The sequence below is a fragment of the Rhodoferax sp. GW821-FHT10B06 genome (assembly GCF_059415605.1).
The window spans coordinates 1-108,393 of the sequence record NZ_JBWKNO010000018.1; the positions used below are offsets into that span (position 1 = coordinate 1).

104 protein-coding genes are annotated in these 108,393 nt (G+C 63.9%); 57 read left to right on the top strand and 47 right to left on the bottom strand.

Annotated features, from left to right (window positions below; translation table 11 throughout):
• From AC07O2_RS21575 to AC07O2_RS21635, 13 genes are all read left to right on the top strand, one after another.
• A partial coding sequence (locus AC07O2_RS21575; RefSeq protein ID WP_495234252.1) for an EF-Tu C-terminal domain-related protein occupies positions 1–77 on the top strand: 77 nt, incomplete at its 5' end.
• Positions 78–95: 18 nt separating this feature from the next.
• Positions 96–410: a 30S ribosomal protein S10 gene (gene rpsJ, locus AC07O2_RS21580; RefSeq protein WP_019575636.1), complete on the top strand. Its 315-nt coding sequence runs from the start codon at positions 96–98 to the stop codon at positions 408–410.
• Positions 411–612: 202 nt separating this feature from the next.
• Positions 613–1,287 (top strand): 50S ribosomal protein L3, encoded by a 675-nt coding sequence (gene rplC / locus AC07O2_RS21585; RefSeq protein WP_490591557.1) that lies wholly within the window; start codon positions 613–615, stop codon positions 1,285–1,287.
• Entirely contained in the window at positions 1,287–1,907 is a 621-nt protein-coding gene (gene rplD / locus AC07O2_RS21590; RefSeq protein WP_092759960.1) for a 50S ribosomal protein L4, read from the top strand. The genes rplC and rplD overlap by 1 nt, the downstream gene beginning before the upstream one ends.
• A 5-nt stretch (positions 1,908–1,912) precedes the next feature.
• Positions 1,913–2,233 (top strand): 50S ribosomal protein L23, encoded by a 321-nt coding sequence (gene rplW, locus AC07O2_RS21595; RefSeq protein ID WP_369821623.1) that lies wholly within the window; start codon positions 1,913–1,915, stop codon positions 2,231–2,233.
• Positions 2,234–2,235: 2 nt separating this feature from the next.
• Positions 2,236–3,060 carry a 50S ribosomal protein L2 gene (gene rplB / locus AC07O2_RS21600; RefSeq protein ID WP_490591556.1) on the top strand — a complete coding sequence of 275 codons (825 nt, stop codon included), beginning with the start codon at positions 2,236–2,238 and terminating at the stop codon, positions 3,058–3,060.
• A gap of 11 nt (positions 3,061–3,071) precedes the next feature.
• Entirely contained in the window at positions 3,072–3,350 is a 279-nt protein-coding gene (rpsS, locus tag AC07O2_RS21605) for a 30S ribosomal protein S19 (RefSeq protein ID WP_076196164.1), read from the top strand.
• Positions 3,351–3,359: 9 nt separating this feature from the next.
• The gene (rplV, locus tag AC07O2_RS21610; protein WP_490591555.1) at positions 3,360–3,689 is read left to right on the top strand and encodes a 50S ribosomal protein L22; all 330 of its coding nucleotides are present in this window, start codon (positions 3,360–3,362) and stop codon (positions 3,687–3,689) included.
• Between the two features lie 14 nt (positions 3,690–3,703).
• A complete protein-coding gene (gene rpsC, locus AC07O2_RS21615) occupies positions 3,704–4,606 on the top strand; it encodes a 30S ribosomal protein S3 (RefSeq protein ID WP_495098587.1) in 903 nt (300 codons plus the stop codon).
• A 2-nt stretch (positions 4,607–4,608) separates the two neighbouring features.
• Positions 4,609–5,025 carry a 50S ribosomal protein L16 gene (rplP, locus tag AC07O2_RS21620; RefSeq protein WP_029708121.1) on the top strand — a complete coding sequence of 139 codons (417 nt, stop codon included), beginning with the start codon at positions 4,609–4,611 and terminating at the stop codon, positions 5,023–5,025.
• Between the two features lie 13 nt (positions 5,026–5,038).
• On the top strand, positions 5,039–5,248 hold the full coding sequence (rpmC, locus tag AC07O2_RS21625) for a 50S ribosomal protein L29 (RefSeq protein ID WP_490591553.1): 210 nt from the start codon (positions 5,039–5,041) through the stop codon (positions 5,246–5,248).
• Between the two features lie 11 nt (positions 5,249–5,259).
• Positions 5,260–5,529, top strand: a complete 270-nt coding sequence (gene rpsQ / locus AC07O2_RS21630) for a 30S ribosomal protein S17 (RefSeq protein ID WP_092759968.1) — start codon at positions 5,260–5,262, stop codon at positions 5,527–5,529.
• A gap of 104 nt (positions 5,530–5,633) precedes the next feature.
• Entirely contained in the window at positions 5,634–6,143 is a 510-nt protein-coding gene (locus AC07O2_RS21635; RefSeq protein WP_495098588.1) for a peroxiredoxin, read from the top strand.
• Positions 6,144–6,228: 85 nt separating this feature from the next.
• On the opposite strand, the gene AC07O2_RS21640 is transcribed toward AC07O2_RS21635, so the two are convergent.
• Complete coding sequence (locus AC07O2_RS21640) at positions 6,229–7,101, bottom strand: LysR substrate-binding domain-containing protein (RefSeq protein WP_495234332.1); 873 nt, start codon at positions 7,099–7,101, stop codon at positions 6,229–6,231.
• Between the two features lie 70 nt (positions 7,102–7,171).
• Between AC07O2_RS21640 and asd (AC07O2_RS21645) the strand changes: the two genes are divergently transcribed.
• Entirely contained in the window at positions 7,172–8,014 is an 843-nt protein-coding gene (asd, locus tag AC07O2_RS21645; protein ID WP_495234333.1) for an archaetidylserine decarboxylase, read from the top strand.
• On the opposite strand, the gene purU is transcribed toward asd (AC07O2_RS21645), so the two are convergent.
• The 4 genes from purU to AC07O2_RS21665 all read right to left on the bottom strand — a co-directional run bounded on the left by purU (position 8,007) and on the right by AC07O2_RS21665 (position 11,141).
• The gene (gene purU / locus AC07O2_RS21650; RefSeq protein ID WP_495234334.1) at positions 8,007–8,855 is read right to left on the bottom strand and encodes a formyltetrahydrofolate deformylase; all 849 of its coding nucleotides are present in this window, start codon (positions 8,853–8,855) and stop codon (positions 8,007–8,009) included. The genes asd (AC07O2_RS21645) and purU overlap by 8 nt on opposite strands.
• Positions 8,852–9,655, bottom strand: a complete 804-nt coding sequence (locus AC07O2_RS21655) for a ChaN family lipoprotein (RefSeq protein WP_495234335.1) — start codon at positions 9,653–9,655, stop codon at positions 8,852–8,854. The genes purU and AC07O2_RS21655 overlap by 4 nt, the downstream gene beginning before the upstream one ends.
• A gap of 2 nt (positions 9,656–9,657) precedes the next feature.
• Positions 9,658–9,951 (bottom strand): BTH_I0359 family protein, encoded by a 294-nt coding sequence (locus AC07O2_RS21660; RefSeq protein ID WP_495234336.1) that lies wholly within the window; start codon positions 9,949–9,951, stop codon positions 9,658–9,660.
• Between the two features lie 77 nt (positions 9,952–10,028).
• Positions 10,029–11,141, bottom strand: a complete 1,113-nt coding sequence (locus AC07O2_RS21665; RefSeq protein ID WP_495234337.1) for a DUF3108 domain-containing protein — start codon at positions 11,139–11,141, stop codon at positions 10,029–10,031.
• A 44-nt stretch (positions 11,142–11,185) separates the two neighbouring features.
• Between AC07O2_RS21665 and AC07O2_RS21670 the strand changes: the two genes are divergently transcribed.
• The 5 genes from AC07O2_RS21670 (at position 11,186) to AC07O2_RS21690 (ending at position 16,650) form a co-directional block, all read left to right on the top strand.
• On the top strand, positions 11,186–12,166 hold the full coding sequence (locus tag AC07O2_RS21670; RefSeq protein ID WP_495234338.1) for a fumarylacetoacetate hydrolase family protein: 981 nt from the start codon (positions 11,186–11,188) through the stop codon (positions 12,164–12,166).
• 22 nt (positions 12,167–12,188) lie between these two features.
• The gene (locus AC07O2_RS21675) at positions 12,189–12,605 is read left to right on the top strand and encodes an energy transducer TonB (RefSeq protein ID WP_495234339.1); all 417 of its coding nucleotides are present in this window, start codon (positions 12,189–12,191) and stop codon (positions 12,603–12,605) included.
• Positions 12,606–12,769: 164 nt separating this feature from the next.
• Positions 12,770–14,005, top strand: a complete 1,236-nt coding sequence (gene lplT / locus AC07O2_RS21680) for a lysophospholipid transporter LplT (RefSeq protein WP_495234340.1) — start codon at positions 12,770–12,772, stop codon at positions 14,003–14,005.
• A gap of 112 nt (positions 14,006–14,117) precedes the next feature.
• A complete protein-coding gene (locus AC07O2_RS21685) occupies positions 14,118–15,299 on the top strand; it encodes a pectate lyase family protein (protein WP_495234341.1) in 1,182 nt (393 codons plus the stop codon).
• A 94-nt stretch (positions 15,300–15,393) separates the two neighbouring features.
• Positions 15,394–16,650 carry a glycosyltransferase family 4 protein gene (locus tag AC07O2_RS21690; RefSeq protein ID WP_495234342.1) on the top strand — a complete coding sequence of 419 codons (1,257 nt, stop codon included), beginning with the start codon at positions 15,394–15,396 and terminating at the stop codon, positions 16,648–16,650.
• On the opposite strand, the gene asd (AC07O2_RS21695) is transcribed toward AC07O2_RS21690, so the two are convergent.
• Positions 16,631–17,512 (bottom strand): archaetidylserine decarboxylase, encoded by an 882-nt coding sequence (asd, locus tag AC07O2_RS21695; protein ID WP_495234343.1) that lies wholly within the window; start codon positions 17,510–17,512, stop codon positions 16,631–16,633. The genes AC07O2_RS21690 and asd (AC07O2_RS21695) overlap by 20 nt on opposite strands.
• Positions 17,513–17,541: 29 nt before the next feature.
• Between asd (AC07O2_RS21695) and AC07O2_RS21700 the strand changes: the two genes are divergently transcribed.
• On the top strand, positions 17,542–19,191 hold the full coding sequence (locus AC07O2_RS21700) for an aminotransferase class III-fold pyridoxal phosphate-dependent enzyme (RefSeq protein ID WP_495234344.1): 1,650 nt from the start codon (positions 17,542–17,544) through the stop codon (positions 19,189–19,191).
• Between the two features lie 42 nt (positions 19,192–19,233).
• Here the strand turns inward: AC07O2_RS21700 and AC07O2_RS21705 are convergent, their stop codons facing one another.
• The 3 genes from AC07O2_RS21705 to AC07O2_RS21715 form a co-directional block, all read right to left on the bottom strand.
• A complete protein-coding gene (locus AC07O2_RS21705) occupies positions 19,234–19,839 on the bottom strand; it encodes a hypothetical protein (RefSeq protein ID WP_495234345.1) in 606 nt (201 codons plus the stop codon).
• Between the two features lie 152 nt (positions 19,840–19,991).
• Complete coding sequence (locus tag AC07O2_RS21710) at positions 19,992–20,921, bottom strand: UDP-2,3-diacylglucosamine diphosphatase (RefSeq protein WP_495234346.1); 930 nt, start codon at positions 20,919–20,921, stop codon at positions 19,992–19,994.
• A gap of 141 nt (positions 20,922–21,062) precedes the next feature.
• Positions 21,063–22,610 (bottom strand): T6SS phospholipase effector Tle1-like catalytic domain-containing protein, encoded by a 1,548-nt coding sequence (locus AC07O2_RS21715; protein ID WP_495234347.1) that lies wholly within the window; start codon positions 22,608–22,610, stop codon positions 21,063–21,065.
• Positions 22,611–22,712: 102 nt separating this feature from the next.
• Between AC07O2_RS21715 and AC07O2_RS21720 the strand changes: the two genes are divergently transcribed.
• From AC07O2_RS21720 to AC07O2_RS21740, 5 genes are all read left to right on the top strand, one after another.
• Positions 22,713–23,087: a DUF2946 family protein gene (locus tag AC07O2_RS21720; RefSeq protein ID WP_495234348.1), complete on the top strand. Its 375-nt coding sequence runs from the start codon at positions 22,713–22,715 to the stop codon at positions 23,085–23,087.
• 76 nt (positions 23,088–23,163) lie between these two features.
• Complete coding sequence (locus AC07O2_RS21725; protein WP_495234349.1) at positions 23,164–23,712, top strand: YcnI family copper-binding membrane protein; 549 nt, start codon at positions 23,164–23,166, stop codon at positions 23,710–23,712.
• Between the two features lie 13 nt (positions 23,713–23,725).
• Positions 23,726–24,184, top strand: coding sequence for a copper chaperone PCu(A)C (locus AC07O2_RS21730; protein ID WP_495234350.1), 459 nt, complete (start codon positions 23,726–23,728; stop codon positions 24,182–24,184).
• Between the two features lie 142 nt (positions 24,185–24,326).
• Complete coding sequence (locus AC07O2_RS21735; RefSeq protein WP_495234351.1) at positions 24,327–25,040, top strand: PhaM family polyhydroxyalkanoate granule multifunctional regulatory protein; 714 nt, start codon at positions 24,327–24,329, stop codon at positions 25,038–25,040.
• 27 nt (positions 25,041–25,067) lie between these two features.
• Complete coding sequence (locus AC07O2_RS21740) at positions 25,068–26,342, top strand: FIST signal transduction protein (RefSeq protein ID WP_495234352.1); 1,275 nt, start codon at positions 25,068–25,070, stop codon at positions 26,340–26,342.
• Positions 26,343–26,424: 82 nt separating this feature from the next.
• Here the strand turns inward: AC07O2_RS21740 and AC07O2_RS21745 are convergent, their stop codons facing one another.
• Positions 26,425–27,156 carry a helix-turn-helix domain-containing protein gene (locus AC07O2_RS21745; RefSeq protein WP_495234353.1) on the bottom strand — a complete coding sequence of 244 codons (732 nt, stop codon included), beginning with the start codon at positions 27,154–27,156 and terminating at the stop codon, positions 26,425–26,427.
• A gap of 117 nt (positions 27,157–27,273) precedes the next feature.
• On the opposite strand from AC07O2_RS21745, the gene AC07O2_RS21750 reads away from it, so the two are divergent.
• The 7 genes from AC07O2_RS21750 (at position 27,274) to AC07O2_RS21780 (ending at position 34,724) form a co-directional block, all read left to right on the top strand.
• Positions 27,274–28,056 (top strand): hypothetical protein, encoded by a 783-nt coding sequence (locus AC07O2_RS21750; RefSeq protein WP_495234354.1) that lies wholly within the window; start codon positions 27,274–27,276, stop codon positions 28,054–28,056.
• A 101-nt stretch (positions 28,057–28,157) separates the two neighbouring features.
• Positions 28,158–30,077, top strand: a complete 1,920-nt coding sequence (locus tag AC07O2_RS21755; RefSeq protein ID WP_495234355.1) for an MFS transporter — start codon at positions 28,158–28,160, stop codon at positions 30,075–30,077.
• Between the two features lie 8 nt (positions 30,078–30,085).
• Positions 30,086–30,433: a DUF805 domain-containing protein gene (locus AC07O2_RS21760; protein WP_495098612.1), complete on the top strand. Its 348-nt coding sequence runs from the start codon at positions 30,086–30,088 to the stop codon at positions 30,431–30,433.
• 2 nt (positions 30,434–30,435) lie between these two features.
• Positions 30,436–31,788, top strand: a complete 1,353-nt coding sequence (locus AC07O2_RS21765) for an FAD-binding oxidoreductase (RefSeq protein ID WP_495098613.1) — start codon at positions 30,436–30,438, stop codon at positions 31,786–31,788.
• On the top strand, positions 31,788–32,657 hold the full coding sequence (locus tag AC07O2_RS21770; protein ID WP_495234356.1) for a methyltransferase domain-containing protein: 870 nt from the start codon (positions 31,788–31,790) through the stop codon (positions 32,655–32,657). Before AC07O2_RS21765 ends, AC07O2_RS21770 begins: the two co-directional genes overlap by 1 nt.
• On the top strand, positions 32,654–33,706 hold the full coding sequence (locus tag AC07O2_RS21775) for a hypothetical protein (RefSeq protein ID WP_495234357.1): 1,053 nt from the start codon (positions 32,654–32,656) through the stop codon (positions 33,704–33,706). The genes AC07O2_RS21770 and AC07O2_RS21775 overlap by 4 nt, the downstream gene beginning before the upstream one ends.
• Positions 33,696–34,724 carry an alpha/beta fold hydrolase gene (locus tag AC07O2_RS21780; RefSeq protein ID WP_495234358.1) on the top strand — a complete coding sequence of 343 codons (1,029 nt, stop codon included), beginning with the start codon at positions 33,696–33,698 and terminating at the stop codon, positions 34,722–34,724. The genes AC07O2_RS21775 and AC07O2_RS21780 overlap by 11 nt, the downstream gene beginning before the upstream one ends.
• Here the strand turns inward: AC07O2_RS21780 and AC07O2_RS21785 are convergent.
• The 3 genes from AC07O2_RS21785 to AC07O2_RS21795 form a co-directional block, all read right to left on the bottom strand.
• Positions 34,721–35,500, bottom strand: coding sequence for a C40 family peptidase (locus AC07O2_RS21785; RefSeq protein WP_495234359.1), 780 nt, complete (start codon positions 35,498–35,500; stop codon positions 34,721–34,723). The two genes, AC07O2_RS21780 and AC07O2_RS21785, sit on opposite strands and share 4 nt — an antisense overlap.
• A gap of 142 nt (positions 35,501–35,642) precedes the next feature.
• The gene (locus AC07O2_RS21790) at positions 35,643–39,140 is read right to left on the bottom strand and encodes an EAL domain-containing protein (protein ID WP_495234360.1); all 3,498 of its coding nucleotides are present in this window, start codon (positions 39,138–39,140) and stop codon (positions 35,643–35,645) included.
• Positions 39,141–39,282: 142 nt separating this feature from the next.
• Complete coding sequence (locus AC07O2_RS21795; protein ID WP_495234361.1) at positions 39,283–40,152, bottom strand: PA4780 family RIO1-like protein kinase; 870 nt, start codon at positions 40,150–40,152, stop codon at positions 39,283–39,285.
• A 154-nt stretch (positions 40,153–40,306) separates the two neighbouring features.
• Here AC07O2_RS21795 and AC07O2_RS21800 point away from each other — a divergent pair, with 154 nt between their 5' ends.
• The 7 genes from AC07O2_RS21800 (at position 40,307) to AC07O2_RS21830 (ending at position 49,178) form a co-directional block, all read left to right on the top strand.
• The gene (locus AC07O2_RS21800) at positions 40,307–40,780 is read left to right on the top strand and encodes a YiaA/YiaB family inner membrane protein (protein ID WP_495098620.1); all 474 of its coding nucleotides are present in this window, start codon (positions 40,307–40,309) and stop codon (positions 40,778–40,780) included.
• Positions 40,781–40,795: 15 nt separating this feature from the next.
• Complete coding sequence (locus AC07O2_RS21805) at positions 40,796–41,254, top strand: hypothetical protein (RefSeq protein ID WP_495234362.1); 459 nt, start codon at positions 40,796–40,798, stop codon at positions 41,252–41,254.
• Positions 41,255–41,260: 6 nt separating this feature from the next.
• Positions 41,261–42,064: a DUF2145 domain-containing protein gene (locus tag AC07O2_RS21810; protein ID WP_495234363.1), complete on the top strand. Its 804-nt coding sequence runs from the start codon at positions 41,261–41,263 to the stop codon at positions 42,062–42,064.
• 10 nt (positions 42,065–42,074) lie between these two features.
• Complete coding sequence (locus AC07O2_RS21815) at positions 42,075–43,127, top strand: serine endopeptidase (protein WP_495234364.1); 1,053 nt, start codon at positions 42,075–42,077, stop codon at positions 43,125–43,127.
• A 298-nt stretch (positions 43,128–43,425) separates the two neighbouring features.
• Positions 43,426–46,494: a CHAT domain-containing protein gene (locus AC07O2_RS21820; protein WP_495234365.1), complete on the top strand. Its 3,069-nt coding sequence runs from the start codon at positions 43,426–43,428 to the stop codon at positions 46,492–46,494.
• A 20-nt stretch (positions 46,495–46,514) separates the two neighbouring features.
• Positions 46,515–47,387: a hypothetical protein gene (locus tag AC07O2_RS21825; RefSeq protein WP_495234366.1), complete on the top strand. Its 873-nt coding sequence runs from the start codon at positions 46,515–46,517 to the stop codon at positions 47,385–47,387.
• A 27-nt stretch (positions 47,388–47,414) separates the two neighbouring features.
• Positions 47,415–49,178 (top strand): CHASE2 domain-containing protein, encoded by a 1,764-nt coding sequence (locus AC07O2_RS21830; RefSeq protein ID WP_495234367.1) that lies wholly within the window; start codon positions 47,415–47,417, stop codon positions 49,176–49,178.
• A 70-nt stretch (positions 49,179–49,248) separates the two neighbouring features.
• Here AC07O2_RS21830 and AC07O2_RS21835 read toward each other — a convergent pair whose 3' ends face one another.
• The 8 genes from AC07O2_RS21835 to AC07O2_RS21870 all read right to left on the bottom strand — a co-directional run bounded on the left by AC07O2_RS21835 (position 49,249) and on the right by AC07O2_RS21870 (position 58,352).
• The gene (locus AC07O2_RS21835) at positions 49,249–51,687 is read right to left on the bottom strand and encodes a PEP-utilizing enzyme (RefSeq protein WP_495234368.1); all 2,439 of its coding nucleotides are present in this window, start codon (positions 51,685–51,687) and stop codon (positions 49,249–49,251) included.
• The gene (locus tag AC07O2_RS21840; protein WP_495234369.1) at positions 51,687–53,129 is read right to left on the bottom strand and encodes a TIGR01777 family oxidoreductase; all 1,443 of its coding nucleotides are present in this window, start codon (positions 53,127–53,129) and stop codon (positions 51,687–51,689) included. Before AC07O2_RS21840 ends, AC07O2_RS21835 begins: the two co-directional genes overlap by 1 nt.
• The gene (locus AC07O2_RS21845) at positions 53,122–53,589 is read right to left on the bottom strand and encodes a cell division protein (protein WP_495234370.1); all 468 of its coding nucleotides are present in this window, start codon (positions 53,587–53,589) and stop codon (positions 53,122–53,124) included. Before AC07O2_RS21845 ends, AC07O2_RS21840 begins: the two co-directional genes overlap by 8 nt.
• Positions 53,590–53,594: 5 nt before the next feature.
• Entirely contained in the window at positions 53,595–54,017 is a 423-nt protein-coding gene (locus AC07O2_RS21850) for a thiol-disulfide oxidoreductase DCC family protein (RefSeq protein WP_495234371.1), read from the bottom strand.
• The gene (locus AC07O2_RS21855) at positions 54,014–54,559 is read right to left on the bottom strand and encodes a GbsR/MarR family transcriptional regulator (RefSeq protein WP_495234372.1); all 546 of its coding nucleotides are present in this window, start codon (positions 54,557–54,559) and stop codon (positions 54,014–54,016) included. Before AC07O2_RS21855 ends, AC07O2_RS21850 begins: the two co-directional genes overlap by 4 nt.
• Positions 54,560–54,788: 229 nt before the next feature.
• Entirely contained in the window at positions 54,789–55,985 is a 1,197-nt protein-coding gene (gene tgt / locus AC07O2_RS21860) for a tRNA guanosine(34) transglycosylase Tgt (protein ID WP_495234373.1), read from the bottom strand.
• A 2-nt stretch (positions 55,986–55,987) separates the two neighbouring features.
• On the bottom strand, positions 55,988–57,037 hold the full coding sequence (gene queA / locus AC07O2_RS21865; RefSeq protein WP_495234374.1) for a tRNA preQ1(34) S-adenosylmethionine ribosyltransferase-isomerase QueA: 1,050 nt from the start codon (positions 57,035–57,037) through the stop codon (positions 55,988–55,990).
• An 85-nt stretch (positions 57,038–57,122) separates the two neighbouring features.
• Complete coding sequence (locus AC07O2_RS21870; protein ID WP_495234375.1) at positions 57,123–58,352, bottom strand: cyclic di-GMP phosphodiesterase; 1,230 nt, start codon at positions 58,350–58,352, stop codon at positions 57,123–57,125.
• 140 nt (positions 58,353–58,492) lie between these two features.
• Between AC07O2_RS21870 and recG the strand changes: the two genes are divergently transcribed.
• A complete protein-coding gene (gene recG / locus AC07O2_RS21875) occupies positions 58,493–60,577 on the top strand; it encodes an ATP-dependent DNA helicase RecG (RefSeq protein ID WP_495234376.1) in 2,085 nt (694 codons plus the stop codon).
• On the opposite strand, the gene AC07O2_RS21880 is transcribed toward recG, so the two are convergent.
• Positions 60,578–61,618 (bottom strand): alpha/beta hydrolase family protein, encoded by a 1,041-nt coding sequence (locus AC07O2_RS21880; RefSeq protein WP_495234377.1) that lies wholly within the window; start codon positions 61,616–61,618, stop codon positions 60,578–60,580.
• A 153-nt stretch (positions 61,619–61,771) separates the two neighbouring features.
• Here AC07O2_RS21880 and AC07O2_RS21885 point away from each other — a divergent pair, with 153 nt between their 5' ends.
• Complete coding sequence (locus AC07O2_RS21885; protein ID WP_495234378.1) at positions 61,772–62,809, top strand: helix-turn-helix domain-containing protein; 1,038 nt, start codon at positions 61,772–61,774, stop codon at positions 62,807–62,809.
• Here AC07O2_RS21885 and AC07O2_RS21890 read toward each other — a convergent pair.
• On the bottom strand, positions 62,801–64,033 hold the full coding sequence (locus tag AC07O2_RS21890; protein WP_495234379.1) for an HD-GYP domain-containing protein: 1,233 nt from the start codon (positions 64,031–64,033) through the stop codon (positions 62,801–62,803). The two genes, AC07O2_RS21885 and AC07O2_RS21890, sit on opposite strands and share 9 nt — an antisense overlap.
• Before the next feature lie 326 nt (positions 64,034–64,359).
• Here AC07O2_RS21890 and AC07O2_RS21895 point away from each other — a divergent pair, with 326 nt between their 5' ends.
• Positions 64,360–66,279, top strand: a complete 1,920-nt coding sequence (locus tag AC07O2_RS21895; RefSeq protein WP_495234380.1) for a phosphatase PAP2 family protein — start codon at positions 64,360–64,362, stop codon at positions 66,277–66,279.
• A gap of 17 nt (positions 66,280–66,296) precedes the next feature.
• Here the strand turns inward: AC07O2_RS21895 and AC07O2_RS21900 are convergent, their stop codons facing one another.
• Together AC07O2_RS21900 and AC07O2_RS21905 are read right to left on the bottom strand one after the other, a co-directional pair.
• Positions 66,297–67,523: a cyclic di-GMP phosphodiesterase gene (locus tag AC07O2_RS21900; protein ID WP_495234381.1), complete on the bottom strand. Its 1,227-nt coding sequence runs from the start codon at positions 67,521–67,523 to the stop codon at positions 66,297–66,299.
• Between the two features lie 50 nt (positions 67,524–67,573).
• Positions 67,574–69,100, bottom strand: a complete 1,527-nt coding sequence (locus AC07O2_RS21905) for a methyl-accepting chemotaxis protein (protein WP_495234382.1) — start codon at positions 69,098–69,100, stop codon at positions 67,574–67,576.
• 217 nt (positions 69,101–69,317) lie between these two features.
• On the opposite strand from AC07O2_RS21905, the gene AC07O2_RS21910 reads away from it, so the two are divergent.
• The 6 genes from AC07O2_RS21910 to fdhA all read left to right on the top strand — a co-directional run bounded on the left by AC07O2_RS21910 (position 69,318) and on the right by fdhA (position 74,333).
• Positions 69,318–69,473, top strand: a complete 156-nt coding sequence (locus AC07O2_RS21910; protein WP_495098638.1) for a hypothetical protein — start codon at positions 69,318–69,320, stop codon at positions 69,471–69,473.
• Positions 69,474–69,537: 64 nt separating this feature from the next.
• Positions 69,538–70,491, top strand: coding sequence for a LysR substrate-binding domain-containing protein (locus AC07O2_RS21915; RefSeq protein ID WP_495098639.1), 954 nt, complete (start codon positions 69,538–69,540; stop codon positions 70,489–70,491).
• 17 nt (positions 70,492–70,508) lie between these two features.
• Positions 70,509–71,396, top strand: a complete 888-nt coding sequence (locus AC07O2_RS21920; RefSeq protein ID WP_495234383.1) for a Dyp-type peroxidase — start codon at positions 70,509–70,511, stop codon at positions 71,394–71,396.
• 66 nt (positions 71,397–71,462) lie between these two features.
• Positions 71,463–72,386, top strand: coding sequence for a 4-hydroxybenzoate octaprenyltransferase (locus AC07O2_RS21925; RefSeq protein WP_495234384.1), 924 nt, complete (start codon positions 71,463–71,465; stop codon positions 72,384–72,386).
• Positions 72,387–72,494: 108 nt separating this feature from the next.
• Positions 72,495–72,941, top strand: a complete 447-nt coding sequence (locus AC07O2_RS21930) for a hypothetical protein (RefSeq protein WP_495234385.1) — start codon at positions 72,495–72,497, stop codon at positions 72,939–72,941.
• Positions 72,942–73,130: 189 nt separating this feature from the next.
• On the top strand, positions 73,131–74,333 hold the full coding sequence (fdhA, locus tag AC07O2_RS21935) for a formaldehyde dehydrogenase, glutathione-independent (protein WP_495098643.1): 1,203 nt from the start codon (positions 73,131–73,133) through the stop codon (positions 74,331–74,333).
• 84 nt (positions 74,334–74,417) lie between these two features.
• Here the strand turns inward: fdhA and AC07O2_RS21940 are convergent, their stop codons facing one another.
• Genes AC07O2_RS21940 through AC07O2_RS21950 form a run of 3 tightly spaced genes read right to left on the bottom strand, consistent with a single transcriptional unit; the run spans position 74,418 to position 76,053 of the window.
• Positions 74,418–74,756 carry a TfoX/Sxy family protein gene (locus AC07O2_RS21940; protein WP_495106637.1) on the bottom strand — a complete coding sequence of 113 codons (339 nt, stop codon included), beginning with the start codon at positions 74,754–74,756 and terminating at the stop codon, positions 74,418–74,420.
• A 16-nt stretch (positions 74,757–74,772) separates the two neighbouring features.
• Complete coding sequence (proC, locus tag AC07O2_RS21945) at positions 74,773–75,648, bottom strand: pyrroline-5-carboxylate reductase (RefSeq protein WP_495098645.1); 876 nt, start codon at positions 75,646–75,648, stop codon at positions 74,773–74,775.
• A gap of 27 nt (positions 75,649–75,675) precedes the next feature.
• Positions 75,676–76,053, bottom strand: a complete 378-nt coding sequence (locus AC07O2_RS21950; RefSeq protein WP_495098686.1) for an FKBP-type peptidyl-prolyl cis-trans isomerase — start codon at positions 76,051–76,053, stop codon at positions 75,676–75,678.
• Positions 76,054–76,281: 228 nt separating this feature from the next.
• Between AC07O2_RS21950 and gorA the strand changes: the two genes are divergently transcribed.
• From gorA to AC07O2_RS21965, 3 genes are read left to right on the top strand one after another with little or no spacing between them, the layout of a single operon-like run.
• Positions 76,282–77,658 carry a glutathione-disulfide reductase gene (gene gorA, locus AC07O2_RS21955; protein ID WP_495234386.1) on the top strand — a complete coding sequence of 459 codons (1,377 nt, stop codon included), beginning with the start codon at positions 76,282–76,284 and terminating at the stop codon, positions 77,656–77,658.
• A 25-nt stretch (positions 77,659–77,683) separates the two neighbouring features.
• Complete coding sequence (locus AC07O2_RS21960; RefSeq protein WP_495098647.1) at positions 77,684–79,177, top strand: AMP nucleosidase; 1,494 nt, start codon at positions 77,684–77,686, stop codon at positions 79,175–79,177.
• Between the two features lie 45 nt (positions 79,178–79,222).
• Positions 79,223–80,437, top strand: coding sequence for a GGDEF domain-containing protein (locus AC07O2_RS21965; RefSeq protein ID WP_495234387.1), 1,215 nt, complete (start codon positions 79,223–79,225; stop codon positions 80,435–80,437).
• Here AC07O2_RS21965 and AC07O2_RS21970 read toward each other — a convergent pair.
• Genes AC07O2_RS21970 through AC07O2_RS21980 form a run of 3 tightly spaced genes read right to left on the bottom strand, consistent with a single transcriptional unit; the run spans position 80,430 to position 89,680 of the window.
• Positions 80,430–81,026 (bottom strand): DUF1003 domain-containing protein, encoded by a 597-nt coding sequence (locus tag AC07O2_RS21970; protein ID WP_495098649.1) that lies wholly within the window; start codon positions 81,024–81,026, stop codon positions 80,430–80,432. The genes AC07O2_RS21965 and AC07O2_RS21970 overlap by 8 nt on opposite strands.
• Positions 81,013–89,433 carry a glycoside hydrolase family 94 protein gene (locus tag AC07O2_RS21975; protein ID WP_495234388.1) on the bottom strand — a complete coding sequence of 2,807 codons (8,421 nt, stop codon included), beginning with the start codon at positions 89,431–89,433 and terminating at the stop codon, positions 81,013–81,015. The genes AC07O2_RS21970 and AC07O2_RS21975 overlap by 14 nt, the downstream gene beginning before the upstream one ends.
• A gap of 4 nt (positions 89,434–89,437) precedes the next feature.
• Positions 89,438–89,680, bottom strand: coding sequence for a hypothetical protein (locus AC07O2_RS21980; RefSeq protein WP_495098651.1), 243 nt, complete (start codon positions 89,678–89,680; stop codon positions 89,438–89,440).
• 504 nt (positions 89,681–90,184) lie between these two features.
• Between AC07O2_RS21980 and AC07O2_RS21985 the strand changes: the two genes are divergently transcribed.
• A complete protein-coding gene (locus AC07O2_RS21985; protein ID WP_495234389.1) occupies positions 90,185–92,071 on the top strand; it encodes an AsmA family protein in 1,887 nt (628 codons plus the stop codon).
• 2 nt (positions 92,072–92,073) lie between these two features.
• Here AC07O2_RS21985 and AC07O2_RS21990 read toward each other — a convergent pair whose 3' ends face one another.
• The gene (locus tag AC07O2_RS21990; RefSeq protein WP_495098653.1) at positions 92,074–92,811 is read right to left on the bottom strand and encodes a Crp/Fnr family transcriptional regulator; all 738 of its coding nucleotides are present in this window, start codon (positions 92,809–92,811) and stop codon (positions 92,074–92,076) included.
• A gap of 35 nt (positions 92,812–92,846) precedes the next feature.
• Between AC07O2_RS21990 and AC07O2_RS21995 the strand changes: the two genes are divergently transcribed.
• The gene (locus AC07O2_RS21995; protein ID WP_495098654.1) at positions 92,847–93,143 is read left to right on the top strand and encodes a hypothetical protein; all 297 of its coding nucleotides are present in this window, start codon (positions 92,847–92,849) and stop codon (positions 93,141–93,143) included.
• Between the two features lie 101 nt (positions 93,144–93,244).
• Here AC07O2_RS21995 and AC07O2_RS22000 read toward each other — a convergent pair whose 3' ends face one another.
• From AC07O2_RS22000 to AC07O2_RS22020, 5 genes are all read right to left on the bottom strand, one after another.
• On the bottom strand, positions 93,245–93,403 hold the full coding sequence (locus AC07O2_RS22000) for a DUF3309 family protein (protein WP_495098655.1): 159 nt from the start codon (positions 93,401–93,403) through the stop codon (positions 93,245–93,247).
• Positions 93,404–93,522: 119 nt separating this feature from the next.
• On the bottom strand, positions 93,523–93,939 hold the full coding sequence (locus tag AC07O2_RS22005; RefSeq protein ID WP_495098656.1) for a hypothetical protein: 417 nt from the start codon (positions 93,937–93,939) through the stop codon (positions 93,523–93,525).
• Positions 93,940–93,958: 19 nt separating this feature from the next.
• Complete coding sequence (locus tag AC07O2_RS22010) at positions 93,959–94,339, bottom strand: ElaB/YgaM/YqjD family protein (protein ID WP_495098657.1); 381 nt, start codon at positions 94,337–94,339, stop codon at positions 93,959–93,961.
• 69 nt (positions 94,340–94,408) lie between these two features.
• A complete protein-coding gene (locus AC07O2_RS22015) occupies positions 94,409–94,573 on the bottom strand; it encodes a DUF1328 domain-containing protein (RefSeq protein ID WP_490591492.1) in 165 nt (54 codons plus the stop codon).
• Between the two features lie 297 nt (positions 94,574–94,870).
• A complete protein-coding gene (locus tag AC07O2_RS22020; protein ID WP_495098658.1) occupies positions 94,871–96,226 on the bottom strand; it encodes a CHASE3 domain-containing protein in 1,356 nt (451 codons plus the stop codon).
• A gap of 56 nt (positions 96,227–96,282) precedes the next feature.
• On the opposite strand from AC07O2_RS22020, the gene AC07O2_RS22025 reads away from it, so the two are divergent.
• A complete protein-coding gene (locus AC07O2_RS22025; RefSeq protein ID WP_495098659.1) occupies positions 96,283–96,915 on the top strand; it encodes a response regulator in 633 nt (210 codons plus the stop codon).
• A 15-nt stretch (positions 96,916–96,930) separates the two neighbouring features.
• On the opposite strand, the gene AC07O2_RS22030 is transcribed toward AC07O2_RS22025, so the two are convergent.
• Positions 96,931–97,332, bottom strand: coding sequence for a response regulator transcription factor (locus AC07O2_RS22030; RefSeq protein WP_495098660.1), 402 nt, complete (start codon positions 97,330–97,332; stop codon positions 96,931–96,933).
• Positions 97,333–97,659: 327 nt separating this feature from the next.
• On the opposite strand from AC07O2_RS22030, the gene AC07O2_RS22035 reads away from it, so the two are divergent.
• Entirely contained in the window at positions 97,660–98,463 is an 804-nt protein-coding gene (locus AC07O2_RS22035) for a beta/gamma crystallin-related protein (RefSeq protein ID WP_495098661.1), read from the top strand.
• On the opposite strand, the gene nudK is transcribed toward AC07O2_RS22035, so the two are convergent.
• Positions 98,460–99,074: a GDP-mannose pyrophosphatase NudK gene (nudK, locus tag AC07O2_RS22040; RefSeq protein WP_495098662.1), complete on the bottom strand. Its 615-nt coding sequence runs from the start codon at positions 99,072–99,074 to the stop codon at positions 98,460–98,462. The genes AC07O2_RS22035 and nudK overlap by 4 nt on opposite strands.
• An 87-nt stretch (positions 99,075–99,161) precedes the next feature.
• Between nudK and AC07O2_RS22045 the strand changes: the two genes are divergently transcribed.
• On the top strand, positions 99,162–99,920 hold the full coding sequence (locus AC07O2_RS22045; protein ID WP_495098663.1) for a DeoR/GlpR family DNA-binding transcription regulator: 759 nt from the start codon (positions 99,162–99,164) through the stop codon (positions 99,918–99,920).
• Here the strand turns inward: AC07O2_RS22045 and AC07O2_RS22050 are convergent.
• Complete coding sequence (locus AC07O2_RS22050) at positions 99,917–100,519, bottom strand: chalcone isomerase family protein (protein ID WP_495098664.1); 603 nt, start codon at positions 100,517–100,519, stop codon at positions 99,917–99,919. The two genes, AC07O2_RS22045 and AC07O2_RS22050, sit on opposite strands and share 4 nt — an antisense overlap.
• Positions 100,520–101,007: 488 nt before the next feature.
• Here AC07O2_RS22050 and AC07O2_RS22055 point away from each other — a divergent pair, with 488 nt between their 5' ends.
• Entirely contained in the window at positions 101,008–101,559 is a 552-nt protein-coding gene (locus AC07O2_RS22055) for a hypothetical protein (RefSeq protein WP_495098665.1), read from the top strand.
• An 85-nt stretch (positions 101,560–101,644) separates the two neighbouring features.
• Here the strand turns inward: AC07O2_RS22055 and otnI are convergent, their stop codons facing one another.
• The 7 genes from otnI to AC07O2_RS22090 all read right to left on the bottom strand — a co-directional run bounded on the left by otnI (position 101,645) and on the right by AC07O2_RS22090 (position 108,246).
• Positions 101,645–102,442 carry a 2-oxo-tetronate isomerase gene (gene otnI / locus AC07O2_RS22060; protein ID WP_495234390.1) on the bottom strand — a complete coding sequence of 266 codons (798 nt, stop codon included), beginning with the start codon at positions 102,440–102,442 and terminating at the stop codon, positions 101,645–101,647.
• 27 nt (positions 102,443–102,469) lie between these two features.
• The gene (locus tag AC07O2_RS22065; RefSeq protein ID WP_495234391.1) at positions 102,470–103,126 is read right to left on the bottom strand and encodes a class II aldolase/adducin family protein; all 657 of its coding nucleotides are present in this window, start codon (positions 103,124–103,126) and stop codon (positions 102,470–102,472) included.
• The gene (gene otnK / locus AC07O2_RS22070) at positions 103,119–104,384 is read right to left on the bottom strand and encodes a 3-oxo-tetronate kinase (RefSeq protein ID WP_495234392.1); all 1,266 of its coding nucleotides are present in this window, start codon (positions 104,382–104,384) and stop codon (positions 103,119–103,121) included. The genes AC07O2_RS22065 and otnK overlap by 8 nt, the downstream gene beginning before the upstream one ends.
• A complete protein-coding gene (gene denD / locus AC07O2_RS22075; RefSeq protein ID WP_495098669.1) occupies positions 104,381–105,403 on the bottom strand; it encodes a D-erythronate dehydrogenase in 1,023 nt (340 codons plus the stop codon). The genes otnK and denD overlap by 4 nt, the downstream gene beginning before the upstream one ends.
• On the bottom strand, positions 105,400–106,299 hold the full coding sequence (gene ltnD / locus AC07O2_RS22080; protein ID WP_495234393.1) for an L-threonate dehydrogenase: 900 nt from the start codon (positions 106,297–106,299) through the stop codon (positions 105,400–105,402). The genes denD and ltnD overlap by 4 nt, the downstream gene beginning before the upstream one ends.
• A 27-nt stretch (positions 106,300–106,326) precedes the next feature.
• On the bottom strand, positions 106,327–107,631 hold the full coding sequence (locus AC07O2_RS22085; protein WP_495234394.1) for an MFS transporter: 1,305 nt from the start codon (positions 107,629–107,631) through the stop codon (positions 106,327–106,329).
• A gap of 255 nt (positions 107,632–107,886) precedes the next feature.
• Positions 107,887–108,246, bottom strand: a complete 360-nt coding sequence (locus AC07O2_RS22090) for a DUF6232 family protein (RefSeq protein WP_495234395.1) — start codon at positions 108,244–108,246, stop codon at positions 107,887–107,889.
• Between the last annotated feature and the right edge of the window lie 147 nt (positions 108,247–108,393).

The window sequence follows — 108,393 nt, forward strand, 5'->3', positions numbered from 1 at the left end:
AAGAAGGTCTGCGTTTCGCCATCCGTGAAGGCGGCAAGACCGTCGGCGCCGGCGTGGTTGCCAAGATCATTGCTTAAAACGACGTAGGAAGCACCATGTCTACCAAGCAAAAAATCCGCATCCGCCTGAAGGCTTTTGATTACAAGCTCATCGACCAATCGGCCGCTGAAATTGTGGATACCGCCAAGCGCACCGGCGCGATTGTCAAGGGTCCCGTGCCCCTGCCAACCCGCATGAAGCGTTTCGACATCCTGCGTTCGCCGCACGTCAACAAGACCAGCCGCGACCAGTTTGAAATCCGTACGCACCAGCGTCTGATGGACATCGTTGACCCAACGGACAAGACCGTTGACGCGTTGATGAAGCTCGATCTGCCTGCTGGCGTGGACGTCGAAATCAAGCTGCAATAAGCAAACGGTGTGGTTTTCGCGCAAGCGAAAACCGCTACCACCCCAAGGAAATAGCCCGCACTTGCTGAAAACGCAAGTGCGGGCTATACTCCAAGGCTGCGCCAAAACAGGGTTCTGTTTTGGCGTGGTTTTATTAACAGTCTTTCACACCAAAACCGTGTAGCCAATTGCAGTTACATGGGTGGAAGTTACGGAGAAAAAAATGAGTCAAAGCAACTCCCTAGGGTTGCTGGGCCGCAAGGTAGGCATGATGCGCCTATTCACCGATGACGGGGACGCAGTTCCTGTCACGGTGGTAGACGTGTCTAACAACCGTGTTACCCAGATCAAATCCCAAGAGAACGACGGCTACGTGGCCTTGCAGGTTACGTTCGGCGCACGCAAAGCTTCGCGTGTGACCAAGCCAGAAGCCGGTCACCTTGCGAAAGCAGGCGTGGAAGCCGGTGAAATCATCCAAGAATTCCGCGTAACGTCGGATGCTGCAGCACAATACAAAGCGGGTTCCGTAGTGTCGGCCGGTGCTGTGTTTGCGGTGGGTCAAAAAGTCGACGTGCAAGGTACGACGATTGGTAAGGGCTACGCCGGTACCATCAAGCGTCACCACATGAGCTCGCAACGTGCTTCGCACGGTAACAGCCGCTCGCACAATGTTCCTGGCTCCATTGGTATGGCCCAGGATCCAGGCCGCGTGTTCCCTGGCAAGCGCATGACGGGTCATTTGGGCGTGGACACAGTCACCACCCAAAACCTGGATGTGATCCGTATTGACGAAGCCCGTCAGCTGCTTTTGATCCGGGGCGCAGTTCCTGGCTCCAAGGGTGGTTTTGTGACGGTGCGTCCGGCCATCAAGGCCAAAGCAGCAAAAGGAGCGAACTAATGCAGCTCGAACTCCTGAATGACCAAGGCCAGGCCGCATCGAAGATCGATGTGCCCGAGACCGTATTCGGTCGTGCTTACAACGAAGACCTCGTTCACCAAGTCGTAGTCGCTTTCCAAGCCAATGCGCGTCAAGGCACCCGTGCCCAAAAAGACCGTGAGCAGGTTCGCCACTCGACTAAGAAGCCATTCAAGCAAAAGGGAACTGGCCGTGCACGTGCTGGTATGACGTCCTCGCCACTGTGGCGCGGAGGTGGTCGTATTTTCCCGAACATGCCTGATGAAAACTTCACGCAAAAGATCAACAAGAAGATGTACCGCGCTGGTATGGCCGCGATCCTGTCGCAGCTGGCCCGTGAAGGTCGTCTGGCCGTGGTTGATTCGTTGACGGTGGATTCGCCCAAGACCAAGCCCTTGGCGGCAAAGTTCAAGGCAATGAACCTGGCATCCGTGCTGGTCATTTCTGACCAAATCGATGAAAACCTGTATCTGGCTTCCCGTAACCTCGTGAACATTCTGGTGGTTGAACCCCGCTACGCCGATCCGGTGTCGCTGGTGCACTACAAGAAAGTTCTGGTGACCAAGGCTGCCATGGACAAACTCCAGGAGATGTTCGCATGAGCCGCATGAATTTGACCAACCGTCAATTCGACGAAGGCCGTCTGATGCAAGTGCTGATCGCTCCCATCGTGTCCGAAAAGGCCACCATGGTTGCTGAAAAGTCCAATGCAGTGACGTTCAAGGTACTCCAGGACGCGACCAAGCATGAAATCATGGCTGCTGTGCAGCTGATGTTCAAGGTGGAAGTCAAGGGCGTTTCTGTGGTTAACACCAAGGGCAAAACCAAGCGTTTTGGCAAATCCATCGGTCGCCGCGACAACGTTCGCAAGGCCTATGTGACGCTGAAGCCAGGTCAAGAGCTGAACCTGACCGGGGAGGCCGCGTAATCATGGCTGTCATTAAAATGAAACCCACTTCGCCAGGCCAACGCGGCATGGTGAAGGTCACGCGTGATCACCTGTACAAGGGTGCTCCTCACGCAGCTTTGCTGGAACCCCAGTTCCAGAAGGCCGGCCGTAACAACAACGGTCACATCACGACGCGTCACCGCGGCGGCGGTCATAAGCACCATTACCGTGTTGTGGACTTTGTTCGCAACAAGGACGGCATTCCCGCGAAAGTGGAACGCATTGAATACGATCCAAACCGTACGGCCCACATCGCTCTGGTGTGCTATGCCGACGGCGAACGTCGTTACATCATTGCTCCCCGTGGTCTGGAAGCCGGTGCAACCTTGCTGAGCGGTGCTGAAGCCCCGATCCGCGCTGGTAACACGCTGCCCATCCGCAACATCCCCGTGGGTTCGACCATCCATTGCATCGAGCTCAAGCCCGGTGCTGGCGCGCAAATCGCTCGCTCGGCTGGTACCTCGGCAACGCTGCTGGCACGTGAAGGCACCTACGCCCAAGTGCGTATGCGCTCCGGTGAAGTTCGCAAGATTCACATCGAATGCCGTGCCACCATTGGCGAAGTCGCCAACGAAGAACACAGCCTGCGCCGTTTGGGCAAGGCCGGTGTGAAGCGCTGGATGGGTATTCGCCCAACCGTTCGCGGTGTGGTGATGAACCCTGTGGATCACCCACACGGCGGTGGTGAAGGTAAGACCGGCGAAGGCCGTCATCCAGTCGATCCTTGGGGCAATCTGACCAAGGGTTACCGTACCCGTAACAACAAGCGCACCCAAGTGATGGTGGTGTCGCGTCGTAAGAAGTAAGGGGTAGCTAGATGACTCGCTCACTCAAAAAAGGTCCATTCGTAGACCACCACCTGATTGCCAAGGCTGAAAAAGCTGTAGCAACCAAGGACAAAAAGCCAATTAAGACTTGGTCGCGTCGTTCCATGATCTTGCCCGATTTCATCGGCCTGACCATCGCTGTGCACAACGGCAAACAGCACGTCCCTGTCTATATCACCGACCAAATGGTGGGCCACAAGTTGGGAGAGTTCGCGCTCACCCGTACTTTCAAGGGTCACCCTGCCGACAAAAAAGTCGTGCGGAAATAAGGAAAGACCATGGAAACACGTGCAGTCCTTCGCGGCGTCCGCTTGTCTGTTGACAAGGGCCGCCTGGTCGCAGATTTGATCCGCGGCAAAAAGGTAGACCAAGCTCTGAACGTTCTTGAATTCACGCAGAAAAAAGCTGCCGTGATCATCAAGAAGGTTCTGGAGTCCGCTATCGCCAACGCTGAGCACAATGACGGTGCCGATATCGACGAGTTGAAGGTTAAAACCATCTTCGTTGAACAAGGTGCCACGCTCAAGCGCTTCACGGCCCGTGCAAAAGGCCGTGGTAACCGTATCAGCAAGCCCACGTGCCATGTGTACGTGACGGTTGGCAATTAAGAGGTCGGGAAGATATGGGACAAAAAATCCACCCAACCGGCTTCCGTTTGTCGGTCAGCCGCAACTGGTCCAGCCGCTGGTATGCCAGCAACAATGACTTCGCCGGCATGCTGGCTGAAGACATCAAGGTGCGTGAGTACCTGAAGGCCAAGCTGAAGAACGCTTCGGTTTCGCGCGTTCTGATCGAGCGTCCTGCCAAGAACGCCCGCATCACGATTTTCTCGGCTCGTCCGGGCGTCGTGATCGGCAAGAAAGGCGAAGACATCGAGAACCTGAAGCGTGATCTGGCCAAGCAGCTGAACGTGCCAGTGGCAGTGAACATCGAAGAAGTGCGCAAGCCTGAAATCGATGCCAAGCTGATCGCTGACTCGATCACCCAGCAGCTCGAAAAGCGCATCATGTTCCGTCGTGCAATGAAGCGCGCCATGCAAAACGCCATGCGTCTGGGTGCTCTGGGCATCAAGATCATGTCGTCTGGCCGTCTGAATGGCATTGAAATCGCTCGTTGCGAGTGGTACCGCGAAGGTCGCGTGCCACTGCACACTTTGCGTGCAGACATCGACTACGGCACCTCTGAAGCCAAAACCACTTACGGCATTATTGGCGTGAAGGTTTGGGTCTACAAGGGTGACACCCTGGGTCGTAACGATCTGCCTGCAGTGCAAGAGCCGCGCAATGAAGAAGAGCGTCGCCCCCGTGGCCCCCGTCGCGATGATCGCGGTGGCCGTCCCGGTGGTAACGACCGTCCTCCAGCACGTGGTCCCCGTCGTCCAGCAGGTGCCAATGCGGCTCCTGCGGATGGCAGCGACAAGCCTGTTGAAGCCACAGGTGCAGCTGCACCGAAATCTACCGTTCAGCGCGTCCGTAAAGTAGCCGCGCCTGCTGCACCTGCTGCAGCTGACGGTAAAGGAGAATAAACATGTTGCAACCAGCGCGTCGCAAGTACCGCAAAGAGCAAAAAGGCCGTAACACCGGCATCGCAACCCGGGGTAGCTCGGTTGCGTTCGGTGACTTCGGTCTGAAGTGCACGGACCGTGGCCGTCTGACGGCCCGCCAGATTGAAGCCGCACGCCGTGCGATTTCCCGTCACGTGAAGCGTGGCGGCCGTATCTGGATCCGCGTGTTCCCTGACAAGCCAATTTCCCAAAAGCCTGCTGAAGTGCGTATGGGTAACGGTAAGGGTAACCCTGAGTATTACGTGGCTGAAATTCAGCCGGGTAAGATTGTTTTTGAAATCGTCGGCGTTCCTGAAGAACTGGCCCGTGAAGCGTTCCGTTTGGCTGCTGCCAAACTGCCGTTGCGCACCACCTTCGTTGCCCGCATGATTGGCCAGTAAGCAGGAGACTGATATGACCAAATCTACTGAACTGCGCACCAAAGACGTCGCCGGCCTGAAGGACGAAGTGAAAGCGCTGCAACGCGCCCATTTCGGCCTGCGTATGCAAAAAGCCACGCAACAACTCAACAACACAGCCACGATCCGCACTGCGCGTCGTGATATTGCCCGCGCCAAGACCATTCTTGTCGAGAAGCAAGCCGCTGACAAAGCCGCTAAGTAAGGAGCGAAAACATGACGGAAGCTAAAACATCCCTCAAGCGCACCTTGATTGGCAAGGTGGTCAGCGACAAACGTGCAAAGACTGTGACCGTGCTGATCGAGCGCCGTGTGAAGCACGAGCTCTACGGCAAGATCGTTGGTAAGTCGAGCAAGTACCACGCCCATGACGAAAAGGGCGAGTTCAAGCTGGGCGACACCATTGAGATCACGGAAAGCCGTCCGATCTCGAAGACCAAGAACTGGGTTGCTACCCGCTTGGTGCAAAAGGCTATTGCGGTCTAAAGCTGCAAGTTGCTTAAAAAACGGTCCACAATGTGGACCGTTTTTGTTTGTGGGGCGACGGAGACGTGGCCCCTTTTTTATTTCTTCATTCCCAGGAGCACTCCATGATCAAAGTCGGCGACACACTTCCTTCCAGCACATTGTTTGAGTACTCCGAAGTAGAAGGTGAAGGCTGCAGCATCGGCCCGAACGCCGTGGATGTTGCCAAGGCCACGGCCGGCAAGACGATTGCCCTGTTTGCCCTGCCAGGCGCGTTTACGCCCACCTGCTCGGCCCAGCATGTGCCGGGTTACCTGGCCAGCGCCGAAGCCTTCAAGGCAGCCGGTGTGGATGAAATTTGGTGTGTCAGCGTGAACGACGCTTTCGTCATGGGCGCCTGGGCGCGCGACCAGAAGACCGCCGGCAAGGTCCGTATGCTGGGCGACGGCAGTGCCGACTTCGCCAAGGCTACGGGCTTGACGCTGGACCTGACGGCCAAGGGCCTGGGTCTGCGTAGCAACCGCTATTCCATGCTGGTGAAGAACGGCGTCGTTGTCACCTTGAACGTTGAAGCCGCTGGCAAGTTTGAAGTCAGCGACGCAGCTACCTTGCTGGCGCAAGCCAAAGCCGCGTAAGCTGCTTGCTATCAATAAAAGAGCTTCTGGCGCAGGTACTGCCTGCGCCAGAAGCTCTTTTTGCTTATAAGTTCAGGTTGCGTATTCAGGCCATGGCTTTCTTCAGCCAGTCGGCGAAAGCGGCACATTCCCAGCGGTCCATGGTGCCGGTTTGCCAGCACAGGTAATGCGCGTGCGGGCTGGGCACGCTGCGGGTGAATAGTTTGACCAGGGCGCCGCTGTCCAACCAGGGTGCGCCCAGGCGCAGGCGCACCAGGCCAATGCCCATGCCGGCGGCCGCGGCATCGCACATCAGGCCGATGTCGTTGAACTGCGAGCCGTCGGCGGGCTCGGGCCAGTCCAGCTGGTGGGCGGCGAACCAGGTGCGCCAGGGCTCCAGGGGCGAGCGCAGCAGGCGCGCGCCTTCCAGGTCGGCCACGCTGTCGAACGGCCCGTGTTCGCGCACAAAGGCGGGTGAGGCCAACGGTGTGACTTCGTCGCGGGTCAGGCAGATGTGTTCCACGTCGGCATAGCGACCTGTGCCGAAGCGCACCACCAGGTCAGCATCCTCGGCCACCACGTCCAGCAGCGGTATAGATACATGCAAAGCCAGGTCAATCTCGGGGTAAGCCTCGGTGAACTGGCGTAGCCGCGGAATCAGGATGGCGCGGGCAAACGTGGGCGTCACGGCCAGGCGCAGCTTGCGCTTGCCAGGTGCCGATGCGGTGCTGGGAAAGCGCTCCAGAATGGACAGGCCTTCGCGCACATGGGCCAGGTACTCGCTGCCCTCGGTGGTCAGCGAAAAGTCGGCCCGGCCAAACAGCTTGGTGCCCAGGATCTGCTCCAGCTGTTTGACCCGGTGGCTGACCGCACTGGGGGTGACGCACAGCTCTTCGGCCGCCTGCGTCACGCTGCGCAAGCGGGCCAAAGCTTCGAAGGTCAGCAGGCACTGGATTGGGGGTATACGCGTAGCACTCATGCCGGCATTGTCCCTCTTACGCCAGGGGGTGCTCGTTACAATGGCCCCCTTTTTGCCTAGGGGATTGCGCGTGTCTGACCGTTTCAAAGTGTGGCTGCAGTACCTGCTGCCCAAGCACGCCATCACCGCTTTTGGCTGGCATGTTGCCACGGCGCGCGCCGGTAGCATCACCACCGGCATCATCCGCTGGTTCGTTGGCAAGTACGGGGTGAACATGGCCGAGGCGGCCAATCCCGATATCAGCAGCTACGCCAGCTTCAATGAGTTCTTCACCCGCGCGCTGAAGCCCGGCGCAAGGCCGATTGCGCAGGCCGACCTGGTGTGCCCGGTGGACGGTGCGATCAGCCAGTTTGGCCGCATCGAGCGCGACCAAATCTTCCAGGCCAAGGGCCATACCTATTCGACCACGGCGCTGGTGGGCGGCGACGCGGTGCTGGGCGCGCAGTTCGAGAACGGCTATTTCGCCAACATCTACCTGAGCCCCAAGGACTACCACCGCATTCATATGCCCTGCGACGGGCGGCTGACGCGCATGGTCTACGTGCCGGGCGACCTGTTTTCGGTGAACCCGGTGACGGCCCAGGGCGTGCCCGGCCTGTTCGCGCGCAACGAACGGGTGGTATGCGTGTTTGACTCGGAGCGTGGCCCGTTTGTGCTGGTGTTGGTGGGGGCCGCCATCGTCGGCAGCATGGCGACAGTCTGGCAGGGCGTGATCAACCCGCCGCGCGGCCCGGTGCGCGAATGGCGCTATGACCAGCAGCAGATCGTCCTGAAGCAGGGCGAGGAGATGGGGCGCTTTCTGCTGGGCTCCACTGTGGTGATGCTGTTCCCCCAAGGTCCGCTGAGCTTCAACCCCGCCTGGGCACCCGCAGCAAGCGTGCGCCTCGGTGAAGTGATGGCCAACACTATTTGAAAATCACCGTCTTGTGGCCGTTTAGCAGCACGCGGTGCTCGCTGTGCCACTTGACGGCACGGGCCAGCACCTGGCTCTCGGTATCCCGACCTTGGGCGGTGAAGTGCTCTACCGTGCGGCTGTGGTCCACGCGGGCCACGTCTTGTTCGATGATCGGGCCTTCGTCCAGGTCCGCCGTCACATAGTGGGCGGTGGCGCCGATCAGCTTCACGCCGCGGTCATGCGCCTGGTAATAGGGCTTGGCACCCTTGAAGCTGGGCAGGAAGCTGTGGTGGATGTTGATGGCCCGGCCACTCAGCTTCTGGCATAGGTCGTTGCTCAGAATCTGCATGTAGCGCGCCAGCACCACCAGTTCCGCGCCTTCGTTTTCTATCACCTCGTAAGCGCGCGCCTCGGCCTGGGCTTTGGTGGCGGCGGTCACCGGGATGTGGTGGAAGGGCACGTTGTAGCTGGCCGCCAGCTGATAGAAGTCGCGGTGGTTGCTGATGATGGCGCGAATGTCCAGCGGCAGCAGGCCGCTTTTCCAGCGGAACAGCAGGTCGTTCAGGCAATGGCCTTCCTTGCTGACCATCAGCACCGTGCGCACCGGTTCCGAGGTGTTGTGCAGGCTCCAGCGCATCTGGAAACCTTCGGCGAAGCTGGCCAGTGCGCTGCGCAGTGCGTCGGCGGGGATCTGGTCGCAGGCGAATTGCACCCGCATGAAGAACAGGCCGGTGTCGTGGTCGTTGTACTGGGCGGCTTCTTCGATATTGCTGCCGCGCTCCAGCAGGAAGCCTGATACGGCGTGGACGATGCCCGGGCGGTCCGAGCAAGACAGTGTGAGGATGTAAGCAGTGTTCATGGCGAGCCGGATTGTCGCAGCCCGGCGCAGTAGTCTTTGGGCGGGATGCTGGGCGTGACCCAGGTTTGGTTGAAGTTTGCTACATCTTTAGTAGCTGCTTGCGCAGGTTCGACCTGCAGCAAAACGGATTTTGATGAAAAACCTTCGGGCAGGTGCTGCGGCACGCCCAGGCTGGGGTCGGCATGGCCGCTGCCGGTCAGCAGCAGCACGGTCTTGCCGGGGATGGCGGCAGTCTGCAGGGTCTGCGCCATGGCCTGGTCGCGGGCGATCTGGATGCGCGTCATGGGGCCGATCTGGCTTTCTGGCAGCAGGCCACAGTGGCCCATGCGGATGGACTGCTGCTGGGCTTTGAGCGCGGGGCCGGGCAACTGCATGTCCAAGGCGGTGTTGGCCATGGCTGGGCGCATCTGGGCGCGTGGCAGATTGGCGCCGAGTACCGGCACGCCGGCGTGGACTGCGGCCATGACCGCCGGGCCGTAGGCGACCCAAGGCCAGCCAGCGTCGTCCCACTGGAGTGCTGTTTGTACTTGTTCCGGGGACGCATCGCGGGGTAGGGAGCGGGTGTCGTGGCCTTGTTCGGCCATTTCCAGGGCCAAGGCGGCCAGTTGGCCGTGACTGGCCAGGGTTTCAATCACCTGGCGGTGGATCTGCTGGTGTTCCGGCGCGTCATGCTGCTCGCCGAGCAGGATGGCGTCGGCCGGCAGCAGGGCCTGCACACGCTGGTCTATGGCGGGTACGCTGGCGCAGCCCCACAGCAGGGCAGCACAGCAAGCCAGCAGCGCAGCGGCGCTGGGCCGCACGTTCAGTGCACCAGCACCGGGTTTTGTGCCAGGCCGGCGTACTGCTCCAGCGTGTCTTCCACTTCTTCCTGGGTCGGCGTGTTCAGCTGCCAGGCAGAAATATGTTGCTGGAACAGCTCGGCCCAGGAGCCGTCCAGGTAGACCTCTTTGCCCGAGCGCTTATCGACGATTTCAAAGCCGTGGCGCTCCAGCGTGGGTGCGCGCGGTGGGTCGGCGGGCTCCAGCAGGGCCTTGTTAGCGGCGTCGGGCTGCATGTGGACCACCGCAAAGGATTCGGAGTCGTATAGCGTGTTCATGGTGGAAGTCCTTTTCTCGATCACTATGGGCTATATGGTCGCGATAGCAGGGAATTCAAGTTCCGTGCCATGCCAGCTTAGGGCTTTTCCACGCTGCGCAACTGCTGGTCGATGAAATCTCCGTTCGGATCCGTGATTTTCAGCCGCACTGGCAGGTATGAAATGCTGGGGCCCAGCCACAGCTCGACCTTTTTGTCGAATTCCTTCAGCGGTACGCGGGTGAGTTTCAGGATGTCCAGGGTGTCGTAGGGCACGTAGGCCTTGTCTGGCCCCTCTATGTTGAACTTCCAGATATCGGCATCGCGCGGGCCTACGGTCTGCAGCGTGATGCTGCTGCCAACCGGGTAATGCGCCGGGTCGGCGGCCAGCATGCTGGCGATTTGCAACACCACGCTGAGCTGGTCTTGCGCGGCGGGCAGCAGGGGTACGTCCGGCGTATTCGCGCTGAAGGTGGCGCGGCCCTTGCCGTAGTCGAAATGCGCAGCGACTTCGCTGCGCCACTTGTCTGAAAAGCGCTGCGGCGCCAGGCCGGCCGGGGTGATGGCGCCCGTGCTGGTGCGCGTGCGCGAGCCCAGGAACAGCATGCTGGCGCTGAGCTGGGCGCTGTACTGCTGGCCGTCTTGTTGCCACAGTAGTTCGCCGCGTGCGTTGTAGTGCAGGCCTTTGGACGCGCCGGTCAGGTTGTACAGCAGCCGCACTGGGTCGGCAAAGCGGAAGGCCGTGGCCTGGGTAACTTGGGGAACGGCGGGTGCTGGCGGAACGGGAGCGGATGCCACCGGCTCGGGCGGCGGCGCTGGTGGCGGCGGAGCAGGGGCGGCTACGGGCTCGGATGCGACCGGGGCTGGTGGCTCGGGGGTGGAGGCGGCGGGTTCGGGGACGGGTACTGTTGGCGTGGCGTCGGCGACGACGGTGTCGGCCGGCGGCTCTGGCGCGGGCGCACGCGGTACGGGGCGCGGCTTGGGCCGCACTACCGGTGCGGGCGCCGGGGCTGCTGCCGGCGCAGGCACGGGCGCCGGGATGCTGCGCGTGTTCAGGGCGTGTACCGTCATGGCTCCGGGCGCATTCACCTGCAGCACGGCCGGCAGCGTTTGCAGCACGGCCAGGTGGGCCAGCACCACGGCGCCACCCAGCACCAGCAGGCCGCGCAGCGGCAGGGAAGAGGGGGCGGCGGACGGCTTCGTTAAACTCATTTGACTATGCAACGCTTCTCCATCCCCTCCCGGCGGACACCGCCATGAAATTAGCCACCTACCAAGACGGTTCGCGCGACGGCCAGCTGGTGGTGGTGTCGCGCGACCTGGCCACAGCCCATTATGCGACCGGCATTGCCAGCCGCCTGCAGCAGGTGCTGGACGATTGGGGCTTCATGAGCCCGCAGCTGCAAGACCTGTACGACGCACTTAACCACGGCCGGGGCCGCCACAGCTTCCCGTTCGATGCGCGCCAGTGCATGGCACCTTTGCCGCGCGCTTACCAATGGGCCGAGGCCCAGGCCTACCCCAGCCTGCTGCGCGGGCCGGATGCCGACAGCCGCTTGGCGTTGGCCCCCGGCAGCGGTGACCATTTCCTGGGCGCCTGCGAGCCGCTGCGCTGCGGCTCCGAAGCCCTGGGCGTGGACTTCGCGGCCGGCCTGGCCGCCATCACCGCCGACGTGCCCCAAGGCGCCAGCCCGGAACAGGCGCTGGACGGCGTGCGCCTGCTGCTGCTGGCCAATAGCGTGCGCCTGCGCAGCGTGGAGCCGGCGGAACAGGCCAAGGGCGTGGGCTGGGTGCAGAGCGCGCCAGCCGTGGCCTTCAGCCCGGTGGCCATTACGCTGGATGAGCTGGGCGACAGCTGGGACAAGGGCCGCGTGCACCTGCCACTGCACACCAGTTGGAACGGTCGTAAGGTCGGCATGTGTGATGCGGGGCCGGAGATGCAGTTCCACTTCGGCCAGCTCTTGGCGCATGTGTGCAGCACCCGCGCCGTGCGTGCCGGCAGCGTCATTGGCACCGGCCCGGTGGCGAATGCCGGCGTGGCGCAGAAGACCCAGGTGCAGTGGCCCAAGGGCTACCACAGCATCGCGGAAAAGCGCGCCATGGAGGCACAGGACGGTGGCACGCCTGGCACCGGCTATCTGCAGTACGGCGACACTGTACGCATCGAGATGATGGGCAAGGATGGCAACAGCCTGTTTGGCGCCATCGACCAGGAACTAGCGCCCTGGCTGCGCTGAAGAATTTTCAAAGGATATTTTGATGCGAAATTTATGGGGTAATAAATCGTTGGCGGGCCTGTGCTCCGCTGTGTTGGCTGCGCTGCTGGTGTCGGCATGCGCCTCGTCCACCCCCGAGCCGGTCTGGCCGGACCAGGAGGCCAGGCTGCAAGACCTGGGCATCACGGCCGAGGTACAGGCCAAGGTCCCGCCGCCGGACAAAGACCTGGTGCGCGACCGCTCGCACAACAGCACGGTGGTGGTGCAGATGCTGGTCGACGCCTCGGGCGGCGTGCTGCGCTCGCGCGTGTCGCAGTCCAGCGAAAACCCGCTGCTGGACAAGGCCGCGCTGGACGCCGTGCAGGGCCTGCGTCTGAACCCCTATTACAGCCAGGGTAAGGCCCAGGCGGTGACGGTCAGCGTGCCGTTTACCTTCCCGTTCTACGACCGGCCTCGTTAAGTTGATTGCTATTGTTTATATAGCTGCTTGCGCAAGTATTACCTGCGCTGCAGGCCGTTTTGGCATAAATACTCCATAGCGTCACACAGGCTACACAGGGTTTTGTTGGAATCGCGGGCTGACCGCACCGTCCGTGGCGCGGCGCCTACCTGTGTGCCTCCACCATGCCAGCTTTCTACCGGGTTATTGCGGTGCAGTTTGTCTCCGCACTGGCCGACAACGCCCTGCTCATCGTGGCCATCGCCCGCATGCTGGAGCTTGCGGCAGAGGCCTGGACCGTGCCGCTGCTGAAGCTCAGCTTCACCCTGTGCTATGTGTTCCTGGCGCCGTTTGTCGGCGCGCTGGCCGATGCCTGGCCCAAGGGCCGGGTGATGGTAGTGGCGAATCTGCTGAAGGCCCTCGCTGCTGCGCTGCTGGTGGCGGGCTCGGACCCGATGCTGGCTTTGGCCCTGGCCGGACTGGGTGCGGCGGTTTACGCACCGGCCAAGTACGGGCTGATCACCGAAATGCTGCCCGCCGACCAGTTGGTGCGGGCCAACGGCTATATCGAAGGCAGCACGGTCTGCGCGGCCCTGCTGGGCACGGTGCTGGGCGGGGCGCTGGTCAGTCCGCAGCTGCGCAATCTGCTGCCGCCCGAGCTGGCGGTGGCCGTGGGTGCCACGCCCACCTCGCTGCATGCCGGTATGCTGGGCCTGTTGCTGCTGTACCTGCTTGCTGCACTGCTGAACGCCAGCGTGCCGGACAGCGGCGTGCGTTACCCCCGGCATTCCTTCCACGCGGTGTACCTGGTGCGCCGTTTCTTCCAAGAAAACCTGACGCTGTGGCGCGACCCGCTGGGCGGTGTATCCATGGCGGTGACCACGCTGCTCTGGGGCATTGGTGCCACCTTGCAGCTGGTGGTGCTGCGCTGGGCCGAGTCTGCGCTGGGCCTGGCGCTGAGCCAGGCGGCCTATCTGCAGGGAGTGACGGCAGTGGGCGTGATCGCCGGGGCCACGCTGGCCAGCCAAATGCTGCGCCTGGAGCAAGCTACCCGCGTGCTGCCCCTGGGCATTGCCATGGGCTTGCTGGTGCCCTGCATGGTGGGCGTGCACTCACTGGGCTGGGCGGCGGGCCTGTTGATGCTGGTGGGTGGGCTGGCCGGCTTCTTCGTGGTGCCCATGAATGCCCTGCTGCAGCACCGGGGCCAGCAACTGCTGACGGCCGGGCGCTCGATTGCTGTGCAGGGCTTCAACGAGAACGCTGGCATCCTGCTGATGCTGTCGCTGTATGCGGCCGCCACCGCGCTGCGGCTGGAGTTGCACCAGCTGCTGTGGTGCTTTGGCCTGCTGGTGGCGGTCACCATGGGTCTGATCACGCTGCGCCACCACCGGGCCCGTGCGGAGCTGGCGGCCTTGTCCTGAGTTTGCGTAGCGTCTCTATACATTGCCTTAACTTGGGCAGGCTAGGCTGCGCACTTGTGAATGAAACAGGTGGACCTGCATGTCTTTGCAAAGATTTATTTTTCGGTGTTGCATGGTGTTCGTCGCTGGCAGTGCTGTGGCCTTGGCCGCGCCTTCCACCACGCTGGACATGGCGCGGGGGATTACCGGGGGCGGGGCAGGGCCGACGGTACGTGTCAGCACGCCGGACGAACTCAAGTACGCCCTGTGCCACAGCGCGGTGGGCGGTGTCTGCACCGACGACGCGCCGCGCACCATCGAAGTGGCGTCCACCATCGACCTGAGCGACACGGAGTCCACCGGCCACATCCAGGCCTGCCATGCCACCAGCATTTGTACCGCGCCATTGCAAACCGAGGCTACGCTCGTCATGCATCCGCAAGACACGCACTGTGACGGCAAGCCCTTGTTCGATGTGACTTACCGCAAGGCGGCAGTGCGCGGCATGCTGGTCGGCTCCAACAAGACGCTGCTGGGCGTGGGCGCGGCAGGCGCCATCAAGGGCAAGGGGCTGTTGTTGCAAAACGGGGTGCACAACATCATCGTGCGCAACCTGGCCTTTACCGACATCAACCAGGGTCTGGTGTTTGGCGGCGATGCCATCACCATCAGCCAGGCCAGCCAGGTGTGGATAGACCACAACTATTTCAGCCGCATCGGTCGCCAGATGCTGGTGACCGGCACCGGCGACCACCAGGGCCGGGTGACAGACCTGGTGGTTTCGTGGAACGAGTTCGACGGCCGCAACACCTACTCGGCCATGTGCAATGGCAAGCATTACTGGAACCTGCTGCTGTACGGCAATGGCAACGTCACCATGGCCTACAACTGGTTGCACGACTTTGCCGGGCGCGGGCCCCGCATCCAGGCCGATGTGTTCGTGCATCTGGTGAACAACTATTTCCAGGACGGCTCCTGGCATGCGCTGGACGCGGACGATCCGCACACCCATGTGCTGATGGAGGGCAATTATTTCGAGAGAGTGGCAGTACCCAGTTTGCGCGACAAGGAGCCCGGTGCTGTATTTGGGCTGCAGGCGGACGTGGATTCAAGCTCAGCGGCCTGTGATGCTGCATTGCATCGCCCTTGCGTGCCGAATGCCATATCTGGCGCACGGCCTGCGAACAGCCTGCAGCAAGACGCGGCTGTGCTGGACGACAGCCGGGGCATGGCGCAGGCAGCGCAGCTGGCAGTCAGCCCGTCGCCGGACGTGCCCACAGCCGTGCGCAGCGGTGCCGGGGCGGGCCATTGGTGACGCGCAAGCGATGAGCGGCGTGGGCATGCATTTGTCTTGAAACTGCCATAAAAGCATCATCAATCTGAAATTAGCAGCCCGTAGCCTCGGGCGTGTGAAAAACACCGAAGAGATCATTGTCGAATCGTTCGCTGCCCACCCGTCCAGTCTGCGGATTGCACTGGTGACAGAGACCTTCCCGCCCGAGGTCAACGGGGTCGCCATGACCCTGGGCCGCCTGGTGGAGGGGCTGTTGCAGCGTGGCCATGCGGTACAGATCGTGCGCCCGCGCCAGCCCGGCGCCGAGGCCAGTAGCCCGCGCGAGGGGCTGGACGAGGTGCTGTCCCCCGGCGTACCGATTCCCAGCTACGGCAACTTCCGCTTCGGCCTGCCGTCCAAGAACCGGCTGGTCAAGCTGTGGCAGCAGATGCGGCCCGACGTGGTCCATGTCGCCACCGAAGGCCCGCTGGGCTGGTCGGCCGTAACGGCCGCGCGCAAGCTGCAGCTGCCGGTGACCAGCTCGTTCCACACCAATTTCCACAACTACTCCGGCCATTACGGACTGGGCCTGTTGAAGACGCCCATAGACGCGTACCTGCGCAAGCTGCACAACCGCACCATGGCTACCCTGGTGCCCACGCCGGCCCTGGTGGCGGCGCTGCAGGCGCGCGGCTACCGCAATGTGTCGGTGCTGTCGCGAGGGGTCGAGCTGTCGCAGTTCAGCCCGGCCCGCCGCTCCAGCGCGCTACGCGCCAGCTGGGGCGTGGCCGAGGACGATCTGGCAGTGGTGCACGTGGGCCGCCTGGCCAAGGAAAAGAATGTGGGTTCGGTGGTGCTGGCTTTTGCCGCCATCCAGGCCCGCGTACCGAATGCCAAGCTGGTGCTGGTGGGCGATGGCCCGCTGCGCAAGCTGCTGCAGGACAACTGCCCGCACGCCCATTTCGCTGGCCTGCGCCAGGGCGAAGACCTGGCTGCCCATTACGCATCTGGCGACCTGTTCTTGTTCCCCAGCACCACCGAAACCTATGGCAATGTGGTGCCCGAGGCCCTGGCCAGCGGCGTGCCGGTGCTGGCCTACGACTATGCGGCAGCGGCCAATGTGGTGCGGCCTGGCCACAATGGCATGCTGGTGCCGCTGGGCGAAGAAATGCAGTTTGTGCAGGCGGCCGTGGCCCTGGCCAGCGACCGGCCCGTGCTGCAGGCCATGCGCCAGCAGGCGGCGGCCAGCGTGGCCCACCTGGGCTGGGCGGCGGTGTACGACAGCTTTGTGGGCACGCTACGCACCGTGGTGCAGTGCCACGGCGGCCATTTCAGCCTGGCGCCGCACCTTCTGCCCAGCGCTACTAGCGCAACTAGCGTTCCCAGCGCATAAGGGCTTGGCCCATGCGGACCGCCGAGCCTTCGCGCAGACCTTCGCACAGCGTGAAGCCCCTGGGCGCCAGCACGATGATGGTGGAGCCGTGCTGAAACCAGCCCATCTCCTGCCCCTTGCGGAAGCTGGCATTGCAGGGCAGGGTGGTCGGACCTTTGTACTTCAGGTGCAGCAGCACATCCAGAAAATGCAGGCGGATACTGGCCACCAGGATCGCCGCCACCGGCACCAGCGCAATCGGCTGGCCCTGGGCCGGGCCGTCGCCGGTGATGCGGGTCTTGAGGAAGGCGCGTTCGTTCTTGCAAAACAGTTTCTCTACCCGCTTCAAGGCAATCGGGTTCACGTTCCAGGTATCGCCCGAGAAGTAGGTCACCTTCTCCACCGTGCAGTCCTGCGGGGCGTGGAAGCGGTGGTACATGCTGGATGTGAGCCGCAGCGTGACGAAGTAGCCGTCGCGCCATTCGCCACTGTGCGCCTCATCGCCCAGCAGGTCCTCCAGCGTGTACGGAAAGCCCTTGGCCTGGAACACCTGCGTGCCCTGGATGGAGCCGCTGGCGCCCACGATGCCGTCGCTGGGGCTGCTCATCACTGCAGGGTCCATGGCCAGCGGGCGCAGGCCGTCTTTCAGCTCGCGGGTAAAGCAGTCGTGCATGCTTTTGAAATGCGTTTTCTTTGCCTCCGACAGGTCCAGGTCGGAGAAGAACTTCCACACCGCAATCGATGCGTCGCGCACCAGCGGCTGCTCAATCTGGCTGAACCAGCCCATGGCCTGGGTCAACCAGCGCCGGGGCAGGCGGTTGGTCAGCAAAAAGTTCAGGTCCTCTTGCTTCAGCAGTTGCTGGATGTGCTGGCGTATCTGCATGGTCAATCTCTTTTGAAAGGAAAAATGTTGTGAATGAAACTCTGGCTCTGTACGCCGCCGCTGGCGGTGCCCTGCTGTACGGTGCGACACGTGTGAAGACCCGGCTGGAGCTGTCGCTGGCCAAGCACCGCTCGCTCACCGGCCACCCGCGCATGGCGCGCCGCATGGCGGCCCAGCTGCCCAGCTACCGCTACGACGAAACGCAGGCCTTTGGTCTGGACGGTGCGCCGCCTGAAGTGGTGGGCCTGCGCAAGACCGCGCTGGCCCGACTCGCCGCGCAATTCGGCGAGCGCTATGCCAAAAGCCTGGCGCTGACGCGTGCGGCCGAGGGCGATATCTCGGACATGCAATTCATTGCCGCCTACAAGCTGCCCTACCAGTTCCGCGAGCTGTTCGGCAAGGCGCTGAAGACCGGCTCTTTTGTGCAGTCCACCAGCGGCGTGACCCTGACCGATATGGACGGCAATGTGTTCTACGACCTGACCGGTTCCTACGGCGTCAACCTGTTCGGCAACGACTTCTACAAGGACAGCATCGCCCAGGGCAGTGCCCTGGTGGCCGAGCTGGGGCCGGTGCTGGGTTCCTACCACCCGGTGGTGGCCGACAACGCGCAGCGGCTCAAGGCCATCTCCGGCATGGACGAGGTGAGCTTCCATATGTCCGGCACCGAGGCGGTGATGCAGGCCGTGCGCCTGGCGCGCTACCACACCGGGCGCACGCACCTGCTGCGTTTTTGCGGCGCGTACCACGGCTGGTGGGGCGATGTGCAGCCCGGCATCGGCAACCCCGTGACCGAGCGCGATACCTACACGCTGAAGGACATGGGCGAGGCTACCTTGCGCGTGCTGCGCAAGCGCAAGGACATTGCCTGCGTACTGGTGAACCCGCTGCAGGCCTTGCACCCGAACATCGGCGCGCCCGGCGATTCGTCGCTGCTGGACAGCTCGCGCCAGGCGCATTACGACCGCGCCGCCTACACCCGCTGGCTGCAACAGCTGCGCGAGATCTGCACCGAGAAAAACATTGCGCTGATCTTCGACGAGGTGTTCGTTGGCTTCCGCCTGGCACCCGGCGGTGCGCAGCAATACTTTGGCGTGCAGGCCGATATGGTTACCTACGGCAAGACCCTGGGCGGCGGCCTGCCGGTGGGCGTGGTCTGCGGCCAGCACGCGTGGATGAAACGCTTCCGTGAAGAGGCGCCGGCCGACATCTGCTTTGCGCGCGGCACCTTCAACGCCCACCCCTATGTGATGGGCGCCATGAATGTGTTTTTGCAAAGCCTGAACACAGCGCCCATCCAGGCCCTGTACGCCGGGCAGGACGTGCGCTGGGACCAGCGCGCTGCCAGCCTGAACCAGCGCCTGCAGGCGGCCGGCCTGCCGGTGCAGGTGGCGAATATGTCGTCCATCTGGACCGTGCTCTACACCCAGCCGGCCTGCTACAACTTTTTGCTTCAACATTATTTGCGGCTGGAAGGCCTGGCTTTGAGCTGGGTGGGCACGGGGCGTTTCATCTTCAGCCTGAACTACAGCGATGTGGACTTTGAAGCCGTGGCACAGCGCTTTGTGCGCGCCGCCCAGGCCATGCAGGCCGATGGCTGGTGGTGGCATAACCCGGAGCTGACCAACAAGTCCATCAAGCGCCGGGTTCTGAAGGAGATGCTGGCGAAGAAGTTTTAAACGGGACGAAGCCCCTGCCGCGAAGCAGGGGCGCCGGTTGGTTTAGGCGTGGTGGGCTTGGCGTGGTTCGATGAGTTCACCGCGCATCAAGGCCAGCGGGGCTTTGTAGTACAGCGTGATGTCGTGGAAGGGGTCGGTCAGGATCTTGGTCATCCACACCAGGCCGGCCTCCACGTCCTTGATGAAGAACAGGTGCACGGTGCGGAACACCAGGCCGCCCACGCCGACCGCCAGCCAGACCAGGCCGGTGTTGCGGGCGAAGCTTTCCCAGCCGGTGTGCGGCTCCAGCAGGCCAAACAGGCTGGGCTGCCACACCAGCAGCAGCGGTGATGCCACCCAGATGGCCATCAGCACCACCTTGCGGCGCAGGTTGTAGCCGACCTTGATGTCTTCCTTGTGTTCATGCGTGGCCTGGTTCACCACGTCATAGCCCTTGGGCTCGAAGAAGAAATGGCCGGCCTGGCGACTCGTCATGGACACCAGCCAGGCCAGCAGCGCGGCCAGCGCCGGGTCCTTGAACAGCAGTGCGTAGGCACAGACGAAGCTGACCGCGCTGACCAGGTGCAGCGACTGGTTGATGCGGCTGTGGTGGTAGTAGCGGTGGTCGTCCCAGCGTTGGATCTTGAGTTGCTCGAAAAAATCAGACATGGTGGCTCCTTCAATGTGAACGGTACAAGAGGGTGACAGGGGGTGACGAAACGGTGACAGGCCGTGTGACAGACGGGTGAATTTGCTTGCGGACGCAGGTGGGTACGGTGCTGTGCATGGCGCGTATCCGGCGTGATGAAGTGCTGCCTGCCTTAGCGCGCAACTTCGGCGGGCAGGCTGGCCACGGCGGCTGCGGCCTTGGGGCGTGGCGCGGCAATGGCGGCGCTGGGCGTGGCTTCTACAGGATCTTGCCAGTGCAGCACTTCCAGGCGCCCGTCCATGTGTTCGACCAGGGCGGTGCGGCTTTCCACCCAGTCGCCGTCGTTGCAGTACAGCGTACCGTTGATGGTGCGCATTTCGGCGCGGTGGATGTGGCCGCAGACCACACCGTGGTGGCCGCGCTTGCGGGCCTCGGCGGCTACGGCGTCTTCAAAGTCGGTTACGTAGTTCAGCGCTGTCTTCACCTTGCCCTTCAGGTAGGATGACAGCGACCAATAGGGCAGGCCCATGCGCGCGCGAAAGCTGTTCAGGTGCCGGTTCAGCTTCAGCGTCAGCTCGTACAGGTTGTCGCCCAGGTAGGCCAGCCATTTGGCGTACTGCACCACGGCGTCAAAGTGGTCACCGTGCACCACCCACAGCCTGCGGCCATCGGTGGTGACGTGCACGGCCTCTTGCACCACCTCGATGCCGCCAAAGTGGTGACCCACGAAGCCGCGCGCGAATTCGTCGTGGTTGCCGGGCACAAAGATCACGCGGCAGCCTTTGCGGGCGCGGCGCAGCAGCTTTTGCACCACGTCGTTGTGGGCCTGCGGCCAGTACCAGCGCCGGCGCAGCTGCCAGCCGTCGATGATGTCGCCTACCAGGTACAGGTAGTCGCTGGGGTGGGTCTTCAAAAAGCGCAGCAGCGGCTCGGCCTGGCAGCCGGGCGTGCCCAGGTGCAGGTCCGAGATGAAGATGCAGCGGTAGCGCTGGCCATGGCCGATGTCGTCGTCATGGTCGTGCTCTGTGCTGCCAGGCTTGGGCTGCAGGGCCGCCAGCCAAGGCGCCGAGCCGGCGCGGCCTGCGTCAAACTGCTGCAGCATCGGCGTTCCTGCGGCACAGGATGGGCGTCAAATAGGACATGGCGGCTCCTTGTCAAAGCGATGTCCCGCCAGTGTCACGCGTTGATGTGACGGCTCCACGGCATTGCTGTGTCATTTGCATGACACTGCCGCTCCGAACGCTTACTCGGTGCGCGTGATGGTCAGCCGCACGCTGCCGTGGTTGTTGCTGTACAGGCCCCATACATCGTTGGGGAAGCAGAACAGGTAGCCCGGGTGCTGCACCACGAAGGCCTGCTTCTCGTGCACCGGCAGGTCCAGGTATTCATGTGGGTTGGGGCTGCCGTCGTTGGGCACGATGGAGCCTATGCCCGAGTCGTTGGTAATCGCGCCCACCAGGGTGAACCAGCGGTAGCCCTCCACCCGCTTGGTCAGCCAGAAGTCGGTGGACGCGTTGCCGGTGGCTTTCTTCATCCAGCCCTCGACCTTGCCCAGCGCAGTGCCGCCCGCGCGTACCACGTCGCCCAGGGTGTAGTCGTGGTTTTCGGTGCCGCGCCAGTCGCAGGCGTCGGTGCTGTCCAGCCATTCGCCGGTGGCGCTGAAGATGTATTTCTGGCCCTGGTCCATATACACGCCGGTAGGGTTCCACTGGGTGTCGGCGTAGATGTCTACCGTGCGGCTTTCACCCGGGGCGAGTGCGTAGCTCGGGTGGTAGGCCGGATAGGCGATGGGCGACATGGTTTGCCGTACGAAGGCGCTAGGGTGGAAGCTCGCGGCGTTGGCGGTCACCATGGCCTCGATATTGCGCGGACGTGAACGCAGCTTGGCGAAGGCACCCTTGTAGGAGTTGTGCAGCACGCCCAGCGGGTTGGGTTGCAGCGCCGCCTGCACGCCGGGGCGGAATGCCAGGCCCGCCAGGCTGGCCTGCTCCATCATCCATGACAGCGCGCCGTCGGACAGGTCGCTGTGCGCATAGCCGCCGCCCACGTCGCAGTGCACGCCGGGGAACCACAGCTCGGTGGCGTCCTTGTGCTGGTCGGCATTGGCCCAGCGTGTCACGGTGAAGCTGGCGCGGACTTCGTCCAGCGCCATGGCGTGGCGGGCGGTTTGCACGTGGGCGCCCAGGTTGGTGTCGTGGAAGCGCCATTTTTCAGACCTGTCGAACAGGTTCAGCAGCTCCAGGTCGTCCGGCACGCCCAGCGCACCCACCGTGTCCCAGACGCCGATAAAGCGCACCGGCGTGGCGTCCAGGCCGTGGAAGAAGCTCCAGCCAGCGGCCCATTGGCGGTCGTCCAGCGACCGTTTTGTGTACTTCTGGTAGGCCTGGTAGGCCGCGTCCACGCGGGCCCAGGCGTCCTTGGGCGGTGCGCTGCGCAGGTCCAGCAGGCCCCGGCCCAGCAGCCCGCCCAGGCTGCGCGCGGTAAAGGCGCCGCGGCTGAAGCCGAAGATGTAGATCTCGTCGCCCGGCACATAGTGCGTGGCAAGCCAGTGGTAGGCACTGCGGATGTGGTTGCTGATGCCCGCGCCCACGGCCCCGCCGGCAATGGCGTCCAGCAGCTGACCCTTGGCGCCCACGCCGGGGTGGTAGTAGGCGAGCTGCTCCACCCCGTCGCTGCCATGCCCTGCCAGGGCGTTGTGCAGCTTGACCACATTCGTCGGCGACAACACGCCGTTGTCTTCCTGGTCGGGGGAGTTCCAGGTGCCGTCATTGGAAAGAATGAGTCGTTTCATGGTGTGGAGGCGGTTGGGCCGCGGACATGGTGGTGCGGCTGATTCTGTGCGGCTTGTGCGGCGCAGGGCAATCCGTGCAGCGCCTGATCCATCGCACTATCTATGGATAATCGGCGCATGTTCTTCCTGCGCCACACACACGCCATTGCCCGTTGGGCGCTGCTGTGCTTTGTGTTGTCGCTGGGTGTGGCGATCGCCGCGCCGCTGGTTAACCACCAGTCGCTGGAGCTGGTGTGCTCCAGCGTGGGCAGTGTCAAGCTGCTGGTCAAGTCGGCCGACGGCAGCAGCCAGGTGGTGAGCCAGATGGGCGACTGCCCGCTGTGCATCACCGGTGGTGGCATGCCGCCGCCCGAGGTACAGCTGCGCGTAGCACCGGCCCAACCCTTGGTCTATGCGCTGCGCAGCATTCCCGCTGCGCGCCTGGCCTGGCTGACCGCCGCGCCCCTGCCCGCACGCGGGCCGCCGACCTTCCTCTGACTATCAAATGTATAGCTGCTAGCGCAAGTTTTATCTGCGCTGGAGGCTTGTTTCGTCTTGATCCAGAGGGTGTTCCATGTCTTTTTCTTTTGCTCTTAAATTCGTAGCTGCTTGCGCAGTATCTGTGAGCGCCAGCAGCACTTTTGCCCATATTGTTCTGGCCGAGCCCGCCGCCTTGGGCAATACCGGCTACAGCGCGGCCCTGCGCGTGGGCCACGGCTGCAACGGCGCGGCCACCACGGCCATCCGCGTCACCGTGCCGGCCGGCTTTAAAGACGCCAAGCCCATGCCCAAGGCGGGCTGGGTGCTGTCCACGGTGGTTGGCAAGCTGGACAAGCCATTGGATGACCACGGCAAGCAGATTACCGACGGTGTGACCAGCATCACCTGGACCGCATCCCCTGGCAACGCGCTGCCCGATGCCTACTTCGACGAATTCGTGCTGCGCGGCAGCCTGCCTGGTGAGGCCGGTGCGATGTGGTTCAAAGTGCTGCAAGCGTGCGAACAAGGCAGCATCGACTGGGCCGAGATTCCGGCCCCCGGTAAATCTGCGCACGACCTGAAAGCGCCCGCAGCCATGCTGGAAATCATCCCGTCCGAGCACGTCGGCGGCCACCAACATTAAGGCCTTGATTACTATGAAATTCATAGCTATTGCCGCAGCTATTCTCTGCGCTAGCGGGCATTTGTATGCTCAAAACGTAGTAGTCTCAGACGCCTGGGCCCGCACCAGCGTGCAGGGCCAGAAGGCCTCCGGCGCCTTCATGACCCTGACCGCCAAGGAAAACACCAAGCTGGTGGCCGTGTCCACCCCCGTGGCCGGCCTGGCCGAGGTGCACGAGATGAAGATGGACGGCGACGTGATGCGTATGCGCCCGGTGCAGGGCGGCCTGGACCTGCCCGCCGGCAAGCCCGTGGCCCTGAGCCCCGGCGGCTTTCACGTCATGCTGATGGACCTGAAAGCCGCCCTGCCCAAGGACAGCACCATCCCCTTGACCCTGACCTTTAAGGACGCCAAGGGCGTGGAAAGCAAGCTCGACCTGAAGCTGCCCGTGGCCACCATGGCCCCAGTCGGCATGGCTGAGCACAAGCACTGAGCTTGGGGGGAACCCAGTGGCCCGGCAGAGCCGGTTCCACGGGTTCCTGGCGTGCAGGCAGTCTGGTTCGCCATGGGGGTTAGCGTAGGGGGATCTGCGGGTCTGTTGGAGTAAGCTGTGCGGCAACACCCTAGGAGACTTTATGAGCGATACACCCGCCTTTGATTTCAGCAAATTCGTGCCCGGCTTTGATTTTCTGAAGAACCTGGGCAAGGGGGCTGCTGGTGCAGCGCCGGCGTCGCCACTCGGCGGCTGGGTGGCGCCCACCATCAATGTGGAAGAGCTGGAAAAGCGCATCACCGAGCTGAAGGCCGTGCAGTTCTGGCTGGACCAGAACGCGGTGGCGTTGAAAGCCACCATCCAGGCGCTGGAGGTGCAGAAAATGACCCTGGCTACGCTGAAGGGCATGAACTTCAGCATGGCCGACCTGGCGAATGCCTTCAAGCTCAAACCCACTCCCGCGCCCGAGGCGGCACCCGAGCCCGAACCGGAACCAGAACCCGCGCCTCCACCCCAGGCCGCCGCGCCCGAGCCACAAGCCGAGCCTGCAGCCCCGCTGCCCGGCGTGGTGGACCCGCTGAAATGGTGGGGCTCGCTGACCGAGCAGTTCCAGCACATTGCCGGCGCCGCGCTGAAAGACGCTGGCACCCAGGCCGCGCTGGAAAAGAGCAAGGACCTGGCCAGCAATTTCGCAGCCGAGGCCCTGAAAAGCGTGGGCGAGTTCGCCAAGGCCGCCACCCCCAAAACCAAGCCCGCGGCCGAGCCCCAGTCTGCCCCGGCCAAGGCCGCCGCCAAGAAGGCACCCGCCAAAAAAGCCCCTGCTAAAAAAGCTGTTGCCAAAAAACGCGTAGGCTGAGGCTTTATTTCTTCGGACCCGAGGCCTATGCCTGCCCTCAAACTCTTTCCCCATGGCCATGCCACGCACCCGCAGTGGCGTATGGCGGCTGGCCTGGTGCTGGCCCAGCTGCGCGCGCAGATGGCCTTGCCCGACTACGCCAACGCGCCCAGCCTGGGCCTGCTCTACATCACCGACCACTACGCCGGCGATGCGCAGGACATCCTGGACCACCTGAGTGGCGAGCTGCCCGAGGTGACAGACTGGTCTGGCACCGTGGGCATAGGTATTGCCGCCAACAATGTGGAGTACTTTGACGAACCCGCGCTCAGCGTCATGCTGTGTGACCTGCCGGCCGACCAGTACCGGGTGTTCTCCGGCGTGGCGCCGCTGGGCCTGGGTTTCGAGGCGCATACCGCCCTGGTCCATGCCGATGCGAATACCCACGACCTGACCGAGCTGGTGGCCGAGATGGCCCTGCGCACCGACACCGGCTACCTGTTCGGCGGCCTGGCCTCCAGCCGCACCCGTTCGGTACAGTTCGCGGTCGGTGGCAACGGCAATATCAAGGGCCATGGCGCGGCCGGTGGCGTGTTCAGCGGCGGCCTCAGCGGCGTGGCCTTTGCCGAGGGCGTGCACCTGGTGTCGCGTATCACCCAGGGCTGCCAGCCGATCAGTGCCAACCGCACGGTTACCGCCTCGGACGGCAACCTGGTGCTGGAGCTGGACGGCCAGCCCGCGCTGACGGTGCTGCTGTACGACCTGGGCGTGAACCTGGCCCAGCCGCAAGAGGCCCTGGCCAAGGTGCGCAACACCCTGGTCGGGCTGGCGCGCTCGCCCGCCGGCGATGCCGTGCTGCGCACCGCGCATTTCGGCAGCGACGTGGTGGTGCGCCACATCATCGGCCTGGACCCCGCCCGCGAAGGCATTGCCATTGCCGACTCGGTAGAGGTCGGCACCCGGCTGGCCTTCTGCCAGCGCAATATGCAGGCCGCGCGTTCCGACCTGGTGCGCATCTGCGCCGAAATCCGCGAAGAGCTGGAGCCCGAGGAGCTGTCGGTAGAGATCGCCGCCGCACTCGCCGCCCCCGAGGCCGAATCCGCCCCGCACCCGGCTCGGCGTATTGCCGGTGCCGTGTATGTGAGCTGCACCGGCCGCGGCGGCGACCACTTTGGCGGCCCCAGCGCCGAGCTGCAAATCGTGCGCCGCGCGCTGGGCGATGTGCCCCTGGTGGGTTTCTTCGCCGCGGGTGAGATCGCTCGGCAGAACCTGTATGGGTATACGGGTGTGTTGACGGTGTTTACGGATAGCGTTTCGGCATGAGCAACTCGTTCGCCCTGAGCTTGTCGAAGGGCCCTTCGACAAGCTCAGGGCGAACGGTTGGTGGGCGTTGAGCCGTGGCGTTTCAGCGTCGCAATGCGGTAAATGCCGCAAACTCCCAGCGACGCATGCCCAGCAGCAGGGTGTAGCCCTCCAGTGCCGCTTCGGGCAGCTTTTGATCCGCCAGGTGCTGCTGCGCAAAGTCTTGCGCCACGCGCTGCAAGCGTTCCAGAAACAGCGGCGCCAGGCTGCGGCTGACGCTGCCGTGCACCAGTAGCAGGCCCTCGCCAGGGCCGTCGAAGCCGCCGTTGTAGTAGTCCAGCAGCACATCCTCGCGGAAGAACTGCATCACCGGCCCGTGCGGCAGCCAGCGGAAGGTCTTGGCCAGTTTCAGGCGGTAGCGGTTCAGCGGACGCAGCTCGATGATGCCGATGCGGTCCAGCTGGGCCAGGCAGCGTATGCACTCGGCCTCGCTCAGGCGGTAGCTGGCCACGATCTGCTCCAGCGTCCACTGGCTCAGCACGCAGATCGCCACCAGCAGCAGCTTCTTGTCGGCCACCACGGCGCGCTCCTGCTCCTGCGTCAGGCCGGCCAGCAGCGGCTGGGCATCGGCCACGCGGCGGGCCAGCTCGGCAAAGTCCAGCTTCAGCGCACGGCAGATGGCGTCCACGCGCGACAGCGGCATGTCACCCTTGGCCAGCATGCGCTTCACGCTGGACTCGGCCACGCCCAGCTGCGCGGCCAGGTCGGCATAGGTCATGTGCGCGGCTTTGAGTTCCTTCTTCAGGGCGGTGACGAGGTCGGCGGTGGTGCTCATGGGTATTGATTATTGATACTTTTAGGTGCAATTAGCTAGTCTGTATCGAATATTGGATGTCCAATCGGACTCTCGACAAGACACTGGCGCACCTCTTATCGATTGAAAGAAGCCGCTGTGAAAACATCTTTGTCCTCGCTTGAAACCAGGCTGCTATGGGCCTGCGCCTCGGCCCTATTGTTCGCCTGCCTCGGGCCTGCCGTGGCGCAGTACGACCACTACCATGCGTTTGCCGACCAGCGGGCCTGGTGGGGTGTGCCGCATGCGATGGATGTGCTGAGCAATCTGCCTTTTGCCGTGGGCGGTGCCTGGGGGCTGGTGCAGCTGTGGCGCTACAGCCTGGTGCGCAGTGTGCAACGCGATTTGTCGGCCTTGTTCTTTCTGGGTCTGGTGGTGACGGCATTCTGCTCCAGCGCCTATCACTGGCAGCCAGGGGACGGCGGCCTGGCGGTCGACCGCCTGGGTATGGTGGTGGCATTCGCGGGCCTGTTGGGGCTGGCGGTGGCCGACCGTGTCAGCGACAGGGCGGGGGTAGCGACCATGGCCGCAGTGCTGGTGTGTGGCCCCTATGCGGTTGGCGTGTGGGTGATTTCCGGCAATCTGCTGCCTTGGGCGGTGTTGCAAGGCGGTGGCATGTTGCTGATGGTGCTGCTGGCGATGTGCCGGCCGGTCGCTGGTGCCTGGGGGCTGCCTTTAGGTGCCGTAGTCGCCCTGTATGCCCTGGCCAAGCTGCTGGAGTTGGGCGACCACAGCGTGTTTGCCTGGACGGCAGGCTGGGTGTCTGGCCATAGTCTGAAGCATGTGGTGGCCGCCATGGTGGCCTGGCCGGTGTTGGGCTGCGTGGCGCGGCAGCGTGGGCCGATCGCACCGCACGTCATGACTAGCCAGTACAGTGTGTAAAGTCCGCCAGAGCCACAGCTTCAGAACTCCCACGCAGCTATATTTTTAATAGCTTTACCCGCACATAGAATGTGCGCTACAGCCATATTGGGTTTATAAAAATGACGACACAGACAGCCGATATTCCTGCCGCCGCTGCGCATCCGAACCAGTTCGCCCTGTTGAAGCAGCGCCGCTTCGCGCCGTTTTTCTGGACCCAGTTTTCCGGCGCGGCGAACGACAACCTGTTCAAGTTCTCGTTCACGGTGATGGTGACCTACCAGCTCAGCGTTAGCTGGCTGCCGCCGGCCATGGCCGGGCTGGTGATCGGGGCATTGTTCATCCTGCCGTTTTTGCTGTTCTCGGCCACCAGTGGCCAGCTGACCGACAAGTTCCCCAAGACGGCCATGATCCGTGCGGTGAAGAACCTGGAGATCGCCATCATGCTGCTGGCGGCCTATGGCTTCTTCACCAGCAATGTGGCGGTGCAGGTGCCGGTGCTGCTGTCCTGCGTGTTTTTGATGGGCCTGCATTCCACGCTGTTCGGGCCGGTCAAGTTCGCCTATCTGCCGCAGGTGTTGAATGATGCCGAGCTGACCGGCGGCAACGGCATGGTGGAGATGGGCACCTTCGTGGCCATCTTGCTGGGCGACATCGTGGGCGGCCTGCTGGTGGCCGTGCCCGAGGTGGGCCACACGGCCGTGGCCATTGGCTGCGTGGGTCTGGCGCTGGTGGGGCGTTGCGTGGCGCAGGCGATTCCGCAACTGCCGGCCACCGACCCGGGCCTGAAGATCAACTGGAACCCGTTCACCGAGACCTGGCGCAACCTGCAGCTGGCACACGGCAATTTGGTGGTGTTCCGCTCGCTGCTGGGCATCAGCTGGATGTGGTTCTTTGGCGCGGTGTTCTTGAGCCAGTTCCCCAGCTTTGCCAAGGAAGTGCTGCACGGCGACGAGCAGGTGGCCACGCTGCTGCTGGTGGTGTTCTCCATCGGCATCGGCACCGGCTCGCTGCTGTGCGAGGTGCTGAGCCGCCGCCATGTGGAGATCGGACTGGTGCCGCTGGGTGCCATCGGCATGAGCGTGTTTGCGGTGGACCTGTACTTTGCATCGCGCGGCCTGCCCGATACGGGAGTGATGGGCCTGGGTGCCTTCGTGGCCCAGGCGGCGCATTGGCGGGTGATGGCCGACCTGGCGCTGCTGAGCCTGTTTGCCGGGCTGTACAGCGTGCCTATGTACGCGTTGATTCAGCTGCGCAGCCAGCCCACGCACCGGGCGCGCATCATCGCTGCCAACAACATCTTGAACGCGCTGTTCATGATCGCCAGCTCGGTGCTGGCCGGCGCGCTGCTGGGCGCGGGCTGCACCATTCCGCAGATATTCCTGTTCACCGGCCTGGCGAATGCGGTGGTGGCTTTCTACATCTTCATGCTGGTGCCCGAGTACCTGTTGCGCTTCGTGGCCTGGCTGTTGTCGCACTGCGTGTACCGCTTCAAGGTGCAGGGCGACGAGCACATCCCGGTGCACGGCGCGGCCATCCTGGCCTGCAACCATGTGAGCTTTGTGGACGCGGTGCTGCTGATGGCAGCCAGCCCGCGCCCCATCACCTTCTTGATGGACCACCGCATCTTCCAGGTGCCGGTGCTGGGCTGGTTGTTCCGCCTGGCCAAGGCCATCCCCATCGCGCCGCGCGCCGAAGACCCGGAGGCTTACGAGGCTGCCTTTGCCGCCGCCGCCAAGGTGCTGGCAGATGGTGATTTGCTGGGCATCTTCCCCGAAGGCGGGCTGACCAAGGACGGCCAGCTGCAGGAGTTCAAGGGCGGCATCATGAAGATTCTGGAGGCCGCACCGGTGCCGGTGATTCCCATGGCCTTGACCAATTTGTGGGGCTCGTATTTCAGCCGTGTCGAGCCGGGCGGCGCGATGGTCCGGCCGTTCCGGCGCGGGATGTTTAACCGTGTTGGTTTGAATGTGGATCGGCCTATGGTTGCTGCAGATGTCAGTCTGGAGAGCTTGTACGGGCGTGTGCGAGCTTTGATGTGAGGAAGAATATGTCGCTGTTTCAAAAGTTTTTCCGGTGCCGTGGCCTGTTAGCGCGTGGCGCATTTTGGGCTCGCGTGCTCGTTTTGCTGCTGGTTTTTATGGTGGCCGACAGCGTATTGCGTCCGCTGCTGGGTACCTCGGTGGTTTACTTGCTCAATCCTTTGGCTTTGTGGGCGCTGGTTGCCGCGGGTGGACAACGATTGCACGACCGTGGTTACTCGGCCGTTTGGTTGTGGTTTGGCTTGGTGCCAGTAGTGGGGGCTGCGTGGTTGGTGTGGCAGTTTGTTCGCAAAGGTGCTGGCTCTGCAGCACATACGTACTTGCGTGATGCCCAGGACTTTTTAGTGGTGCGGTGAATATGCAGAACGCGAATCTGGTAGTAAATGATGTGACGGGTTTGAATCCGGTCTCGGTATGGGCGATCAGCAAACCCACTACGGTGGAGGAGGTGGTGGATGCAGTGACACGGACGGACGGCCCCGTGTCTGTGGGGGGGGGCCACTTCAGCATGGGTGGCCAAACTGCCAGCCCTGGAAGCCTGCATTTGGACATGCGTGAGATGAACCGTGTGATTCTGTTTGCCCCAATGGCAAAGACCATACGCGTACAGGCAGGGATACGCTGGTGTGACATTCAGCGTTTTATCGATCCGCACGACCTGTCGGTGAAGATCATGCAGACCTATGCCAATTTCACGGTGGGCGGCTCGCTCAGTGTGAATGTGCACGGGCGATACATGGGTTTAGGGCCGGTGATTTTGAGCGTGCGATGGTTCAAGCTGGTCATGGCCGATGGATCCGTGGTGGAGGTCACGCCAGCGGGTAACAGCGAGCTGTTCTATGGGGTGATTGGTGGCTACAGTGGTTTGGGTGTGATCGTGGAAGTTGAGTTGTCGCTGGCTGACAACGTGCGGATCAAGCGTGTGGCAAAAAAGCTTTCGGTCAAGGATTATCTGGAGCACTTTAAAGCCAAAGTGCGCCATTCGCCTGACGCGATTTTTCACAATGCCGATCTGTACCCGCCGAACTACCAACGAGCCCGCTCGGTAACCTGGGTGCAAACTGAAGATGCGGTCACGGAGCCACGGCGCTTGCACCAGGGGGGCATCGGCTACGCGGTGGAACGGTACTTCGTGTGGGCCGTCTCGGAGACTCCGCTAGGTAAATGGCGGCGCGAATTCCTGATTGACCCTTTGCTGTATCTGCGGCGCAAGGTGCATTGGCGCAATTTTGAAGCCAGTTACGACGTGGCTGAACTGGAGCCCGCATCTCGTCAGCACACCACCTATGTTCTGCAGGAGTATTTTGTGCCAGTGGAGCAGTTTGATGTGTTTGTGCCCAAGATGGCAGAGATATTGCAGCGCTTTCGCGTCAATGCGTTGAACGTATCGGTACGACACGCCCAGGCGGACCCGGGGGCCTTGATGGCCTGGGCGCGTGGAGAAACTTTTGCCTTCGTGCTGTACTACAAGCAGCGCACTCGGGACAACGCCAAGAACCGCGTCGCGGTTTGGACCCGTGAGCTAATTGACGCCGCTATCAGCGTCGGCGGCAGCTATTACCTGCCCTACCAGCCGCATGCGACGCCCGCGCAGTTCCATGCGGCCTACCCACGCGCGCAAGAACTTTTTGCACTTAAACGCCGACTCGACCCCAGCTTTCGCTTCCGTAACGTCCTGTGGGACACCTATTACGCACCTACTTTGCCATGATGCAATTTGTCCAACCCGCCTCAGAATTTAAAGCCGTTTTTGGCGACGTGCATTCGCATGATGCTTTCTATAAATTTTTGCAGAACATCTACCGGTTGTACCCTGAAGATCGCTTTCATACGCTGATCAAACGCAGCTGCGCCCAGTTCGATTCGGACGAAGCGATTTATCGTGATCTGCAGCAGCAGTTACCGCACATCAAGCCTTTCCATGCGGATCTGACGTATGCGCTGCCATCGCTGTTTAAACAGAAGGATGAAATGACCCGCCAGACGCTGGAGTTGTTGGGGACGCAGAGGCAGATCCAGGGCTATATGGAAATTGGCAGTACCGGACGCTACATCAGCACATTGCGTAAACGATTGGATGTACGTGGCCCGGTGGTGCTGGTCAATGACCTGGCGCCAGGTTGGTCACCTGTGGATATTGTGGAGCGCGGTGGTCTGCGCAAAATCGGCAGCTTTGTACCTTTGGCCGACTATGCTCCGCTGTCTGCACAGCTGCCAGACAATACGTTTGATTTGGTGACCTGCTACATAGGCCTGCACCATTGCCCTTTGGACAAATTGCCGGCCTTTGTGGCGTCTATCGTGCGTGTGCTGAAGCCAGGTGCCACCTTTATTTTGCGGGACCATGACGTGAAGTCTGATGCGATGAATGCCTTTGTCTCGCTTGCCCACACCGTGTTCAATGCGGGGCTGGGTGTGCCCTGGGCACAGAACAAGGCAGAGCTGCGCTACTTCCGGCCGATCGCAGACTGGGTTGCGTACCTGGGCCAGCATGGCTTGCAGAATGTGGGGCCTCATCTGTTGCAGGCGCGCGATCCGTCCGATAACGTACTGCTGGCTTTTCGCAAGGAGTTGGCGTGAAATCCATGCGGGTTATTTGTGCGACATTGGCCTTGGGCCTCGCTGCTGTTGCCGGTGGTGCTGTGCCGGATGCCCGTCCTGCAGACGGGGCGGTGACGCCGATCGAACATGTGCGCGGCGTCGAGCAGACTCTGTTGACGTATCCAGAGTGGTTTTTAGTGTTCAGTCCTGCCGAATATGCAAGCTTTGCCAAGCAGTCGCCCCCGGACCAGTTTCCTTTTTTAGGCCATGTGGTTCAGTTTTGGCAGGGTTACAAGGCGGTGTTTGATGAGAGTCGGGCGCAAGGGTATGCCTTGAACCCTGGCTACCATCTCATGGTGATGGTGATTGGCGTCAGCACGTCGGTCGAGTACAGCTTGCGAGCCGTCTATGAAAGCCTGATTGGGCGTTTGAGCCAAGCGACCACGGGTACGCGTACTCCAGAAGACCAACACGCTGCGCGGGTGGCCCAGGACTATGTGGACTTCATCCGAGTTTTACCCTGGTATGAGTACGATTTTTGGGGCCAGCTCAAGACTTTGTGGACGGTAGTGCCCTGGAAGGGGCCGGACATGCTGCGTAAATGGGAGCGCCGCTTTGCGTTGACAACCGAATATGGCATCAAGGCGATTTACGGGCAGCTCATCAAGCTGGCGACCAAGTCGATTTACGACACACCGTTGTTGGTCACGGCCATCGTGACCCAGCCTGCACCCTCATCCAATCCGGTGCTGCCAGACCTGAAGATACTCAAGGTGCTGCCCGATGGTGCGGCATTGGCCACCGTCCCACGCTATGAGGCGTTTATGGTTTACGCCCAGGCGCTGGCAGCCCAGGGTGTCGATTTCCGCGAAATTGCGGGTAACCGGTCCATCATTTTGGTGAGTCTGGTGGGGGCTGCGGATTGGCGGCCTGCGCAGGGAGTCGATAAGTTGCTTTTTGAGCAACCCATACTCACCCAGCCCGGGCGTAAGCGCATTGTGGCGACCGCCAGCGTGCCACAGCTCGGTGCCGCGCTGCGTGAGTGGGCTGCAGCGGGCGTGCAGGTGGAGCATATTTTTGACTACTGAACGGTCTTTATTGGTTCGTCTGCTCATTGGCTTTGCCAAAGGTATGGGCTACGTCGGGGTCTTGTTGTTGCTGGTCGTTGGCTGCTGGCTGGTCTACGCCCAAATTCGCATCAGCGCAACGGAAACGCTGCCGCGCGGTACAGGCGGCCCCACTGGTGACCGCTGGGTACATGCCGTAGATGTGGACGTGCATCTGCGCGAATGGGGCGCTAAGAATGCCAAGCCTCTGCTTTTGGTTCATGGAACCGGTGCCTGGAGTGGCACCTGGGTGAGCAACGCCGATGCCCTGGCGGCAGCGGGCTACCACGTCGTTGCGCTGGATCTGCCGCCCTTTGGATTCACTACGCTGCCAGCCAATGGGGACTACAGCCGCCATACCCAGGCGAAGCGGATTCTGGCGGTGCTCGAGCAAATGGGGCGGCAACCTGTAACCTTGTTGGGGCATTCATTTGGCGGCGGGCCGGCCGTAGAAGCTGCGATGCTGGATGGCAGTCGTATCGGACATCTGGTACTACTGGATGCAGCCATTGGTCTGCATGCCGTGCCGCAAGCTGCCTGTGTCCCGTCGGAGTGGTTGCAGGCGGTGCTTTCCTGGCGTATGTTGCGTACTGGCATCGTGGCGGCGGTGGCGACGGAGCCGGCTTTCAGCCAGTTCTTGCTGCGCCGGTTTGTGGCACGCAAAGACGTAGTGACGGCGGCGCGCACGGCGATTTACCAGCAGCCTTTCAAGAACCAGGATTTCAGCGCAGGTCTGGGAGATTGGGCTTACCAATTTGCGATGGGCTGCGAATCGCCTGCCAGCGTGGAGCCGGAAAATTTTCGCCGCCTCAAAATGCCCGTGTCATTGGTTTGGGGTGAGCAGGACAGCATCACGCCGCTCGTCCAGGCGCAACAGCTCCAGGCTCTGGTACCCGGTGCGCAGCTTACTGTCTTGCCTGGCGTGGGACACATTCCTCAGATTGAGGACGTGACCTTGTTCAACTCCACAATGGCGAGAGTACTTCGGTCGCGGCCTTAATTTTCTGGCTGGGTTGCCGCAATGGCCAGCGGAGGTGCTTTGAGATGGCCCACGTATTGCAGAGTCTGGTGGGTTCTCACTGACGGGATGTCCCCTTCCCGCATATGCAGCAGGTCGCCGGGGTTAATCAGACGCGGATCAGCATCTGTTAGTGGAAGCCCGGCGCTGCGATATGCCTCCAATACGAATTGCGAGCAGAAGAACTGGTCGTTGCGCCCCAGTCCAAGTTGTACGGCAGCCACGCCGCGGATGCAGAAGTCCCGTATGGTGGATGGCACCAGGGGCAGTTCGCAAAAACGCCGCTCCAACGTAAAAGGAGCTTGGAGCATGACCCCCATATAGTTGTATTTTTGACCCACGTGCTGGTCTACGAAGTTTCCCATTCTGGCAACGTTTTCCGGTGTGATTCCAGGATGCCGAAAGGCCACGACGGTGGCTTCTTGTGCCAGCAGTTCAGCGATTGTTCGTCGGCGTATGCCTTCGCCCACGGCCTCCGCAATTTGTTGATCGCCGACGTACATTCCCGCATGGCTGACGGGTGACAGTGTAAATAGACGAATGCCGGAGGAGTTCAGTCCGTTATCCGCCGTGAGAATGATGTCGCCAGGCCGTAGAGCATCTACCCCCACCGCTATTCCGCCGTTGGCTGGGTTGAGTGCAAGGTCTTGGAATCCGAAGGAGTGGGTACCGGTGGCTTGGTCCGTTTTTATGCCAGTAGCGCATCCGGCCAGAAGTAGAACGAGGAAGAAGACATAAAAGCGTGGTGTGGATGCCATGGCGCCATTCGATTGAAATCGCAGAATTTTAGGAGATGTATAGGTTATGCATTGCCATAAGTTGCGAGCTTCAACGGCTGTCTCCGTAGGAGGCTGGCGTGGGCTTGCGGTGGGCAGATGCGTGCTGCAGCAGGCGATGCAATTACACCGGTGTTGAAATTTTTGTATTGCGGCGCAACAGCTGCTCGAACTCTTCGAGCGGAACCGGTCGGCTGAACAGATAGCCCTGGCACAGGGTGCAACCATGCTGCTGCAAAAAGGCATGTTGCTTTTCGGTTTCCACGCCTTCGGCAATCACGTTGATGCCCAGGCTGTGCGCCATGCCGATGATGGTCTGCACGATCAGGGCATCGGTTTGCTGGATGCCGATATTGCGCACAAAGCTTTGGTCGATCTTCAACTGGTCCAGGGGCAGGCGCGTCAGGTAGGACAGCGACGACTGGCCGGTGCCGAAGTCGTCCATGGAGAAGTGCAGGCCCAGGTTGCGCAACGCGGTCATCTTGGCGATGGTGTCCTCCACGTTGTCCAGCGCCAGGCTTTCGGTCAGCTCCAGCTTGAGTCGATCGGGTCGGGCGCCTGTTTGCTGTAGCACCGCGCAGACCTGTTCCATGAAGTTGGACTGCCGGAACTGGCGTGCACTGACGTTGACCGCCAGCTGCAGGTCGGCCGTGCGCGGGTCGCTCTGCCAGCGGTAAAGCTGTTCGCAGGCGGTTTGTAGCACCCACAGGCCGACGGGCAGTATCAAGCCTGTTTCTTCTGCCAATGCGATGAATTGGGCGGGCGGCACCAGCCCGCGCGTGGGATGGTGCCAGCGTATCAGCGCCTCGGCGCCGACGATCTGCTGCCCGTGCTGTACCTGTATCTGGTAGTACAGCTGGAACTGCTGCTCGGCCAGGGCGCTGTGCAAATCGTTTTCCAGTGCGGTGCGTGCGCTGACGGCGGCCTGCATCATGGGGTCGAAGAAGCGGATGGTGTTGCGACCAGCGGACTTGGCGGCGTACATGGCCAGATCGGCGTACTTGACCAGTTCGTCCAGCGACTGCGTCTGGCCGCTGAACAGGACGGCACCGATGCTGGGCGTGCTGTGCACGGTGTGGGAGGCCAGCAGATAGGGCTGGTTCAATGTGGAGATGATTTTCTCGCCCACGCTCTGGGTCTGTTTCGCGGCGTCGCTGGCATGCAGGTTCAGGTCTTCCAGCAGCACCAGAAATTCGTCGCCGCCAAACCGGGCCACGGTGTCGCCCTCGCGCACACAGGCCTTCAGCCTCTGCGCCACCTGCTGCAGCAGCACGTCGCCCATATCGTGCCCCAGGGTGTCGTTCAGGTTCTTGAAATGGTCCAGGTCCAGACACAGCAGGGCGCCCTGGCGGCCGGTGCGTGCGCTGGAGGCAAAGGCTTGCTGCATGCGGTCCATCATCAGCCGGCGGTTGGGTAGCTGGGTCAGTGCGTCGTAAAACGCCAGGTGCTCGATCTCCTTGGCGGCAGCAGCCTTTTGCGTGATGTCCACGAGCGTGGACACATAGTGGCTGGGCTGGCCGTTGGCGTCGGCTACCGCGGTAACCGTCATGTAGTACAGGCAGACATCACCGTTTTTGCAGCGGTTCCAGATCTCGCCCTTCCATTCGTGGGCGGTCTTCAGGATGCGGGTCATATCGGCAAAAAATGCAGCGTCATGGCGTCCAGAGTCCAGCAGGCGCAGGGTCTTGCCCAGGGCCTCTTCCGCGCTGTAGCCGGTGATCTTGCTGAATGCCCGGTTGGTGCGCAGAATCGTGTTGTCGCAGTCGGAGACCAGCACACCTTCCTGGGATTCGAAGGCGATGGCGGCAATGCGCAGCTCGTCTTCTGCGTGTTTGCGTTTGGTGATGTCCTTGCCCACGCCCCGGTAGCCGCAGAAGCTTCCCTTGCCATCGAAGACGGGCGTGCCGCTGACGGATATCCAGTAGGTGCTGCCATCCGGTTTGCTGCGCTGGATCTCGAAGTCGCGAAACTCCAGGTGCTGTTGCAGTACCGCGCGGTGCGCCTCCCACTGGGCTTTGCTGATGTTCAGGCAGGGCAAATCCCAGCGGGTTGCACCCAAGGGGGTGGGGTAGCGGGCATCGGATTTCTGCTCCAGGCTGCCGTCCAGTGTGACGAAGCGGAACTGCGCGTCCTGCTCCCAGTACCAGTCGGACGAGAGCGCGGTGAGCGTGCGGAAGCGGGCCTCGTTGTCCTGCAGGATGCGGCGTGTGCGGTAAGCCTCTGACACATTGCTGAACACCATCACCACACCCACCACGGTACCGCTGGTGTCGCGTATGGGGGCAGCGCTGTCGGCGATCTGGTATTCGCTGCCGTCGCGGGCCAGCAGGGTCGTGTTCTCGCTCAGGCCCACTACGTTGCCGCGTGCGATGGCGTGCTGCACCTGGTCCATCACCGGTGCGCGGGTGTCGGTATTGACCAGGCGCAAGACCCGCGCCATGGGCAGACCTTGGGCTTCGGCAAAAGGCCAGCCGGTGAGCCGCTCGGCCACCGCGTTCATGCGGCTGATATGCCCTTCGGTGTCGGTGGAAATCACGGCGTCGCCAATCGAGTGCAAGGTGATGGCCAGGTCCTCCTCGCTTTGGCGCAGCTGGGCTTCCATGCTTTGGCGCCGCAAGGCCATATGGTTGAAGCGCTGTGCCAGCTCGGCCAATTCCGGGATGCCGGTGGCTGGCATGCTGGACACAAACTGGCCCTGCGCCAACTGGTCGGTGGCATCCAGCAGCCGGCGCACGGGTCGCACCACAGCGCGGCGTATGCCCTCGTGGGCCAGCGCAAAAGACAATAGCAAGCCGGCCAGCAGAAAGCCGATGTCGGTCCACATGCGGCGGTTGGCAACCGCGTAGAGTTTTTCTACCGGTATGGTCAGGCTGATGGTGGCGACGATGTCGCCGCCGGATTCGAGCAGCGAGCGAAACACCACCAGTTCGCGCACGCCCAGGCCATTCTGGCGTTGCAGCACGCCGGGTTCGGTCAGGACGAGTGAAGAGGAAGAGTCCACGTCACTCAAGCGCGTACCCAGCTCGTCAGGAGCCGGTGGGTAGCGGACGATGACGACGCCCCGCGGATTCGTCATGCGGGCCACGGCGCCCTCCGGCAGGTCCAGATCGGCCAGGCGGCGGCCCCACCAGTCCAGCGAAACCACCGCGACGGCGGCACCCAGTACCTCCTGGCTGCCCGACCGGACGATGGGAAACGCAAAGTTCACGCTGGAGACCTCTGCCGCGCGGTCCATCTGGAAGGCCCCCATCGCAAACTCTCGCTGTTTGATGGCGCGTTGGAAGTAAGGCCGGTCCGCCACGTTCACGGGGGCGCTCAAAGGCTTGGCATTGCACAGCAGCGCACCATCGACCCGGGGCATGCCGAGATTCACGTAGCTTGTGCTGAGCGCCAATAGTTCGGCCAGGTACTGCGAGCATGCCGGTGCATCCAGTTGCTGGGCCACGGGGAGATAGGCCAGGTTCTGCAGGAACTGGCGGGTGTCGTCCAGCAGCTTTTGCTGGCTGTTGGCGATGGAGTACACCGTCAATGCGGCCAGCTCCCGGGTGGCGTCGATGGCCGCCGTGCGGGTGGCCTGCGCCTGGTAGACCGCCAGCAAAACAGCGGGCAGGACTGTGACCATGACCAGTAACCGGATCCTGGTCGATAAAGAAACCCCCTTGCCAGATGCCCGTGAACGCATAAGGACTTTCTAGGATGGGCTGTAACTGATGTAGTGTGTGGGCCTGGTAGATATTAGCGTGCCCAGGCCGTTGTCCAGCCCCCTATTGACCCTGGGTACGTTGCTGCATGCGTAGCCGCCGGGCCGCGTCTTCGGCACGGGCGTCGTCGATCTCGCGCAGCACGCTGCCCATGTCCACCGCGCCGGCCTTGCTGGCGTGCTGGCCGGTGAGTGCCACCTCGGTGCTCAGCAGGCCGCGTTGGTACAGCTCCCACATTTCGGGGCCATAGGCGGTGTGCCGTAGCTCGGGGGCGAACTGACCGAAGAAGTCGCGCAGATTGGCCACGTCGCGCAGCAGCATGCGCTGGGCGTGGTTGTTGCCGGCGGCGTCCACCGCCTGGGGTAGGTCGATGATGACGGGGCTGTCCACCCCGTTCACATTGCCCAGCAGGATGTTGAACTCCGACAAATCACCGTGTACCGTGCCCGCGCAGAGCATGCGCACCACCTCGGCCAGCAGCGTGGCATGGTGGCGGCGCGCGTCTTCGGGGCTGAACACCAGGTCGTTCAGGCGCGGGGCGGCGTCACCGTGGGCATCGGTCACCAGCTCCATCAACAACACGCCTTCAAAGAAGTTGTAGGGCTTGGGTACGCGCACGCCGGCATCGGCCATCTTGTACAGCGCATCGACCTCGGCGCTCTGCCAGGCCGCCTCTTGCGCCTGGCGGCCGAACTTGCTGCCCTTGGCCATGGCGCGGGCCTGGCGGCTGTTCTTGACCTTGCGGTTCTCGGTGTAGTCCACCGCTTGGCGGAAGCTGCGGTTCGTCGCTTCCTTGTAGATCTTGGCGCACAGGGTGTGGTCACCGCTGCGCACCACGTAGACCATGGCTTCCTTGCCGCTCATCAGCTGGCGCACCACGGTGTCGATCAGGCCTTCTTCGACCAAGGCTTGCAGTCTGGGTGGTGGTTTCATCCTGGCGATTGTGCATGCAGCCGGCAGTGGGCTGAAAGTATCGTTTTTTCATACCTTGCAGCTGATCAATCGCCACTGGTCCTGAAATATGGCCGGTCTGGCCGGGTGGCTTTTGATAATCGCGGCCATCTTCAACCACTTCCCAGAGGGCAGCATGCAAATCACCAAACAAGTTCTGATCCACCGCGACTCCAAAGCCTGGTCCTTACAGGTCTGGGTCTCGTTTGCCCTGGCGGTCTTTGTCTGCGCCGTGGGCCTGGCCTATCTGCCCGGCAAGGACCTGGACCGCGCCTTTATGGTGATGGGCTACTTCTTCTGCCTGACGGCGGCGTTCGTGCTGTCCAAGTTTGTGCGCGACAACGAGAAAACCCAGGGCGACCAGCGCAATGCCGACACCCCCATGTTCAAGCTGGTGGTCTGGGGCGGCTTCTTTCTGGCCATGGGCCTGACCGGCTGGGGCCTGGTGCGCATGGAGGTCAATGACACGTACAAGGCCTTTCTGGGCGTGAGCTGGCTCTACCTGATCACCGGCAGCTTCACCCTGGCCAAGACCCTGCGCGACAGGCACGAGGCCGACGTGGCCGATGCCCAACTGCGCAACCGCCTGCACCGCGCCGACGCTGAATAACTTCTGGAGACCCTTATGCGAAACCCAATTGCTAGTATTTTGATAGCTGCTTGCGCAGGTATCTTCTGCGCTACAGCCCCATTTGATGCCAAAGCCCAAAGCGAGGCTTCTGCGCTGAGCGCTGTGTCGGCCCTGCCCATCGCCTCGGTCGTGGTGGGCTCGACGGCGGCGGCCAGCACGGTCGTGGCTCTGCCGGTGGTGCTGCTGACGGCTGGCGCGGTGCTGGTGGTGAAGACGGTGCAGTCCACCGCCCGTGGCACGGTGTACCTGCTGGAGCGCGCCTCGGACGGCGCCCAGGCCAGCGTGGAGATCGGCGCCCGGGCCGTGTCGGGCACGGCGCTGGCGGTGGGCAGCGTGGTGACGGTCAGCGTCATCGGGGCCGGCGTGGTGCTGTCGGCGGCGGGCGAGGCGATTGCCTTCATCCCCAACGCCCTGGGCCGGGCCCTGCTGTTCAACGAAAAAGTCACGGGCTAGTTGGCCATGCGGACCCGTTTCTTCTCCATTTTCTGGCTCTGCGCCGGCCTGTGGCTGGCCCAGCCCGCACTGGCGGGGCGCAACTGCGACGCCGAACAGCCGCCCAAAGCCGCCACGGTAGAGCGCGGCCTGACCCTGGCCGAGCGCACCCTCGCGGCACTGGATGCCAGCGGCGCGCGCGTGGTGGTCCTGGCCCGCGCCGGGCAAGACCTCAGTGCGTACGGCCTGCGCTATTCCCACCTCGGCTTTGCCTACCAGCAGCCTGACGGGCGGGGCGGCCACGTGTGGCGCGTGCTGCACAAGCTCAACCAGTGCGGCACACCAGATGCCGCCATCTACCGCCAGGGCCTGGGCGAGTTCTTCATGGACGACCTGTGGCGCTACGAGGCCACCTGGGTCGTGCCCACGCCCGAGGTGCAAGACCGCCTGCTGGCCCTGCTGCAGGACCCGGCCCGCGCCACCCGTATGCACACCAAGCCCTACAGCCTGGTCAGCTACGCCTGGGGCACGCGCTACCAGCAGTCCAACCAATGGGCGTTGGAAACCCTGGCCTCGGCCATGGAGCCCGGCGCCGACAGCCGGCTGCGCGCCCAGGCCTGGCTGCAGCGCCAGGGCTACGAGCCCACAGCGCTGCACATTGGTCCGTTGACGCGCCTGGGCGCGCGTGCGACGCAGGCGAACGTGGCGTTTGACGACCACCCGAATGCCAAGCGTTTCAGCGACCGCATCGAGACAGTCACCGTAGACTCGGTGTTTGCCTGGTTGCAGCGGGCCCAACTGGGCAAGGCGCCGGTCCGTTTGTCCCTGTGAAGGAGTTGCGATGAGCAAAGCACTGCGTTTGTCTGAAAAGTGGTTCCGCCGTGGCCTGTGGCTGGTGGCGTTTGTGTTTGGCGGTTTCCTGATCGGCCTGGGGGGCAGCATCGTCGGCGACTTGCCGCAGGTGGAGCACCAGTTCAGCCAGGAGGACTTCATCGACAAGCCCGCCGCCGCCCAGGCGCGTGCTGCCGTGAAGACCGGCGAGCAGGCCGAACACGAGGCCGACACCGCGCTGGAGCAGGCCCAGCTCAAGCTGCAGGTGGCGCAGACCGATGCCGCTGCCGCGCGTGAAACCTTTGACAATTGGCTGGCCACCCGCCACGCCACCGGCAGCGCCGACCAGGACCCCGAGCTGCTGTCGCGCACCAAGGCGCTGGACAAGCTCAAGGCCGCAGAGCGCAACGCCCAGAGCCAGATCGAACAGCTGGAGCAACGTGCCTTGGACGCCCGCCAGTCGGTGCAGGCCGCGCAAAAGAAGCTGTCCACCTTGGAGCAGACCGCGCAAGAGGCGCTGTACGCCGAGCAGCGCAAGCAGGAGCTGCGCGTGTTCGGCTATCGGCTGGCGCTGACCTTGCCCTTGCTGGTGGTGGCCGGCTGGCTGTTTGCCAAGAAGCGCAAGAGCACCTACTGGCCGTTCGTCTGGGGCTTCATCTACTTTGCGCTGTTCGCTTTCTTCATCGAGCTGGTGCCCTACCTGCCCAGCTACGGCGGCTACGTGCGCTACGTGGTCGGCATCGTGCTGACCGTGCTGGTGGGTCGCCAGGCCATCGTGGGCTTGAACCGCTATCTGGAAAAGCAGAAGCTGGCCGAGGCCTTGCCAGATGCCCAGCGGCGAGAGGAACTCAGCTACGACGTGGCCCTGGCCCGCCTGGCCAAGAGCGTGTGCCCGGGCTGCGAGCGCCAGGTGGACTTGAAGGACGCTGGCATCGACTTCTGCCCGCACTGCGGCATTGGTCTGTTCGACCACTGCAAACCCTGCAACACCCGCAAGAGCGCGTTTGCCAAGTTCTGCCATAGCTGTGGCGCGGCGGCCGGGGCTCAAGGTTCCCCAGGCTAGGCCAGGGTCTTCATCGGGGCGAGCACGGCGCGGGGAAGGTCCGCCCGCAAGATGCGGGCAATCCCTGTTCCATCTCTTTCTGCCCCGCGCGCAGGACCGCAAGTACCTGCACCGCACGGCTAGTGCGCGGGATGCTGCTATGTTTGCGCATTGAAGTTCAAGCCAAATATGCCGCTGGCGCAGCTGGTATCTGCGCTGGAAGCTATTGAATAGATAGCATGTGAGGTCGTTCCCCGATTGACACCCGTCGCCGGCCAGAACTAAGATTTGCCGACTTGGGTTGCCTGGGAGGCTGTTTGTGCATGCACTGTCCGAGCGACACCACCGGGGCCACTATGGGCTCGCCATTTGCCTGTTGGCGCTGTGCCTAGCCCTGCCGCTGGCGGCCCACGCACAAAGTGATGCCGACGACGCGGGCAACATGTCCAGCCTGGACGAAGGCGACGTCAGCGGCAGCAACCTGACCCGCGACGAAGCCACCCGCCTGCTGGCCCAGCCTCTGCCCGATACCCCGGATGCCCGCTACGCCGCGCTGCAACGCCAGTACCGTGCGGCCTTGTTGCTGGAAGAGCGCGCCCGCCTGATCGCCACTGCCCGCCAATTGGTGGACGCCGGGCGCGGCCGGCCCGGCGGGGAGAGCTGGATCACCACCTACCTGGATGCTGAATTCACCTGGGGCAGTTCGGGCAAGGCATTGGAGGTCAGCGAAGCTTTCGTCACGGATTCCAGCCTGCCGCTGGGCCAGCGTGCCTTGGCTGCGTTGCGCCAGACCTATTTCGCCGCCCAGGGTAATGACCGCGCCATTCTGGCCCGGCTGTGGTCGCGTGCCGACGACCTGGCGGCGCAGGCCCTGCGCCAGGGCGTGGCGCCCGCCGGTCTGCCCGTCAATCGGCTGCAGGTGCGTGCCGAAATCGAGCGCTGGCAAGGTAATGGCAAGGCAATGGTGGCTACGCTGCGCGAATCGATAGGCCTGAGTCGCAGTGCCGTGCAGGCCGCGCGCAGCCACAGCACCGGGCCGCGCGACCCGGATGTGCTGGATGCCTATGGCCGTCTTGACGGCTCCATGGGCATGCTGACCTACGCCCTGGTGCGCGATGGCCGGCCGCAGGAAGCCATCCATGTGGCCCAGGCCAACCTGGCGCTGTGGCGCTCCGGCCAGATCAGCGACGGCCTGGGCGCGCGCTGGAACTACCGCTTGGCCACCAGCCTGAACGCCACCCAGCAATTCGCCCCGGCGCTGGCCGCAGCCCAGCTGTCCGACGAAATGCTGCAGCGCGCCGGTGTCAGCGCCGCCAGCCATACCGGCTGGCTGGCACGCCAGGAGATCGTGCGCGCGCTGATCGGCCTGAAGCGCTGGCCCGAGGCCGATGCGTCTTACCGGGGCTTTCTGGCCAGCATGCCGCCCGACACTCTGGCCCGCACCCGCGCATCCGACTGGCGGCTGCTGGCCCTGCTGGCGGTCAAGAACGGGCGCATGGAAGAGGCGCTGGAGCTGACTGAGCGCTCGCTGCGCTACCGCAACCGCCTGTACGGCGCCAACCACCCGCAAACCCAGGAGGCGGCCGGCATGCGCGGCCTGGTGCGCCTGCTGCGCGGCGACCTGCGCCTGGCCATGGTGGACTACGAAGCCCTGTTCGCCGCCACGCTGGACAACCCCGGCGGCTGGCTGGACCTGGACCTGCGCGGTGTGCGCGGCTATGTGCTGGGCATTACCTTCGACGAGTTCATGCGCTTCGTGGCCGACAAGGCGCTGAAAGGTGAGGCGGTGGACCCGGCCATGAGCGACCGCGCCCTGCAGCTGGCCGACCGCAGCAGCCTGGGCGTGACCCAGCGTGCCATCACCGACAGCACGGCCCGCGTGCTGGCCAGCACACCGGCCCTGCGTGCCCTGCTGGACCAGGAGCAGACCCAGCGCCAGGCCGTGTCCGCTTTGGTCGCCACGCTCAACACCAGCCTGGGCGAGGAAGATAGCCTGCGCCGCCAGGCCCAGACGGCCGAATTCAAGGCCCTGCCAGAGGCCGACCGCAAAGCCTTTGCCGAGCGCCAGCAGGCCGTGCGCGATAGCATCAAAACCCAGCAAACCGGTGTCAGCACTGCGCGCACCGCGCTGACCACCCAGCGCGAGCGGATCGCCAAGCAGTTCCCCGCATACGCCGACCTGGTCACGCCCAGCACGCCCCGGCCGGACCAGCTGCGCCAGCTGCTGACCCCCGGCGAGGCCCTGCTGGTGCTCTACCCCACCGACAGCGCTACCCTGGTCTGGCTGTTGGGTGCGGATGGACGCAAGGCCTTCAGCGCCGTGCCCGTGCCGCGTGCCGACCTGGTCCGGCGCGTGGCCCAGCTGCGTAGCCAGCTGGACCTGGGCAGCGCCCCCGCCGGACGCGAGCCGGTGGTGCCCGGCGCCCCGCTGTACGCGCTGTACAAAGACCTGCTAGGCCCCATAGAACCCAGCCTGCGCGACCTGCGTTCGCTGCTCATCGCCACCGAGGGTCCGCTGGCCAGCCTGCCGCTGGCGGCCCTGGTCACACAGCCGCCGCAGCCCGACCAGGCGCCGGCCTGGCTGGTGCGGCAGATGGCGGTGACTCAGCTGCCTTCGTCCTCGGCCTTGCTGGCGCTGCGCCGAGTAGCCCAGCCTGCGGTGGCGGCCAAGGCCTTGATGGGGTTTGGCGACCCACTGTTCAATGCCCAGGCCAGTAAAGCCGTGCGCGTGAGCACCCAGCTGCAGCCAGATGCCGCGCGCTACGACGCCGAATGGGGCTTTCGCTACGCCGACATGCCGGCCTTGCCCGATACCCGCACCGAGCTGCTGGCCCTGGCCAGCGCACTCGGCGCGAATGCCAAGACCGACCTGCTGCTGGGCGCCCAGGCCACGCGCCGCGCCGTGCTGGACGCGAATCTGCTGGACCGCCGCGTGGTCGCCTTCGCCACCCACGGCCTGCTGCCCGGTGAGCTGCCCGGTATCTCCAAACCCTCGCTGGCCATGGCTGCCACCAGTGATGAACGCGAGTCGCCGCTGTTGGAGTTGGACGACGTGCTGGGCCTGCGCCTGAATGCGCAATGGGTGCTGTTATCGGCCTGCAACACGGCGGCGGGCGAGCAGGGCGGGGCGGCGATGTCCGGCCTGGTGCGCGGCTTCTTTTTTGCAGGCGCGCGCTCGGTGCTGGCTACCCATTGGGCGGTGGAATCGGAATCGGCCACGGCCCTGACCAGCGCCACTTTTGCAGTCCAGGCCAAGGGGGCGGTTTCGCGCGGCGAAAGCCTGCGCCAGGCCCAGCTGGCCATGCTGGACGGCACACTGGGCGGCGGCCGCTGGAGCCACCCGTTTTACTGGGCGCCGTACGCGCTGTTTGGCGACCCGGTGCGTTGACCCCCTTCACGAGGAATCCCATGTCCCCCACACACGCTTTCGTACCGGCCCGATGGACCGCCTGGCTTTTGCTGCTGGCGCTCAGCCTGTGGGCTGCGGGCGCCCAGGCGCAGGCGGTAGCGGTGGTGACCGATGTCAAAGGCGCAGTGGCGTTCGCCTCCGGCGGCAAGCCGGTGGCACTGCTGTCCGAGCTGGCCACGGGCGCCGACATCCAGCTGGACAAGGGCGCTACGCTGAGCTTTGTCTACCTGCAGTCGGGCACCGAATTCCAGCTGCGCGGGCCGGCGCGCATTACCTTGGGAGCGACCGGGCCGCAGTCTGTTGCCGGGGCCAGCGCCATTCTGCGTTCGTCAGTGGTGGCCGCCGAAACCGCGCGGCTGCAGACCACCAATGGCCGCGTGGTGTTGGGCGGCATGGTGATGCGTGGGCCAGGCCTGGACCGCTTCAAACTGCTGGAGCCTACCGGCAAGGTGCTCGGCGTCCGCCCCACATTCGCCTGGACCCTGCCTCCCGGTAATGCCCGCGTGCAGTTTGAACTGCGCGACGAGGGCAGCGACAAGCAGCTGCTGTCTACCACTGTGTCGGGCAGCCAGCTGGTGCTGGACGACAGCGTGCAGTTGCAGGCCGGTGTGAACTATGTGTGGAGCTTGACGCTGGAGGTGCTGGGTGCCAACAGCCTGGTTCGCTCTTCGTATTTTTCGCTCAGCAGTCCGCAGGAGCGTGAGCGCATGGAGGCCTTGCGGCCTGGTCCGCAGGCACCGTTTTCCGACCGGCTGATCTATGCATCGCTGCTGGAGCAGGGCCGGTTTCTGAGCGACTCCCGCAAGCTCTGGCAGCAGCTGGCCGACGAGCGGCCCGACCTGCCCGAGCTGCGTAGCCTGGCCAACAAATAAGTGCCGGCCAACCCACCAACCATTCCCATGCGCACCGTATGGGCTGGTTACGCCCTGGTACTGGCGCTGGTAGCCCTGTTGCTGGGCACGCCGCTGGTCCGCCCGCTGGAGCTGGGCCTGCTGGATGTGCAGCAGCGGCTGCAGCTGCATTACGCACCCCGGCCGGTGCGCAAGGACGTGGTCATCGTCGGCATCGATGAAGCCAGCCTGCAGCAGTTCGCCGAACCCTTTGCCCTGTGGCACGGCCATATCGGCACGTTTCTGCGTGGCATGGCGCTGGCCAAGGCCTCGGTGGTGGGGCTGGACGTGGTGCTGCCCAGCCGCTCGTTTGACAGTGTGCTGCCCGGTAGCGACGCCCAGCTGCTGGGCGGCCTGGTGGCGGCGCGCCCGGTGGTGCCGGTGGTGCTGGGTGCATCCGCCGATGAGGCCGGCCAGCCACTGCCCATCCATGCGCCCTTCGTCACCCTGGCCGGCGCTGGCGGCACCGGCTCGTTGCTGCTGGCGCCGGATGCCGACCATGTGGTGCGTCGCTTCAACGAAGACCTGGGCGCGGACGGCCAACCCATCCCTTCGCTGGCCGGCCAGATGCTGCGCAAGCTCAACCCGCGCGCCTTCCCGCAGTTCGGCCTGATCAACTACGCCCTGGGCGACTACCCACGCTACATCCCGCTGCAGCAGGTGAACCAGTGGGTGGAGGCCGGCGATGTGGCCCAGCTGGCCCAGGCCTTTGCCGGCAAGCCGGTGCTGCTGGGCAGCGTGCTGCCTTTTGAGGACCGGCAGGTCCAGCCGGTGAACCTGGCTGGCTGGGAGGTGGATAACAGCCGCAACGTGCCCGGCGTGCTGGTGCATGCGCAAATCCTGCGTTCGCTGCTGAATGGCGGTTTGGTGGTGCCGGTGGGCGGAACGTGGGTGGCAGCCCTGGCGCTGTTGTGTAGTTTGCTATGGTTTTTACAGCTACGCCTGCAGGTAGCGCTTGCGCTGGCCGTGGTTTTTGCTGTGGGTCTGCTGGGCGCCACCAGTCTGCTGCTGCACCAGGGCCTGTACCTGCCGGTGGTGGTGCCGCTGCTGGTCGGCGTACTGGCATTGGCCGGGCGCTGGCTGCTGACGGCACTGCTGGAAATGGACGAGCGGCGCCGCCTGCGCGCCGCCTTTGCGGGCTACGTCAGCCCGCCGGTGATGCAGGAAATACTGGCCCGCCGCCTCAACGCCGGCCTGGGCGGCGAGCTGCGCCATGTGTGCATGCTGTTTGCCGATATCCGCGGCTTCACCACGCTCAGCGAAACCCTGGCGCCGCAGGCCGTCATCGCCTTGCTGAACCGCTATTTCGAGCAGGTCAACCAGGCCATCCATGACCAGGGCGGCACCATCAGCTGCTTCATGGGTGACGGCATCATGGCCATCTTTGGCGCGCCGCAAGGCATGGACAAACCCAGCGTAGCCGCCTTCGCCGCCGCCCGCACCATGCTGGAGGCGCTGCAGGGCCTGAACGCCGAGCTGCAGTCTGAGGGCCGGCCGCCCATCGCCATCGGCATAGGCCTGCACGTCGGCGAGGCCATCGTAGGCCACCTGGGCTCGCAGGCGCGGCACGACTACTCGGCTATTGGCGACGCAGTCAACGTGGCTTCGCGCATCGAGGGCCTGACCAAGGACCTGGGCCACCCGCTGGTTTGCTCCCAGGCCGTGGTGGACGAGCTGGCCCAGCCGTACATCTTCAGCGACCTGGGCCCGCAGGCCATCAAGGGCCACAGCCCGGTGCAGGTTTGGGGCTGGAAGCCCGGGCCTTTCCGCTGAGAATTTAGATGAAATAGGGCTGTAGCGCAGGTGTTTCTTGCGCAAGTAGCTATTGAATAAATAGCATCCGTTAGGGTGCAATCCGTGTGAGAACGCCATCTTGGTAGCGCACCTTTTCACCTCGCCATCGGGTGTCCACATCGGGTACCACGGCGGAGGGTCTGCGCAACTCTCGCAGCAAGGTAGCGCCGTGCGACAAACGGCCACCCATGCGTACGATCACGGCGCGGGCCATTTGGTAGTCCGCATAGCGGCCGGGGTCCAGTGTTTCCTCCAATAGGATGTCTTTGCCCAATATGCCTTCTACCGTGCCCGGATAGATCACAAAGTGGGTCGCCTGTTCGGTGCCGCTATGGCCGTCTTGCCAAAAGCTGCCGTCTTGCGTACGGGCGTGGGGGTGGGGCGCAAACCAGTGGGCTTGGTCGGCTGCGGGCATGGCATGGTGCAGCCTGAAGAAGATGCGCATCAGGTTATCCCGATACCACTCGCGCACCTGCACGTAGTAACCGCGCATGCCAGGCAGGCCCAACTGGTGCACGGTGCGCACGTGTGTTGGCCACTCGGGAAACGGCTGCAATGGCAGCGCCAGATCGGGCGGGCGGGGTGTCGCCGGATCGGTTTCCCAGGGTAGGCGGTGCGGCGCATGGCGCAGGTCCTGGTACACGGTGTCTGGCCGGCCGAACCAGTCGCCACCGCTGCTGGCCAGGGCCGTGGCAATGCATAAATTACCCTGCACAACAAACACGTAAAAGCGCACAAACCAGTCGGCGAGCAATTGGCCATCCGTGCCCGTTAGCGCCAGCTGGTTCAGTTCCTGGTCGAAACGGCGCAGGCCTGGCTCCAGCGCCCGCAGGCTTTTCCGGCTTTGCGCTTGCATGCGGGCAAACAGAGGTAGCGACCGCAGTAGCCGCATCGGGCGTAGCGGTATGTGCGGTGTGGAGCTGCCGACTTCGCCGGAGTAGCGGTGTGCGGGCAGCCCCCAGTCGGCGAGCCGAGCTAAAAACAGGTCGTTGTTAATGTACGAGGCATCGCCAAACAAGGCGGTGAAGGGCTCGTTGTCCTGCAGCACCCGCGCATCCCAGCGGGCCAGGACGGCGGGGATGCTGGCGGCGGCGCGGCGCTGGGCGTATTCCACCAGGCGGCTGGGTTGCGGTGGCAGGATTTCGGCAATGTTGGCGGCGGTTAGATGCCTGCGCCAGCCGTAGTGGCTGATGGGACGGTACTGCAGCAGCCACAGCTGTTGGCCGTCCCAGGCCCATTCCACGTCGCCGTGTACGTAGTGGAAACTGTGCAGCACCGCCTGCAGAAACGTCCACAGGACCTGTTCGGTCAGACCATGGGTGGTTTGGAATCCACCATCGGCCCAAGCTGAGCCAATGCGCGAAATGGTGGCCCGCTGGGGTGTGCCGTGGCCGTCTGCCAGGGATTCCAGATGGCCGTCCACCCATTCCACCTCCACCGCCAAATGGCGCACAAAGGCGATGCCCGAGACCTGGGGGGCGATGTAGCGCTGCACTACCACTTCTTCTACGCCGTGGGCACGCAGTGTGTCGATATGGGCCGGCACCTCGGCGGCTGGCAGACGGAGGTAGGTGGTGCTCAGGCCGGCATTGGCGGCATCGGCCTGGTCCTCGTAAGCGCTGGACGAGCGCACGGCCCAGAGCGCGCCGGGTGGGGTGGCAAGCAGCGCTGGCAAACGCGGATCGGTAGGCTCGGTCACCGTGATGCCTGGCGGCACCGGCAGACCCGCCAGCTCCGCGAGGCGCAGCCGCCCACCTTTGCTGTGCGCCACAAAGCCGGGTTCGTGGGACTCCAGCCATGCGGTGAATGCGCTGGGGTCATCGATCCAGGGATAGTGGCCCCAGTCCGGCTGGGTATGGACCGTCAGTTGCGCCCGCGCCAGCACGGCAGACCAGGCCGCCGCATGGTCCTGGGCCAGCACCGCGTCGCGGCCGCCCCACACCAGCTCGACCGGGTCGGTGATCCATTCCAGCAAAGGCAGGGCGGTGTCGGCCTTGACCAGGTCCCAGTAAGGAATGAAGGCTCGGCAGCGGCGGTAACCATCGCCCATGCGTTGGTACTGCGCGGATGTCCAGCGCTGCGCAGAGAACTTGCGGGCAAACCAGGCGGGGCGGTGCGATAGCAGGCGGTGCACGAGCTTGCGCAGCGGCAGCGGCGCCATCAATGCCGGCAACCTGCGTTGCCACAGAAACACGCCGACGGGCGCCAGCAGCACAGTGCGCGCAAAGTGCCCCGGCTTGCGCTGCAAGGCATGCAGCACGATCAGCGCGTTGACGCCCACGGCCAGGATGCTTTGCCCGGGAATAGTGGCCTCTAGCAGCACTTGCGCATAAGCTGACAAATCCGCGCACGGCGGTTGCGCGTTGTCGCCGAAGCCGGGTAGCTCCAAAGGCACTGCGCGGTGGTGCCGAAAGTGGGGTAGGGCGTCATCCCACCAGTCGGCCGCACCGCCGTTGCCGGCGAGAAAATACAAAAGAGGTTGTGGCATCAGGCAAGGTCGCGCAGTGCGCTAGTCAGTGTGGGGTAGCGGAAGGCAAAGGCGGCGTCGGCCAGCCGGGCTGGGACCACACGTTGCCCATCCACAAACAGCTCGGCCATTTCTCCGGCCAGCCAGCGAATAGGTGCTGCGGGAATGTGGAACCACACGGGCCGGCCCAGGATCTTCCCGGCCGTGGCGGCAAACGCGGATTGGCTGACCGGCTCGGGGGCGACAGCGTTGTAGGTGCCGCGCATGGCGGGATTGCCTAGGGCAGTGGCGACCAGTGCCAATACGTCGTCGCGATGGATCCAACTGATCGCTTGCTGGCCACTTCCCAGACGTCCGCCAAAGCCCAGGCGGTAGGGCATCAGCAGCGGCGCCAGTGCGCCACCGGGGCCAAAAACCACGCCTAGGCGCAGCACCACCTGGCGCATATCGCACGTAACGGCGGACTGGGCGGCGGCCTCCCAGCGTGCGCACAGCTCGGCCATGAAGCCTTGGCCTTTGGGGCTCTCCTCGGTCAGGGTTTCGCTGGCATCACGCACACCGTAGTAGCCGATGGCCGAGGCCTGTATCCACACCGTGGGCTTGTGCTGGGCCTTTGCCAGCCAATCTGCCAGCGCCTGGGTGGTGCCGATGCGGCTGGCCAACAGCTGCTGCTGACGTTGCGCAGACCAGCGAGGGCCGGCAACCGGAGCGCCTGCCAGGTTGATGACGGAGTTGAACACCTCGGCCGGGTCCAACGCGTTCAGCGACCGGATGCTGCGTGCCCGTCCGTCGAACAGATAGGCTGCCCGCAAGGGGTCGCGCGCCCAGATGGTTACGTTGTGGCCTGCGTCCAGCAACTGGGCCACCAGCGCTTCGCCGATGAAGCCGGTGCCGCCGGTAACCAGCACGCGCTGGTGCGCCAAACCGCTGAAAGGGTTGTTGGGCGCAGGCTGGTGTGCCATGCGCCAGGCCGCCACACCATCGCGTACGCCCGAGGCCGCGACGCCGGCGGCAAATAGCGTCAGCACCCAGCCGCGCCAGCCGAAATCGATAGCCACCAAGGCGCTTGGCAATGCCGACCATTGCACCAGTTGCATGCCGTACAAGCCGAACAATGCGCCGCCGTTGATGGCCAGCACCGTGTGTAGCACGCGCTCGCTGGCGGGCAGCTTGCGGCTGCGGTCTTCGACCACAAAGTCCCACAGCGTGAGCAGCACTTCCACCGCCACCACGCTTGCCACCAGTAGCGCCCAGGCGCCATGAAACGCCAGGTGGGCGATGCTGGCGAACAGCAGGGCGTACAGCACGGCCCGGATGGCATGGATCGATAGCTCCAGCCGGGCGCTGCGCCGATGGGGCAAATCGACCGTCAACTCATGGTGGTAGAGGGTGTCAAAACCGCCCATCAAGCCCTGTGCGATCAACAGGCTCAGTGCCCATTGCAGATAAGGCGCTTCATGCATGTTTCGCTTTCTCAATAGTCCGGTCGTGGCGGTACAGCCAGACCAGGGGCGGCAGCATGCCCACCAGGGCAACGCAATCTGCCCACACGTGTGGCCAGGCCTGGGCTTGCAGGGAAATCAGCATGTCCTGTGGTGCCCAGATGAGCAGGCCGGCGATCAGCCAACCCCAGGCGCTGGGGTTCTTCTGCGTATCGCCCATGCGGATCAAGGCCCACATCCACAGCGACAGGCATTGCACGGTGGCGCCGAACAGGGACAGCCACCAAACCTGCTGGGCGCGCGCTGGCGCGGGTGCCAGGCCAGCCCAGAAAGCGGTCTCTATACCCTGGTGGTAGCTGTTGAACAGCGCGGCGTTGGCGACCCACGGCAGCAGCGCGCCAACCAGAAGATGGACCAGCGCTGCCACGTACATCCAGCGCACCACCCAGGTCCGCTGGAGAGAAATTGAGGTGTTAGCCATGGGGTTCAGCGCGGTAGAAATGGGTTGCCTGTGCGACACACGCCGGCGTCGCAGGTGGGCACTGCCTGGTAGCCCAGCAGCCGGGAGAATCGGTAGCGGTTGCGGGCAAAACCGCGGTATAGCGAAGCCAGCATGGGCCGTAGTGCCCGTATGCGCAGCGGCGACACCAGCCAGCCACGCCCGACCAGGCTGTAGGCCGCCAGCAGGCTGTCGATGCCGACCAGCACCTTCCCGTCCGCTGTCAGGCTGTACAGCTCGGTGTTGAGTGCGGCCAGGTCCACGCCCAGCAGCGCGGGGTCGAAGCCGTCTTCTGCGATGTCGACGAATGCCAGTCGGCCGGCCCTATCCCAGCGCCGCAGCCGCCCCATTTCTGCCTTGCAGAATGGGCATTGTCCGTCGAAGTACAGGTGCAGTGCAGGTGCGTTCATGGCTTGGCATCCTTGCTGTCGGAACCCAAGAACTGCGCCACCGTACCGCCCATTTTTAACAGGCGCTTCAGCGTGGCGGGTGGTAGGTGCTTGAAGTCGTCATAGGCGCGCATCAGCATTTCCATGAACTCCAGCATCGCGGCCATCTTGGCGTGGGTGGCGGCATCCAGTGCGGGGTCGTCTTTGGCACCATCGGCGCATTCGCGCAGCAGTGCCAGTGTGGGATCGAGTTCGCGCTTTTTGCGCTCATCCATCACCACGCGGAAGATGTCCCAGATGTCCTGGTGGGCTACGAAGTGGTCGCGGCGGTCCGCCACCGCGTGGGTCACGCGGACCAGGCCCCAGCCCTGCAGTTCTTTCAGGCTGTTACTGACATTCGAACGGGCCACGTTCAACGTGTCGGCAATGTCTTCGGCATTGAGTGGCTGGTTGCTGCAGAACAGCAGCGCATGGATCTGGGCGACCGTGCGATTGACGCCCCATCGGGTGCCCATTTCGCCCCAGTGGAGAACAAATTTTTGGGTGGTAGGGCTGAGTTCCATGTGATTTCTTTAATTTCTGTCGTTACAGAAATTAAAGAATAGAACGCACTGCATGTCAATACATCGACAAAATATTAGCCGATGAATTTTTGAAAAAAGTGACTCTGATGCAGCTGATATCAGCGATAGAAGCTATTGAAAATATAGCAACTGCTGGTTTCTGCACGAACTGCAACCTTGCAAATCGGGAACGGCATTCCCTGATTTGCAAGGTAAACCACGTCGTGGTTCAGACCCCGCGCGCCCGGTCCGCCTTGAATTGCGCGCGGAATGCACCGAACGTACCCGCGTCCAGCGCCTCGCGGATTTCGCGCATCAGGTTCAGGAAGTAATGCAGGTTGTGGATGCTGGCCAGCATGGGGCCGAGCATTTCGGCGCAGCGGTCCAGGTGGTGCAGGTAGGCGCGGCTGAAGCCGTCGCGGCCGCCATTGGCGTAGGACACGCCCGAGGTGCCGGCGCAGGCGTGGCAGGTGCAGGTCACGTCCAGCGGCTGCTCGTCGGTCTTGTGGCGGGCGTTGCGGATCTTCAGGTCGCCATAGCGGGTGAACAGCGTGCCGTTGCGCGCATTGCGGGTCGGCATCACGCAGTCGAACATGTCCACGCCTTCGGCCACGCCTTGCACCAGATCCTCGGGCGTGCCCACGCCCATCAGGTAGCGCGGCTTGTGGGCTGGCAGCTTGTGCGGCGTATGCGCCATGATGCGCAGCATCTCGTCCTTGGGCTCACCCACGCTGACGCCACCGACCGCGTAGCCGGGGAAGTCCATCTCGACCAACTGGTCCAGCGACTCTTGCCGCAGGTTCTCGAACATGCCGCCCTGCACGATGCCGAACAGCGCGTTCGGGTTTTCCAGCCGGGCGAATTCGGCCTGGCAGCGCTTGGCCCAGCGCAGGCTGAGTTCCATGGAGTTGCGGGCTTCGCGCTCGGTGGTGATGTGGCCCTTGGTGTCGTAGGGCGTGCATTCGTCGAACTGCATCACGATGTCGGAGTTCAGCGTGGTCTGGATTTGCATGCTGATCTCGGGCGTAAGGAATAGCTTGTCGCCATTCACCGGCGAGGAGAACTTCACGCCTTCTTCGCTGATCTTGCGCATCTCGCCCAGGCTCCAGACCTGGAAGCCGCCGCTGTCGGTGAGTATGGGCTTGTTCCACTTTTCAAACTGGTGCAGGCCGCCGAACTGCGCCATCACGTCCAGGCCCGGGCGCATCCACAGGTGGAAGGTGTTGCCCAGGATGATCTGCGCGCCCATTTCTTCCAGGCTGCGTGGCATCACGCCCTTGACGGTGCCGTAGGTGCCCACGGGCATGAAGATCGGGGTTTGCACCACGCCGTGGTTCAGCGTCAGCGTGCCGCGGCGCGCATGGCTGCCAGCGTAGCTGCCGTCGGCAGAAGGGACATCGGTGGCGAGTAGGTCAAATTTCAACATGGTCAGGCGGTCTTTCGCTGGAGCAGCATGGCGTCGCCATAGCTGAAGAAACGGTATTGGTTGGCGATGGCGTGGCGGTACAGGTCCATGATGTGCTCGTAGCCGGCAAACGCGCTCACCAGCATCATCAGGCTGGACTTGGGCAAATGGAAGTTGGTCACCAGCAGGTCCACATGCTGGAATACAAAGCCCGGCGTGATGAAGATACGGGTGTCGCCGCTGGCCAGGCCGGACTGGGCCCAGGATTCGAGCGTGCGCACGGTGGTGGTGCCGACAGCGACCACCCGGCCGCCACGGGCCTTGCAGGCCGTAATCGCCTGCTGGGTGGCGCTAGGCACTTCGTACCACTCGCTGTGCATCTGGTGCTCGGCGATGTTCTCGGTTTTCACCGGCTGGAAGGTGCCGGCGCCCACGTGCAGGGTGACGCTGGCGCGCTGTATGCCACGGGCTTCGAGTTCGGCCAGCAAAGCGTCGTCAAAGTGCAGGGCGGCGGTGGGCGCGGCCACGGCGCCGGGTGCACGGGCGAACACGGTCTGGTAGCGCTGCGCGTCCTCGGCCGAATCGGTGTGCGTGATGTAGGGCGGCAGCGGCACATGGCCGTGGCGCTCCATCAATGTGTAGGGGTCGTCGCCTGCGTCGTTGCTGAGCACGAAGCGGAACAGCGTGCCGTCGGCATCGGGCCAGCGGCCCAGCAGGGTGGCGCGGAAACCGCCATCGCCTACCAAGCTGATGGTAGCGCCGGGCTCGGGCTTCTTGCTGACCCGCATATGGGCGGCGACCTGGTTGCCGGTGAGTACGCGCTCGACCAGCAACTCCACCTTGCCGCCGCTGGCTTTTTCGCCGAACAAACGGGCCTTGAGCACCTTGGTGTCGTTGAAGACCAGCAGGTCGCCGGCCTTTAGCAAGCCGGGCAGGTTGCGGAAGATGCGGTCCTGGGCGGTGGCGCCGGTGCCGTCCAGCAGGCGGGAGCTGCTACGTTCAGGGGCGGGGTGCTGGGCGATCAGGGCCTCAGGCAGGATGAAGTCGAAATCGCTGAGGGAATAGGTGCGCATGGAACTTGAGGGCTGGACAAACCCATACCAAGAGTTGAGGGGAAAACCCTAGATTCTCCCACGCGGGGCTGTCGGGCCTGGTGGGTTAGCTACCGCTGGCCCATAGTTCGTCCAGATCTGCGAAGTTCCAGAAGTCTGGGTTTTCGCGGCCGACGATCTTTTCTTTGGTGGTCGATGCGGCCAGGTCCACGACTTCCGGGGAGATGCGCATATCGGATTTCGTGGAGTAGAACACCGTAACCAGCGGTTTGAGCAGGCTGCTGGGGTTTTGTTCCGTCACCACGCCCAGGCGGCCCGACGCCAACTTGACCAGCGAGCCCACGGGGTAGATGCCCAGGCTCTTCACAAAGGCCTGGAACACCATCGGGTCCAGGTGGCCCGAGGTCCATTCGGCCATGCGCTTGATGGACTCGGCTGGGTCCCAGCCCTTTTTATACGGGCGGTTGGAGGTGATGGCGTCGTACACATCGCAGACCGCGCCCATGCGGGCGAACAGGCTCATGGCGCCGCCCTTTTGCTGGTCGGGGTAGCCGGTGCCGTCGGTGCGTTCATGGTGGTGCAACACCACGTCGAGTACGGTGTTGTCCACCGCCTGGCCTTCGACCAGCATGCTGTAGCCTTTCAGGGGGTGGGACTTGATGATGTCGAATTCGGCGTCGGTCAGCTTGCCGGGTTTGTTCAGCACCTCCATGGGCATCATGGCCTTGCCCAGGTCGTGTAGCAGGCCGGCCAGGCCCATGGAGCGGGTCTGCTCTTCGTTCAGGTGCATCTGGCGGGCCAGCGCGATCATCAACGCGCAGACGGCTACCGAGTGCATATAGGTGTAGTCGTCCACTGTTTTCAGGCGAGCCAGGCTGATCAGTGCGCCGGGGTTGCGGGCCACGGAGTCGGAGATTTCCTGCACCAGATGGCCCGCCAGCTCGGTATCCACGGCATTGCCCATCCGGGCTTCATGGAACATGGCGACCACGGCCTCCTTGGCCTTGTTGCAGATATTGGCGGCGCGTTTGAGTTCGGTCCTGGCGGAGGTGGGGGCGGTATCGCGGACAGGCCCATCCTCCAGGGTTGCGTCATCCTCCAAGCTGGCCATCATCGACTCGGCCTCGGCCACCGGGGCCTCGCCGGGGGCAATGTCCAACCCCTTTTGGGTGTCGATCCACACTTCCTGGATGGCGCTGGCCTGGGCGCGGGCCAGATCCTGGGGATCCGTCAGCACAAAATGGTTGCGCCAGAACGGGTGCTCCATCCAGGGCCCGCAAAAGCCATCAATGTGCATTCCTAGCGTCAGTTGTTGAACTTTGATTCGTTTGAGCATAGGACAAGAAAAACTCGCGAATGACGTGGTGCCCCCATCAGCAGCACGGACTGGCACGCATAGTATGGCCCAGGATGCTGTGCCCATCACCATAAAGTTTGCCGCGGAGCGCCATGGACAACAAGGCAAAATCCAGCCCCATGGTTGCCCCCCCCGCGAAGCTCAATCCTGCCCAGAAGGCCCTGCTCAAACTCGGATTGCACCGCGATATCGATCTGGCCCTGCACCTGCCGCTGCGCTATGAGGATGAAACCCGCATCACCCGCCTGGCCGATGCGCGCGAGGGCGAGACGGTGCAGATCGAGGCCACGGTCACGCATAGCGAGGTCACGCTGCACGGTCGCCGCCAACTGGTGGTGACGGTGGATGACGGCAGCGACACCTGCCAGCTGCGCTTCTTCAGCTTCTACCCCTCGCACCAGAAGACCCTGTCCGTGGGCGCGCGGCTGCGCGTACGTGGTGAGCTCAAGGGCGGCTTTATCGGCCGGCAGATGCTGCACCCGGTGTTCAAGCTGGCCGGTGGCGAGCTGCCCGATGCGCTCACACCGGTGTATCCGAGTACCGCCGGGCTGCCGCAGGCCTATTTGCGGCGTGCCGTGCTGGGTGGCCTGAAGCGCGCGCCTTTGTCCGAAACCCTGCCGCCCGGCGCTGCGGATGCGGATTTAAGAAAAATCGGCCGCCAGCGCATATGGAACCTGCGCGAGGCGCTATCTTTTTTGCACCACCCCACGCCCGATGTATCGCTGGCCGCGCTGGAAGACCGTAGCCACCCGGCCTGGCAGCGCCTGAAGGCGGAGGAACTGCTGGCCCAGCAGCTCTCGCAGCTGCAGGCCAAGCGCGAACGCGACCGCCTGCGCGCGCCGCCGCTGCACCCGCTGCCCGGCGCCCGGCTGCAGCAAGATCTGCTGGCCGCGCTGCCGTTTGGGCTGACCGGTGCGCAGCAGCGTGTGGGCGTGGAGATCGCCGCCGACCTGGCTTTGCCGGTACCCATGCACCGCCTGCTGCAGGGCGACGTGGGTTCGGGCAAGACCGTGGTGGCTGCGCTGGCCGCCTGCATTGCCATGGATGCCGGCTGGCAGTGCGCGCTGATGGCGCCCACCGAAATCCTGGCCGACCAGCATTTCCGCAAGCTGGTGGGCTGGCTGGAGCCATTGCTCACGCCCTTGGGCAAATGCGTGGCCTGGCTCACCGGTAGCCAGAAGACCAAGGCCCGCCGTGAGATGCTGGCAAGAATAGCCAGCGGCGAGGCCGCGCTGGTGGTCGGCACCCACGCCGTGATCCAGGACAAGGTGGAATTCAAGAACCTGGCGCTGGCGCTGATCGACGAGCAGCACCGCTTTGGCGTGGCTCAGCGCCTGGCGCTGCGCAGCAAGCTGCAGGAAGACGGCCTGGAGCCACACCTGCTGATGATGACCGCCACCCCCATTCCCCGCACCCTGGCCATGAGCTACTACGCCGACCTGGAGGTGTCCACCATCGACGAGCTGCCACCCGGCCGCACCCCCATCGTCACCAAGCTGGTGAACGACGCCCGGCGCGACGAGGTGATAGAGCGCATCCGCGCCCAGATCGACCAGGGCCGCCAGGTCTACTGGGTGTGCCCGTTGATCGAGGAAAGCGAGGCGCTGGACCTGGTCAACGCCACGCAGACCCATGCCGACCTGAGCGATGCCTTGCCGGGCGTGCTGGTCGGTTTGCTGCACTCACGTATGGCGGTGGCCGAGAAGAAGGCGGTGATGGATATGTTCAACGAAGGCCTGATGGGTGTGCTGGTCAGCACCACCGTGATCGAAGTCGGCGTGGACGTGCCGAACGCCTCGCTGATGGTGATCGAACATGCCGAGCGCTTCGGCCTGAGCCAGCTGCACCAACTGCGCGGCCGGGTGGGGCGGGGCGCCGCCGCATCGGCCTGCGTGCTGCTGTACTCCACCGGCGACGCGCCGCGCCTGGGCGAGGTGGCCCGCGCCCGCCTGAAAGCCATGGCCGAGACCAACGACGGCTTCGAGATCGCCCGGCGCGATCTGGAAATCCGCGGCCCCGGCGAGTTCCTGGGCGCCCGCCAGTCGGGTGCCGCGCTGTTGCGCTTCGCCGACCTGGAGACCGACCGCGAGCTGCTGGACTGGGCTCGCGCCCTGGCCCCCACCATGCTGGACCGCTACCCGGCGCTGGCCGAGCAGCATGTGCAGCGCTGGCTGGGCAGCAAGGCCGAATACCTCAAGGCTTGATCAAGGGCTGAGCAAGGCCCTGGACACCAGCCGCAGCAGCTCGGCATGGATGTCCGCCCGCGTGCGACTGCCGCCGTCGTCGCACAGCGGGTCGGGGTCGCCCTCTTCGGCCAGGATGGCCCGGCCATTGGCCTGGCATTCGCCCAGAAAGCTGAAGTGGATGGCGTCTGGCACCGTGGTGTAGCCCGACCCGGGAATGGCCTGCGCCAGGGGTGCGGCCGCAACGGCCCGGGGATGGGTGCCGGGCCGGCCCAGGTTGATGATGTGCACCGGTACCGTAATGTTGCGTAGGCTGTCCACTTCAAAGGCCTGGGCCAGACCGGGGTCGATGGCGATGGCCTGCTGGATGCGCGGGTCTTTGAAGGACTGGCCGAAGCGCGTGGCGTCCAACTGCCGCAGGCCCACCGGGCTGCCGGCCAGCCAGCGGCATTCGCCCAGGCGCACGGTCATGGCCGCCGGGTCCTCGCAGTAGCGGGCATAGCGATCCAGATTCACCCGGGCGCCGGCCAGCGCCAGTGCGGTGTGGCCGCCCAGTGAGAAGCCCAGCACGGCTACCCGGTCTGGCTGGATGCGAGCCTGCCAGTCCGGCTGGGCCAGCAGGGCTGTGAGCACGGCCGAGATGTCGGCCGGCCTCTCCCAGATGCGCATGGTGGCTTCCGGCGTGGAGTTCCCCGTCGTGGTGCCGGGGTGGTTGGTCGCGGCCACGATGTAGCCTTGCTGGGCCAGCGGCCCGGCCAGCCAGCCCATACTGGCCGCATTCCCACCGGAGCCGTGCGACAGCAGCAATAGCGGGTAGCGGCCTGGCGCCACGGGGGCATCCTGGCGCGCCGGTGTGCCTTTGAACAAGCGGTTTTCGCCCACCGGCAGGGTCTGGCCGCCCGGTGCTGCGGGGTACCACAGCAGCACTTCCAGCGGGCGCTCACGGGCCGGGGCTGGTAGATACAAGCGTTGCAGGCCGGGGGCGTCTTGCGACCAGACGCAGGGCGCGATGCAGACCAGGCAGAGCAGCAGATACCGCCAGCGGGAGAAGATCAGAGTCATGGTGTTTCCTCAGGTAGAGTGGGCGCGCCGGCGGCTTGCCGGCAGCCGACCAAGAATGGCGTTTGCCCCCCGTTTTGGCGCCCTGCAAGCGGATAGAGGCCGACCTGGAACGCGATCCAGGCCTTTCGATTGACTGATTTACCGATTCCATCCATGTTCTTTGTTCCTCTTCCGTTTGTTGTGGCCTTGGTGCTGGTGTATTTGCTGGCGCAGATGACCTGGCGCCAGGGCACCGTGGTGCTGGCGAACCGGCGCTTTCGTTTGCTGCTGGGCGGCTATGCCTTGCTATCCATGCTGATAGGCCTGCGCTGGGGCTATGGCGTGAAGACGCTGCTGCCGCTGCAGGCGACCCTGGCCGTCACGCTGGCGGCCTGGGCCTGGTGCTGTTACCAGAGTCTGGCTGCAGTCCCGGCCCCCCGCTGGCAGTGGCTGCACGGTGTGCCTGCGGTGCTGGTCGTGCTGTTGTTTGCGGCCTGGCCCGATGGAGTGGATGCGGTCGTGGTGCTGGCCTATTTGGGCTACGGCCTGGCCTTGCTACGGCTGGCGCGGCGCGGGCCGGATGCGCTGGGCCTGGCCCGGCTGGACGAAGCCTTGCTGGCGCACCGTGCGCTGTGGGCTACGGCCGTGCTGTTGCTGATGTCGGCGCTGGCCGATGTGTTCATTGCCTGGGATATACGGCACAACGCCGGCAGCCACAGCGCAGCCCTGGTGGGGGCGGGCCAGTTGCTGATGCTATTGCTATGTGGCTACGCGGCCGCGGTGGCGGCAGACAGCCTGCCGGAGACCGAGAACAAGCCTGAGCCCGTGGCAGACACGCCGGCGCCTGTGGCCGAGCCGCTGGAGGACGGCCCCCGCATCCGCGATACGCTCAATGCGCTGCTACAGCAACAGCCGCTGTACCTGGAGCCCGACCTGAACCTGTTGCGCCTGGCGCGCAAAAGCGGCATCCCTGCGCGCCAGATTTCAGCGGCCATCAACCAGGTGGAGGGCAAGAACGTGTCCCAGTACGTCAACGACTTCCGGGTTCAGCATGCCTGCCGCTTGCTCTTGACTACCGAGCAGACCGTGACCGATGCCATGTTGGCCAGCGGCTTCCAGACCAAGTCGAACTTTCAGCGTGAATTTCGCCGTGTGACTGGCACCACACCGCAGCTGTGGCGGCAGGCGCAGAAGGACAAGCTCTCAGAGTGACGCGGGTTCAAAGCCCGACCACAGCGGGTTCAGGTCCGGGAACTGCCATTGCTGCGGGTCTTCGCGGGCGATGATTTTTTCCTTGCAATCGGGCGCGGTCAGGTCGATTAAAAAGGGCGGCAAACGCAGGTTGGATCTGGTGGAGAAAAACACCTTCACCACCGGCTTTAGCAGCGCGCCTTCGCTTTGCGCGGTGACCACGCCGATGCGCCCGGAGGTGAGCCGCACCAGCGAGCCCGTGGGGTAGATACCCCGGCTTTTCACAAAGGCCTGGAACATCCGGCCGTCCAAATGGCCGTTGGTCCAGCTGGCCATCTTGCGTAGCGCCTCGGATGGGTCCCAGCCCTTTTTGTAGGGCCGGTCGGAGGTGATGGCGTCGTACACGTCGCAGATGGCGCCCATCCTGGCCAGCAGGCTGATTTCGTCGCCTTTCAGTCCATCGGGGTAGCCGCTGCCGTCGGCCTTTTCGTGGTGGTGCAGCACGATGTCCAACACCATGGCGTCCACGCTGGGGTCGTTCAGCAGCATTTTGTGGCCCTCTACCGGGTGGGCCTTGATGACGGCGAACTCGGCGTCGGTCAGCTTGCCGGGTTTGTTCAGCACATCCAACGGCATGGCGGCCTTGCCCAGGTCATGCAGCAGGCCGCCCATGCCCGCGCAGCGGGTTTGCTCATCGTTCAGCTGCAGCTGCAGCGCCAATGCCACCATCAAGGCGCACACGGCGACTGAATGCATATAGGTGTAGTTGTCGGCCGTTTTCAGCCGGGTCAGGCTGACCATGGCGTCCGAATTGCGGGCGATGGAGTCGGATATCTCCTGTACCACCTGTCGGGCCAGGGTGGAGTCCACCTTTTTGCCCAATTGGGCGTCCTGGAAGATGTCCACCATGGCCTGGCGGGACTTGTTGCAGATCTCGGCGGCGCGGACATATTCCACGGCGGCGGGCGTGGGGCGGGTGTCACGTACCGGTGCCGGCAAGGGGGTGGGCAGGGTGGGGGAGGGCGCTATGCGGGCCTCCGCGGTTTCGGGCTCGGGGGCTACGTCCAGGCCTTTGCTGGTATCTATCCAGACCTCTTGCACATTGCTGTTGCGTACGCGCTCCAGGTCCTTGGGGTCGCTCAGCACGAAGTGGTTGCGCCAGAACGGGTGCTCCATCCAGGGGGCACAAAAACCATCGATGTGCATCCCCAGAATAAGGTGTTGAACGTGGATTCGTTTGAGCATGGTTCTTGGTAGCACGTAACAAAAGGGCGGCGGACCCGCAGGCGCCTCCCGGTACACGCCTGCGCTGGCAAGTATGGCGCAGGATGGGCGATTTACCGTGTTCAAGCCGCGCTGAAGTTCCTGTGCTTTGTGGAGAAAATCGCGGTTTGCGCAGGTAATGCCTGCGTAAGTTGCTATATTTTTTGATGGTCTTGCTGGGGCGGGCATGCGTCATGCCTGCGTCACGAAGCGCTTTTATTGTCCTGGGTTGGCATGCCTTTGCAGCTGCTTTCCGATGCCGGGCCTCTCGGGCCGCCGGCGCTTTTTGACGCTTTGGACCCTTCCCCATGCAGACCCCTTTCCGATTCCTGCCCCGTACCTTGTGCGCCGCCATGGCCGTGGGCTTTTTGTTGGCCGGTTGCGGCGGCGGCGATACGCCGTGGACCACGCCAGCCGCGCCCACCGGCTTGGGCACGGTGGACACCGCAGCGGTGGCCAACGAGACCACGGTGCTGCCGTTTGTGGACTATGCCGCCACCAATGTGCGTGGCGACGGCTGCCATGCCACGCTGGATACCAATGCGGGCGTGCGCGTGCTCAGCGGCTTTTTGGATCTGTGGACCCCGGCCACGCTGCTGGTGGATGCTGGCGTGACCGTGGCAGCCACTGGCAGCTGCCCCGCCATCACTGCCTATACCGGCACTGGCATGGACGGCACGGTGAAGAACGCCACCGTATTGAACGCCAACGTGCAGTACGCCATTGACGTGACCACCGCGCGTACCGCCGACCAGGCCTCCGCCGCCTATTTTGATGACCGCCGTGGCAAGGGCTATAGCGTGACCGGTGGCCTGGGCCCGCTCACCGCCGCCTGGCGCACAGCCGCGCAGCAAACCACCACCATCACCAGCGTGCCGGCCGACGCCACCACCGTGTTGTACACCGATGGTGGCAACAACACCGGCGTGGGCGGCTCCAGCAACACCAGCTTTGGTAGCGTGGTGGACTTTGTCGGCCTGATGGGCACGAACGCATCCACCGAGCCGGCCAAGCGCTTCTACAAATACGCGCGCCCCTGGCGCTGGAGCAGCAGCGTGGTGGTGGTGCCCGCACTGGTGCCGGCCAAGGGCTCCCCAGCCGCTACCGATGGCGGCTACCCCAGCGGCCACACGGCCGAAGGCGTACGTGATGCGCTGGCCATGGCCTATGTGATGCCCGAGCGATTCCAGGAGATGGTGGCCCGTGCGCTGGAGCTGGGCAATAACCGCATCCTGGCGGGTATGCATTCGCCGCTGGACGTGATCGGTGGTCGCATCCTGGGCCAGGCCTCGGCGGTTGGCAACTTGTACGCTGCGAGCGCCAGTACCCGCAAGGCGGCGTATGACCAGGCCCACAGCGTGCTGATGTCCGCAGCCGGCACCAGCGACCTGACCAGCTTCTACAGCTATGCCCACTCCGGCAGCAACGACCGCTTTGCCGACAGCGCCGCCACCAAGGCCGCCGCCCTGACGCGCCTGACCTTTGGCTTCTCCCCAATTGCTGCCACTACCGCCGTGGCGAACGTGCCCAAGGGTGCGGAAGTGCTGCTGGAAACGCGTTTGCCCTACCTCAGCGCCGACCAGCGCCGCGTGGTGCTCAAGACCACGGCCCTCAGCGCGGGCTACCCTGCGATGGACGATGCCGAAGGCTATGGCCGCCTGAACCTGGTGGCTGCAGCCGACGGCTTTGGTGCCTTCAATGGCGACGTCAGCGTCACCATGGACGCCAGCCTGGGCGGCTTCAACGCGGCCGACACCTGGCGCAACGACATCAGCGGCGCGGGCCTGCTGACCAAGCTCGGCAGCGGCACGCTGGGCCTGAGTGGCAACAACAGCTACAGCGGCGGCACTGTGCTGAACGCCGGCACCCTGGTGGCTAGCTCCGCCAAGGCCCTGGGCAGCGGCGATGTGTACCAGAGCGGTGGCGTGTTGCGCGTCACGGCGGCCAGCCCTTTGGCATTGGGCAAGCGCTTCACCCAGACCGGTGGTACTTTGCAGCTGGTGTTGGCCACGGCTAGCCAGGGCACGCTGGCCGTGGCCAGCGACATCACCCTGGGTGGCAACCTGGCGGTCAGTTTTGGCTACCAGCCTGTGGTGGGTGACCTGGTGACCGTGCTGTCCAGCAGCGGTGCCGCCTTGCATGGCCGTTTCGCCAGTATCACGGTGGATGGCCATAGCGTCACGCCGGTCTACAGCGTCAACGGTTTGCAGCTACGCATCAACTCCTGAGATTGCTGCGGAGGCCGCTAGATGAACCCGGACCAGAGTGACTCCTGGTCCGGGAAGCGCCAGTAGTCGGGGTCTTCGCGGGCGGCGATTTTCTCGGTGCAGCCCGCTGCGGCCAGGTTCACCAGTTCGGGGCGTATGCGCATGTCTGACTTGGTGGAGAAGAACACCTTCACCACCGGCTTCAGCAGAGTGCCCGGGCTTTGCTCGGTCACCACGCCTATGCGCCCCGAGCTGAGCCGCACCAGCGCGCCCACCGGGTAGATGCCCATGCGTTTCACAAAGGCCTGGAAGATGCGCGGGTCCAAGTGGCCCTTGGTCCATTCGGCCATGCGCTGCAGCGCCAGAGACGGGTCCCAGCCCTTGTTGTAAGGGCGGGTCGAAGTCACGGCGTCATAGACATCGCAGATGGCGCCCATGCGGGCCGATAGGCTGATGGCTTCGCCTGTTAGACCGTCCGGGTAGCCCGTGCCATCCATTTTTTCATGGTGGTGCAGCACCACGTCCAGCGCCATCGGGTCGGCGGCCAGGCAATCCATCAGGATCCGGTAGCCCTCCTTGGGGTGGGCCTGGATGGTGGCGTATTCGGCGTCGGTCAGCTTGTTGGGCTTGTTGAGTACGTCGGTGGGCATCACGGCCTTGCCCATGTCGTGCAGCAGGCCGGCCAGGCCCATGGAGCGGGTCTGCGACTCGTCCAGCTCCAGCTGGCCCGACAGCGCCACAATCAGCGCGCAGACCGCTACCGAATGCATATAGGTGTAGTCGTCGGCGGTCTTCAGCCGGGCCAGGCTGACCATGGCGTCTGGGTTGCGCAAGACCGAATCGGTGATGTCTTGCACCAGCGCCTGTGCCAGTTCGGTATCCACCGCATGGCCCATCCGGGCCTCCTGGAAGATGGCGGCCACCACCTGTTTGGCCTTGCTGCAGATCTGCGCGGCGCGTGCATATTCCACCGCGGTGGCGGTGGGGGCGGTGTCGCGCTGCGGTGGTGTTGCGGGCTCCTGCGCGATGGGCGCGGCTGGGGGGCGTGGAGTGGCGGCTGAGGGGGCCGGACCGGCCTCCACATCCAGGCCCTTGCTGGGGTCTATCCATACCTCTGCGACCTTGCTGGCGTGGATGCGTGCGATATCGGCCGGGTCCGCCAGCACGAAATGGTTGCGCCAGAAAGGGTGGTCCATCCACGGCGCGCAAAAACCGTCGATGTGCATACCCAGGCGCAGCTGCTGGACGGGTATGCGCTTCAGCATGGGCCGCCTGGGGGAGCTTGCTTAGAACGTCGACACGCTCTAGTAAATGCCTAACCGAAGCGGAACACCGCCACGGCGTCTTTCAGATGGTCGGCCTGCTCCTTCAGGCTGCTGGCGGCTGCGGCGCTTTCTTCCACCATGGCCGCGTTCTGCTGCGTCATATGGTCCAGCTCGGCGACCGAATGGTTGATGTGCGACAGCTCCTGGCTTTGCCGTTCGGTGGAGTCCGCAACCTCCTGCAGCAGACCGGCCACGGCCTGCACGCTTTGCACCAGGTCACCGATGGAGCCGCCGGCGGCGGTGGCCAGGGTCACGCCGGCATTCACGTTCTGTACGCTGTTGGCGATCAGGCCGCGAATCTCTTGTGCAGCGGTGGCACTACGCTGCGCCAGGGTGCGCACTTCGTTGGCCACCACGGCAAAACCGCGGCCGTTCTCGCCGGCGCGTGCGGCTTCCACGGCCGCGTTCAGCGCCAGGATATTGGTCTGGAAGGCGATGCTGTCGATCACGGCGGTGATCTCGGCGATCTTGCTACTGCTGGAGGCCATTTGCTGCATGCTGGCTACGAGCTCATTCATTTGCGCGCTGCGCTGCACGGCGTTGGCACTGGCGCTCTTGGCCAGCTGGCTGGCCTGGGTGGCGTTGTGGGCGTTGTTGTGCACGGCCGAGGTCATCTGCTCCATGGTGGAGGCGGTCTTTTGCAGGGTGCCGGCCTGTTGCTCGGTGCGCACGCTGAGGTCATTGTTGGCGGAGGCGATTTCGCCCGAGCCCAGTTGCACGGCCTCGGCCGAGGTCTGGATGCTGGACAGCGTGGTACGCAGGCGCTCGCACATGCTTTCCTGGGCGCCAAACAACTGCTCCAGCTCACCCTGTACCTTGACCGTGCTGCGTGCCGTCAGGTCACCCTGGGCTACGGCATGGGCCATGCGCACGGCTTCCATCAGCGCGCGGCGGATGCCGCTGGACAGGCGCCAGGCCACCACACCGCCCACGGCGCAGGCCAGTATGCCCAGCAGCAGCATGGCGCGGATGCCGTTGGCGCGTTCCACATCGGCGGCGGCGCGGCCTTGGTCCATCTGTTCCTGCTGGTGTTGTGCCAACGTTTCCAGCAGGTCCTGGTAGGTGCGCACGGCAGGGGCGAACTTGTCGTAGAACTCCGAGCGCATGAAGTCGCTGGAGCCCGAGGCCACCGCGTCCATGAAGTCCTTGGTGGCAGCAGTAAAGTTTGTATGCGCTTTGCTGATGGGGGCCTGCGCGTCGTCGCGCTTGGCATAGGCGGCGTACAGCGCCGTGATGCGGGCCGTGCCGCTATTGAGCTCCTCCACCAGGGGCTTGAGCTTTTCCGGGTCGCTGGTGACGAGCACGCCGTTGGCCGTCAAGGCGTTGCGCCCCAGCAGTGTTTGCCATTGCCGGGCCTCGCGCTCGCGGGCTGCCAGGTTGTCGATGAGGTGGTCCGAGGTGGCGCCCAAGCGGTTCATTTGCACCCAGGCCACTCCGATGTTCAGGGCCATAAAGACTAATAGCGCAGCAAAACCGCAGGCCAACCGTCCGCTGATCGTGTTCGGAATAAGTCTCATCGATACGCCTCCAAATACATGTTATTGGCAGTCTGTTGCCGGTCGCCAGATGAAATCGTGACCCCACCCAGTGGGTATGCGGGGGCCTATTTTGAACGTATTTTTTCGGGCTTCGGGCCGATTTCAGTACCTGTGTACGAAATGGTACACAGTCTAAATCGGGCGTGAGGGTACAGGTTTTATGATGCGGCCTGTTTTTTCAATAAGTGGGGCGTGTATGCGGCGATGGATGTGGGTGGTGGCCATGGCGATGGCGTGCAGTGGCTGTGCCGTGGTGGCCGTGGCCGACGCCGTGGTGACCACCGGCGCCGTCATCGTCAAGACCGGCGTGAAAGCCACTGGCGCGGTGATTGACGCCGTGATTCCTGATTAGCTTCGCCTGTATCGCCCTGGCAAAGGGGGTGCACAGAGCCTTGGACCGGTAGACAATACAGCCCATGACCCTCACCGAACTCAAATACATCGTGGCCGTGGCCCGCGAGAAGCACTTTGGCAAGGCGGCCGATGCCTGCTTCGTGTCGCAGCCTACGCTGTCGGTGGCGATCAAGAAGCTGGAAGAAGAACTGGACGTGAAGCTCTTCGAGCGCAGCGCCAACGAGGTCACCATCACCCCGCTCGGTGAAGAGATCGTGCGCCAGGCGCAAAGCGTGCTGGAGCAGGCCGCCAACATCAAGGAAATCGCCCAGCGCGGCAAAGACCCCCTGGGCGGCGCGCTGCGCCTGGGCATCATCTACACCATTGCCCCGTATCTGCTGCCCGACCTGGTCCGGCAGGTCATCAGCCGCACGCCGCAAATGCCGTTGATGCTGCAGGAAAACTTCACCGTCAAGCTGCTGGAAATGCTGCGCATGGGCGAGATTGACTGCGCCATCATGGCCGAGCCTTTCCCCGACACCGGCCTAGCCGTGGCGTCGCTGTACGACGAGCCCTTCATGGTCGCCGTGCCCACCAGCCACCCGCTGGCGCTGCTGCCCGGCGTCACCTCCGACCAGCTCAAGGCCGAGACCATGCTGCTGCTGGGTAACGGCCATTGCTTCCGCGACCACGTGCTGGAGGTGTGCCCCGAGTTCGCTCGCTTTTCCAGCGGTGCCGAGGGCATACGCAAGAGCTTCGAGGGCTCGTCGCTGGAGACCATCAAGCACATGGTGGCCGCTGGCATGGGCATCACCCTGGTGCCGCGTCTGAGCGTGCCCAAGGCCGCCCTGGCCGCCAAGCCGCGCCGTGGCCGCGACGAGGACCCCTATGTGCGCTACCTGCCGTTCGACGGCGAGCCGCCCATGCGCCGTGTGGTGCTGGCCTGGCGCCGCAGCTTCACCCGTTACGAGGCGATTGCCGCCTTGCGCAACGCCATTTATGCCTGCGAACTGCCGGGCGTGAAACGCTTATCCTGATCTTTGTGGAGCACTTTGTGGAATTTGCACAAGCCGGCATCTTGCAAGCCGTACCCGCCCATGGGCGTTACCTGTTTTTCTCCATCCCGGCCCAAACCAGTGCAGACGCCCTGCGTGCCGCGCTGCAGCGCCTGGTGGACCAGGTCGATGGCCGCCGCGTTGTCGCCGGCCTGGGTGCCACGCTGGTGCAGGCCCTGGGGGCTGAGGTACCCGGCCTGCGGCCCATGCCCGACATGTCTGGCCACGGCGTGCAGGTGCCCAGCACGCCCGTGGCGTTGTGGTGCTGGCTGCGTGGCGCAGCGCAAGGCGAGCTGGTGCTGCAGGCCCGCGCCATCGAAAAAGCCCTGGCCCCGGCCTTCCACCTGGACCGCGTGCTCGACGGCTTCCGCCACGGCGACCCGGCTGCCGAGCATGGCCGCGACCTGACCGGCTTTGAAGACGGCACCGAAAACCCCGAGGGCGCCGAGGCCGTGGCCGCCGCGCTGCAAGAGGACGGCTCCAGCTTTGTCGCCGTGCAGCAATGGGTGCACAACCTGGACGCCTTCGACGCACTCGGCACGGACGGGCAAGACAAGGCCATGGGCCGGCGCATGTCCGACAACGAGGAGCTGGACGACGCGCCGATTTCCGCCCACGTGAAGCGCACAGCGCAAGAAAGCTTCAGCCCCGAAGCCTTTGTGCTGCGCCGCTCCATGCCCTGGGCTGTGGGCCACCAGTGCGGCCTGTTCTTCGTGGCCTTCGGCGCCACGCTGGATGCGTTCGAAGCCCAGATGCGCCGCATGGCCGGGCAGGAGGACGGCGTGGTCGATGCCACCTTCAGCTACTCCAAACCGGTTTCCGGTGCCTACCTGTGGTGCCCGCCGGTGCTACAGGGCAAGCTGGACCTGCGGCAGCTGGGCTTGTAAGTCTGTTTACTACATAAATCGTAGCTGCCAGCACAGTATTTACCTGCGCTGGCAGCCTGTTTGGCTATGAAATCTGTGCGTCTTTACCTGCAACTGATCCGCTGGGACCGTCCCGCCGGCTGGCTGCTCTTGCTCTGGCCCACCCTCAGCGCGCTGTGGGTGGCGGCGGGGGGCTTCCCGGGCTGGCATCTGCTGGCGGTGTTCACCCTGGGCACCATCCTGATGCGCAGCGCGGGCTGCTGCGTCAACGACGTGGCCGACCGCGAGTTCGACAAGCACGTGAAGCGCACGGCCCAGCGGCCGGTGACCAGTGGCGCGCTGTCGGTGGGGGCTGCGCTGCGCTTTGGCGCGCTGCTGGCCATCGCCGCGTTTGCGCTGGTGCTGACCACCAATGCGGTCACGGTGGTCTGGTCGTTTGCCGCGCTGGCCGTGGCCCTGGTCTATCCGTATGCCAAGCGCTATGTGTCCATGCCGCAGGCCGTCCTGGGCGTGGCTTTCAGCTTCGGTATCCCGATGGCGTTTTCTGCCGTGCGGGGCGGGCCGGCCTGGCAGGTGTTCAGCGCCGCCGGCTGGGCCGGCTTCAGCCTGGCGGCCTGGTGGCAGAGCGTGCCGCCGCTGGCCTGGGTCTTGTTGCTGGGCAACCTGTTCTGGGTGCTGGCCTACGACACCGAATACGCCATGGTCGACCGCGACGACGACCTGAAGATCGGCATGAAGACATCGGCCATCACCCTGGGCCGCTTCGACGTGGCGGGCGTCATGGCCTTTTACGCAATTTACTTGCTGATTTGGCTGCTGGCGCTTGAACCGTATGTGCAAGGTGCTATTTTTTACCTAGCAATCGGGGTGGCGGCGCTGCAGGCGCTATGGCACTGGACCCTGGTCCGCAGCCGCCAGCGCGATGGCTGCTTCAAGGCCTTCCGCCTGAACCACTGGGTCGGGTTTGCGGTGTTTGTCGGCGTGGCCGGCGGCAGCTACGCTTTCGGCTGAGCCTTCTTCTTCGGTTTCGCTTTGGGCTGTGGTTTTGGCTTGGGTTCGGGCAGCGCGTGGGCCGTGACCTGCAATTCGAGCGAGCAGGACTTCCAGTACTGCAAAAAAATGGCCGCCGATTGGGGCGCCAAGACCGGCAACACGTTGCAGCTGCGGAGCATTCCCCAGTCGTCCAGCGACATCCTGGGCCTGTTTCGCCAGATGTTTGCGGCCAAGGCTGACAAGCTCGATGCGCTGCAGATCGATGTGGTTTGGCCCGGCATTCTGAAAGACCAATTGCTTGACCTCGGGCCCTATACCAACGGCGTGGAAAAGAACTGCTTCCCCTCCATGGTGGCCAACAACACGGTCAACGGCAAGCTGCTGGCCCTACCCTGGCTGACCGATGCCGGCGTGATGTTCTACCGCAAGGACCTGCCGGCCAAGTACAACGAAGTCTCGGCCGCGTTCTGGAGCGCCACGCACGAGGTGCTGTCGGGCAAGGCCACGGGCGCGGCCAGCCTGCAGAAGCTGGAAGGCCGGATCGATGCCATCCGCCGCGGGCCCAGCTGGTAAGGCCTCGCGCTAAGAACGTGAACACGTTCTTACGAAAACTTACCGGCGCATGGACCTAACTGGCCGATTGGTGTCGCAATTTGGCCAGAGCCACCATTCCTCCGCACTACGATGGGGCACGCGTCTGTCCGCAGGGCAGATGGCGTATCCATATTCACGTGTGTATGAAGAACAAAGGAGACAAACGCTATGTCAGATAACCGAGGTGTTGTGTACCTGGGGCAAAACCAGGTCGAGGTGCAATCCATACCCTTCCCCAAGCTCATCAACCCGTTGGGCCAGAAGGCCGAGCACGGGGTGATTTTGAAAGTGCTGTCCACCAATATCTGCGGCTCCGACCAGCATATGGTGCGCGGCCGCACCACTGCCATGTCCGGCCTGGTGCTGGGCCATGAAATCACCGGGGAAGTGCTGGAGGTGGGCCGCGACGTGGAGACCCTCAAGAAGGGCGACCTGGTGTCCGTGCCCTTCAACGTGGCCTGCGGCCGCTGCCGCACTTGCAAGGAGCAGCACACCGGCGTCTGCCTCAGCGTGAACCCCTCGCGCGCCGGTGGTGCTTACGGCTATGTGGACATGGGTGGCTGGATCGGCGGCCAGGCCGAGTACGTCATGGTGCCCTACGCCGACTTCAACCTGCTGAAGTTCCCTGACCGCGATCGCGCCCTGGCCAAGATCCGGGACCTGACCTGTCTGTCCGACATCCTGCCCACCGGCTACCACGGCGCGGTGACCGCCGGCGTGGGCCCGGGCAGCACGGTTTATGTGGCCGGTGCCGGCCCGGTCGGCCTGGCTGCTGCCGCATCTGCACGCCTGCTGGGTGCTGCCGTGGTCATCGTCGGAGACGTGAACCCGGCCCGCCTGGTGCATGCGCGCAAGGTCGGTTTTGAAACCGTCGATTTGTCGCAGGACGTGAGCCTGGCCGACCAGATCGCCGCCATCCTGGGCACGCCCGAGGTGGACAGCGCTGTGGATGCCGTCGGCTTCGAAGCCCGCGGCCACGGCCACGCCGGATCGCAAGGCGAAGCGCCCGCCACCGTGCTGAATTCGCTGATGGAGATCACCCGCGCGGCCGGAAAAATCGGCATCCCCGGCCTGTACGTGACGGACGATCCGGGCGGTGTCGACAAGGCCGCCAAGAGCGGCGCCCTCAGCCTGCGCTTCGGCCTGGGCTGGGCCAAGTCGCACAGCTTCCACACCGGCCAGACCCCGGTGATGAAGTACAACCGCGCGCTGATGCAAGCCATCCTGTGGGACCGCATCCACATCGCCGACATCGTTGGCGTGCAGGTCATCTCGCTGGACGACGCGCCCAAAGGCTACGCCGAGTTCGACGCGGGTGCGCCCAAGAAGTTTGTGATAGACCCGCACCAGCAGCTGCGCATGGCGGCTTGAGTCGGTTTGTGAGGTTGGGGTGAAATAGGCTGCTAGCGCAGGTACTACCTACGCTAGCAGCTATTTTTTATGTAGCAATCGGTTTCAGGCCTTGGGCTTACGCGGCTTGGCTGGCTTGGGTTCGGGCAGCGCATCGGCCGTGGTGCGCACCAGCTGGCACAGCCATTCGCGTTCGTCCCAGGCGTCGGGCGTGATCAGCAGGTAGGGCTTGGCGCCAGGGTAGGGGAAGCCTTCGGTGGGCGCGGGAATCAGGCCACGGCCCTCTGGGGTGGGCTTGAGGAAGAGCTGGTCGTCGCAGACAAAGCCCACCGGTTTGCCGGCCAGGTAGATGCAGTACTCGCCGAACATCTTGCGGGCCGTGACGGGGCCCGCAGTGGTCAGCTGGTCCAGCAGGAAGTCGATCGTGCTTTGCTGCGTGGCCATGGCGCGGTGGGCTGGTTTACTCGCCGAACTCGTCGCCCAACTCGTGGGCGCGGTGTTGCGCGGCCTGCATGGCGCGGATGAAGTGCGCTTTCACCTCGCTCTGGTCCATGGAGGTGGTGGCAGCAAAAGTGGTGCCGCCCTTGGAGGTGACGCGCTGGCGCAGGATTTCGGGCGGCTCGTTGGACGCATGGGCCAGGGCCGACGCGCCATAGAAGGTGCCCACGGCCAGCTTGTGGGCCTGGGCGCGGCTCAGACCCATGTCGGCGCCAGCCTGGATCATGGCTTCGATGAAATAGAACACATAGGCCGGGCCGGAGCCAGACAGGGCGGTGACCGCGTCCAGCTGGGTTTCGTCGCCCACCCACAGGCTTTCACCGGTGGCGGCCAGCACTTTTTCGATGACATGGCGGTCGCTGTCGGTCACGGCGTCTCGGGCGAACAGGGCGGTCATGCCCTTGCCGATCAGCGCGGGCGTATTGGGCATGGCACGCACGATGCGTTCGCTGTCCAGCCAGCGGGCGATGCTGCTGCTGCGGATGCCGGCGGCCACGCTGAGGTGCAGGGCCTGCTTGGTGTGGAAGCGGGCTTGCAGGGCAGCGTCCTTGAACACCTGGGGTTTGACGGCCCAGACCACGGTGCGGGCGCTGGCCAGTGCGGGGCCGGGCATTTCATGGGCCACCACGGCGAAGTCGGCCAGCAGTTTGTTGCGGGCTTCCTCCCAGGGCTCGACGACCACGATGTGGTTCGCCGGCACGCCTTTTTTGATCAGCCCGCCGATGATGGCGCTGGCCATGTTGCCGCCGCCAATGAAGGCGATGTGCTCATGCGCAGCGGTGCTGCCACGGGGGTCGGAGGTGGAGGTTGTGTCTTGCGTGGCCAGGGAGGGTGCCATGGTGGGTCCAAAAATCCAGAGAGAAATTTACTTGCCGTTGATGGCCAGCAGCTCGACTTCAAATTGCAGCGTGGCGTTGGGCGGAATGACGCCGCCGGCGCCACGTTCACCGTAGGCGATGCTGGCCGGGCAGGTCAGTTTGGCCTTGCCGCCGACCTTGATGCGCTGCACGCCTTCGGTCCAGCATTTGATGACGCCATTGAGCGGGAATTCGATGGGTTCGCCGCGTTTATAGGAGCTGTCGAATTCCTTGCCGTCCAGGAAGGTGCCACGGTAATGGACCTTGACCTTGTCACTGGCCGTGGGGCTGGCGCCGGTGCCGTCCTTGAGCGAGCGGAACACCAGGCCACTGGATGTGACGACGGCGCCGGGCTCTTTGGCAGCATCGGCGGCGTCTGTTGCCATGGCGCTGAAAGTGCTGCTGACCAGCAGGCAGAAGGCGGCGGTACACAGGGGGAATTTCACAGATAACCTTTGGGTAGAGCGTAGAGGCTGCCATTATTGCGATTTATGCGTGGCCGGGTCGCCATGTTTCATTAAAAAAGGTAATGGCGTAGTAAGCGCTTGTTTCGGAAGCTATTTTTTTTATAGCAAAATGCGGCTTTACACACCGCAGCAACAGGAGTCTCTGGAATGTCTGCATTCGCATTTGATCTATTGGTGGTGGGCGGTGGCAGCGGCGGTGTACGGGCCGCGCGCATGGCGGCCCAGCGCGGTGCGCGGGTGGCGTTGGTGGAGGCCGGGGCCTTGGGCGGTACCTGCGTCAACGTGGGCTGCATTCCCAAAAAACTCTACAGCTATGCGGCCCACTATGCAGAGTCCTTTGAAGAGGCTGCCGGCTTTGGCTGGCAGGTAGAGCGGCCAAGTTTCGATTGGGGTCTGTTGAAGAGCCGGCGCGCAGCAGAAATCAGCCGCCTGAATGGCGTGTACCGCCAGCTGCTGGTGGGTGCGGGCGTGACGCTGTTGACCGGCTGGGCCACGCTGGTGGACGCGCATACCGTGCAGGTCGGCGACCAGCGCTACAGCGCCCAGAACATCCTGCTGGCGACTGGCGGCACACCTACCGTGCCCTCGGTGCCGGGCGCCGAGCACGCCGTGGTGTCGGACGCGATGTTCGACCTGGACCCGTTCCCGCAGCGCCTGCTGGTGGTCGGCGGGGGCTACATCGCTTGTGAGTTTGCTTCCATCTTCAACGGCCTGGGTGCACAGGTGACCCAGGTGTACCGAGGCCAGCAGCCGCTACGCGGTTTTGATGACGATGTGCGTGCATTCCTGGCGCAGGAGGTGCGCAAGGCCGGTGTGGATCTGCGCCTGGGGACAGAGGTGGCCAGCATTCTGCGCACCGCCGCAGGCCTGGAAGTGCGCCTGGGGAATGGCGACACGCTGACGGTGGACCAGGTGCTGTACGCCATAGGCCGGGTGCCGAATGTGCAGAACATGGGCCTGGAGGTTGTGGGCGTGGCGCAGGCACCTGACGGTGCAGTGCTGGTGGATGCGCGTTACCAGACCTCGGTTCCGTCGATCTACGCGCTGGGCGACGTGACGGCGCGCGTGCAGCTCACGCCGGTGGCGCTGGGCGAGGCCATGGCACTGGTAGACCATTTGCTCGGCCCCAAGGCCGGCAAGGCTGCGCGGCAGATGGACTACGACTTGATTCCCACTGCCGTGTTCACCCACCCCAACATCGGCACCGTGGGCCTGACGGAGGCCGACGCGCGCAAGAAGTTCGGCCGGGTCAGCATCTACCGCAGCGAGTTCAAGGCGCTCAAGCACACGCTGAGCGGCAGCACCGAGCGCACGCTGATGAAGCTGGTGGTGGACGATGCGACCGACCGCGTGGTGGGCTTGCACATGGTGGGCGCGGACGCAGGCGAAGTGGTGCAGGGCTTTGCCGTGGCCATGAAGGCCGGTGCGACCAAGGCTGTGTTCGACAGCACCATCGGCATCCACCCCACCGCCGCTGAAGAGTTTGTCACCATGCGTGAGCCTGTTATCGCCCTTTCTTCTTGACCTTGTTGCGTTGCACAATAGCCCCATGCCCTATCTGCCCCCTTTCATCGCCCCGACCCGTTTCACCGACCCGGATGCTGCACTGGCGCAGGTCCAGCGGATTTATGACCAGCAGATCGACCATCTGCGCCAGGCCATGCAGCGCTTTGTGGCGGGCGAGACACTGCCCGGCCATGTGCGGGCCTGCTACCCGTTTGTGCGTCTGCACACCGAGACCGTGGCGCGCGCCCATGTGCTGGAAAGCGCCCATCTGAGCTACGGCTTCGTGGCCGGCCCGGGCCGCTTCGAGACCACGTTGACGCGCCCCGACCTGTACCGCAGCTATTACCTGGAGCAGTTCCGCCTGCTGCTGCAAAACCACCGCGTCGAGCTGGAGATCGGTACCAGTGCCTTGCCAATTCCGGTGCATTTCTCGTTTGCCGAGCATGACCATGTGGAAGGTCATATGGACGCTGCACGCCGCATGCTGATGCGTGATGTGTTCGACCTGCCCGATCTGGCCGCCATGGACGACGGCATTGCCAACGGCACCTACGAGCCCAAGGCTGGCGACCCGCTGCCGCTATCGCTGTTCACCGCGCCGCGCGTGGATTATTCGCTGCACCGCCTGCGCCACTACACCGGCACCGGGCCCGAGCATTTCCAGAACTTCGTGCTGTTCACCAACTACCAGTTCTACATTGACGAATTCGTGCGCATGGGCCATGCGGCCATGGCCGACCCGAACAGCGAGTATTGCGCCTTTGTCGAGCCCGGCAACGTGATCACGCGCCGCGTGGGCCTGGCGGCCGAGGCCGTGGATGCACTGGGCGCCGCGCCGCCGCGCCTGCCGCAGATGCCGGCCTACCACTTGGTGCGCTCGGACAACGCGGGCATCACCATGGTGAACATCGGCGTCGGCCCGGCGAATGCCAAGAACATTACCGACCACATCGCCGTGCTGCGTCCCCATGCCTGGATCATGGTCGGCCACTGCGCCGGCTTGCGCAACAGCCAGCAGCTGGGCGACTACGTGCTGGCCCACGGCTATGTGCGCGAAGACCATGTGCTGGACGAAGAACTGCCGCTGTGGGTGCCGATCCCGGCGCTGGCCGAAATCCAGCAGGCGCTGGAACAGGCCGTGGCCGACGTCACCCAGGTGCAAGGCGTGGCGCTGAAGAACATCATGCGCACCGGCACCGTGGCCAGCACCGACAACCGCAACTGGGAGCTGCTGCCGAACAACCAGCCGCAGCGCCGCTTCAGCCAGAGCCGCGCCGTGGCGCTGGACATGGAAAGCGCCACCATCGCCGCCAATGGCTTCCGCTTCCGCGTGCCCTACGGCACCTTGCTGTGCGTGAGCGACAAGCCTTTGCACGGCGAGATCAAGCTGCCCGGCATGGCCAACCATTTCTATCGCGAACGGGTGGACCAGCATCTGCGCATCGGCATCCGCGCCATCGAGCTGCTGCGCGCCCAGGGGCTGGAGCAGTTGCACAGCCGCAAGCTGCGCAGCTTCGCCGAGGTGGCGTTCCAGTAGGCGCGCTGCAGTGGCCCGGCTACTTACCACTCTATTCGTAACGCGATGCAGTTAGACATACCCACTCTGCTGGTGCTGGCCACCGTCAACCTGTTTGTGCTGTCCCTGGCCTTGCTGGCCTTGATGGGCCGGCATACCACGCCGCCCACGCGCTGCGCGCAGATGGCGGTTGCGACGCATATGCTGGGCGGGGTGTTGGCGATTGCGGCGTCATACAGCTGGCAGACCGTATGGGGCACCTTGGCGATTGCCGTGTTCGGCTGCGGACAGTGGCTACTGCACCGGGCGCTGGGCGGCTGGCTGGGGCACCGCGCACGGCTCAGCCCGACCCGCAGGCGGCCGCGCCGGCGTGGCCCACAAGACTGGCTGAGCTACCGTTGGGCCACCCGCTGCATGCTGGTGCTGGTGCTGGCCGTACCTGTGGGTTATGCCTTGGGCTGGGACAACCCGCGTTTCCAAATGGGCTGGTCGCACGTAGGCCTGGCGGCCATGCTGCTGGTGGTGGCGCGTGCCACCCTGTTCCCTCTGCGCGCTGCGGGGCGGGATTGGCGTTGGCTGCTGTGTGCCTGCCTGATGGGCATGGCTATGCTGTTGCTGGCGCGCGCGGCGGCGGGTGAGCTCCTGGCCGAGCAGGTGCTGCAGTTGTTCAACCTGCTGCTGGCACTGGCCGTGAATGTGGTGTCCTTGGTGGCTACTCTGGCCCTGTTGGCGGCCTGGCGAGACGAGGCCAAGGCCCGTTTGCGTAGTCTGGCCATGACCGACGGCCTGACCGGCCTGCTGAACCGCCGGGGCTGGCAGGAGCGCGCTGAAAGCATGTTCGCCAACGCCCAGCGCTACCAGCAGCCACTGACCCTGATGATGCTGGACATAGACCATTTCAAGCGCATCAACGACACCCATGGCCATGAGGTGGGCGACCTGGCCTTGAAGCTGTTTGCACGCCTGTTGCGTGAAAGCCGGCGCACCGGTGATTTGGTGGGCCGGCTGGGTGGTGAAGAGTTTTGCATCGTGCTGGCCAATACCCATAAATCTGCCAGCATCGGCTTTGAGCAGCGTCTGCGCAGCGTGCTGGTCCTGCGGGCCGAGCAGGAGTTGGGCTTTCCCCTGGACTTCAGCGGCGGCGTGGCCGTGCTGAAGGAGGGCGATGGCACGTTGACCGGTCTGCTGGCCCGCGCCGATGCCGCGCTCTACGAGGCCAAGCGCCAGGGTCGAGGTCGTGTGCTGCAGTCCGAGGGCGGGCTAGGACAAACGGTTATTTAGACCGAGGGGCGCTTGGTGGCGGGGCCAGGGCGGCGGCAGCTTCGGGGTTCTTCTCGATCAGGTGCGTCAGCAGTTCCAGTTGCTGCTTCTGGATGGCCAACAGTTCACCCCACTGGCCTTGGCGCAACAGGTCTATCTTTTCATGCAGCAGCATGATTTCCAGTTCAGCCTTCAGATTCACCTCGTAGTCGTGCTCGGCATGCAGACGGTCCTTCACGGCTTGCCGGTTTTGCGACATCAGGATGATCGGTGCCTGTATGGAGGCCAGCATGGACAGCACCAGGTTCAACAAGATGAACGGATAGGGGTCGAATACCGCGTTGTAGTGGGTCAACAGCAAGGTATTCATCACAACCCACACCACCAGCACGGCCCCAAATAGGCCAATGAAGGCCCAGGACCCGCCAAAGCGGGCCACTGCATCGGCCGCTCTTGCGCCTAGAGAGGCGTCTTCGTCCAGGTCGATGGCCGTGTTGCGGGCGATGTGCTTGTGTTCAGCGATGTGGCGTGCAACCTTTTCGGCTTGCAGGTCCTTGGCCTGGCTGGGCTGGCGGGGCCGCTTGGGGGAGGTAGAGTCAGGTGTTTTCATGGGGTGCCTCCAGGGGAATGACAAAGCAGGGGGCTCCTGCCAGGGTGCTCCATGGCAGTGCCTCACCGGGTAGCAGTAAACGCGCATCCGCACGCCCCGCGCTGGCCAGCGCGGTATCCACTGGTGCGCGGACCAGGATGAAGCGCATCTCCAGCGTTTCCCGGCGCAGCAGCAGTTCGGCCCGGGGCCAGTGCGTGGGCAGGCAGGGCTGGAAGCACAGGCTATGGGCCCCTTGCTGCAGGCCGAAAATCGACTCGATTGCGGCGCGGTGCATCCAGGCGGCTGACCCGGTGTACCAGCTCCAGCCGCCACGCCCCACATAGGGCGCATGGGTGTAGACGTCACCGGCCATCACATAGGGCTCGATGCCATAGACGGCATTTTGTGCCGGCTTGCTTGCCCGGTGTGCCGGGTTCAGATAGCAGAAATAGCGGTAAGCGGTGTCTCCATCGGCGGCCTTGCCCTGGGCTTGTTGCGTGGCATAGGCTGCCTGGGCCATCACCGCCCACGCGCCAGCGTGGGAGTACTGCCCGCCGTTTTCACGTACACCCGGCGGGTAGGCCTGGATGTAGCCGGCGCTTGGCACCGCATGGGCCAGGGGCGGGTCCAGCAGGCGGACGAGCCCTGCTGCCGAGTCCACCAGATGCTGTTCCACCGCAGCCAGGGCCATGCGTTGCAGAGCGGGTGCGGCGGCGCCGGACAGTACCGCCCAGGCCTGGGCAATCAGGTCGATCTTCGCTTCGGGATTGGCGTCGGAGCCCAGGGGTTCGCCATTGTCGAAAAAGGCGCGTTTGAACCAGCGTCCATCCCAGGCGGGGCCGCTGAGCGCCGTTTTCCAGCCCTCGGCAGCCTGCGTCCAGCGTTGGGCTCTGGCGCTGTCTCCGCGTTGGGCGGCAATCGGTGCGAAGCCTGCGACCACTTGGCACAGAAACCAGCCCAGCCATACCGATTCGCCCTGGCCCGCAATGCCGACGCGGTTCATGCCGTCGTTCCAGTCGCCACTGCCCATCAGTGGCAAACCGTGGATGCCCACGGCCAGACTGCGGTCGATGGTGCGTGCTGCATGCTCGTACACCGTGGCGCTGTCCTTGCCGATGGTGGGGGTGTAGTAGGCATCTTCCGCGCCTTCGGGGATGGCCGCGCCTTCCAGGAAGGGCAGGCTGTGTTCCAGCAGGCTGGCGTCACCCGTGGCCCGCAGGTAGTGCAGGCAGGCGTGGGGCAGCCACAGCAGGTCGTCCGAGAAATGGGTGCGCACGCCTGCACCGCCAGGGTTGTGCCACCAATGCTGCACGTCCCCCTGCGGGAACTGGCGCGCCGCGCACTCGATGATCTGCGCGCGTAGCATCTTGGGTGCGGCCCAGGCCAGGGCCATGGCGTCCTGCAGCTGGTCGCGGAACCCGGTGGCGCCACCGGCCTGGTAGAAGGCGGCCTTGGCCCACATGCGACAGGCCACGGTCTGGTACAGCAGCCAGCGGTTCACCATGGCGTCGAACAGCGGGTCGGGTGTGCTTACCGTGGTGGTTCCCAGCAGGCGGTCCCAGTGCTGCTTGGCTTCTGCCAGGCGTTGCTGTGCAGGCAGGCCCGCGGCACTGGTGGCCAGCTGCTGCGCGGCTTCCGGGCTGTCCGCATAGCCCAGCAGGAATACCCGTTCGTCGGCCTCGCCCGCAGGCAGCTCAAGCATGCTGGCCATGGCGGCGCAGGGGTCCAGCCCGCCACCGCTGCGTTGGTTGAAATGGTCTGGTATGACCAGGCGGCCCCGGGCATCGAAGCATTCGCGCCGGTCGCAAGTCCAGTCGTCGGCATCTCCATCGGTACCAGCCAGGGCCAGGAAGGCGGTTCCGTTGCCAAAGCCGGCAGAACGCTCGGCCTGGGTGCACAGCAGGGCCGTCACACTCTGCTGTTGATCGGCCAAAGGAATATGCGCGTGCAGCGTGTGGGTACTGCTGCGGTCGCTGCGGTTGGCACCCATCATCCATTCCGCCACACCTATCACACGCAGCTGGGCGGTGCGCAGGCCCCGATTGCGGATATGCAACCGTATCTGCTTGACCGAGCTGTGGATGTCCACGCACCAGCTGGTGGTGACATCGATATCGCCGTGGCGGTGTCGGATGCTGCTGTGGCCTTGCCCGTGGGATATTTGGTAACCGACATCGGCTCCGCCGCAGCCGTGCGGGGCCACATTCCAGATTTCCTGGGTCTTGCAGTCCTGCAACAGAAACCATTCTGCGGGCGGATCGGCCACCGGGTCGTTGGACCAGGCAGTGAGCTGGTTCATACGGCTATTGCGTGCCCAGGTGGTGCCGCCTCCGGCTTCTGTCAGTTGGCAGCCAAATGTCGGGTTGGCCAGCAGATTGGTCCAGGGTCTTATCGGACGCTTTTGGGGGCTGACATCGAAGTGAAAATCTCCAGAGTCCGCATCGAAGCGACCTGTGGGGGCTGCAGGCGTAGTGCCCGGGCTGGTGGCGACCGGAATGGCCACGGTGGCGGTGTTTTGCCTGTCCTCCAGTGCAGCCTCATGCAGTGCCGCCCATGCCTGCACATGGTGTACCAGGGGGCGGCCATCGGCGCGCAAATGCAGGCGGGCCAGCGCATGCAAGGTGTTGAGTTCGTCAGCCGAGAGTTCTTCCGAACGCAGCAGGTAAAAACCAGTGGGGGTGGATTCTGCGCTGCTGTCGGCCAGGTGGCGGTCATGCAGCATGCCGATCTCGCGGTGCAGCTCCATCTGGTAGGACGCGGGCTCGGTATTCACCACCACCAGGTCACATCCCAGGCCGCCCCAGGACCAGACCCGCAAGGCCTGGGCCAGTGCCCGTAGCAGGCCCAGGCCTTCTGCAGCGCCGGCGGTGACCAGCAGGATCGGCCGGTCTCCCGAAATGTCCAGGCGCCACAGCAGGCGCTTGTCGCATACGCCCAGGCTGGGTGCCCGGGTGGTGCTGCGCCCCATGCGTGTCAGGTTGAGCAGCAGCGGGGTGGTCATGGTCTGGATCGCGGCCAGGTTGTCAGGCGACAGACCCAGCATGCGCAGGCGGATGCCGGTCAGGGTGTCCGACATCAGCGAAGCCCGTTGCACATTGCTGTGCTGGCGGTATTTGTCTATCACCGCCCCCAGGGTGGCTCCTGAGTCCGAGGCAGCGGTGGCAAAGGTGATGCGCGCCTTGCCCTGCGGGGTGATACGCAGGCGCACAGCCAGCGCGCTGACCGGGTCCAGCCCGGTGTGCAGTGGGCCGGAGGCCGTGGGTCGCGCGTCCATGGCTGCACGGGGTTGGCTGGCGTCCTGGTTACGGCCCCGCCACTGCTGCCGGTCGGTCTGGATGCGTATGTCTATTACCTGGGGATCGGTATCGACTAGAAAGTGGGCCGCCTGCAGCGCCTGCTCCGTGGGCAGGCGTGGTGTGCGCTGGAACAGCAGCGCCTGGTCTTCGTCTTCCCATTGCGCCTGTACGAACAGGTTGGCGAATGCGGGGTGGGCTTCGTCTGCGCGTGCATCACTCAAGGTGACTTCGAAGGCTGACAGCAGCTCGATCTCCAGCGGACGTTCGCCCAGGTTGCGCACTTCGACCTGGCGGAATTCGATGTCGTCCTCGGGGCTGACCCATACTGTGGTGTGGGTCTGCAGCCCGGGCCAACTGGCGTCGAAGCAGACCCGGTCGGCGTGGAAGGTGCTTTGGTAGTGCGCTGCCGGGTCGGGCGCTGGATGCTGGGTGATGGACACCGGCTGGGCTTGCCCGCTCCAGCGCAGGTAGAAGAAATGGCCAAAGGCGTCACGCAGCGCGTCGTCGCGCCAGCGGGTGATGCCGGTGGTGCGCCAGCGGCTCCAGCCAGCGCCATTCGCCCGTAGTGCCACGTGGTAGTGCCCGTTGGATAGCAAGTGGGTGGGCTCCAGTGCCGTGGCACCGGGTATGAGTTCGCGCAGCAGGTTGGGGTGGCGATTCTGCATGTCCGTTGCGGCAGGGCGTGCGGGCGGGGTATGCAGCAGTGCTACTTCGCGCGGCGGGCTTTCGTGCAGCAGAGACGCAACGGCTTCGATATGCACATTCGCCATGCCCCAGCGTTGCGCCGGACCGTCCAGCAGTACATTGGCCAGGGCCACGATCGTCATGCCCTGGTGGTGGGCCATGAAGGTTGCCACGGGGGCGAACACTGCATTGTCAGACTGCCGTTCTGGCGTGTAGTCAAGTGCCTCGATAAAACCATAGCGGCCGCTCGCCTTGATTGTGTCGAGTGCTTTTAAATTGATAGCGGATCGGTGGGGTGAAATCTGTGCAGCCAAGGCGCTGGCATAGGGTGCGATGACCAGCTCGTCGGGTGGCGTGCGGCGCAGCGCCAAGCGTGGCACGCCCTGCGGTGCGTACTGGTAGGCCAGGGTGTAGTCGCGTCCGGCATAGGCCGACTCGGAGATGCCCCAGGGCACTTTGCGGCTCTTGGCGAAGGCGATTTGCTCGTGCAGCGCGCCGTGGCAGGCCTCTTGCAGCACACTGCCCGGGGGCTCGTTCAGCACCAGGGTGGGCATTAGGTACTCGAACATGGAGCCGGACCAGGAACGCAGACAGGTGTCCGTGCCCACGGCGAAGAACGGCCGGCCCAGCGAGGCCCAGTGGCGCACCGGCACATCACCCTTGGCAATGGCCAACAGGCTGGTCAACCGGGATTCGGACGCCAGTAGATCGTAGAAGCCGGCGTCCAGCTGCTGCTCGGCGACCCGGTAGCCGATGTGCAGCAAATGCCGCCTGCGGTGGTACAGAAAGCGGTAGTCCGGCGCCCAGGCTAGCGCCTCGAAGGCCAGTGCCAGCGCCTGCAGACGATGGGCTGCAGGGTGGCTGCTGGCTTCGGCCTGTGTGTCCCGTGCGGCCGACATGCGTGCGGCCCGGTGGTCGGCCAACTGCCATTGCAGCTGTTGGCGCAGCGCCGGTGACAGGGTGGTGCGTGCGGTCAGCAAGGGCATCAGGCGCTGGCGTAATTGCTGCAGGGCGGCCTGAGCCGCACTGGCGTCGTAGGGGGCGGTTGCCAGTTCCTGGCAGGCTTGGGCGACTGCCAGCAGATGGCCGCTCAGGTTGCCGCTGTCCACGGTGGAGATATAGGTTGGCAGCAGGGCCGCGCAGTTTTGCGTGTCGTACCAGTTCAGGAAGTGGCCGCGATGGCGTGGCAGGCGTTGCAGGGTGGCCAGCGTGGCCTCCATGCGCTCCAGCAGGTCCTGGGTGCCGATCCAGCCGAACTGGCGTGCGCAGGCCACGCTGAGCAGGTACAGGCCGATGTTGGTGGGCGAGGTGCGGTGGGCCACCATGTCGTGGGGCAGCACCTGCAGATTATCCGGTGGCAGGAAGTTGTCCTCCGGCCCGACACAGCGCTCGAAGAAGCGCCAGGTGGCGCGCGCAGTGCTTTCCAGAATGGCGCGGTCTTTGGTGGGCAGCACCGCATCGCGGCGTGGCGGGTGTGGCGTGCTGGCCCACCAGGTCCATATTGGGGAGGCCGCCCAGAGTGCGCACAGGCACAGGCTCAACACCGGATAAGGCGTGCCAATGGCTAACAGCGCACCGGCCAGCAACGCGGCCAATGCGGGGACGCGCCAGTGGGTGCGCAGCAAGCCCGGCAGATCGGTACTGGCCAGTGACTGTGCGGTGGCGGCCGTGGTCCATTGCAGTAAATGGCGGCGGCTGAAGACCATGCGGTACAGCGCCCGCGCGATGGCGTCCAGATTCAGCATGGCTTGCGCCAGCAGTTGGGCCAGATGCCACAGCCCACCCCAGCAGGCGCGCGCCAGGTCCGCGCCGGCATGGCGGTAAAAGTGTTGTTTGGCCAGGTCGTCACGGCTGGGCGATAGCCCGGCAATGGCTCCCATCAGCGGGCCAGCAGCAAACGCAGCGATGACCAGTGCCAGCGTCCACCCGGGCGGTATGCTGCCGGTGGCCAGGGCCAGTAGCAGCAGGCCCAGCGACATGGGAGCCACCAGTGAACGGCGCAGGTTGTCGAACATCTTCCACAGGTGGATGGGGCGCAGGTGGAACTGCCGTGGCCGCAGCAGAAACGGCAGCAGTTGCCAGTCGCCCCGCATCCAGCGGTGCACGCGGGAGGCGGCCACGTCGGCGTGGAAGGGTGCGTCTTCGATCAGCGTGATATCGCTGACGGTCGCGCAGCGCACCATCGAGCCTTCGAGCAGGTCGTGGCTGAGCACGGCGCCCTCGGGCAGGCGACGGGCCAGCACGGCATGCAGGGCGCGCACCACCAGCAGGCCTTTGCCGGTGAACGTGCCTTCGGCAAACACATCCTGGTAGATCTCGGACGAGGCCGCGCTGTAGGGGTCGATGCCGCATTGCCCGGCAAACAGCCAGTGGTAGAGCGTGAAGTCCTTGGTGGCGGGCAGCGGCGTGGACACCCGCGGCTGCAAGATGCCATAGCCACTGGCGATACGCCGGCCGGTGGCATCCAGCTGCGGCTGGTTGTAGGGGTGGGCGGCCACGCCGACCAGGTCGCGCAGGCGGCCCGGGGGGAGCTGGGTGTCGCTGTCCAACGTGAGGATGTAGGGTGTATCGGCTGCAATGCGCGATGCCTCGCCCCATTCGATGAAGGCCTGGCGCTCGCCAGTGGCCATGGCTTCTACCAGCAACTCCAGCTTGCCGCGTTTGCGTTCCCAGCCTATCCAGCGTTGCTCGGTTTCACTGAAGCTGCGTTCCCGGTGCAGAAGAATGAAGCGGGGTGCTTCTCCCGCTGTGACGGGGTAGCGCAGGTTGAGCATGGCCAGCTGCTCTATTGCCAGCTGTACCAATGCGTTGTCGGACGGCAGGTGTTCGGCGTCTGCATCGGCGTAGTCGCTTAACAACGCGAACTGCGCCTGGGCTTCCGGGTTGGCGATATGGTGCAAATGCAGCCTGCGTACCAGGGCCATCACGGAGGCGGCATCGGTCAGCAGTGCCGGGATGACCACCAACACGCGGTGCTCTGCTGGAATTCCGTCCACCAGGCCCATGCGCGGTAGCGGCCTGGGGTGCGCGGACTCGCTGACCAGGCGGTTGATGACCGCCACGATGGCCTCGGACGCAGGCCAGACCATCAATGCGGCTGCCAGCCACATCCAGCCACCAATGTTGTGGGTGCTGAGCGCGGCTACATGCGGCCGTTGCAGCAGCCAGGCTACGACGCCGGCACTGCCTAGCAGCAGCGACAGCAGATATACCGGCAAGGCCGAGCGCTGCCGCAGCTTGCGCCAGAGTTCCGATGCCTGCTCCTGCAGGCCCAGGCCCAGAGCTTGGGACAGTGTGGGGCGGCCAGCACCACGCATCCAGTAGCTGGCGACCGTGCTGGTGGCGTGCGGGTCTGCTGACTTGCGCATCAGGCCCAGCAGGGTTTGGGCCACGGCAGCTTCACTGCGGCCGCTGTGCCGTGCCAGGCGCTCGATGCCGTGCAGTGTCTGGTCGCGCGTGCTGGTGTGCTCGGCTTCGAAGGCGGCAGAAGTCAGCATGATTTGCATCAGCACGCTGGCCTGGGCGATGATGTCCGGCCAGTCGGCATCGCCAATCGCACGCAACGACTTGACGGCGTTGCTGACACTCAGGTTGTCGGCGGCCTGGTCGGCATTGTGCTGGGTGTGGGCCGCTGCGGCATCCGGCAGCGCATGCTCCAGCCAGCTGGTGCACGCCCCGTCGTCACTGCCTTGGCGCTCCTGTATGCGCAGTGCCATCTGGGCCAGAAATACGCGGCCAACACCCCGTTGGTTCAGCAAGTGCAGCAAGCTGTCCAGGGTCTGCGGGGTGTAGCGCTCGAGCTTGTCGCAGCACAGATTGGCCACTTCACGTGCTGCCTTGTTGGTGGCAACGCGCTCGGCCAGACGGCGCAGGTTTTCCACCAGCACCACACGCAAGGTGGTGGGCAGGGCCCAGATTTCGGCCAGATACAGTTCGCGGCTCTCCTGGTAGGCAGTGAGGTACTGCTGCAGCAGGGCTTCATTGAATGCCCCATCGGTGTGGGCAACGAAGGCCCAGGCCACGCCGTAGATCCGCGGCAGGCCCGCCAGCGGCTCATCTTCCAGAATGGGCAGCGTGCGGAAGTAGCTGCGCGGCAGACCCGTGCGGATTTCTTCTAGCTGGGCCTCGATCAGGTGAAAGTTGTCCAGCAGCCACTCGGCAGCGGGACTGATGTCATACCCCGTGGCGGCCTGTGCGCCGATGTAGCGGTGGGCTTCCTGCAGCGTGTGGATGTTGTCGCGCAGGCGGGGGAAGAAATTGCCGGCCCGCAGGCTGGGTCGGCTGGCGCGGTGGGTGGCACCCAGGCTGTGGCCGTGCTGCGCGAAGCGCTGCAGACCGAAGATTTCCGAGCGGATGGGAGCCAGCACCGGCCCACGCGCCTTGTCCAGCATCTGGCACACCCCCGATGGTGCATCGGGTACCAGTTGCTGCAGCTCTGCGATAGACATGGCGTTACAAGGCCAGCAAACAGCCACCCATCAGCAGTGTCACGATGAACAGGGTCGTCACAAAACGTGCGGCTACGAAGCCGTGGAGTCTCTCCGCGCAGTACTGCAGCACAGACAGGCCGCCTGGTGCCGCTCGGCAATGGTCCAGGTGCTCGCCCAGGGCGGCGAGTTCCATGGGGGAGGTATCTGCTGTGGCACCAAAAGAAGATGTGCTCCAGCGCGAGGTAAGAATGGTCTGGCAGCTCATGGGCGTTCCTTATGCCAAGCGCTCGGCCCTTCGGGGCACGTGTGGCGCATGTGCTTCAGGGGGAACGCCTTGGCGGGCCCGCGGTGCGGGCCACGTGTAACCAAGCGGCAACCTCAATGTAGGCCGCTTGAGGGCGGCTGTATGTCGGAGAGCAGGCTGTGTCTTGTAAGACAACACGCGGTGTATGTCCATGTTGCCTGTGTGGAGGCCAGTGCGATGCTGCCGTGTTCGGTACCACCGATACACTGGTGGTGCAGCCGAATTTTCTTCACGCATCTCTGTTTTTGTTTCATGGAAAAGGTTGTTACACGCATGCCCACTAGCGCTCCTTCTGAACCTTCGGCGCGTCCTGCGGTTTCGCGTAAGGCGTTTTTTCCTTGGCGGCTATGGTCTGCTGCGATCGTTTGCGCATTGTTGGCGGGCGTTGCGCTGGGCGAATGGTGGGGTTGGCCGTTTCTTGCGGCGCCACTGCAGCGGATGCTGGGGGACTCCATGCAGCGGCGCGTGGTGCTTGCTCCACAGGGCTTTCAGATCCGATTCGTGGGAGGGCTGCGGCTGCAGACCCCCTTGCTGGAGGTGGCCGCGCCCGACTGGAGCAAGAGGCCGCATATGCTGTTGGCGCAGGATGTGGCCCTGGAGCTGCGCTACCTGGACCTATGGCGCACCTACCAGGGCCAGCCTCTGCGTATCCACAGCTTGCAGGCGCGCACGTTGGACAGTGATTTGGAGCGTCTGGCCGATGGCCGGGCCAGCTGGCAATTCGGACCGGACCATCCCGCAGCTGAGCCGTCCAAATCGCCGGCTCAGCTGCCCTTGTTCGGCCATCTGCAGGTAGACCAGGGCGCCGTGCGAGTCAACGATGTACCCTTGGGGCTGGCGTTGACTGCCCAGCTTTCTCTGGCCCCTGGCCAGGCTGCGCAAGCGGATGGACCGGCGGCCAGCGTGCTGCAACTGCAGGGCAACGGCCGCTACCGTAATTTGCCCCTGAAGTTGGAAGTGCAGTCCTCGGGGGTGTTGCCGTCCGAGCTGGGCGCTGCGCCCACGTTGCCGGTCAGCTTGGTGCTGGACCTCAGCGTGGGTCGCGCCAAGATCCATTTCAAGGGCCGAGCAGCCGATGCGCTGCAACCTCGCGACTTCCAGGGAAGCTTCAACGTCCAGGGCCCTTCGCTGGCCGCCGTGGGCGACCCGTTGGGCGTGACGCTGCCGACCACATCGGCGTTCCGTACCACCGGCGCCATCGCCCGCAAGGGGCCAACCTGGAGTGTGGTGGTGAGCGATGCCACCGTAGGCTCCAGCAGCCTGAATGGCGCTTTTACTTATGAGACTGCCCGCCCTGTGCCGCTGCTGGCCGGCCGCCTGGGTGGTAAACGTCTGCAGTTGGCCGACCTGGGACCGGTGGTCGGGACCACGCCGGCCACCATGGCAGCCAGCGAGGATGCCAGTGTGTCCGTACCGGCAACACGCGCCAAGGGCCGTGTGTTGCCGAACCGTCCGTTCGACCTAGCGGCTATGCGGGTCATGGATGCAAATGTGCTGATCGACATTCAACAGGTGGACCTGAATTCCCGCCTGCTGCAGCCACTGCAGCCGCTGAGTGGTCATTTGCAGCTTCAGGCCGGCTTGCTGACTTTGCAGAACATGGTGGCGCGTACCGCCCAGGGCCAGGTGCAGGGGGATCTTTCATTGGACGGGCGGGCGGATGAGGCTCTTTGGAAGACCGATCTGCATTGGAGCGGCGTGCAGCTGGACCACTGGCTGCGCCAGACGCGCGACAAGGGGCAGCCCCCCTACATCAGCGGCCAGCTGCAGGGCCAGGCCCAATTGCAAGGCAAGGGACGCTCTACCGCCGAGATTTTGGCCAGCTTGCAGGGGCAGTTGCGCATGGACTTGCGCAATGGCGCGGTGTCGCACCTGGGAGTGGAGTTGCTGGGGCTGGACCTGGCGCGCAGCCTGGGGGTCTGGATCAAGGGGGACGATGCACTGCCCGTGTCTTGTGCGGTGGCGGACTTGGCCGCCGCGGGCGGCGTGTTCCGCCCCAAGGTGATGGTGGTGGATACAGACAATTCCACCGTGTGGACGGAGGGCTCACTCTCCCTGGCCAGCGAGACCATGGATCTGCGCCTGGTGGTCAGCCCCAAGGATTTCAGCCCCCTGGCCCTGCGCACGCCCATCCGGGTAAGTGGCAGCTTCAGCCAGCCCGATGTGTCGCTGGAAAAAGGCCCCTTGGGCCTGAAGGCCGCCGGGGCCGTGCTGCTGGGACTGATCAACCCATTTGCGGCCCTGATCCCCTTGATGGACCTGGGTGACAGTGACAAGGCCCAGCAGGGGGCCGCCGGTTGCCAGGGCTTGCGCCAGCGCGCTGCGGCACTGGCGAAGAAGCCGGTGAAATAGGGTTACACCAGTGGCCTGGGGGGCGGCTTGCCGTCGCCATATAGATCGGCTAGCCGGGTCAAGGCCTTGACGTCGCGCAGGTACAGGCGCCCGTTGTCGATGCGGTGCAGGCCGCGTTTTTCCAGCTTGCGCAGGGTCTTGTTGGTGTGTACCAGCGACAGGCCGAGTCCGTCGGCCACATGCTGCTGCGTCAGGGGGAATAGCACGCCGCTCGCGCCACCATCGGGCTGCAAGGCGGCGGCCCGCTTGAACAGCAGTATCAGCAGCATGGCGATGCGCTCTTCGGCGCTGCGCCGCCCGACCGACAGCAGGGTGTCGTCCACCAGCGATTCTTCGTGGGCCGTTAGCCAGGTGATGTTGAAGCCCATGGTGGGCGAGCGTCGGTGTAGTTCCCAGAGCGCATCGCGCTGGAACACGCATAGTGAGGTGTCGGTCAGTGTCTGCACGCCGTGGGCCGATGCGTCGCCCATCTTCTGCTGCACGCCCACAAAGTCACCGGCCAGCAGAAAGGACAGGATCTGGCGCCGCCCATCACTCAAGGTTTTGAAGCGAAAGGCCCAACCCGTCAGCAAGGTGTATAGCGGTGCATCGGTCTGGCCTTCATGGATCAGCGTTTCACCCGCGGCCAGCTGAACCTCGCGCCGCTTCAGGGACTGCACCAGGTCTAGCTCATCCCCGCTATGGGCAATGAACAAGGGAAGCTGCCGCAAAGGGCAGGCGCTGCAACGGGTTTCACTCATGGGGGTCTCGTGGTCGGCATGTTTGGCGCGCGGTTATGTCTTATGACATATTGCTTGCGCAGCAGCACACCTACATTGCAGTTTTGGTCTTCTATTCCGCTTACATGCAAGTATCTTACTCACCAGATAACGCGCCCCAGCTTGCGCCAGAAGCGGTTGTGTCCGCAGAGGACTGGGATGTCTTGTTTTGTGCCGTACTGGAGCAGCTATGTACCGCGGTCGCCTCGGAGCGTGTCGATGCGTCGGTGCGTGCGTGTGTGTATGAGTGTGTGGAAGCGTTGAAACTGCTGCAGCACACCTTGCCGGGTACGCGTACAGGCCGTTCCTCGTAGCCATTGGCCACGGGAAACGCGGCTTCTTCTGCGCTACTGAACGAACACTAGCAGCTGCAAATACAGTCGCTGATCATTCGTTGCCGCTGTTTCGCAAGACGCTACAGCCGACCGGTTAGCAGCAGCACGATCAGCACGATCAGCACCAAGCCCAGCCCACCGCTGGGACCATAGCCCCAGCCTGAACTATGCGGCCAAGTGGGCAAAACGCCAACCAGCATCAGAATCACAACGATCAATAAAATGGTGCCTAGGCCCATGGTCATCTCCTGGTAAAAACAAGTGGGGTCGGTACAAACCTAGCGCAGAGCCTGGCTTCCCCGTCATCCGGATTTGTGGCGTTGCTACGCCAGGATGGTGGGCTTGGTGAGGCTGATACTCAGGGCTTGCCGGTAGAAGATGCGGGTGCCATGATTTCCACCTCGTGCATTTCACGCAGAATGCCGCCGCCGGCTACGCTGCCAGAGGCCGTTCCCTGGCCTTCGATGCGAGCCCGACAGGCAGCCTTATCGGCACCATTCAGGGCTTCGCAGCGCTGCAAGGCATTGGCTTGAAGATCGGCCTGCGCGGCGGTGCTCAGGCTTTGCTTCGGGACCGCATGGGCACTGCGTGCCTCGGTCAGGCAGGTTGCCTTGTCTTGCTGGGTTTTCCCGTTGTTGCAAGCCAAGACCTCCTGTTTGTAGTCTCCCGAAGCATCTATGCTCACCTGCGCGGTGGCCGCCGTCACCGCCATCAGTGTGGCTGCGCCAAAGTAGATGTAGCTGCTAAGGATGGGGCGGGAGTTGGTGGTGCGCATGGTGTGCTCCGGCATGTGCTTAGTTGCGCTGACTGGAGCGGCGCGCCAGACCGGCAAAGACGGTCAGCAGGGCACCTGCGGCTACTGCGATGGCAACCGACTTGACCGGCTGCTCCCTGATGTAGTCGATGGTGTGGTCGGTGGCTCGACGTGCTTGGACGCGCAATTTCTCCGAGCTGTCATGCAATGCTGCCGAGCTGGATTGCAGCAGGGCGCTGGCCTTGGCCGCAGCACGGTCGAATGCTTGGGTGCTATGGCCGTGCAGGTCGTCCACGGTGTCGGCTACGCCATCCAGGGCGCGGTTGGCAGCGCGTCGAGTGGATTGGATGGCTTTTTCTGCAGACATTGCCGCTTCGTCGGCCAGGGTGCTGGCGTGGTCGGAGAGTTTGTTGTTAAACATGGGTTTTCCTTTGCAGAGTGGATAAAACGTTGTGGTTGTCTTGGACGACTGTGTGCGACGTATGAGCGCTTAGCCCGACTTGATCAGGCTGAACAAGAAGCTGGCGACTGCCATGACGGCAAAGACGACGAACAAAATCTTGGCAATGCCCACGGCACTGGCAGCGATGCCGGTGAAGCCGAACAGGGCTGCAATCAAGGCAATAACAAAGAAGACAACGGCGTAATGCAACATGGCTTGGTTCCTGGCAATGGGGTGTTAAAGCCCCGGGTTTCAAGGTTGTCGCAGCCTGTCACGTTGCGATGCCTTGAGTGTGAACCTGGGGGCGTTTACGGCCCATAGGCGGCGTTGCCGCAGCCATGTCGGGAGAGGGCGGTTGCCCGCGTAGGACGTTGCTGACAGGGTGAGGGCTCACCCCCAGGCCGCACGCTGCGCGTTTTTGCATTCCTCTTGCAGAGGGCGAACCTGGAGGCCGGGCAAAGCCGGTTCCACGGGTTCCTGGACTGAAAGCTGTTGTGCCTTGAGCGGGTTCTAAGTCGCCAGGACTTTCGACTCGGGCAGCGTGACGTGGATGCGCGTGCCCAGGCCCGGGGCGGAGCTCAGCGTCAGCACGCCGCCTTCGGCCTCCACCCGGAAGCGCATGCCCATCAGTCCGTAGGCGGAGATGGGTTTGATGCTGGTGTCGAAGCCCACGCCATCGTCGCGTACCGAAATCTCTACCCGGCCTTGCCGGGCGGTGAGGGAGATCCAGATGTTCTTGGCGTTGGCGTATTTGGTGATGTTGGTGATGGCCTCCTGCACCAGACGGTAGACCACCAGCTCGGCGGACTTGGTCAGTTGCACAGCATCCAGCGTGCAGTGCACCGCCACGTCGGAGTGCTCGGCAAACTCCTTGGTCAGAATGTCCAGAGTGGCCACCAGGCCCAAGTTGCTCAGGGCAGACGGGCGCAGGTCTTCGATGATGCGCCGACCCAGTGAGATGCAGCTGTTGATGGTGGATACCAGGTGGGCCAGCAGGTCCAGTGCTTCTGGCGAGGTGACGCTGATGCGCGACTTGATACGGGCTGCATCCAGCTTGGCCGAGGTCAGCAGCGAGCCCAGATCGTCATGCAGATTGCGCGCCAGCCGGTTGCGCTCGTCTTCACGGGCACTTTGCAAGTGGTGGGTCAGCTCGGTGAGTTGCGCTGTGCGCTGCACCACTTCGACCTCCAGCCGGTCGCGCTCTACCTGCACCATGCGCCGCAACTCTTGCTGCTGTCGGCTGAATAGGAAGATCTGGCGCAGGTACATGAACAGGGCCCCCAGGCTGAGCAGCGTCAGCGCGGCCACCCCCAGACGGTTGAACATCAGCGTGGTGTAGATGCTTTTACGGCTTTGCGTGATGTTGTTCAGCTCGTAGTCTTGCAGCTTTGCGCAGAGCAGGCGGAATGCGTCCATCTGCTCTTTGCCAATACCGCTCAGCATCACCTCTTTGACCGATTCCAGCTTGTCGGTCTCATACAGATGCATGGTCAGCGACAGCTCGGACAGCTTGGTTTCCGAGACCGCATGCAGCTGGGCCATCAGCGCCTCGGGCGTGGCGTTGTCGCGGTAATACTGGTCCAGAAAATCAAACGAGGTTTTGATTTTCTTTAGTGCGCTGTTGTAAGGCGCCAGGTACTCCTTGCGCCCTGTCAACAGGTAGCCGCGTTGCCCGGTTTCTGCATCCACCAGGCTTTGGGACAGGATCTGGATGTTTGTCCGTGCCAGCGACATGGTTGTCAGCGTGTCCAGGCGGTCCACTGACTGGAAGTAGGAACCCTCACTGATCAACACCATGGACAGGGCCACGGAGCAAGCCAGCGCAAACACGATGCGGTTGCGTTTGACCACTGTGAGGAATCTCATCTCCATCCTTTTGTCGAAAATGTGGGATCATGCAGCAGAAAGTACTGCCCCATACCATGATCCGAATTGCTATTGTTGATGACCACGCCATGGTGCGTGCTGGACTGCGCCAGTTTTTCGCGGACCAGATCGACTTCGCCGTTGTAGCTGAGGCGACCAATGGCCGCGAGGCGCTGGACATTGTTCGCAGGGGAGATGTCGATGTGATCGTGATGGATATTTCCATGCCCGACCACAGCGGTGTGGACGCCCTGGTCGCCATCAAGGCCCGCGAGCCGGATCTGCCGGTGCTCATACTCAGTGGTTTTGCCGAAGCCCATTACGCCACCACCCTGTTGCGCCAGGGCGCCAGCGGATACCTGAACAAGGACTGCGACCCCGAAGAGATCGTGAAGGCCATACGCACCGTGCACCGTGGCCGCAAGTACATTACCGCCGCGGTTGCCGAGCGCCTGGCCGACGGCCTGGGTGGCGACGCCGACAAGCCCTTGCATGAGCAATTGTCCGAGCGTGAGTTGCAGGTGTTTTTGCGCCTGGCCAAGGGTGAAACCATTGGTAATATGGCTGTCAGCATGTCACTCAGCGTGAAGACTGTCAGCACCTACCGTACCCGGGTGATGGAAAAGATGCAGCTGGAGTCGAACAGCGACCTGACCTACTACGCTCTAAAGAACGGCCTGATCCAGTAAGCCGCTTGCGCGGGTTCATGCCAGCACGCCAGGGACAGTGCCACCACTGGCTAGGTGGTCGCAGTAGGTGATCAGCGCGTCAATATCGTTGGATTTGTCAAACACCCGGTCGGCACCCAGGTCCAGGCATTTGCGCCGCATGTCCTGCGTGGCGTAGTTGCTCAGTACTACCAGCTTGTGGTGTAGCCTGGGTGTATGCAAGGCCCGCAACACCCCCAGGCCCGAGCCTGATTTCAGAAAAATATCCACGATCACCAGGTCGACCTCGTGGCTGGCATCGCTCAGCCACTGTACCGCCGTGCTTTCGTCTTCTGCCGTGCCTATGACCTGCACGGGGACGAGCTCCTCCAGCGTGGCGATCAGGCTTTCCCGTATGACAGGGCTGTCTTCGACGATATAGGTTTTGAGCGGTGGCATGGCGATGGCATTACTTTCTTTGGCTCCAGAATCTGCGCCGTGGCTCTGTAAGAGCGCATAGGTGGCGAAGTGGTGTCCACAGCTCACAGTCGATGGTATGCAAAAAGTGTGGCTGAAGTATGCCTTTTGCCCAGTTGGTGCCACCATCGGGCATACGCGCAGCTACTTGTAAGACCTTTCCTACGCAGCGGTCAGAGCTGTTATCTGTTTGTAGGATTTCTACTACCTCCGGCCAAGCTGCCGTCTGCTGGTTCGGCCATCTGGCTTGCAGGAAACTGGAGGAGTGGCGGATTCCCATCCGCACATCTTCCATCTAAAGAGGCAAGCATGCACACATTCTTCAAAACCGGTTTTACCCTAGCTACCCTTGTGGTGGCCGGCCATGTCGCCGCCCAGGTGACTTTTTACGAACATGAGGGCTTCCAGGGTCGGGCCTTTACTGTGGAACAGCCGGTGGACGACTTTCGCAGCCTGGGTTTCAATGACCGGGCCTCGTCGGTGGTGGTGCTGGGCGAGCGCCGCGAAGTGTGCGAGGACGCGGGTTATGGCGGCCGCTGCGTGGTTTTGTTGCCCGGCCAATACCCTTCGCTGGCGGCCATGGGCCTGAACGACCGCATCTCCTCCGAGCGGCCCCTGCGCGGCAATGAGCGCACCGGTGACTACCGTTACGCCCCCGTACCCCAGCCCGCTTACGACAACCGCCGCCGAGACAACGAGCGCCTATTCCAGGTTCCTGTGACTTCGGTGCGCGCCATCATGGGCACACCACAGCAGCGCTGCTGGACCGAGCGTCAGCAGGTGGACCAGGGCGGCGGGGCGAATATCCCCGGCGCCTTGGTGGGCGCACTGATCGGCGGGGTGTTGGGCCACCAGGTGGGCGGCGGCCGGGGCAAGGACATTGCCACCGCCGGCGGCGCCGTGGCCGGTGCGGCGGTAGGGTATGGCGTGGGTGGTGGCTATGGCGCCCCGCAGACGCAAGATGTGCAGCGCTGCAGCAGCGTGCCGGCCTCGGCACGCCCCGCCTACTGGGACGTGAGCTACAACTTCCGGGGCCAGGAGCACCGCGTGCAGATGACGACCCAGCCTGGCCCCACCATCACGGTGAACCGCCAGGGCGAGCCGCGCGCTTAAATCGGGCCATTCACCAAACCCTGCAGCTGCGCGTACTGCAGCAGCAGGATGGTCTTGCCGTCGCAGATGCGGCCATCGGCCACCATCTGCACGGCCTCCGCCAGGGGCAGCTCCAGCACCTGGATGTCTTCGCCTTCGTGGTGTTCCCCTCCGCCGTCGGACACCTTGTCTGCCGCGCTGTATTCGCCGACGAAGAAAAACACCTTTTCCGTGACCGAGCCGGGGCTCATATAGGCTTCGAACACCTTGCGCACCTGCTGGATGCGGAAGCCGGTTTCCTCCTCCGTCTCGCGGCGTATGCAGGTGGCGGGGTCGTCCTGGTCCAGCAGGCCGGCGCAGGTCTCGATCAGCATGCCATCGGCATTGCCATTCACATAGGTAGGGAAGCGGAACTGCCGCGTCAGCACCACCGTGCCCTGGGCCGGGTTGTATAGCAGGATGGTGGCGCCGTTGCCCCGGTCATAGGTCTCGCGGCTCTGGCGTTGCCAGCTGCCGTCACGCCGGCGCAGCTCGAAGCTGGTCTTTTTCAGCAGATACCAGTCGTGCGACAGGACTTTTTCTTCGACAACGCGCAAGTTCGGCAGGTTTGGCAGGTTTTCCAAGGCTTGCATGCGGGCTCCAGGCGGTAGATTTGCCAACAGTCTAGCAAATCGTGCAGAATCGTGCAAAACAAGCAACTTCGTGCAGATTAACCATACATGCTGACCCAGCAACGCAAACAACTGATCCTGGACACCCTGCGCCGCGACGGCCGCATCGTCGCCGCCGACCTCAGCGCCAGCCTGGGCCTGTCGGAAGACACCATCCGCCGCGACCTGCGGGCCCTGGCAGCCCAAGGCCTGCTGCAGCGCGTGCACGGCGGCGCCTTGCCGGCATCGCCCGCAGTGGGCAATTTCGCCGCGCGCAGCCAGCTGCAGATGCCGGGCAAGCAGGCCATCGCCAAGGCGGCGGCGGCCATGGTTCAGCCCGGCCAGGTGGTGTTCATCGACGGTGGCACCACCTGCCAACAACTGGCGCAGCGCCTGCCGCCCACCCTGCGCGCTACGGTGGTCACGCACAGCCCGACCATCGCCCTGGCCCTGGTGGAGCACCCGCTGGTGGACGTGCAACTGATTGGCGGCCACCTGTTCAAGCACTCGGTGGTGGCGGTGGGCGCGGCAGCCATCGAGGCGATTCGCCAGGTGCGGGCCGACCTGTATTTCATGGGCGTGACCGGCATCAGCGCCACCGCCGGCCTGAGCACCGGCGACATGGAAGAGGCCCATGTGAAGCGCGCGCTGATGGCCCAGGCGGCCGAAACCTGGGTGCTGGCCTCGGCCGAGAAGCTGCATGCGGCCTCTCCGTATGTGATTGCCGCTTGCAAGGCAGCCACCGGCCTGGTGGTCGAGCCCGGCACGACCGAGCAGGATGTGGCGGCGCTGACGGCGCTGGGCCTGGCCTTGGTGCGCGCGGTCTAGTAGCCCTTTTTCGTTGTGGCGTCCTGGCCCAGCAGCGCGGCTTTCAGGCCATAGTCGGCCGGGCTGTCGCCGACCCAGATGTTCAGCACCATGCCGAAGAATTCGGCGTCACCCACCGGCGTGCCCTGGGGCTGGCCGGCGATGAAGAACAACGTACCTTGGCCGGGAATGAACTGCATCGCAAAGCTGTCGCCCACCGCCAGCTTGCTGCGACCGGAGAAGATTTCGATCAATCGGTTCGCCGAGGTGGTGTGTTTGAGCACCAGCTCCTTGGGCGAATTGGCCGACAGGCCTTTGATGAACGCCAGGCCCAGGTCGGTGCCGGAGAGTTCGCGCAAGGCAGTGAAGCTCAGCAGCTTGGGACCGGGCAGAGCCCGCAGCTCTTCGGCGCTGGACACCTTGTGCGGCGTGTACAAAGCCATGTCATAGACCTTGAACACCGCACGGTAGCGGGTGCCTGCGCCGTTGAGCAGTAGCGGCGTGCCCAGCACTTGGGCCTCGGCCGCAAATGGGGTGCTGGGCGCGTTGGCCGTGGCAGCCCACAGCGGTTGGCACAGCAGCGGGGCAGCCAGTATGGCGGCGCGGATCAAGCGGTTCATCGGTCGGTCTCCTGCAAAGCTTTTTAGAGCCTGTTCAGAGTCTTTTGCAATCCCCAAAAAAAGAACTCTGAATAGATTTTCAGCCCCGCACTGTACCGCGTTTGCTTTACATGCCGGCTATATGGTTTGGGGCTTTTTAGGCCTCTGGCGCATATAAAGTCTACGCAGGCAGCTATCAAATAAATAGCTGCGGGTTTGCTGTTGTGCCCCGTGGCCTATTGGGCGTACGCCGCAGGCTGCGCCTGGGCTACCACCCGCCGCCGTGTGCGTACGGCAGGCAAAAAAACTACACAGCCCTGCAGCCCACTAGCGCAGGCGCAATCTACGCATGCAGCTATGAATAACGTAGTAATGGGGTGCCCACGAGGCCAGCACGTAGCGCGCGGTAGGACATCTACTACATGCATTCGACACCCAGTCCGCTGTATGCATGACCGGTAGGGAGTCACACTGACCGTAGCACTTTTGCCTGTTCACGGAGGACTTCCATGCATTCACTTTTCAATCTCAAAGCTTCACTCGCCGTTGCCGCTCTGCTGGCCTTGCCTCTGGCCCAGGCGGCGAACATCAGCAAGGACGAATACGCCAGCGGCAAGGCCCGCGTGGGCGCCGAGTACAAGACCGCCAAGGCCGCATGCGATTCGCTGGCGGGCAATGCCAAGGACATCTGCCAGGAAGAAGCCAAGGCCAAGTACAAGGTGGCCCTGGCAGATATGAAGTACAGCTACACCGGCAAGCTGTCTGACCGTACCAGCGCGCTGGAAACCAAGGCCGAAACCGACTATGCCGTCGCCAAGGAGAAGTGCGACGACAAGGCCGGCAACGACAAATCGGTCTGCGTGAAGGAAGCAAAGGCCATCGAAGTCAAGGCCAAGGCGGATGCGCGTACCAACGAGAAGGTAGGCGACGCCAAGGCCGATGCAACGGCTGAAAAGCACGATGCCGATTACGACGTCGCGGCACAGAAGTGCGATGTGCTGGCCGGCGATGCCAAGACCAGCTGCATCAGTGCCGCCAAGGCCAAGTTCGGCAAGAATTGATCGCCTGTAACGCTAGGGGCTTTTAGGCCTCTGGCGCTTATATAGTGTGCGCAAGATGCTATTGATGTGATAGCAATCGGTGCATTTACTTGTGGCGCTGCAGCCAGCCCAGCCCGGCCGTTGTACCGCCCGGCACCGCCCCCCGCTGCGCCCGGTACTCGCAGCCCACATGGCCCGCATAACCCAGCTGGTCCAGCAGGGCGAAAAGGTAGTCGTGGTTGATTTCGCCCACGTCCGGTTCATGCCGCTCAGGCACGCCGGCAATCTGGATGTGGCCGACCTGGCCGGTCGGCAGGTACTGGCGCAGCTTCATGGCCAGGTCGCCTTCCATGATCTGGCAGTGGTACAGGTCCATCTGCACCTTCAGGTTGGGCGCACCCACCGAGGCCACGATGGCATGTGCCTGGGCCTGGTGGTTCAGGTAGAAGCCCGGCATGTCGCGGGTGTTGATGGGCTCAATCAGCACGTCCAGGCCGGCATTGGCAGCCTGCGCCGCCGCCCAGGCCAGGTTGGCCTCGTACACCGGGCGCAGGCTTTCACGCGTCTGGCCTTCGGGCAGCAAGCCGGCCATCACGTGGATGCGCGGGCAGGCCAGGGTGCGGGCGTAGTCCAGCGCCTGTGCAAAGCCCTGGCGGAATTCGGCCTCGCGGCCTAGCAGGCAGGCAATGCCGCGCTCGCCCGCATCCCAGTCGCCGGGCGGAGCGTTGAACAGTACTTGCTTCAAACCATGCTGCTGGAGCTGCGCGGCGATATCGCTGGCCGAAAACGCGTAGGGGAACAGGTATTCCACCGCCTTGAAGCCATCGGCGGCAGCGGCGGCAAAACGGTCTAGAAAGGCGTGCTCCTGGTAGAGCATGCTGAGGTTGGCGGCAAATTGGGGCATTCGGTTTCTTTCAAATATTCACGTGAACTACCAGGCGGCGCCGAACTGCTCGCGCAGCGCCTGGATCTGTTCTTCGGCGAGGGGGCGGGCCCGGGTCATATGCCACAGGCGCGCGGTTTCTTCCAGTTCTTCCAACACGGCGCTGGCTTCGGCGGGGCTGCTGTGCCACACATTCGGGCCCAGGCGGTCCAGCATCACCGCGCGCAGCGGCGTGCCGCGCTGTTGCATGGCGGCAATGCGCTGGGCTACCAGCGCGCCCACGGCCGGGTCGCCGGGCCGGTGGTAGGGGATCAGCGGCACATGGCCGACCTTCATTACGTAGTACGGGGTGATGGGCGGCAGGATGTCGTCCGGCTGCCACACGCCGGTCAGCGTCAGCGCCACTAGGTGCGTGCTGTGGGTGTGGATCACGCAGCGCGCCTGCGGCTCGGCGCCGTAGATGGTGCGGTGCAGCACCAGGGTCTTGGACGCGCGGGCGCCGCTGCGCTGTACACCGTCCGGGTCCACCCTGGCCAGCGTGGCCGGGTCCAGCTGGCCCAGGCAGGCGTCGGTAGGCGTGATCAGGTAGCCGGCATCGTCGGGCAAGCGCACGCTGATATTGCCGGCGCTGGCGTGCACATAGCCGCGCGCATATAGCGAGGCGCCGACGCGGCATATCTCTTCGCGCAGCTGCAGTTCATTCATGGAGTTGCTCAAAAGCTTGGGTGAAAAAGTCCGGGCTACCAAAGTTACCCGACTTCAGCGCCAGATGCAGTACATGCACACCACTTTGCGCCGATGTCCAGGGCACACCGGGGGCGATTTGCGGGCCGATGGCCATCTGCGTGACGTCTAGGGCCTGCACCACGGCACCCGAGGTTTCGCCGCCGGCCACCACCAGCTGGCGCACGCCGGCATCGACCAGGCCGCGCGCAATGGCGGCCAGGGCGTGTTCCACCAGCGTACCGGCTGCCGCCACGCCCAGCTGGGCCTGCACGGCTTTCACGGCGTCGGGTTCGGCCGTGGCGTAGACCAGTACCGGGCCGTCGGCTAGCAAGGGCTTGGCCCATGCCAGTGCCTGCGCCACCACATCGTCGCCGCGCGCCAGGGCCAGCGGATCGATGGCGAAACTGGGCCGGCCGCCCTGTTGAAAGCGCAGCACCTGGCCATTGGTGGCCACCGAGCAACTGCCGGAGACGATGGCGCGCAGGCCGGTGGCCGGCGGCAGACCATCGGCGGCGGTATTGGTGATCTGCCAGTTCTGCGGCAGGCCAATCGCGATGCCCGAGCCCGCGGTGACCAGCGGCATGCTCGCCAGCGCCGGGCCGATGTGCTGCAGGTCGGCGTTGGAGATGGCGTCCAGCACGGCGATTTGCACACCCTCGGCTTGCAGCGCGGCAAAGCGGGCGCGGATCGCATCCGGCCCCTGCGCCACCACGTCATAGGCCACCAGGCCGACCTTGCGCTGGGTTTGCTGCTGCAGCACCTGCACCAGGTTGGCGTTGGTCATCGGTGTCAGCGGGTGGTTGCGCATGCCGCTGTCCGACAGCAGCTGGTCGCCCACGAACAGATGGCCCTTGAAGATGGTGCGCTGGTTCTTCGGGAAGGCCGGGCAGGCGATGGTGAAGCGGCTGTCCAGTGCGTCCAACAGGGCGTCCGTCACCGGGCCAATATTGCCCTCGGCAGTGGAGTCGAAGGTCGAGCAGTATTTGAAGTAGATTTGTTGCACGCCCTGGGCCTGCAGCCAGCGCAGGGCCTCCAGCGACTGCGCCACCGCATCGGCCGGCGCGATGGTGCGCGACTTCAGCGCCACCACGATGGCATCGGCTTCTACCGGCGCTGCGCCCGCGGGCGGCACGCCAATGGTTTGCACCGTGCGCATGCCGTTGCGCACCAGGTTGTTGGCAAGGTCGGTGGCGCCGGTGAAGTCGTCGGCGATGCAGCCGAGCAGGGGGCAGGTCATGCGTGTTTCTCCAGAAGCGGGAGCCGTACGGCACCCGGATTTTCCTGCACATATTCGCGCAGTATGTCGTTGAAGCTGGCGTCGGCCAGCAGGCCCAGCGCAGTGGCGCGGGCGCTGTGCACGCGGCTGGGCCAGGCGGTCACGATGGCGGCGATGCGCGCATCCGGCTCCCAGTCCAGCAGGGCCGTGGCGGCGGGGCCGGCCATGTCTTCCAGCGCCTGCGCCATGGCGCCCACGGTGGTAGTCAGTGCAGGCAGGTTCACGGCGGTGCGCGCACCCCATGCGGCGGCGCTGGCCTGGGCGGCGCGCAGCAGGCCCTGCACGGTGCGGCCCGGCGATGCCAGGGCCACCGGCGTATCGGCGGCCACTGGCACGCGGGCGCGCTGGCCGGCCAGCGGTTCGCGCAGCATGCCGCTTAGGAAGCTGGAGGCTGCCGCATTCGGCTGGCCGGGGCGCACGGCCACGGTCATCAGCCGCACATTGCGGCCCTGCACCAGGCCGCGCCGGCTGAAGTCGGCCACCAGCTGCTCGCCGATGAATTTCTGGATGCCGTAGCTGTTCTGCGGCGTGGGCAGGGTGTGGTCCTCCACCACGGCAGGTAGGGGCTGTTCAGCCGTGCTGCCGAACACCGCCACCGAGCTGGAGAACACGAACACCGGGGCGGTGCCCAGCTGGCGGCAGGCCTGCAGCAGGGCCAGGGTCGCATCCACATTGCTGTGCAGGCCCAGGTCCAGCTCGGCCTCGCACTCGCCGCTGACGGCGGCGGCCAGGTGGTAGACCAGGGCTGTGTCTGCGGTCAGCACTTGCCCGCTGGCCAGCTGCGCCTGCAGGTCGCCACTGACAAAGCGCACGCGCGGGTCGGCGGCCAGGTCCGCCGGCGGCGGCATGCGGTCGGCCAGCACCAGCTGGGTGATGGGGCGGGGCAGGGTACCAGCCAGCGAGAAGTTGTCATGTGCCAGCAACGCCCGCGCCAAGCGCGCACCCACGAAGCCGCAGCCACCGGTGATGAGAATCTTCATGGCGCTTCGGGCAGGGTGATGCCCGGGAAGATTTTGATCACCGCCGAATCATCCTCGCGCCCATGGCCGGCGGTAGAGGCCTGCATGAACATCTGGTGTGCCGTGGCTGACAGCGGCAGCGGGAATTTGCTGGCCCGTGCCGTGTCCAGCACCAGGCCCAGGTCTTTCACAAAAATGTCTACCGCCGACAGCGGTGTGTAGTCGCCCGCCAGTACATGGGCCATGCGGTTTTCGAACATCCAGCTATTGCCCGCGCTGTGGGTGATCACCTCGTACAGCGCATCGGCCGCCACGCCCTCGCGCAGGCCCAGGGCCATGGCTTCGGCGGCGGCGGCAATGTGCACGCCGGCCAGCAGCTGGTTGATGATCTTCACCTTGCTGCCCGGGCCAGCGGCATCGCCCAGCTTGTAGACCTTGGCGGCCATCGCGTCCAGCGCGCCACCGACCTTGGCGTAGGCCGCAGCGCTGCCGGAGGTCATCATGGTCATGTCACCCGATGCCGCCTTGGCCGCGCCGCCGGAGATGGGCGCGTCCAGGTACAGCAGGCTCATGGCGTTCAGGCGTTTTTCCAGCGAGATGGACCAGTTCGGGTCCACGGTGGAGCACATCACAAACGCGCTGCCGGGGCGCATGGCGGCTGCCGCGCCGTTCTCGCCAAACAGCACGCCCTCGGTCTGCGCGGCGTTGACCACCACGCTGACCACCACCTCGCAGTGCGCAGCGACTTCGGCCGGGTTGGCACAGGCCACGCCGCCCTCGGCGGCAAAGGCCTGCGCCGCCTCGGCTCGCACGTCGCAGACGTGCACCTTATAGCCCGCGCGGCGCAGCGAGCTGGCCATGCCGCGCCCCATGGCGCCCAGGCCAATAACGCCAATTGCTCCGATGTTTTGACTCATGATTTCTCCAGAGGGATGTGAATAGACTTATCGATTAACCAGATGGGCCGGTGTGCGCCACACGGCGATGGCCCCCACCACCAGCATGCTGGCCAGCACATACATGCCGATCTGGGTGCTGTGGGTCAGGTCCTTCAGGTAGCCGATCAGGTAGGGGCTGACGAAGCCCGCCAGGTTGCCCACCGAGTTGATCACCGCAATGCCTGCCGCCGCGCCGGTGCCCGACAAAAACGCCGTGGGCAGCGACCAGAACAACGGTGCGCAGGTCAGCGTGCCGGCCGCTGCCAGCGACAGGAAGGCGATCGCCACCACAGTGTTCTGCGTATAGGACGCAGCCACGGTGAAGCCGATGGCGCCCATCATGGCCGGAATGATCAAGTGCCAGCGGCGTTCGCGCTTGGCGTCGGCACTGCGGCCAAACAGGTTCATGGCGACGATGGCGCAGATGAAGGGGATGGCGCTGAGCAGGCCGATGTTCAGGTTGCCGGTAATACCGGTGGACTTGACCAGGGTGGGCAGCCAGAAGGTCAGCGCGTACTGGCCCATCACGAACGAGAAGTAGATCAGGCACATCCACCACACGCGGCTGTCCTTGAACACGGCCGACACCGAGTGCGGGCCTTGCAGCGTGTGCTTGGCGTCGGCGGCGATCTCGCTGGACAGGAAGCGCTTTTCTTCTTCGTTCAGCCATTTGGCTTTGCTGATGCTGTTGTCCAGCACCAGGATCACGGCCACACCCACCAGCAGGGCGGGCAGGGCTTCGATGATGAACATCCATTGCCAGCCGTTCATGCCGTACACATCGTGGAAGCTGTCCATGATCCAGCCTGACAGCGGGTTGCCAAAGATGCCCGCCACGGGAATGGCCGACATGAACACAGCCACGATCTTGCCGCGCCGGTGCGCCGGGAACCAGTAGGTCAGGTACAGGATGACGCCGGGGTAAAAGCCGGCTTCGGCCAGGCCCAGCAGAAAGCGCATCACGTAGAACTGGGAGGGCGTCTTCACGAAGATGAAGGCCGCCGACATCAGGCCCCAGGTGATCATGATGCGGGCAATCCAGATACGCGCGCCGATCTTGTGCATCAGCAGGTTGCTGGGTAGCTCGAACAAAAAGTAGCCAATGAAGAACACGCCCGCGCCCAGGCCAAACACGGTTTCGCTGAAACCCAGGTCCTGCCCCATCTGCAGCTTGGCAAAGCCCACGTTCACCCGGTCCAGGTAGGCCACCACGTAGCACAGCATCAAAAAGGGCACGATGCGCCAAAACACTTTGCGATAGACGCGTGTTTCGACGTCCTCGGGGACGGCGGATAGGGTGGCGGAAGTCATGGAACGGTCTCCTGGTTGTAGAAAGTCAGTGGGCAAATTATATTTGTCTACTGATCATGTTGTCATACAACTTTAGGCGACGGGAGGTTTTTGGGGTATTGGGGGTTTCCCGGGGCTGGGGGCGGGGATTAGGCGCTAGAACTGCGGTTGAGGGCCGGGACTCGGGTCTAGCAAAAGAGGGCTGTTTAACCCTTGCGTTGAACCGCCAGTTAGGTCGTGCTGGCGAGGCGAGCGTTGGGTACCACTTCTGGCTGCCTAACCACGATGGACGATAGCGTCGCTAAGTGCGGCTACGACTTTGCCGAGGTAGTCTTTCTGGTGCGTCGTCAGAGCTTTTGTCTCTCCACCGGATGTCCTTAACATGACGTGATAGGTCGTTCGTTGCTTGTAAAGAAAGTAAATCGAGAGTGCGATTACAGGAATGCCAAAGAAGGCGTTTTGCGTAAGCGAAGCGAGACCAATGAGAAGGCAAACAATGCCCCAGAACCGTTTTGGAGGCTCTGTGATTGGATTTACGGATGTGACGTTGCTCATAGCAAATGTCTGTCCTTCGACAACGAATCGAGCGTTTGTGACCTTTACGCCTTCGTATTCAAAAAATGTCTTTTCATCCATTTGCCGGTCTCCTGAAAGTAGCTTGGGTCGTCTATAAACAAGTGCAGCAGATAGTCCCTCCGATTTGGGCTTAGAGCGGCTAACAAAACGGGGAAAGTCTACGAAGGCAGATGACACAACAAGCCAGGGAAAGCAAGGCCGTATGAA

Bases quoted from the DNA above. Each gene is read 5' to 3' on its own strand.
- rpsJ (WP_019575636.1), top strand. From the start codon at position 96: ATGTCTACCAAGCAAAAAATCCGCATCCGCCTGAAGGCTTTTGATTAC.
- rplC (WP_490591557.1), top strand. From the start codon at position 613: ATGAGTCAAAGCAACTCCCTAGGGTTGCTGGGCCGCAAGGTAGGCATG.
- rplD (WP_092759960.1), top strand. From the start codon at position 1,287: ATGCAGCTCGAACTCCTGAATGACCAAGGCCAGGCCGCATCGAAGATC.
- rplW (WP_369821623.1), top strand. From the start codon at position 1,913: ATGAATTTGACCAACCGTCAATTCGACGAAGGCCGTCTGATGCAAGTG.
- rplB (WP_490591556.1), top strand. From the start codon at position 2,236: ATGGCTGTCATTAAAATGAAACCCACTTCGCCAGGCCAACGCGGCATG.
- rpsS (WP_076196164.1), top strand. From the start codon at position 3,072: ATGACTCGCTCACTCAAAAAAGGTCCATTCGTAGACCACCACCTGATT.
- rplV (WP_490591555.1), top strand. From the start codon at position 3,360: ATGGAAACACGTGCAGTCCTTCGCGGCGTCCGCTTGTCTGTTGACAAG.
- rpsC (WP_495098587.1), top strand. From the start codon at position 3,704: ATGGGACAAAAAATCCACCCAACCGGCTTCCGTTTGTCGGTCAGCCGC.
- rplP (WP_029708121.1), top strand. From the start codon at position 4,609: ATGTTGCAACCAGCGCGTCGCAAGTACCGCAAAGAGCAAAAAGGCCGT.
- rpmC (WP_490591553.1), top strand. From the start codon at position 5,039: ATGACCAAATCTACTGAACTGCGCACCAAAGACGTCGCCGGCCTGAAG.
- rpsQ (WP_092759968.1), top strand. From the start codon at position 5,260: ATGACGGAAGCTAAAACATCCCTCAAGCGCACCTTGATTGGCAAGGTG.
- AC07O2_RS21635 (WP_495098588.1), top strand. From the start codon at position 5,634: ATGATCAAAGTCGGCGACACACTTCCTTCCAGCACATTGTTTGAGTAC.
- AC07O2_RS21640 (WP_495234332.1), bottom strand. From the start codon at position 7,101: ATGAGTGCTACGCGTATACCCCCAATCCAGTGCCTGCTGACCTTCGAA.
- purU (WP_495234334.1), bottom strand. From the start codon at position 8,855: ATGAACACTGCTTACATCCTCACACTGTCTTGCTCGGACCGCCCGGGC.
- AC07O2_RS21660 (WP_495234336.1), bottom strand. From the start codon at position 9,951: ATGAACACGCTATACGACTCCGAATCCTTTGCGGTGGTCCACATGCAG.
- AC07O2_RS21665 (WP_495234337.1), bottom strand. From the start codon at position 11,141: ATGAGTTTAACGAAGCCGTCCGCCGCCCCCTCTTCCCTGCCGCTGCGC.
- AC07O2_RS21670 (WP_495234338.1), top strand. From the start codon at position 11,186: ATGAAATTAGCCACCTACCAAGACGGTTCGCGCGACGGCCAGCTGGTG.
- AC07O2_RS21675 (WP_495234339.1), top strand. From the start codon at position 12,189: ATGCGAAATTTATGGGGTAATAAATCGTTGGCGGGCCTGTGCTCCGCT.
- lplT (WP_495234340.1), top strand. From the start codon at position 12,770: ATGCCAGCTTTCTACCGGGTTATTGCGGTGCAGTTTGTCTCCGCACTG.
- AC07O2_RS21685 (WP_495234341.1), top strand. From the start codon at position 14,118: ATGGTGTTCGTCGCTGGCAGTGCTGTGGCCTTGGCCGCGCCTTCCACC.
- asd (WP_495234343.1), bottom strand. From the start codon at position 17,512: ATGCAGATACGCCAGCACATCCAGCAACTGCTGAAGCAAGAGGACCTG.
- AC07O2_RS21705 (WP_495234345.1), bottom strand. From the start codon at position 19,839: ATGTCTGATTTTTTCGAGCAACTCAAGATCCAACGCTGGGACGACCAC.
- AC07O2_RS21710 (WP_495234346.1), bottom strand. From the start codon at position 20,921: ATGCTGCAGCAGTTTGACGCAGGCCGCGCCGGCTCGGCGCCTTGGCTG.
- AC07O2_RS21715 (WP_495234347.1), bottom strand. From the start codon at position 22,610: ATGAAACGACTCATTCTTTCCAATGACGGCACCTGGAACTCCCCCGAC.
- AC07O2_RS21720 (WP_495234348.1), top strand. From the start codon at position 22,713: ATGGATAATCGGCGCATGTTCTTCCTGCGCCACACACACGCCATTGCC.
- AC07O2_RS21725 (WP_495234349.1), top strand. From the start codon at position 23,164: ATGTCTTTTTCTTTTGCTCTTAAATTCGTAGCTGCTTGCGCAGTATCT.
- AC07O2_RS21730 (WP_495234350.1), top strand. From the start codon at position 23,726: ATGAAATTCATAGCTATTGCCGCAGCTATTCTCTGCGCTAGCGGGCAT.
- AC07O2_RS21735 (WP_495234351.1), top strand. From the start codon at position 24,327: ATGAGCGATACACCCGCCTTTGATTTCAGCAAATTCGTGCCCGGCTTT.
- AC07O2_RS21740 (WP_495234352.1), top strand. From the start codon at position 25,068: ATGCCTGCCCTCAAACTCTTTCCCCATGGCCATGCCACGCACCCGCAG.
- AC07O2_RS21745 (WP_495234353.1), bottom strand. From the start codon at position 27,156: ATGAGCACCACCGCCGACCTCGTCACCGCCCTGAAGAAGGAACTCAAA.
- AC07O2_RS21755 (WP_495234355.1), top strand. From the start codon at position 28,158: ATGACGACACAGACAGCCGATATTCCTGCCGCCGCTGCGCATCCGAAC.
- AC07O2_RS21760 (WP_495098612.1), top strand. From the start codon at position 30,086: ATGTCGCTGTTTCAAAAGTTTTTCCGGTGCCGTGGCCTGTTAGCGCGT.
- AC07O2_RS21765 (WP_495098613.1), top strand. From the start codon at position 30,436: ATGCAGAACGCGAATCTGGTAGTAAATGATGTGACGGGTTTGAATCCG.
- AC07O2_RS21770 (WP_495234356.1), top strand. From the start codon at position 31,788: ATGCAATTTGTCCAACCCGCCTCAGAATTTAAAGCCGTTTTTGGCGAC.
- AC07O2_RS21785 (WP_495234359.1), bottom strand. From the start codon at position 35,500: ATGGCATCCACACCACGCTTTTATGTCTTCTTCCTCGTTCTACTTCTG.
- AC07O2_RS21790 (WP_495234360.1), bottom strand. From the start codon at position 39,140: ATGGTCACAGTCCTGCCCGCTGTTTTGCTGGCGGTCTACCAGGCGCAG.
- AC07O2_RS21795 (WP_495234361.1), bottom strand. From the start codon at position 40,152: ATGAAACCACCACCCAGACTGCAAGCCTTGGTCGAAGAAGGCCTGATC.
- AC07O2_RS21800 (WP_495098620.1), top strand. From the start codon at position 40,307: ATGCAAATCACCAAACAAGTTCTGATCCACCGCGACTCCAAAGCCTGG.
- AC07O2_RS21805 (WP_495234362.1), top strand. From the start codon at position 40,796: ATGCGAAACCCAATTGCTAGTATTTTGATAGCTGCTTGCGCAGGTATC.
- AC07O2_RS21810 (WP_495234363.1), top strand. From the start codon at position 41,261: ATGCGGACCCGTTTCTTCTCCATTTTCTGGCTCTGCGCCGGCCTGTGG.
- AC07O2_RS21815 (WP_495234364.1), top strand. From the start codon at position 42,075: ATGAGCAAAGCACTGCGTTTGTCTGAAAAGTGGTTCCGCCGTGGCCTG.
- AC07O2_RS21825 (WP_495234366.1), top strand. From the start codon at position 46,515: ATGTCCCCCACACACGCTTTCGTACCGGCCCGATGGACCGCCTGGCTT.
- AC07O2_RS21830 (WP_495234367.1), top strand. From the start codon at position 47,415: ATGCGCACCGTATGGGCTGGTTACGCCCTGGTACTGGCGCTGGTAGCC.
- AC07O2_RS21835 (WP_495234368.1), bottom strand. From the start codon at position 51,687: ATGCCACAACCTCTTTTGTATTTTCTCGCCGGCAACGGCGGTGCGGCC.
- AC07O2_RS21840 (WP_495234369.1), bottom strand. From the start codon at position 53,129: ATGCATGAAGCGCCTTATCTGCAATGGGCACTGAGCCTGTTGATCGCA.
- AC07O2_RS21845 (WP_495234370.1), bottom strand. From the start codon at position 53,589: ATGGCTAACACCTCAATTTCTCTCCAGCGGACCTGGGTGGTGCGCTGG.
- AC07O2_RS21850 (WP_495234371.1), bottom strand. From the start codon at position 54,017: ATGAACGCACCTGCACTGCACCTGTACTTCGACGGACAATGCCCATTC.
- AC07O2_RS21855 (WP_495234372.1), bottom strand. From the start codon at position 54,559: ATGGAACTCAGCCCTACCACCCAAAAATTTGTTCTCCACTGGGGCGAA.
- tgt (WP_495234373.1), bottom strand. From the start codon at position 55,985: ATGTTGAAATTTGACCTACTCGCCACCGATGTCCCTTCTGCCGACGGC.
- queA (WP_495234374.1), bottom strand. From the start codon at position 57,037: ATGCGCACCTATTCCCTCAGCGATTTCGACTTCATCCTGCCTGAGGCC.
- AC07O2_RS21870 (WP_495234375.1), bottom strand. From the start codon at position 58,352: ATGCTCAAACGAATCAAAGTTCAACAACTGACGCTAGGAATGCACATT.
- recG (WP_495234376.1), top strand. From the start codon at position 58,493: ATGGTTGCCCCCCCCGCGAAGCTCAATCCTGCCCAGAAGGCCCTGCTC.
- AC07O2_RS21880 (WP_495234377.1), bottom strand. From the start codon at position 61,618: ATGACTCTGATCTTCTCCCGCTGGCGGTATCTGCTGCTCTGCCTGGTC.
- AC07O2_RS21885 (WP_495234378.1), top strand. From the start codon at position 61,772: ATGTTCTTTGTTCCTCTTCCGTTTGTTGTGGCCTTGGTGCTGGTGTAT.
- AC07O2_RS21890 (WP_495234379.1), bottom strand. From the start codon at position 64,033: ATGCTCAAACGAATCCACGTTCAACACCTTATTCTGGGGATGCACATC.
- AC07O2_RS21895 (WP_495234380.1), top strand. From the start codon at position 64,360: ATGCAGACCCCTTTCCGATTCCTGCCCCGTACCTTGTGCGCCGCCATG.
- AC07O2_RS21900 (WP_495234381.1), bottom strand. From the start codon at position 67,523: ATGCTGAAGCGCATACCCGTCCAGCAGCTGCGCCTGGGTATGCACATC.
- AC07O2_RS21905 (WP_495234382.1), bottom strand. From the start codon at position 69,100: ATGAGACTTATTCCGAACACGATCAGCGGACGGTTGGCCTGCGGTTTT.
- AC07O2_RS21910 (WP_495098638.1), top strand. From the start codon at position 69,318: ATGCGGCGATGGATGTGGGTGGTGGCCATGGCGATGGCGTGCAGTGGC.
- AC07O2_RS21915 (WP_495098639.1), top strand. From the start codon at position 69,538: ATGACCCTCACCGAACTCAAATACATCGTGGCCGTGGCCCGCGAGAAG.
- AC07O2_RS21925 (WP_495234384.1), top strand. From the start codon at position 71,463: ATGAAATCTGTGCGTCTTTACCTGCAACTGATCCGCTGGGACCGTCCC.
- AC07O2_RS21930 (WP_495234385.1), top strand. From the start codon at position 72,495: ATGGCCGCCGATTGGGGCGCCAAGACCGGCAACACGTTGCAGCTGCGG.
- fdhA (WP_495098643.1), top strand. From the start codon at position 73,131: ATGTCAGATAACCGAGGTGTTGTGTACCTGGGGCAAAACCAGGTCGAG.
- AC07O2_RS21940 (WP_495106637.1), bottom strand. From the start codon at position 74,756: ATGGCCACGCAGCAAAGCACGATCGACTTCCTGCTGGACCAGCTGACC.
- proC (WP_495098645.1), bottom strand. From the start codon at position 75,648: ATGGCACCCTCCCTGGCCACGCAAGACACAACCTCCACCTCCGACCCC.
- AC07O2_RS21950 (WP_495098686.1), bottom strand. From the start codon at position 76,053: ATGGCAACAGACGCCGCCGATGCTGCCAAAGAGCCCGGCGCCGTCGTC.
- gorA (WP_495234386.1), top strand. From the start codon at position 76,282: ATGTCTGCATTCGCATTTGATCTATTGGTGGTGGGCGGTGGCAGCGGC.
- AC07O2_RS21960 (WP_495098647.1), top strand. From the start codon at position 77,684: ATGCCCTATCTGCCCCCTTTCATCGCCCCGACCCGTTTCACCGACCCG.
- AC07O2_RS21965 (WP_495234387.1), top strand. From the start codon at position 79,223: ATGCAGTTAGACATACCCACTCTGCTGGTGCTGGCCACCGTCAACCTG.
- AC07O2_RS21970 (WP_495098649.1), bottom strand. From the start codon at position 81,026: ATGAAAACACCTGACTCTACCTCCCCCAAGCGGCCCCGCCAGCCCAGC.
- AC07O2_RS21975 (WP_495234388.1), bottom strand. From the start codon at position 89,433: ATGTCTATCGCAGAGCTGCAGCAACTGGTACCCGATGCACCATCGGGG.
- AC07O2_RS21980 (WP_495098651.1), bottom strand. From the start codon at position 89,680: ATGAGCTGCCAGACCATTCTTACCTCGCGCTGGAGCACATCTTCTTTT.
- AC07O2_RS21990 (WP_495098653.1), bottom strand. From the start codon at position 92,811: ATGAGTGAAACCCGTTGCAGCGCCTGCCCTTTGCGGCAGCTTCCCTTG.
- AC07O2_RS21995 (WP_495098654.1), top strand. From the start codon at position 92,847: ATGTCTTATGACATATTGCTTGCGCAGCAGCACACCTACATTGCAGTT.
- AC07O2_RS22000 (WP_495098655.1), bottom strand. From the start codon at position 93,403: ATGGGCCTAGGCACCATTTTATTGATCGTTGTGATTCTGATGCTGGTT.
- AC07O2_RS22005 (WP_495098656.1), bottom strand. From the start codon at position 93,939: ATGCGCACCACCAACTCCCGCCCCATCCTTAGCAGCTACATCTACTTT.
- AC07O2_RS22010 (WP_495098657.1), bottom strand. From the start codon at position 94,339: ATGTTTAACAACAAACTCTCCGACCACGCCAGCACCCTGGCCGACGAA.
- AC07O2_RS22015 (WP_490591492.1), bottom strand. From the start codon at position 94,573: ATGTTGCATTACGCCGTTGTCTTCTTTGTTATTGCCTTGATTGCAGCC.
- AC07O2_RS22020 (WP_495098658.1), bottom strand. From the start codon at position 96,226: ATGAGATTCCTCACAGTGGTCAAACGCAACCGCATCGTGTTTGCGCTG.
- AC07O2_RS22025 (WP_495098659.1), top strand. From the start codon at position 96,283: ATGATCCGAATTGCTATTGTTGATGACCACGCCATGGTGCGTGCTGGA.
- AC07O2_RS22030 (WP_495098660.1), bottom strand. From the start codon at position 97,332: ATGCCACCGCTCAAAACCTATATCGTCGAAGACAGCCCTGTCATACGG.
- AC07O2_RS22035 (WP_495098661.1), top strand. From the start codon at position 97,660: ATGCACACATTCTTCAAAACCGGTTTTACCCTAGCTACCCTTGTGGTG.
- nudK (WP_495098662.1), bottom strand. From the start codon at position 99,074: ATGCAAGCCTTGGAAAACCTGCCAAACCTGCCGAACTTGCGCGTTGTC.
- AC07O2_RS22045 (WP_495098663.1), top strand. From the start codon at position 99,162: ATGCTGACCCAGCAACGCAAACAACTGATCCTGGACACCCTGCGCCGC.
- AC07O2_RS22050 (WP_495098664.1), bottom strand. From the start codon at position 100,519: ATGAACCGCTTGATCCGCGCCGCCATACTGGCTGCCCCGCTGCTGTGC.
- AC07O2_RS22055 (WP_495098665.1), top strand. From the start codon at position 101,008: ATGCATTCACTTTTCAATCTCAAAGCTTCACTCGCCGTTGCCGCTCTG.
- otnI (WP_495234390.1), bottom strand. From the start codon at position 102,442: ATGCCCCAATTTGCCGCCAACCTCAGCATGCTCTACCAGGAGCACGCC.
- AC07O2_RS22065 (WP_495234391.1), bottom strand. From the start codon at position 103,126: ATGAATGAACTGCAGCTGCGCGAAGAGATATGCCGCGTCGGCGCCTCG.
- otnK (WP_495234392.1), bottom strand. From the start codon at position 104,384: ATGACCTGCCCCCTGCTCGGCTGCATCGCCGACGACTTCACCGGCGCC.
- denD (WP_495098669.1), bottom strand. From the start codon at position 105,403: ATGAAGATTCTCATCACCGGTGGCTGCGGCTTCGTGGGTGCGCGCTTG.
- ltnD (WP_495234393.1), bottom strand. From the start codon at position 106,299: ATGAGTCAAAACATCGGAGCAATTGGCGTTATTGGCCTGGGCGCCATG.
- AC07O2_RS22085 (WP_495234394.1), bottom strand. From the start codon at position 107,631: ATGACTTCCGCCACCCTATCCGCCGTCCCCGAGGACGTCGAAACACGC.
- AC07O2_RS22090 (WP_495234395.1), bottom strand. From the start codon at position 108,246: ATGGATGAAAAGACATTTTTTGAATACGAAGGCGTAAAGGTCACAAAC.